The sequence below is a fragment of the Ectothiorhodospiraceae bacterium BW-2 genome (assembly GCA_008375315.1).
Classification (GTDB): domain Bacteria; phylum Pseudomonadota; class Gammaproteobacteria; order Thiohalomonadales; family Thiohalomonadaceae; genus BW-2.
In genome coordinates, this window is sequence record CP032507.1 from 3,162,402 (window position 1) to 3,277,744 (window position 115,343).

The 115,343-nt window shown below is 52.6% G+C and carries 106 protein-coding genes, 1 tRNA gene and 1 pseudogene (2 of these 108 cut by a window edge); 26 read left to right on the forward strand and 82 right to left on the reverse strand.

Translation table 11 applies throughout. The features are described 5' to 3' along the window. Positions 1-1,115: the 3' end of a multidrug efflux RND transporter permease subunit gene (locus tag D5085_14980; GenBank protein ID QEP44313.1), read on the forward strand. 1,975 nt of this gene lie to the left of the window's left edge; only the last 1,115 of its 3,090 coding nucleotides appear in the window; the start codon falls outside the window, past its left edge; it ends in the stop codon at positions 1,113-1,115. A 14-nt stretch (positions 1,116-1,129) separates the two neighbouring features. Here D5085_14980 and D5085_14985 read toward each other — a convergent pair whose 3' ends face one another. Further along, the gene (locus D5085_14985) at positions 1,130-2,323 is read right to left on the reverse strand and encodes a sigma-54-dependent Fis family transcriptional regulator (GenBank protein ID QEP45182.1); all 1,194 of its coding nucleotides are present in this window, start codon (positions 2,321-2,323) and stop codon (positions 1,130-1,132) included. Between the two features lie 461 nt (positions 2,324-2,784). On the opposite strand from D5085_14985, the gene D5085_14990 reads away from it, so the two are divergent. The 8 genes from D5085_14990 to D5085_15025 all read left to right on the forward strand — a co-directional run bounded on the left by D5085_14990 (position 2,785) and on the right by D5085_15025 (position 14,422). After that, positions 2,785-5,712, forward strand: a complete 2,928-nt coding sequence (locus tag D5085_14990) for a hypothetical protein (protein QEP44314.1) — start codon at positions 2,785-2,787, stop codon at positions 5,710-5,712. 5 nt (positions 5,713-5,717) lie between these two features. Then, positions 5,718-7,025, forward strand: coding sequence for a hypothetical protein (locus tag D5085_14995; GenBank protein QEP44315.1), 1,308 nt, complete (start codon positions 5,718-5,720; stop codon positions 7,023-7,025). After that, positions 7,022-8,686, forward strand: a complete 1,665-nt coding sequence (locus D5085_15000; GenBank protein ID QEP44316.1) for an ATP-binding cassette domain-containing protein — start codon at positions 7,022-7,024, stop codon at positions 8,684-8,686. The genes D5085_14995 and D5085_15000 overlap by 4 nt, the downstream gene beginning before the upstream one ends. Next, complete coding sequence (locus tag D5085_15005; GenBank protein QEP44317.1) at positions 8,683-9,954, forward strand: HlyD family type I secretion periplasmic adaptor subunit; 1,272 nt, start codon at positions 8,683-8,685, stop codon at positions 9,952-9,954. The genes D5085_15000 and D5085_15005 overlap by 4 nt, the downstream gene beginning before the upstream one ends. A gap of 73 nt (positions 9,955-10,027) precedes the next feature. Further along, positions 10,028-12,262, forward strand: coding sequence for an NADP-dependent isocitrate dehydrogenase (locus D5085_15010; GenBank protein QEP45183.1), 2,235 nt, complete (start codon positions 10,028-10,030; stop codon positions 12,260-12,262). Between the two features lie 164 nt (positions 12,263-12,426). After that, positions 12,427-12,714 (forward strand): integration host factor subunit beta, encoded by a 288-nt coding sequence (locus D5085_15015; protein QEP44318.1) that lies wholly within the window; start codon positions 12,427-12,429, stop codon positions 12,712-12,714. Between the two features lie 372 nt (positions 12,715-13,086). After that, positions 13,087-13,743: a hypothetical protein gene (locus tag D5085_15020; GenBank protein QEP44319.1), complete on the forward strand. Its 657-nt coding sequence runs from the start codon at positions 13,087-13,089 to the stop codon at positions 13,741-13,743. A gap of 37 nt (positions 13,744-13,780) precedes the next feature. Further along, positions 13,781-14,422: a DUF2170 family protein gene (locus tag D5085_15025; protein QEP44320.1), complete on the forward strand. Its 642-nt coding sequence runs from the start codon at positions 13,781-13,783 to the stop codon at positions 14,420-14,422. On the opposite strand, the gene D5085_15030 is transcribed toward D5085_15025, so the two are convergent. Together D5085_15030 and D5085_15035 are read right to left on the reverse strand one after the other, a co-directional pair. Then, entirely contained in the window at positions 14,403-15,461 is a 1,059-nt protein-coding gene (locus tag D5085_15030) for a hypothetical protein (protein QEP44321.1), read from the reverse strand. The two genes, D5085_15025 and D5085_15030, sit on opposite strands and share 20 nt — an antisense overlap. Positions 15,462-15,464: 3 nt before the next feature. Then, on the reverse strand, positions 15,465-16,943 hold the full coding sequence (locus tag D5085_15035; protein ID QEP44322.1) for a YdiU family protein: 1,479 nt from the start codon (positions 16,941-16,943) through the stop codon (positions 15,465-15,467). A gap of 183 nt (positions 16,944-17,126) precedes the next feature. On the opposite strand from D5085_15035, the gene D5085_15040 reads away from it, so the two are divergent. The 4 genes from D5085_15040 to D5085_15055 all read left to right on the forward strand — a co-directional run bounded on the left by D5085_15040 (position 17,127) and on the right by D5085_15055 (position 21,039). Beyond that, a complete protein-coding gene (locus tag D5085_15040) occupies positions 17,127-17,423 on the forward strand; it encodes a glycoside hydrolase (protein QEP44323.1) in 297 nt (98 codons plus the stop codon). Between the two features lie 861 nt (positions 17,424-18,284). Beyond that, a complete protein-coding gene (locus D5085_15045) occupies positions 18,285-19,193 on the forward strand; it encodes an HD domain-containing protein (protein ID QEP45184.1) in 909 nt (302 codons plus the stop codon). Next, positions 19,123-20,637 carry a PAS domain S-box protein gene (locus D5085_15050; GenBank protein ID QEP44324.1) on the forward strand — a complete coding sequence of 505 codons (1,515 nt, stop codon included), beginning with the start codon at positions 19,123-19,125 and terminating at the stop codon, positions 20,635-20,637. The genes D5085_15045 and D5085_15050 overlap by 71 nt, the downstream gene beginning before the upstream one ends. A gap of 15 nt (positions 20,638-20,652) precedes the next feature. Beyond that, positions 20,653-21,039 carry a hypothetical protein gene (locus tag D5085_15055; protein ID QEP44325.1) on the forward strand — a complete coding sequence of 129 codons (387 nt, stop codon included), beginning with the start codon at positions 20,653-20,655 and terminating at the stop codon, positions 21,037-21,039. Positions 21,040-21,068: 29 nt separating this feature from the next. On the opposite strand, the gene D5085_15060 is transcribed toward D5085_15055, so the two are convergent. From D5085_15060 to typA, 7 genes are all read right to left on the reverse strand, one after another. Beyond that, on the reverse strand, positions 21,069-22,295 hold the full coding sequence (locus D5085_15060; GenBank protein ID QEP44326.1) for an aspartate kinase: 1,227 nt from the start codon (positions 22,293-22,295) through the stop codon (positions 21,069-21,071). Beyond that, on the reverse strand, positions 22,296-24,917 hold the full coding sequence (locus tag D5085_15065) for an alanine--tRNA ligase (protein QEP44327.1): 2,622 nt from the start codon (positions 24,915-24,917) through the stop codon (positions 22,296-22,298). Between the two features lie 45 nt (positions 24,918-24,962). Next, entirely contained in the window at positions 24,963-25,457 is a 495-nt protein-coding gene (locus D5085_15070) for a regulatory protein RecX (GenBank protein ID QEP44328.1), read from the reverse strand. Beyond that, positions 25,414-26,472, reverse strand: coding sequence for a recombinase RecA (gene recA / locus D5085_15075; protein ID QEP44329.1), 1,059 nt, complete (start codon positions 26,470-26,472; stop codon positions 25,414-25,416). The genes D5085_15070 and recA overlap by 44 nt, the downstream gene beginning before the upstream one ends. A gap of 105 nt (positions 26,473-26,577) precedes the next feature. Then, the gene (locus D5085_15080) at positions 26,578-28,977 is read right to left on the reverse strand and encodes an EAL domain-containing protein (protein QEP44330.1); all 2,400 of its coding nucleotides are present in this window, start codon (positions 28,975-28,977) and stop codon (positions 26,578-26,580) included. Continuing rightward, a complete protein-coding gene (locus D5085_15085) occupies positions 28,978-29,877 on the reverse strand; it encodes a phosphate/phosphite/phosphonate ABC transporter substrate-binding protein (GenBank protein ID QEP44331.1) in 900 nt (299 codons plus the stop codon). It abuts the gene before it with no gap. 15 nt (positions 29,878-29,892) lie between these two features. Next, positions 29,893-31,704: a translational GTPase TypA gene (typA, locus tag D5085_15090; GenBank protein QEP44332.1), complete on the reverse strand. Its 1,812-nt coding sequence runs from the start codon at positions 31,702-31,704 to the stop codon at positions 29,893-29,895. Between the two features lie 186 nt (positions 31,705-31,890). Here typA and D5085_15095 point away from each other — a divergent pair, with 186 nt between their 5' ends. After that, positions 31,891-32,070 carry a hypothetical protein gene (locus D5085_15095; GenBank protein ID QEP44333.1) on the forward strand — a complete coding sequence of 60 codons (180 nt, stop codon included), beginning with the start codon at positions 31,891-31,893 and terminating at the stop codon, positions 32,068-32,070. A 19-nt stretch (positions 32,071-32,089) separates the two neighbouring features. On the opposite strand, the gene D5085_15100 is transcribed toward D5085_15095, so the two are convergent. The 4 genes from D5085_15100 to D5085_15115 all read right to left on the reverse strand — a co-directional run bounded on the left by D5085_15100 (position 32,090) and on the right by D5085_15115 (position 35,585). After that, positions 32,090-32,395: a flagellar protein FhlB gene (locus D5085_15100; GenBank protein QEP44334.1), complete on the reverse strand. Its 306-nt coding sequence runs from the start codon at positions 32,393-32,395 to the stop codon at positions 32,090-32,092. Positions 32,396-32,405: 10 nt separating this feature from the next. Continuing rightward, on the reverse strand, positions 32,406-32,813 hold the full coding sequence (locus D5085_15105; GenBank protein ID QEP44335.1) for a hypothetical protein: 408 nt from the start codon (positions 32,811-32,813) through the stop codon (positions 32,406-32,408). An 8-nt stretch (positions 32,814-32,821) separates the two neighbouring features. Next, a complete protein-coding gene (locus D5085_15110) occupies positions 32,822-33,319 on the reverse strand; it encodes a transposase family protein (GenBank protein ID QEP44336.1) in 498 nt (165 codons plus the stop codon). Between the two features lie 106 nt (positions 33,320-33,425). Further along, positions 33,426-35,585, reverse strand: a complete 2,160-nt coding sequence (locus D5085_15115; protein ID QEP44337.1) for a flagellar hook-length control protein FliK — start codon at positions 35,583-35,585, stop codon at positions 33,426-33,428. A 136-nt stretch (positions 35,586-35,721) separates the two neighbouring features. On the opposite strand from D5085_15115, the gene D5085_15120 reads away from it, so the two are divergent. Beyond that, positions 35,722-35,916, forward strand: coding sequence for a DUF1624 domain-containing protein (locus tag D5085_15120; protein ID QEP44338.1), 195 nt, complete (start codon positions 35,722-35,724; stop codon positions 35,914-35,916). Here the strand turns inward: D5085_15120 and D5085_15125 are convergent. From D5085_15125 to D5085_15145, 5 genes are all read right to left on the reverse strand, one after another. Then, the gene (locus tag D5085_15125; GenBank protein QEP45185.1) at positions 35,873-36,424 is read right to left on the reverse strand and encodes a TMEM165/GDT1 family protein; all 552 of its coding nucleotides are present in this window, start codon (positions 36,422-36,424) and stop codon (positions 35,873-35,875) included. The two genes, D5085_15120 and D5085_15125, sit on opposite strands and share 44 nt — an antisense overlap. 52 nt (positions 36,425-36,476) lie before the next feature. Next, positions 36,477-37,082, reverse strand: a complete 606-nt coding sequence (locus D5085_15130) for a DUF938 domain-containing protein (protein QEP44339.1) — start codon at positions 37,080-37,082, stop codon at positions 36,477-36,479. A gap of 97 nt (positions 37,083-37,179) precedes the next feature. After that, positions 37,180-37,256: transfer RNA gene (locus D5085_15135), tRNA-Met, on the reverse strand. 53 nt (positions 37,257-37,309) lie between these two features. Then, positions 37,310-37,771: a hypothetical protein gene (locus D5085_15140; protein ID QEP44340.1), complete on the reverse strand. Its 462-nt coding sequence runs from the start codon at positions 37,769-37,771 to the stop codon at positions 37,310-37,312. A 32-nt stretch (positions 37,772-37,803) separates the two neighbouring features. Next, positions 37,804-38,481: a sel1 repeat family protein gene (locus tag D5085_15145; GenBank protein QEP44341.1), complete on the reverse strand. Its 678-nt coding sequence runs from the start codon at positions 38,479-38,481 to the stop codon at positions 37,804-37,806. A 69-nt stretch (positions 38,482-38,550) separates the two neighbouring features. Here D5085_15145 and D5085_15150 point away from each other — a divergent pair, with 69 nt between their 5' ends. Continuing rightward, a complete protein-coding gene (locus D5085_15150; GenBank protein ID QEP44342.1) occupies positions 38,551-38,853 on the forward strand; it encodes a segregation and condensation protein A in 303 nt (100 codons plus the stop codon). Positions 38,854-38,922: 69 nt separating this feature from the next. Here the strand turns inward: D5085_15150 and D5085_15155 are convergent, their stop codons facing one another. The 9 genes from D5085_15155 to D5085_15195 all read right to left on the reverse strand — a co-directional run bounded on the left by D5085_15155 (position 38,923) and on the right by D5085_15195 (position 50,268). Continuing rightward, complete coding sequence (locus D5085_15155; GenBank protein QEP44343.1) at positions 38,923-41,613, reverse strand: methyl-accepting chemotaxis protein; 2,691 nt, start codon at positions 41,611-41,613, stop codon at positions 38,923-38,925. Positions 41,614-41,629: 16 nt separating this feature from the next. Then, the gene (locus D5085_15160) at positions 41,630-42,220 is read right to left on the reverse strand and encodes a purine-binding chemotaxis protein CheW (protein QEP44344.1); all 591 of its coding nucleotides are present in this window, start codon (positions 42,218-42,220) and stop codon (positions 41,630-41,632) included. Between the two features lie 17 nt (positions 42,221-42,237). Then, positions 42,238-44,202: a methyl-accepting chemotaxis protein gene (locus tag D5085_15165; protein QEP44345.1), complete on the reverse strand. Its 1,965-nt coding sequence runs from the start codon at positions 44,200-44,202 to the stop codon at positions 42,238-42,240. Positions 44,203-44,237: 35 nt separating this feature from the next. Further along, positions 44,238-46,472, reverse strand: a complete 2,235-nt coding sequence (locus D5085_15170; GenBank protein ID QEP44346.1) for a chemotaxis protein CheA — start codon at positions 46,470-46,472, stop codon at positions 44,238-44,240. Beyond that, complete coding sequence (locus D5085_15175) at positions 46,472-46,864, reverse strand: anti-sigma factor antagonist (protein QEP44347.1); 393 nt, start codon at positions 46,862-46,864, stop codon at positions 46,472-46,474. The genes D5085_15170 and D5085_15175 overlap by 1 nt, the downstream gene beginning before the upstream one ends. Next, a complete protein-coding gene (locus D5085_15180) occupies positions 46,836-47,204 on the reverse strand; it encodes a response regulator (GenBank protein ID QEP44348.1) in 369 nt (122 codons plus the stop codon). The genes D5085_15175 and D5085_15180 overlap by 29 nt, the downstream gene beginning before the upstream one ends. A 62-nt stretch (positions 47,205-47,266) precedes the next feature. Beyond that, on the reverse strand, positions 47,267-48,463 hold the full coding sequence (locus tag D5085_15185) for a hypothetical protein (protein ID QEP44349.1): 1,197 nt from the start codon (positions 48,461-48,463) through the stop codon (positions 47,267-47,269). Positions 48,464-48,508: 45 nt separating this feature from the next. Next, positions 48,509-49,540: an aminoglycoside phosphotransferase gene (locus tag D5085_15190; GenBank protein QEP44350.1), complete on the reverse strand. Its 1,032-nt coding sequence runs from the start codon at positions 49,538-49,540 to the stop codon at positions 48,509-48,511. Then, a complete protein-coding gene (locus tag D5085_15195; GenBank protein ID QEP44351.1) occupies positions 49,540-50,268 on the reverse strand; it encodes a hypothetical protein in 729 nt (242 codons plus the stop codon). Before D5085_15195 ends, D5085_15190 begins: the two co-directional genes overlap by 1 nt. Before the next feature lie 227 nt (positions 50,269-50,495). Between D5085_15195 and D5085_15200 the strand changes: the two genes are divergently transcribed. Together D5085_15200 and D5085_15205 are read left to right on the forward strand one after the other, a co-directional pair. Beyond that, positions 50,496-51,380, forward strand: coding sequence for a phosphonate ABC transporter substrate-binding protein (locus tag D5085_15200; GenBank protein QEP45186.1), 885 nt, complete (start codon positions 50,496-50,498; stop codon positions 51,378-51,380). Continuing rightward, the gene (locus D5085_15205; GenBank protein ID QEP44352.1) at positions 51,380-53,806 is read left to right on the forward strand and encodes an EAL domain-containing protein; all 2,427 of its coding nucleotides are present in this window, start codon (positions 51,380-51,382) and stop codon (positions 53,804-53,806) included. The genes D5085_15200 and D5085_15205 overlap by 1 nt, the downstream gene beginning before the upstream one ends. Here D5085_15205 and D5085_15210 read toward each other — a convergent pair. Then, the gene (locus D5085_15210) at positions 53,775-54,206 is read right to left on the reverse strand and encodes a ferric iron uptake transcriptional regulator (protein QEP44353.1); all 432 of its coding nucleotides are present in this window, start codon (positions 54,204-54,206) and stop codon (positions 53,775-53,777) included. The genes D5085_15205 and D5085_15210 overlap by 32 nt on opposite strands. A 103-nt stretch (positions 54,207-54,309) precedes the next feature. Between D5085_15210 and D5085_15215 the strand changes: the two genes are divergently transcribed. Next, positions 54,310-54,657, forward strand: a complete 348-nt coding sequence (locus D5085_15215; GenBank protein ID QEP44354.1) for an outer membrane protein assembly factor BamE — start codon at positions 54,310-54,312, stop codon at positions 54,655-54,657. A gap of 14 nt (positions 54,658-54,671) precedes the next feature. Here the strand turns inward: D5085_15215 and D5085_15220 are convergent, their stop codons facing one another. The 6 genes from D5085_15220 to D5085_15245 are packed head-to-tail and all read right to left on the reverse strand — an operon-like array spanning position 54,672 to position 59,834. Beyond that, positions 54,672-55,103, reverse strand: coding sequence for a type II toxin-antitoxin system RatA family toxin (locus D5085_15220; GenBank protein ID QEP44355.1), 432 nt, complete (start codon positions 55,101-55,103; stop codon positions 54,672-54,674). 35 nt (positions 55,104-55,138) lie between these two features. Next, a complete protein-coding gene (locus D5085_15225; protein QEP44356.1) occupies positions 55,139-56,500 on the reverse strand; it encodes a sodium-dependent transporter in 1,362 nt (453 codons plus the stop codon). Continuing rightward, a complete protein-coding gene (locus D5085_15230; GenBank protein ID QEP44357.1) occupies positions 56,493-56,981 on the reverse strand; it encodes an NfeD family protein in 489 nt (162 codons plus the stop codon). The genes D5085_15225 and D5085_15230 overlap by 8 nt, the downstream gene beginning before the upstream one ends. Further along, positions 56,978-57,961 carry a paraslipin gene (locus D5085_15235; GenBank protein QEP44358.1) on the reverse strand — a complete coding sequence of 328 codons (984 nt, stop codon included), beginning with the start codon at positions 57,959-57,961 and terminating at the stop codon, positions 56,978-56,980. The genes D5085_15230 and D5085_15235 overlap by 4 nt, the downstream gene beginning before the upstream one ends. Positions 57,962-57,982: 21 nt before the next feature. Then, positions 57,983-59,326, reverse strand: a complete 1,344-nt coding sequence (locus tag D5085_15240) for a hypothetical protein (protein QEP44359.1) — start codon at positions 59,324-59,326, stop codon at positions 57,983-57,985. After that, positions 59,319-59,834 carry a CBS domain-containing protein gene (locus D5085_15245; GenBank protein ID QEP44360.1) on the reverse strand — a complete coding sequence of 172 codons (516 nt, stop codon included), beginning with the start codon at positions 59,832-59,834 and terminating at the stop codon, positions 59,319-59,321. Before D5085_15245 ends, D5085_15240 begins: the two co-directional genes overlap by 8 nt. A 363-nt stretch (positions 59,835-60,197) precedes the next feature. Here D5085_15245 and D5085_15250 point away from each other — a divergent pair, with 363 nt between their 5' ends. Further along, a complete protein-coding gene (locus D5085_15250) occupies positions 60,198-61,442 on the forward strand; it encodes a hypothetical protein (GenBank protein ID QEP44361.1) in 1,245 nt (414 codons plus the stop codon). A gap of 226 nt (positions 61,443-61,668) precedes the next feature. Then, positions 61,669-62,349: a 2OG-Fe(II) oxygenase gene (locus tag D5085_15255; protein ID QEP44362.1), complete on the forward strand. Its 681-nt coding sequence runs from the start codon at positions 61,669-61,671 to the stop codon at positions 62,347-62,349. A 6-nt stretch (positions 62,350-62,355) separates the two neighbouring features. Here D5085_15255 and D5085_15260 read toward each other — a convergent pair whose 3' ends face one another. From D5085_15260 to D5085_15315, 12 genes are all read right to left on the reverse strand, one after another. Further along, positions 62,356-64,368 carry a heavy metal translocating P-type ATPase gene (locus D5085_15260; GenBank protein QEP44363.1) on the reverse strand — a complete coding sequence of 671 codons (2,013 nt, stop codon included), beginning with the start codon at positions 64,366-64,368 and terminating at the stop codon, positions 62,356-62,358. Positions 64,369-64,451: 83 nt separating this feature from the next. Beyond that, positions 64,452-65,069 (reverse strand): type II secretion system protein GspJ, encoded by a 618-nt coding sequence (gene gspJ, locus D5085_15265; protein ID QEP44364.1) that lies wholly within the window; start codon positions 65,067-65,069, stop codon positions 64,452-64,454. A gap of 4 nt (positions 65,070-65,073) precedes the next feature. Next, positions 65,074-65,523 (reverse strand): type II secretion system protein GspI, encoded by a 450-nt coding sequence (gene gspI, locus D5085_15270; protein QEP44365.1) that lies wholly within the window; start codon positions 65,521-65,523, stop codon positions 65,074-65,076. Further along, a complete protein-coding gene (gene gspH, locus D5085_15275) occupies positions 65,453-66,043 on the reverse strand; it encodes a type II secretion system protein GspH (GenBank protein QEP44366.1) in 591 nt (196 codons plus the stop codon). Before gspH ends, gspI begins: the two co-directional genes overlap by 71 nt. 29 nt (positions 66,044-66,072) lie before the next feature. Further along, a complete protein-coding gene (gene gspG, locus D5085_15280; GenBank protein QEP44367.1) occupies positions 66,073-66,495 on the reverse strand; it encodes a type II secretion system protein GspG in 423 nt (140 codons plus the stop codon). A gap of 35 nt (positions 66,496-66,530) precedes the next feature. Beyond that, positions 66,531-67,748, reverse strand: a complete 1,218-nt coding sequence (gspF, locus tag D5085_15285; protein QEP44368.1) for a type II secretion system protein GspF — start codon at positions 67,746-67,748, stop codon at positions 66,531-66,533. Between the two features lie 7 nt (positions 67,749-67,755). Next, positions 67,756-69,267 carry a type II secretion system protein GspE gene (gene gspE / locus D5085_15290; GenBank protein QEP45187.1) on the reverse strand — a complete coding sequence of 504 codons (1,512 nt, stop codon included), beginning with the start codon at positions 69,265-69,267 and terminating at the stop codon, positions 67,756-67,758. 25 nt (positions 69,268-69,292) lie between these two features. Further along, positions 69,293-71,308: a type II secretion system protein GspD gene (gene gspD / locus D5085_15295; protein QEP44369.1), complete on the reverse strand. Its 2,016-nt coding sequence runs from the start codon at positions 71,306-71,308 to the stop codon at positions 69,293-69,295. 6 nt (positions 71,309-71,314) lie between these two features. After that, on the reverse strand, positions 71,315-72,259 hold the full coding sequence (gene gspC, locus D5085_15300) for a type II secretion system protein GspC (protein QEP44370.1): 945 nt from the start codon (positions 72,257-72,259) through the stop codon (positions 71,315-71,317). Positions 72,260-72,314: 55 nt separating this feature from the next. Next, entirely contained in the window at positions 72,315-73,421 is a 1,107-nt protein-coding gene (locus D5085_15305; GenBank protein ID QEP44371.1) for a tRNA guanosine(34) transglycosylase Tgt, read from the reverse strand. Between the two features lie 3 nt (positions 73,422-73,424). Continuing rightward, the gene (gene queA / locus D5085_15310; protein ID QEP44372.1) at positions 73,425-74,441 is read right to left on the reverse strand and encodes a tRNA preQ1(34) S-adenosylmethionine ribosyltransferase-isomerase QueA; all 1,017 of its coding nucleotides are present in this window, start codon (positions 74,439-74,441) and stop codon (positions 73,425-73,427) included. A gap of 9 nt (positions 74,442-74,450) precedes the next feature. Then, a complete protein-coding gene (locus tag D5085_15315; protein QEP44373.1) occupies positions 74,451-74,930 on the reverse strand; it encodes a chemotaxis protein CheW in 480 nt (159 codons plus the stop codon). 216 nt (positions 74,931-75,146) lie between these two features. Between D5085_15315 and D5085_15320 the strand changes: the two genes are divergently transcribed. Next, entirely contained in the window at positions 75,147-75,650 is a 504-nt protein-coding gene (locus tag D5085_15320; GenBank protein ID QEP44374.1) for a response regulator, read from the forward strand. A gap of 34 nt (positions 75,651-75,684) precedes the next feature. On the opposite strand, the gene D5085_15325 is transcribed toward D5085_15320, so the two are convergent. The 17 genes and pseudogenes from D5085_15325 to nifH all read right to left on the reverse strand — a co-directional run bounded on the left by D5085_15325 (position 75,685) and on the right by nifH (position 88,397). Further along, positions 75,685-76,068 (reverse strand): hypothetical protein, encoded by a 384-nt coding sequence (locus D5085_15325; protein ID QEP44375.1) that lies wholly within the window; start codon positions 76,066-76,068, stop codon positions 75,685-75,687. Then, entirely contained in the window at positions 76,068-76,391 is a 324-nt protein-coding gene (locus D5085_15330; GenBank protein QEP44376.1) for a (2Fe-2S) ferredoxin domain-containing protein, read from the reverse strand. Before D5085_15330 ends, D5085_15325 begins: the two co-directional genes overlap by 1 nt. Before the next feature lie 11 nt (positions 76,392-76,402). Further along, complete coding sequence (gene fdxB, locus D5085_15335) at positions 76,403-76,738, reverse strand: ferredoxin III, nif-specific (protein QEP44377.1); 336 nt, start codon at positions 76,736-76,738, stop codon at positions 76,403-76,405. Positions 76,739-76,750: 12 nt separating this feature from the next. Further along, entirely contained in the window at positions 76,751-76,963 is a 213-nt protein-coding gene (locus tag D5085_15340; GenBank protein ID QEP44378.1) for a hypothetical protein, read from the reverse strand. A gap of 3 nt (positions 76,964-76,966) precedes the next feature. After that, positions 76,967-77,434 (reverse strand): NifX-associated nitrogen fixation protein, encoded by a 468-nt coding sequence (locus tag D5085_15345; GenBank protein QEP44379.1) that lies wholly within the window; start codon positions 77,432-77,434, stop codon positions 76,967-76,969. A gap of 39 nt (positions 77,435-77,473) precedes the next feature. Continuing rightward, entirely contained in the window at positions 77,474-78,001 is a 528-nt protein-coding gene (locus tag D5085_15350) for a nitrogen fixation protein NifX (GenBank protein QEP44380.1), read from the reverse strand. Continuing rightward, positions 77,958-79,382 (reverse strand): nitrogenase iron-molybdenum cofactor biosynthesis protein NifN, encoded by a 1,425-nt coding sequence (gene nifN / locus D5085_15355; GenBank protein QEP44381.1) that lies wholly within the window; start codon positions 79,380-79,382, stop codon positions 77,958-77,960. The genes D5085_15350 and nifN overlap by 44 nt, the downstream gene beginning before the upstream one ends. 4 nt (positions 79,383-79,386) lie before the next feature. After that, entirely contained in the window at positions 79,387-80,781 is a 1,395-nt protein-coding gene (nifE, locus tag D5085_15360) for a nitrogenase iron-molybdenum cofactor biosynthesis protein NifE (protein ID QEP44382.1), read from the reverse strand. Between the two features lie 242 nt (positions 80,782-81,023). Further along, the gene (locus tag D5085_15365) at positions 81,024-81,971 is read right to left on the reverse strand and encodes a hypothetical protein (GenBank protein ID QEP44383.1); all 948 of its coding nucleotides are present in this window, start codon (positions 81,969-81,971) and stop codon (positions 81,024-81,026) included. After that, positions 81,971-82,672, reverse strand: a pseudogene (locus D5085_15370) ((Fe-S) protein). The gene D5085_15365 and the pseudogene D5085_15370 overlap by 1 nt, the downstream one beginning before the upstream one ends. Positions 82,673-82,759: 87 nt before the next feature. Next, complete coding sequence (locus D5085_15375) at positions 82,760-83,026, reverse strand: hypothetical protein (protein ID QEP44384.1); 267 nt, start codon at positions 83,024-83,026, stop codon at positions 82,760-82,762. Next, positions 83,023-83,730: a dinitrogenase iron-molybdenum cofactor biosynthesis protein gene (locus tag D5085_15380; GenBank protein QEP44385.1), complete on the reverse strand. Its 708-nt coding sequence runs from the start codon at positions 83,728-83,730 to the stop codon at positions 83,023-83,025. The genes D5085_15375 and D5085_15380 overlap by 4 nt, the downstream gene beginning before the upstream one ends. Positions 83,731-83,761: 31 nt before the next feature. Beyond that, positions 83,762-83,956 carry a ferredoxin gene (locus D5085_15385; GenBank protein ID QEP44386.1) on the reverse strand — a complete coding sequence of 65 codons (195 nt, stop codon included), beginning with the start codon at positions 83,954-83,956 and terminating at the stop codon, positions 83,762-83,764. Between the two features lie 31 nt (positions 83,957-83,987). After that, positions 83,988-84,203 carry a putative nitrogen fixation protein NifT gene (gene nifT / locus D5085_15390; protein ID QEP44387.1) on the reverse strand — a complete coding sequence of 72 codons (216 nt, stop codon included), beginning with the start codon at positions 84,201-84,203 and terminating at the stop codon, positions 83,988-83,990. Positions 84,204-84,278: 75 nt separating this feature from the next. After that, positions 84,279-85,850 (reverse strand): nitrogenase molybdenum-iron protein subunit beta, encoded by a 1,572-nt coding sequence (nifK, locus tag D5085_15395; protein QEP44388.1) that lies wholly within the window; start codon positions 85,848-85,850, stop codon positions 84,279-84,281. 114 nt (positions 85,851-85,964) lie between these two features. Next, a complete protein-coding gene (nifD, locus tag D5085_15400) occupies positions 85,965-87,449 on the reverse strand; it encodes a nitrogenase molybdenum-iron protein alpha chain (protein QEP44389.1) in 1,485 nt (494 codons plus the stop codon). Between the two features lie 72 nt (positions 87,450-87,521). Further along, on the reverse strand, positions 87,522-88,397 hold the full coding sequence (nifH, locus tag D5085_15405) for a nitrogenase iron protein (GenBank protein ID QEP44390.1): 876 nt from the start codon (positions 88,395-88,397) through the stop codon (positions 87,522-87,524). A 300-nt stretch (positions 88,398-88,697) separates the two neighbouring features. On the opposite strand from nifH, the gene ppx reads away from it, so the two are divergent. After that, positions 88,698-90,203, forward strand: a complete 1,506-nt coding sequence (gene ppx, locus D5085_15410; GenBank protein QEP44391.1) for an exopolyphosphatase — start codon at positions 88,698-88,700, stop codon at positions 90,201-90,203. 25 nt (positions 90,204-90,228) lie between these two features. On the opposite strand, the gene D5085_15415 is transcribed toward ppx, so the two are convergent. Beyond that, positions 90,229-91,905: a hypothetical protein gene (locus tag D5085_15415; protein QEP44392.1), complete on the reverse strand. Its 1,677-nt coding sequence runs from the start codon at positions 91,903-91,905 to the stop codon at positions 90,229-90,231. A 243-nt stretch (positions 91,906-92,148) separates the two neighbouring features. Between D5085_15415 and D5085_15420 the strand changes: the two genes are divergently transcribed. From D5085_15420 to D5085_15430, 3 genes are all read left to right on the forward strand, one after another. Continuing rightward, on the forward strand, positions 92,149-93,687 hold the full coding sequence (locus D5085_15420; protein ID QEP44393.1) for a methyl-accepting chemotaxis protein: 1,539 nt from the start codon (positions 92,149-92,151) through the stop codon (positions 93,685-93,687). Between the two features lie 46 nt (positions 93,688-93,733). After that, positions 93,734-94,465 (forward strand): hypothetical protein, encoded by a 732-nt coding sequence (locus D5085_15425; GenBank protein ID QEP44394.1) that lies wholly within the window; start codon positions 93,734-93,736, stop codon positions 94,463-94,465. Positions 94,466-94,838: 373 nt separating this feature from the next. Then, on the forward strand, positions 94,839-96,707 hold the full coding sequence (locus D5085_15430; protein QEP45188.1) for a collagen-like protein: 1,869 nt from the start codon (positions 94,839-94,841) through the stop codon (positions 96,705-96,707). A gap of 44 nt (positions 96,708-96,751) precedes the next feature. Here D5085_15430 and D5085_15435 read toward each other — a convergent pair whose 3' ends face one another. The 17 genes from D5085_15435 to D5085_15515 form a co-directional block, all read right to left on the reverse strand. Further along, on the reverse strand, positions 96,752-98,089 hold the full coding sequence (locus D5085_15435; protein QEP44395.1) for a diguanylate cyclase: 1,338 nt from the start codon (positions 98,087-98,089) through the stop codon (positions 96,752-96,754). Next, on the reverse strand, positions 98,064-98,975 hold the full coding sequence (locus D5085_15440; protein ID QEP44396.1) for a hypothetical protein: 912 nt from the start codon (positions 98,973-98,975) through the stop codon (positions 98,064-98,066). The genes D5085_15435 and D5085_15440 overlap by 26 nt, the downstream gene beginning before the upstream one ends. Before the next feature lie 6 nt (positions 98,976-98,981). Beyond that, positions 98,982-100,241 carry a response regulator gene (locus tag D5085_15445; protein ID QEP44397.1) on the reverse strand — a complete coding sequence of 420 codons (1,260 nt, stop codon included), beginning with the start codon at positions 100,239-100,241 and terminating at the stop codon, positions 98,982-98,984. A gap of 20 nt (positions 100,242-100,261) precedes the next feature. Further along, positions 100,262-101,518, reverse strand: a complete 1,257-nt coding sequence (locus tag D5085_15450) for a hypothetical protein (protein QEP44398.1) — start codon at positions 101,516-101,518, stop codon at positions 100,262-100,264. Between the two features lie 14 nt (positions 101,519-101,532). Then, positions 101,533-101,976, reverse strand: coding sequence for a phosphate ABC transporter substrate-binding protein (locus tag D5085_15455; GenBank protein ID QEP44399.1), 444 nt, complete (start codon positions 101,974-101,976; stop codon positions 101,533-101,535). 16 nt (positions 101,977-101,992) lie between these two features. Then, positions 101,993-103,219, reverse strand: coding sequence for a hypothetical protein (locus D5085_15460; protein QEP44400.1), 1,227 nt, complete (start codon positions 103,217-103,219; stop codon positions 101,993-101,995). Positions 103,220-103,228: 9 nt separating this feature from the next. After that, positions 103,229-104,851, reverse strand: coding sequence for a methyl-accepting chemotaxis protein (locus D5085_15465; GenBank protein QEP44401.1), 1,623 nt, complete (start codon positions 104,849-104,851; stop codon positions 103,229-103,231). Positions 104,852-104,886: 35 nt separating this feature from the next. Continuing rightward, positions 104,887-106,470 carry a sensor domain-containing diguanylate cyclase gene (locus D5085_15470; protein QEP44402.1) on the reverse strand — a complete coding sequence of 528 codons (1,584 nt, stop codon included), beginning with the start codon at positions 106,468-106,470 and terminating at the stop codon, positions 104,887-104,889. 3 nt (positions 106,471-106,473) lie between these two features. Continuing rightward, the gene (locus D5085_15475; GenBank protein QEP44403.1) at positions 106,474-106,932 is read right to left on the reverse strand and encodes a hypothetical protein; all 459 of its coding nucleotides are present in this window, start codon (positions 106,930-106,932) and stop codon (positions 106,474-106,476) included. 2 nt (positions 106,933-106,934) lie between these two features. Next, positions 106,935-108,149 (reverse strand): porin, encoded by a 1,215-nt coding sequence (locus tag D5085_15480; GenBank protein QEP44404.1) that lies wholly within the window; start codon positions 108,147-108,149, stop codon positions 106,935-106,937. Continuing rightward, entirely contained in the window at positions 108,130-109,767 is a 1,638-nt protein-coding gene (locus tag D5085_15485) for a DUF3369 domain-containing protein (GenBank protein QEP44405.1), read from the reverse strand. The genes D5085_15480 and D5085_15485 overlap by 20 nt, the downstream gene beginning before the upstream one ends. Continuing rightward, a complete protein-coding gene (locus D5085_15490; GenBank protein ID QEP44406.1) occupies positions 109,721-111,169 on the reverse strand; it encodes a sensor histidine kinase in 1,449 nt (482 codons plus the stop codon). Before D5085_15490 ends, D5085_15485 begins: the two co-directional genes overlap by 47 nt. Before the next feature lie 84 nt (positions 111,170-111,253). Continuing rightward, on the reverse strand, positions 111,254-112,102 hold the full coding sequence (locus D5085_15495) for a hypothetical protein (protein ID QEP44407.1): 849 nt from the start codon (positions 112,100-112,102) through the stop codon (positions 111,254-111,256). Then, positions 112,099-112,443, reverse strand: a complete 345-nt coding sequence (locus tag D5085_15500; protein ID QEP44408.1) for a hypothetical protein — start codon at positions 112,441-112,443, stop codon at positions 112,099-112,101. Before D5085_15500 ends, D5085_15495 begins: the two co-directional genes overlap by 4 nt. A 3-nt stretch (positions 112,444-112,446) precedes the next feature. Beyond that, the gene (locus D5085_15505) at positions 112,447-112,827 is read right to left on the reverse strand and encodes a P-II family nitrogen regulator (GenBank protein QEP44409.1); all 381 of its coding nucleotides are present in this window, start codon (positions 112,825-112,827) and stop codon (positions 112,447-112,449) included. After that, positions 112,820-114,613 (reverse strand): DUF1538 domain-containing protein, encoded by a 1,794-nt coding sequence (locus D5085_15510; protein ID QEP44410.1) that lies wholly within the window; start codon positions 114,611-114,613, stop codon positions 112,820-112,822. Before D5085_15510 ends, D5085_15505 begins: the two co-directional genes overlap by 8 nt. Positions 114,614-114,631: 18 nt before the next feature. Beyond that, positions 114,632-115,343, reverse strand: the 3' portion of a protein-coding gene (locus tag D5085_15515) for an MFS transporter (GenBank protein QEP44411.1). It continues 608 nt past the right edge of the window; the window shows 712 of its 1,320 coding nt (coding positions 609-1,320); its start codon lies beyond the right edge, outside the window — the gene reads right to left on this strand; the stop codon is at positions 114,632-114,634.

The window sequence follows — 115,343 nt, forward strand, 5'->3', positions numbered from 1 at the left end:
CCTTTAATCCGCCGGCGATTTTTGGTCTCGGCAGTACCGGCGGGTTTGAGCTCTATATCCAAAATCGGGGCGAGAGCGATCCGGCCGCGCTGGCCGAAGCGATGCGGGCATTTCAGGGCGCGGCACAGCAAGATCCGCGTCTTGGGCGGGTCAACTCGCTTTGGCGTCCGGCCACACCGCAGCTCTTTGTTGAGGTCAATCGTGAGCGGGCGAAAGCGCTCGGGATCGACATAAATAGCGCCTTTAACGCCCTCGCGGCCTCTCTTGGTAGCTACTATGTCAACGACTTTAACCGCTTTGGCCGCGCCTGGCAGGTGATGATTGCTGCCGATAGTGACTATCGCGATAGACCGGCCGATATTGGCCATATCCATCTGCGTAGCCGCGAGGGAACGATGGTGCCGCTGTCGGCCTTTGCGACTATCCGTTATAGCGCCGGCCCCGATACGCTAGAGCGGTTTAATAACCTACCGGCAGTCAAGCTGTTTGGTGAGGCGGCTAGTGGCATCAGCTCCGGTCAAGCACTGGCGGCGGTGGGTGAGGTGGCCGCTAGTGCGCTCCCCCCCGGATTTACTATCGACTGGAGTGGTGCCTCCTATCAGGAGAGCCGCAGCGAAAACAGCTCACTACTAGCGTTAGGGATGGCGGTGGTGATGGTGTTTCTGATTTTAGCAGCGCTTTACGAACGCTGGTCGCTACCGCTGTCGGTGCTGCTAGCGCTGCCGTTTGGCACCTTTGGGGCGCTAGCTGCGGTCTGGTTACGAGACTATAGTAACGATGTCTATTTTCAAATTGGCCTGGTCACGCTGCTGGGGTTGGCGGCTAAAAATGCGATTTTGATTGTGGAGTATGCGCTGTTAAAATATCAGCAGGGGTGGCAGAGCATCGCGGCGGCGAAAGAGGCGGCTCGATTGCGCTTTCGGCCGGTGATTATGACCTCGCTGGCCTTTATCCTCGGGGTGTTGCCGTTGGCTATCTCAACCGGTGCTGGCGCTGGAGCACGACAGTCGGTCGGTACCGGGGTGATGGGGGGGATGCTGGCCGCGACCTTTTTAGCGCTCTTTTTTGTACCACTCTTTTTTAAGCTGTTAGTGGGACGGGGCGATCGCCCCTAACCGAGCCACCTCACCTAAGCGGTATGAATATCGTATTTGCGCAGCTTTTCCACTAGGGTCGTTCGTCGTAGCTGTAATAGCTGTGCCGCTTGACTCACTACCTGCTGACTACGCTCCATCGCCTGTAGAATGAGCGACTTTTCGATGTAGGCTAGATGCTCTTTCAGATTCAGCCCCTCCTCCGGCAGATGGGTTGCCGATTGCAGTTCGCGACTCTGTTCAAGCGACTCACCCTCATCGGCCTCAGCCTCTAGCGCCGAGGGGGAGGGGAGGGGGGGCTGGTCGCTTAAATCGATCTCTTCGGCTTGATATTTGGGGGGGAGATCGCCGTAATCGACAATGCCGTTAGGGTAGATAATGGTTAAGCGCTCAATCAGATTGGCCAGTTCGCGCACATTGCCAGGCCAAGGGTAGTGCTGTAGCGAGAGCAGCGCCGGCTCGGTTAACTTAATCCCCTCTCGCCCCTCCTGCTCTAGGCGGCTGATTAACTCATGCGCGAGTAGGGGAATATCTTCAACCCGCTCCCTCAGTGCGGGGATCTCGATAGGAAAGACATTGAGCCGAAAGAAGAGATCTTCACGAAAGGTGCCATCACGAATATTCTGCTCTAAGTTACGATGGGTCGCCGCCACGACCCGTACATTGGCCTGAAGGGTCTTGCTGCTACCGACCCGCTCAAAAGTGCGCTCTTGGAGTACCCGCAGCAGCTTAACCTGCATCGGTAGCGGCATATCGCCAATTTCGTCCAAAAATAGCGTGCCGCCGTGGGCTATCTCAAACCGCCCCTGTCGAGAGGTGAGCGCTCCGGTAAAGGCCCCCTTTTCGTGGCCAAACAGTTCGCTCTCTAATAGCTCCCCCGGAATAGCGCCGCAGTTAACCGGCACAAAGGGGGCATCCTGACGCGAAGAGAGGTAGTGCAGACTGCTAGCGACAACCTCTTTGCCTGTCCCCGACTCACCGAGAATCAGCACATTCGCTTCAGTATCGGCGACCTGTTCGATGAGGCGGCGCACAAGTGACATAGCGCGACTAGAGCCGATTAATATCTGCCGTAAGAGAGGATTAGACTCCTGTTTCTCCGTCCCGCAGAAGAGTTCAGCACGGTGCAGCGCGACAATGAGCCGACTTAGACCAAACGGGTAGTGGACTTCGACTAGCGGCTTAAAATGGCTGAGTGATTGGCTCTGCTCCTCAACAATCGCGATCATCGGGCTCTGATTAAACCGACTAGCGACAGCCGCTTCAAAGGTGGTTAGCTGTGTCACTAACAGCGGTTGCTGCACAAATAGCACTACCGGCTCGTGGTTCGGTAGCGTTAGCGCTAGTTCGTAGCCACAGAGTACTGCCTCGTAGCCTAAAATGCGTAATAGCTGCTGTAACGACAGCGTAATCTCTTCCGATTCACCTACAATTAAAATATTCACGCTGGCTCCCCGACCTGCCCTGACCTATTTATTTGACCGACCGCAACCATGTCAAATTTTTGGCAGTATATTGTGCGAAACAGGCGCTCAGGGCAAGGTTTTTTTGTGCCTTCTTCGACAAGGGGCTTGTTTGTTGCCAATGAGTGTGTGTAAGATCGCGGTCTTTATGCTGGCTGTCAGGTCGTTCCCCCATCATCGGAATCGGTTTGGATAGATTGCCCCCTAGACAACAACAGGAGTGGTTGATGAGTCGTCGGATTGGTCTTATCTTAATTTTGCTGTTCATCTTGGCGGTCGGGATTGTCGGCTCCATGGCGACCTATTTTGCGTGGTTTGATATAGAGGATGAATCGAATGCGATTCATGTCGGCCTAGTCCTTCCCGGTGGCGAAAACGGCCCCTATACCGAGACGGTCAGGCAGGGGGCACAGCTCTTTCTGGATGAGGTTAATAACGATAAATTTTTTAAATCGCGGCGAGCTAAGCTGCTCATCGCCGATAGCGACAGCGCTAGCGTGGCGCAGCTACTACAACAGCCTGAGTTGTTAGCGATACTTGGCCACCGCGCCACTGAGGATGTGAACGGCGTGGCCGATCGCTACCGCGAAGAGTCGCTTGCGGTGATCTCCCCTTTTGCCCTCTCCCACGATCTGCTGCAGCAGCACGATTGGCTCTACAGTACGGCGATTAACCCTCTACAACAGGTCGGTTTTTTGGCCAACTACACCCGCAATGTTCTTGGACATAAGGTAGTGACCACCATTTTGCCCGATACCGCCATCGGTAGGGAGCTAGCGGCGCGATTTGAGGCGATCTATAACCGCTTCGGCACCAAAATTCACTACCAGTTCAGTTATGCGGCCGATGGGGGGAGTGAGGGTCGTCAGGCTGCGCTCGATCAGCTCATTGCCGACATTAAAGATAAGCGCGATTTGGGGATGATCTTTTTGGCGACCCCGGTCGCTGATGCAGCCTACTTTACCGTTCGGGCACGAGATGCCGGTATCAAAAATCTGCTAGTCGGTACCGACATGCTCGCCTCTAGCCGCTTCACACGGCGCATTCACGAGGTTGCTAATACCCGCCATATTGAGCGCTACACCAACGGTATCTTTATGACCACCCCGATGCTGTTTGATACCTCTGATGCCTTGGCGCAGCAGTTTAAAAACCGCTATCAGGATAGCTACGGCACCGAACCGGACTGGCTCGCCTTTAGCGGCTACCTAGCGATACGCTATATCGCTAGTGCAGTTGATAGGACGGCTGTCGATGCGATGGCACCGGTCAATGAGATTCGCAGTCACCTAGCCGCGACACTGCGGTCGATGCGGCTAGATGATAGCAGTGGCACCGGCACCCCCTACTTTAGCGCCATGGGCGAGACGCTCAACCCTATCCAAATCGGTCTATTTGATGGCAATACCATTATTGCCGCCCCCACACAACTACAGCCGATTAAGCGTGACAGCGAAGTGAACTACTTTGAGGAGCTCAAACAGGGTAAGATGCTCTATGTCAATGATCGCTTTATGTATAAAACCAATGTCATCTATAGCGGCATTGAGCTCGATACCCTACTCTCTCTCGATAAGGCGAACCAGAGTACCGAATTGGAGTTTTCGATCTGGTTTCGCTATCGGGGTAACTTTGATCCGGCCAATATCGAGTTTCTGAACGCGGTTGAGCCGATCGAGTTAGGCCAAGCGGTGGAGGAGATTACCAATAAAGATATCACCTTCAAACGCTATCGAGTGAAGGCTAAGTTTTTTAACAACTTTCTGAAAACCAAGCTAAAGTATGGCTCTAATCTGCTGGGGTTATCGTTTCGCCACCGCGATCTTGATCGCAATAATGTCATCTATGTTGTCGATACCCTAGGCTTAGGCTTTCTGAAGGGGACAAATTTGCGTACTCAACTGCTTAGCAGTCAGGCAATTAGTCCAGCCTACGATCTACGACTAGAGCGGGCGTGGATATCACAGTCGATCTATCAAAGCCCCAGTTTTGGCAGTCCGACCTATGTCGGTTACGGCACTAGAGATCCCGAATTTTCCCGTATCGACTTTGCGATGGTGGTTAAACCGGATAAGTTCGATGCTCGCGACCTCTTTACTGCCCAACTTATGATCTATATCGGCATCTTCGGGCTGGTCGGCTCGCTGGTCGCTTGGCAGATCGATCATCTCTTGAAGGGGCCCTTTTGGCTCGCCTCCTCGTGGTTTATTCGACTGATATTTTGGCCGCTATTTATCGTCTCGGCTGGCAATTCGGCTATCTATGTGGCTATCGATTACGATCTGCCGACCCGCTATATCGATCTCATTGCCCAACTCTATGCCGCCTCGTGGTGGCTGCTCTATGCGGTGCTCATTAATATCGCGATGGAGCGCTTTGTATGGCTGCCGTTAGAGGGTAAATCGGGCCGTAAGATCCCCAATGTGGTACGGCTCTTTAGCAAGGGGCTAGTGCTGATATTTGCGACATTGGGTATGGTAGCGTTTGTCTTTAACCAGCCGCTGACCAGTCTGCTCGCAACTGGCGGGGTGTTTGCGATGATTATCGGTCTCGCGCTACAGGGGAACTTGGCCAACATCTTCTCGGGCCTCGTGCTCAATCTGGAACGGCCATTCTCCATTGGCGATTTTATTAAGCTCGATGAGATCGATGCGGTGGAGGTTATCGATATGACTTGGCGCTCGATTCGGCTCAAAAATCCGGCCAATAACATTATCAGCGTCCCCAATGGTAAGGTGGCCGATGCCACGATTGTCAACTACTCGGCCGACTTCACTCGGGTAGAGCTGTGGGTGCATGTCTCGCCAAAATATTCGCCGGAGCTGATTATTCGCCTACTAAAAGAGGCGATGGAGCAGATAGAGGGCATCCACGATGTTAAACCGACCCACCAGACCTTTCGGGGCATTAAGCCGGTCTTTGATAAGTGGGTCGCCGAATATGCCGCCTTCTTTTTTATTCCCGACTATGGTAACCAGCTTGGATTTAAAATTAAGGTCTGGAATGCGATTTGGCGCCACCTCTACGCCTCTGGAGTGACTTTCGATCCGACCGATGATAGCCATGGCGGACGGCTGTTGGAGCCGGAGTTTGATCCGTCGGTTTACGATCCAACCGAGGGCAAAACGATGACTGGCGACTTTTCCGAAGAGTAGAGCTGATGCGACTAACTCTCCCTCTCCATCTCGGTCGAGGAGTACTGCTGCTGCTGCTGACCACTTCTCCGCTCTACGCCGCCTCACTCCACCATGAACTAACTGGGCTGGTAGAAAGAAACCCCCAAACGGCCACCGCCATGGCCGAACTAGAGTCGCTGCAATCTCAGGCGCGAGTGACGCTAGGGCAGTGGTATCCTGAGCTCGATCTGACCTTAACTGGCGGTGGCCAAGATAACCACAATAGTGAGGGGATGGTCGAGACTGCCGATGCGAACCTACGGCTTAGCCAACTACTGTGGAATTTTGGCGCAACTAACCTTGAGATAGAGAAGATGGCGCGGCAGTTAGAGGAGAAGCGGCTCAATCTACAGCGAGTGCGGCAACAGCTACTGGTCGATGGCGCGAGCGCTTGGATCAATGTGGTTCGCGCCTACCGCACGCTGCAATATGCCATCCAGTCGGAGGAGAATATTCAGCGCCAAACCGGCTTAGAGGAGGTGCGAGTCGCTGGTGGTATGGGCTACTCTACCGACCTATTGCAGTCACAGTCGCAGCTAGCCGGCGCTAGTTCACGCCGTATGCAGGCCGAGAGTGGTTATATGCAGGCGAGCAACCGCTATCGGGAGCTATTCGGCTACCCCCCAGAGCAGGTAGAGCAGTGGTCATATCCGCCGGCCGATCCACTCACAGCGCCTCTACCGGAGAGCTTAGAGTCGCTACTTAAGTTGGCCTTAGTCCAAAATATCGAGCTGCAGCTAGCCAAACTAAGCGATGAGATTGCAGCTAAAAATCGGGATCAAACCCGCGCAAATACCCTCTTTCCCGAACTAAAGCTAATATTGGAGAGTAACCATAAGTTCAACTCCACCGGTATTCGACATCAAAATAAGGATGAATCGATTGCTAAACTGGAGCTAAAGTACCGCTTTAACCTCGGCCTGAGCGGTTTTGATACCCTTGATGTCGCTATTGCTGATGAGAGAGCCCAGCGCCAGCGGACATTAACGCAAACAAGGGCGATTGAGCGGGGGGTACGCGATGGCTGGTTACAGCTACAGACCGCCACGAATCGAACCGAGGTGTTACAGCAGCAGAGTGAGATTTCGGCCGGCTTTTTAGAGCTCGCCCGACGGGAGCGGGAGCTAGGAAACCGCTCGCTACTCGATGTGCTATCGGGAGAGACCGCCCTCATTACCGCCCGTAGCGATGCCGAGTCGGCCTATGCCGACACGCTATTGGCGGCCATTGTGCTGCTACAGCAACTAGGTCAGCTTGAGTTGCACCACTTCGACTTTGTCAGCTCACAATGAGTGACTGGCGCCAGCGTCTTCTGGCGCACCCTTGGTTAACTCTACAGCTACTGCTCGCTTCACTCTTTATTGCGCTGCTCGCACTCGCCTCGCCGCTCTATATTATCCAGGTGCTTAACCGCTATCTGAGTTACGGTATCGATGCGACCCTAATTACCCTTACCGTTGGGGTGATTTTGGCCATCTTAATGGAGCAGCTATTTCGCCGTATTCGCCACTCTCTCGCACAAGAGAGCGGGCACGAGCCGAGCCGAGAGCTGCTACAGCGGCTGATGGCCACGCTGCAACAGAGCCGCCATAGCGATCTACAGCAGCTACTTCGTCAGCAGTCGCTACCGCCTCTACAGCTACTAGAGCAGCTAGAGAGCTACTATAGCGCCACCCATTTAACCACTTTGATTGATATCCCCTTCTCGCTGCTATTTATTGCCGTGTTAGCGCTACTCTCGCCCCTGCTAGCGCTCATTGCACTGCTATTTCTCGCGGGTATCTTCCTCTATGCGCTACTGTCACACCGTCGTCTTAAAACGGGGCAGCAGCAGCTACAGCAGGCGACTCAACAGTTAAATCTTCTGCTAACTGAGACCACCGATAAAGGTGATTTGGTGCAGCTATTTGATCAAGGTGGCTTGATGGTAAACCGCTGGCAAGAGCAGGGGGAGGTATGGTTGCAACAGCGGGAGCGGCTAGAACGAGAGCAGAGCCGACTACAGGCGATGACCGCTTCGCTACAGGCGTTAATGGCGGTAGTGATCTATGCCACCGGAGCGCGGCTGGCTCTGGCGGGGGAGATTACCCTAGGGGTATTAATTGGGGCCAATATTCTTGCCGCCAGAGCGCTACAGCCGCTGATTCGGTTTGCTCAGATGGGGGAGGGGGTTGCTAAAGCGGCCGAGGCGAGACGACATTTACAGCAGTGGCTAGCGCTACCAGCAGAGCGGCAGCAGCAGGGGAGTGTGAAGAGCCAGTTTAATGGCCAGATAGCGCTGCAAGATATCGGTTTTAGTTATCCGAATAGAGCCAATTGGCTGTTTGAGGGGCTCCATCTCACCCTCAAATCGGGCGAGGTGGCGGTGGTGAGTGGCGAGAGTGGTAGTGGCAAATCGACACTCGCTAGACTGTTAGCGGGCCTGCTACTCCCTCAGCGCGGCTCGATTCTGGCCGATGGAGTCGATCTGCGTCAGCTCCAGCCGAAGTGGTGGCGAGGTCAGATAAGCTACCTACCCCAGCAAGCAGAGCTGCTACAACTCACGCTGCGGCAGACGCTAACCTGCGCTAATCCGCAGCTACAGCTTGAGCAGATAGAGCAGTTACTGCGGCAGTGTGATCTGCTCAAGTGGGTCGAACACCACCCCGATGGGCTCGATTTGAAGGTCGATGCCACCCTATCGCTCGGGCAGCGGCGGCGCATCGCCCTCGCGCGAGCGCTAGCTGTAGGAGGAAAGCTGGTGATTTTAGATGAGCCGGCCGAAGGGCTCGATAGCCATAGCCGACGCATGATCTACCAGTTACTGCTACAACTTTCGCAGCAGCAGGTGACTTTAGTTATCTGTTCTGATGATCCGCTGCTACAGCAGTCGGCCAATGTGTTAATCGACTTAACCCCAAAACCTACCCCCCTTATCACTGTCAATCCTGGCAAGCGAGGGCCGGCGCGATGAGTTATGGACACTCTTCCCCCTCGCGACTCTTTCTGCTCGGAGGGGGAGCGCTCATTGGGGTATGTCTGCTCTGGGCAGCACTGGGCAGTATCGATGTTGTCAGCCATGCGCCAGGCGTGGTGACGCCTGAGGGTCAAATTAAGGTGGTACAGCATCTGGAGGGGGGGATTGTGCGCCACATTGAGGTGGAGGAGGGGGAGCTAATTCGCCGTGGTCAGCGGCTAATAGAGCTCGATCCGACCCGCAACCGCACTGAGGTCGATGCGCTAACAGTACAACTAGAGTCGCTACAGATTAAATTGGCCCGTCTGACGGCAGAGGTGGAGGGGAAGCGGCGCCTAAGTTATGACGATAGGTGGCGCGAGCGCTATCCGCAGCTCGTTACCGAAGCGTTAAAACTGTTTCAGCGCCGTCAAGAGCGACTGCGCTCGGAGGTGGCGGTACAGCAGCAGCTAATTATTCGCCATCACCATCAGCTAGAGGAGATTAACTCACGGCTAGAGGGGAATCAAAATGTGCTGATCTTTTTGCAACAGCAGATAGCGATGAGTGATAAGCTGCTTGAGAGCAGCCTCTCTAATCGCATGAACCATCTTGATCTACTCAAAGAGCAGAGTGGCGTGGAGCGACAGATTGCCGAAGATAGGGCGCTGCAAAAGCAGATGGAGGCAGCGGTGGTCGAAGCTGATCGACAGATGGAGCTGATTAATAACCGTTTTATTGAGCAGGCGCAGTCAGATCTCGATCAGGAGCTGCATAAAGTACAGATCCTGCAACAGAAGCTGACCCGAGAGCAGGATACACTACAACGAACCGAAGTGGTGGCACCTGTTAGCGGCACCATTAAGCGACTCTATGTCACTACCGAAGGGGGAATTATCGCCCCCGGTGGCAAAATTGCCGAAATTGTACCGCAGGAGGCTCAATTAATTATCGAAGCGCGTCTCCCTCCTGGCGATATCGGCTATGTCATCCCGGGGCAAAAGGTACTGATTCGCCTCGCCTCAGCCGACAGTTTTCGCTTTAACCCGCTGCCGGGGCAGGTGGTTCAGGTTAGCCCTGATACGCTGCTCACCCGAGATGAGCAGCCCTATTACAAGCTAAAAATTCTCCCCGACACCCCCTTTTTCGCCCGAGATGAGCAGTATTACCCCTTCTTTCCGGGGATGCTGGTTGACTGCACCATTTTAACCGGCGAGCGAACGGTGCTCGACTATCTGCTACAGCCCTTTATCAGCATAAGTCAGCAAGCATTGCGGGAGCGGTAGCTTCTTTTCGGGTATAATCGCCGTTAAGAGAGCTTGTAACCGTTGCTTCCCCCCTGCAAAACCACTTTTGAGGATAACTATGGCCACCGCAACCATCACCTATACCCTGACCGACGAAGCCCCCGCACTAGCGACCGCCTCGCTACTGCCCCTCATTCGTTCCTATCTTAAGACAGCCGATATTGAGGTTGAAAGACGCGATATCTCTTTAGCGGCACGCATTTTAGCCCAATTCAGTGATCAACTCCCTTTAGCGCAGCGCCATAGCGACGACTTAGCGCTGTTAGGCGAACTAGCCAAACAGCCACAGGCTAACATTATTAAACTCCCCAATATTAGCGCCTCTATTCCGCAGTTAAAGGCGGCTATTAGCGAACTGCAACAGCAGGGGGTCGCCCTGCCCGACTTTCCAGATCAGCCGCAATCTGCCGCTGAGGAGGCGATTAAGCAGCGCTATGCCAAAGTGCTAGGCAGTGCAGTTAACCCAGTTCTTAGGGAGGGGAACTCCGACCGGCGAGTCGCTGCGGCCGTGAAAGCGTATGCTAAAGCGAACCCTCACGCCATGGGGGCTTGGTCGCCCGACTCTAAAACGGAGGTTGCTTCGATGAGTGCAGGCGATTTTTACGGTTCGGAGCAGTCGGTGGTGGTTGCGACTGATGATAGGCTGCAACTTCGCTTTCGTAGTGAAACGGGGGAGAGTCGGGTCATGAAAGAGGTGGTGGTTACCGCCGGCGAAGTGGTCGATGCGGCGGTGATGAGTCGTGAGGCACTGTGTCACTTTTTGCAGCAGGCGATAGCGATCGCGAAAGAGAGGGGGGTACTGTTTTCGCTGCATCTGAAAGCGACCATGATGAAGATCTCCGATCCGATTCTGTTTGGCCACGCGCTGCGTACCTTTCTAGCGCCAGTTTTTGAGCAGCATAGTGAGAAACTACAGGCATTAGGCGTCAATCCTAACAACGGTCTAGCCGATCTGTTGGCTAAACTCGAACCTCTGCCAGCGGCCGAACGAGAGGCGATAGTGGGCGATATTACCCAGCTACTCAAAGAGCGCCCCGCCCTAGCGATGGTCGATTCCGACAAGGGGATCACCAACTTCCATATCCCTAGCGATGTCATTATTGACGCCTCAATGCCGGCAGCGATTCGGGCCGGTGGCAAGATGTGGGGGCCAGATGGCAAACTGGCCGATACCTTGGCGGTCATTCCCGATCGCTGTTATAGCGGGGTCTATCAGCAGACTATCGATTTTTGCAAACAGCGAGGTGCCTTCGATGTCACCACCATGGGGAGTGTGAGTAATGTCGGCTTAATGGCTCAAAAGGCCGAAGAGTATGGTTCGCACGACAAAACCTTTGAAATAGAGGCCGATGGGGTGATGGAGGTAGTCAACAGTAAGGGCAAGGTAGTACTACGACACACGGTGGCTAGCGGAGATATTTGGCGTATGTGTCAAACCCGCGAGGTGGCGATTGAGGATTGGGTGAAGCTAGGGGTGACTCGGGCGCGTCTTACCGGAGAGCCGGCTATCTTCTGGCTCGATCAACAGCGTGCCCACGATGCCAATTTGATTCAAAAGGTGGAGCACTATCTCTCCTTGCACCAGACTAACGGGCTAGAGATTAAGATTCTCCCTCCGAAAGAGGCGACCCAATACACCCTAGAGCGCCTACGGGAGGGTAAAAATACCATCTCGGTCACCGGCAATGTGTTGCGGGACTACCTCACTGATCTCTTCCCGATTCTAGAGCTCGGAACTAGCGCTAAAATGCTCTCGATTGTGCCACTGTTAGCGGGCGGGGGGCTGTTTGAGACCGGAGCAGGAGGATCGGCACCTAAACATGTGCAGCAGTTTATCGAACAGAACCATCTGCGTTGGGATTCGTTGGGTGAGTTTTTGGCCCTAGCGGTAGCACTAGAGGATTTAGCCCATAAACAGCACCATCCTGCCGCAGCACTATTGGCTAAGAGCTTGGATGAGGCCAATAGCCGCATCTTGCAACACAACCGTTCGCCTCGCCGTGAGATTGGCGAACTAGATACCCGAGGGAGCCACTTCTATCTGGCGCTCTACTGGGCTGAAGCACTGGCACGGCAGCAGCAAGATAGCCGGCTACAGGCGATCTTCTCGCCGTTAGCACAGGCGTTGGCAGCCCATGAGGCGGCAATCGTGGCAGAGCTGGCGGCGGTGCAGGGGCAACGAGTCGATTTGGGGGGCTACTACCGTCCCGATAGCGACAAAGTTGCATCGCTAATGCGGCCTAGTTCGACTTGGCGCGAAATCGAACAGCGGGGCTATTTGGAGTGATCCTATCCCGTTAGCGCCTTTTTTTTGGGCTCTGTTTTGCTCTAGACAGCTACAATAAAACGCTATAACATAATGTATTATTTAATAAACCTAATCAGATAACCATAGATATTTCTATTATGTCAATATCCAATGGCTGATCTACCAGCAGGGAGACTATCGTGATGACTCGTTCTGACTTAATTAATGAACTGGCTACCAAAATGGAGTTCCAACTCCCACCGGAAGATGTCGCCACAGCGGTTAAACATACCCTAGAGACGATGATCGAGTCGCTCGCTCACGGTGAACGGATCGAAATTCGCGGTTTTGGTAGCTTTTCGCCTAAAGTACGCCCTGCCCGTGTCGGAAGAAACCCCCGTACAGGTGAGATGGTCGAGGTGCCAGAGAAGCGGGCAGTCCACTTTAAGCCGGGTAAACAGCTGCGTGAACGGGCTAATGGTGACGAGTAATATGTCACAAACGGGCGCAGATTGCCGCCGATCACTATACGCTCGACCCGATGCAGCGCGTTAACTAGGCGGAGATTTGCCATCTGATTGACCAAAAACGCTACTTTCTGCTCCACGCCCCCAAAACCACTGATCCAATCCCGCGCGTCACGCTACGGTGCCGTAAGTAGTGCTTTAAATGCGATTGTGGCTAGCGATACCGAACGAGGTGTCGGTGAACTAGGTCAGAATCGATAGGGGTGTTGACATTTGTAAGCGAAAAAGTTGCATAATGTCGGGCATGGGCAGGGACTCCTATGTGTGTTCTCTCCACTAGGCCCCTTGCTCTCCTCAATTTTTTGGCGAAGGTATTGTAAAATAGGAAGGTGTGACATGTTAGCTGAGGAAGATATCTCCTTTATCAAAACCCACCTAAGTGGATGGTTAGCCGAGCAGTCATTAGGAAGACCACCGGTTGTCTATGAGATTGAACTACGGGAACGGATGGTGCGAGTTGAAGAGGCGCTAAAGAACCAGGGTGAGGAGCTTAAAATCCAGCGCGAGCTTATTCGTGATCTCATGCTTCAGATTGACAAGCGGTTTGAGCAGGTTGACAAACGCTTTGAAGAGATGTGGGCGCAAGTCGATAAGCGCTTTGAAGAGATGTGGGCGCAAGTCGATAAGCGCTTTGAACAAGTCGATAAGCGATTTGAACAAATCGATAAGCGATTTGAGCAGGTCGATAAGCGCTTTGAGCAGATGGCCGAAGATAATAAACGGCATTTCGAACAAATCGATAAGCGGTTTGAACAAATCGATAAGCGCTTTGAGCAAGTCGATAAGCGCTTTGAGCAAGTCGATAAGCGCTTTGAGCAGATGGCCGAAGAGAATAAACGGCGTTTTGAGCAGATCGATAAACGGCTCGATTTGCAACATAATGAAATTATGGCAATTCATCTGGAGATTAAGCAGCAGATGCGCTGGTTTTTTGCAATGACCGTCGCGGTGGGTAGCTTGGTTGTGGCGGCATTGCGGCTCTGGCCTATTTAAATGACATCGATTAGAAAAAGGGGAGAGCACTTAACAGATGAGACGCGACAGTCAACGCCGAGCAGATGAGCGCTATGAGCGCAAGCGACAGGGACAGCGCCAGCGCTGCTGTTTTGATCTCGATGAGGTCAGTCCGGTACTCGATAGGCTGCGAAAATTGGGAGAGAGTCGTCAAGAGGCGATTCGGCGGCTGATCTTCTCCTCAAGCCATAACCGTTGGGATGAGGAGGTGATTATCGACCAACTACTCCAGCGGGAGGGGGGCGTCAATAGACGCCTAGAGCAGCTACAGGAGATTCTCAATCAGGTAGAGACCGAACACGATCTCGCCTTTCAGGCTCGCTGGCTCGATAAAAAGCGTCATCTACTAGAGGTGATGATCGAGACTCGGGAGGAGTTTCCAATCCTCATGAGTGGCGATGAGGAGCAGATTATCTGCCTAATCAACCTCTTTAGCGAACAGGAGGTCAATCTAGCTCGCAAGAGCGAAATGGTGGCGCTCATGTTAAGCATGAATCTGCCGATGCCGCTCTCAGCCTTTGGTAAAACTGGCCACTACTATCAACTTTTTGGGTCAATGTCGGTCAATACTGTGGTCGAAAATCTCATCTCAGAGCTAGGGGTATTAAGCGACAATGCGCTAGAGGCGATGGAGGTCTTTAGAGAGTTTCTGCAATAGTGCTGCAAACTTGATCAATGCCCGTCGGGGAGAGGGGGGCGCAGTGACCCCGTTGCAACAGCGATTCGATAGCAGAGATGAACTTAGGCCCATACAACGCCTCCCGTTCAAGATCGATAGCGTGGCCATGTTGATGTAGCCACTGCTCTAGCGCTCGACTCTCCGGCCACTCCTCTCGGCGACTATTGACCACCGGAACCCCGTGACAGAGCGCTTCGGTAAAGTTACCGTAGCCCGGTTTGGTTACCATGAGATCGCAGCTAGCGACTAGATCGATATAGTTGTAGGGGAGCGCTCCGACAGCGGTTCGATCTCCCCGTTGTGACGACCCCGTGTCGGCCACTAACCAGTGTAGGCCCGGCACCGACGGGGGCCAGAGGGTTGGGGAGGGGGAGGAGGCAATCCCGCCAAAATTGACCATCACCACACGCCTATCGGCGGGAATATAGGGGGTTAAATCGCGTTTTTGCCCCCTGCGTGCAATCGGGCCGACGGGACGGCAGTTATCGAGCTGTGGCATCGTCATACTCGGTGCAGGGCAAAAAAATAGCCTCGCCTGCTGGTAGCAGTGGTTTAACCACGCAATTTCATCCTGAAGTCGGCACTTGAGAGTCGGATAGCCCGCTAAAATCGCCCCCCAGTGGAGGGAGCAGAGCGCATAGGCGGGCATGTTGAGCTCTGCGGCGGCTAATAGGGGCAGCGGTGAGATATCGGCTAGGACTAGATCGGGTCGCTGCCGTTGCAGACGCGCTCGCTCCTGCGCTAGCCGCTGCGAGCGTTGGCGGTAGAGCGCTCTATAGTGGTCGTAAGAGGGCTCTAAATCGACTCGGAAGGGATCGTGCATCACCATGCCGATATCGTCATCGCAGTACAGATAATCGAAGGGGTAGGGGAGCCTCTGCCGCAGTACCGCTTCGGCCATGGCGGTACGGATAGTCAAAGTTAACGAGCCGAACTGCCGCTCTAGCGGGGCGAGCAGCGGCAGAATTTGACTTAAATGGCCCCAGCCATGGCCGGAGAGGGCGAGATAGAGGTGCATAGGCTAGGTGCCACAGAAAGTCTGAAACTGCTGCATAAACTGCTCTGGGGCTGGCTCGGCATAGGGGGCGGACGCCTTATCGTCACGATAGGGGTGGGTAATGGCTTGGAGTAGCCGCTGAAATGGCGCTAAATCGCCCTCGGTTGCGGCTGCTAACGCCTCTTCGACCCGATGGTTACGGGGGATAATCCACGGGTTGTTCTGGCGTATATGCCGGTAGCGCTGCTGAGGTGTTATCCCCTGCTCAAGCTGACAACGCTGCTGCCAAGCGGTGAGCCACGCCTGCAGCGGCGCTAGTTCAGTAAAGAGCTGTTGTAGTGGGGTTAGGTTACCGACTGCGGCATCGGCTAGAGCGCGCCAAGCGAGGGTATAGTCTATCTGCTGCTGCTCTAGTAGCGTTAACCAACGCTCAATGAGTACACTATCGTCATCTGCGTTATCGAACTCGGAAGTTAACCCCAGTTTTTGGCGCATTATCTGTAACCGGTGGAGCTGATAGCGCGGCATAAAGTGGTGTAACGCCGCTGTGGCCGCCTCAACTGCCTCCTCCGGTGCCATCGCCATCAGCGGTACTAGCGTTTCGGCGAGTCGGGTGAGATTCCATTGAGCAATTTGTGGCTGATTTTTATAGGCGTAGCGGCCGAAGTGATCGATCGAGCTAAAGACCGCATCGGTGCGGTAGCGCTCCATAAAGGCGCAGGGGCCGTAGTCGATCGTCTCGCCACTTAGAGTCATATTGTCGCTATTCATAACCCCATGAATAAAACCGATCCCCATCCAGGCGGCAATAAGCGCCGCTTGGCGCTCGATAACGCCATAGAGCAGCCCTAGATAGGGGTCGGCGTGGGTGGCGAGCTCGGGGTAGTGGCGGGCAATGGTATAGTCTGCTAGCTGCTTGAGTGGCGCTAGCTCGCCGCGGGCGGCAAAGTATTCAAAGGTTCCAACCCGAATATGGCTCGCTGCCACTCGGGTTAAGATCGCCCCGGGTAGGGGCGATTCGCGATAGACCGTCTCACCGGTAGCGACCACGGCAAGCGAGCGGGTGGTCGGAATATGGAGTGCCTGTAACGCCTCGCTAATCAGCACCTCACGCAGCATCGGCCCGACTGCCGCTTTACCGTCACCGCTACGGGAGAAGGGGGTCTGTCCCGATCCTTTGAAACTAAGATCAAACACCCCCCTATCGCTCTCAATTTCGCCTAACAGCACTGCCCTGCCATCGCCTAACCGGGGGCTAAAGTGGCCAAACTGGTGGCCGGCGTAGATCTGGGCGACAGGGTGGGCATCATCGGGCAGCGGGTTGCCGCATAGGAGATGGGCTAGCTGTTCAGAGCGCAGTGGCTGAAGCGGCAGTTGCAGCGCCTCGGCAAGTGAGGTGTTAAAATAGAGCAGCTCTGGTCGCTCTACCACCGCCGGTTGCCATGCGACACAGGCGTGGGGAAGTTGGGTGGCGTAGCTCTGTTTTAATCCAAGGGTGACCATAGCGAGACTCCAGCGTTAAAAGCGTTAACTTAGTGCATTTTGGGGGGGACTTAACCACAATGGGGCTACAATCGGAGGGTAAAAGAGCCTCTGGCCCGATTTTTACTTGCTTGAACCGTTTGAGTTGTGATTAAGTTACCCCTCTTCATTCCCATTTGTGGTTTTATGTAAAGGATTAATCTCATGCTAGTGAAAAACTACTCGAAAACCGGCAAGCGTTGCCGAGTGACATTTAAGTTACATCACGCTGTCGAGGCGAACAAGGTGCGTCTTTGTGGCGATTTTAATCAGTGGGATAAGATCGGTATTCCGCTGCGCCGTCTTAAAGATGGCGGGTTTAGTACCACTATTTCGCTTGATACTGATCGTGAATACCGTTTTCGCTACTGGATCGATGATGAACGGTGGGAGAACGACTGGGAGGCCGATGGCTATGTAGCAAATGAGTTTGGTAGCGACGATTCGTTGCTAAAGCTGTAGCGCTCAATGGAGCAGCGACTCTTCTCCCTACTGCAGCGCCCCCTGCTGGTGGCGCTAGTCGTGGGTACTACGATCCAGCTACTCATTGTGGTCAGTGGTCTGATGCTGGTAGGCGGCGACTACTGGCTAGAGAGAGGTCAGCAGTGGCGGCAGCAGGGACTTTTTAGCCTAATTCAGCTACTAATCCCCTATGTTATCCCCTTTATTGTCTCCAGCTTAGGTAATCGTCTGGCTAAGGAGAGAATGGAGCAGGTGCTGCGCAAGTTTCCGGAGCTAAACCCCGATATCATTATGCGTTTAAGTTGCGATGGGCAGGTCGAATATCTCAATCCAGCCGGGCAGGGCTTTTTGAAAAAGATCAACCGCTCCACTGCCGAGGTTCTGTCGCTGCTCCCTGATGAGATTGTCGCCTCCCTCTCGGCAAAGGGGGAGGAGGGGCAGTGGTCTGCTAGTCGTCTGATCGCGGGCTATATGATTAACTTCAATGTGCGGCGCGATAGGGAGGATGACACCCTCTTTGTGGCTGGGCGTGATATCTCCTCACAATATCGGTTAGAGCAGCAGCTTAACGGGGTGGTCAAGCAGATGGATATGTTGACCGAGTTTCTCGATACCACATTGGCGGTCTATAATCCACTCGATTTTGACTTTTTTGCCAGCGTCGAAAAGATGTTGCGCGATCTGGCAGCGGCCAATCAACAGCAGCAGTTTACCCAGCCGGCCTATGTTTTTATCACCCAGCTAGAGGGGAAGGAGCGTTTTGGTCACCTCTACCGTATCGATAGTGACTCGTTTCACCACTTTGCCGAGCCGATTTGTTACGATACCGCTGAGGAGCAGTATGCGATCGATCTTCTGGAGATGGGGGAGGGGCAATCGGGGCTCTTTTTCGCCGGTTGGGATAGTCAGCAGGAGACGCTAGCGCAGTTTCAGCAGCGCTTTAATCCGCAGATAAGGCACCACATTGGCGGGGAGATTCGCTTCTATGCCATCTACAAAAGTGGCGCAACGCAGGTAATCTCCTATTTCGAAGATAAGATCCCCGAGGTTCACGATGCGCCAGTTCTACGGGCGATCACCGTCATCGCTGAATCGCTGCGCCGAATCTCTGAGCAGAGTCGCCAAATTGAGGAGGCGTTTCTCTATACGCTTGATGCGTTAGCGCGAGCCTCAGAAGCGAATGATGAGGATACCGGTGCCCATATTTTACGCCTCAATGAGTATAGCTATGCCCTTGCGGTGGAGATGGGGTTAGAGCGAAATTTTTGCCGCACGATTCGTTATTCAGCGATGATGCACGATGTCGGCAAAATCCATATCCACCCCGATATTCTGAAAAAGCCAGGTCGTTTAACCGAACAGGAGTTTCATATAATGCAAGCTCACCCGATCTACGGCGCTAAAATATTAGGCGACTCCCCCCAAATGGCGATGGCGGCCGAAATTGCTCGTTACCACCACGAAAAGTATCACGGCGGCGGCTATCCGTTTGGTCTCAAAGGAGAGGCGATACCGCTCTCGGCTCGTATTGTTGCGCTAGCCGATGTCTATGATGCGCTACGACAAAAGAGGGTCTATAAACCGGCCTTTAGCCACGCTAAAGCGGTCGATATTATCGTCAACGGCGATGGGCGTACCGAACCGGAGCACTTTGATCCCGAGGTGTTAGCGGCCTTTAAGCGCATCCATAATCAAATGGATGATATCTTTTCTACTCTACAAGATAGAGATAAGGATAGAGATGAAGAGGGGGAGCCGAGTGATGACTAAGGGGTGGCTAGGATTCGGATCGCTGCTCTATCTCTATAGCGCAGCGGCGAGCGCCAATCTACTCAACTATTTTAAGGAGGAGGATGGCAGTACCAAGTGGCAGTATGTGGCTAACTTCTCCAGTAGTATTCTGATTATTACCCTCTCGCTGGTGCTAATAAAGCTCTTTATTAGCCAGCGGCGGCTTGAACGGGTTAATCGTCAGCTAGAGCAGGTGCGAGATGGGTTAGAGCAGCGAGTTAGGGAGCGAACCGCAACTTTGAACGGCTACAATGAGCTATTACAAGAGACCAATAGCCTACTAGAGGGGGAGATAGAGCAGCATCGTCAAACCACGACTAGATTGCAGTCATCTGAAGCCTATCTCTACTGTATCATTGAGTCGATGCCGCTGGTTCTTATCGGGTTAAATCGTCATAACACTATTAGCCACTGGAACCGCCTTGCCGAACTCGCCTCCGGTGTGGAACGGGAGCAGGCGCTAAGGCACAACTTATGGGAGATCTATCCTGCGATTCCGCTCTCTACCACCCAGTTAGAGGCGGTACTACAGCGAGGAAAACCTGAGACCATTAAGCACTGTCAACGGGGGCACTACTACTACGATATTATGCTCTTCCCCCTGCGCCAGAGTGAGGAGGAGGGGGTGGTGATTTTGATCGACGATGTTACCCAGCGCAAACTATCGGAGAATCGCCTTATTCAGCGCGATAAGATGGCCTCAATGGGGGAGTTAGCCTCAGCGATGGCGCACGAGATGGAGGTGCCGCTTAAAGAGATTGTTGCGGCGGTTAAATCGGCCACCGAGTCGTTAGAGGGTAGCGGTAGCCACTTTGAGCAGACACGACAGCGGTTAATAGAGGCGCGAGAGCGCGGTGAACAGGCCTTTACCATTATGCGCAACCTCCTCGACTTTGCGCGAGAGTATGGCGATAATCGGCACCACATACAGATGACAGCGCTAATTGATCATACGCTAGAGCTTGCCGCATCGCTAATAGATGAGAAGAGCGGCGTCAGATTTAGCGACATTGAGACTATTCGTCACTATGCGGTACAACTGCCGACCTACCCCTGTTACCACTCTGAGATGCAGTATCTGTTTTTAACGCTATTTCGTCACGCTCTCTGCGCTATAGCACGAGTTAGGCGCGAGGCCTTTGTGCCGACATTGACCGTCGAGGTGGCGTTTCACTACGATGCGCTATGGTTGAAGATACAGCACAATGGGGTCGGCATGAGTAGTGATGAGCAGAATACTATCTTTGAGCCCTTCTATCTTGATGGAGAGTCCAAGCTGCAAGATCACTCCTGGCAGCGGCTCTCACTCGCCTATTTTATTATCACTGAACACCATCGAGGACAGATTGCGGTCACCTCGGATATCAATATCGGCACCACATTTCATATTGAGCTGCCGCTTAACTCATACCACACCCACTAAGGAGGGAGTTTTTCCATGAAAAGCCGTCTGCTTCGAATCTTTCTCGGTATCTTTTTACCGGCGCTTATCAGCAGCCTACTCTATGTGATCCCCTCGGGACTCTATATATTATATCACAGTGATGAGGGGGTGTCAGTCCTCATCCTCTTTCCGCTCTTTTTTATTATGGCGCTGATCTTCATCGGCATTCCGAGTCTTCTCTATAGCCTGCTAATGGAGTTCTGGATTAATCCCCGTTTTGAGAGCGATGTGAAGGTGTGGATAGTCGGTGCCATTGTGGGAGGGCTCAGTGGCGCTATATTTCATAACTGGGAACTATTAGTCGTAGGCGTTGCGACCGGTTTTTTGGTCGCTTTTGTTTTGCGCCGCAGTTACCACAGAGCGCTTGAGCCACTCAGCTAAGCGTGTAGGGGCGGGTTTCAAACCCGCCCCTACTCTTCGCGGCTATCTTCGAGCCCGAAAGCGGTGTGCAGAGCGCGAACCCCTAACTCCAGATACTTCTCATCGATCACTACCGAAATTTTAATCTCTGAGGTGGAGATCATACGAATATTGATCCCCTCATCGGAGAGGGTTTTAAACATCGTGCTCGCAATGCCGGCGTGGGAGCGCATCCCGACGCCGACAATGGAGAGTTTAACAATTCTGTTATCACCGGCCACCTCTCGTGCATTAAGCTCGTTGGCGATCTGTCGCAGAATCTCCAGCGCCTTTTTATAGTCGTTACGATGGACGGTAAAGGTAAAATCGGTCGTCTCATCGGCACCGACATTTTGTACAATCATATCGACCTCAATATTGGCCTCACCAATCGGGCCGAGGATACGGTGGGCGATACCGGGATGATCGGGGACACCCATCAGGGTGAGTTTAGCCTCATCGCGATTAAAGGCGATTCCCGAAATCAGTGCATCTTCCATTCTCTCATCCTCATAGGTAATCAGGGTACCTGGCCCCTCTTCAAACGAGGAGAGTACCCGCAGTGGAACATTATATTTACCGGCAAACTCAACCGCGCGAATTTGTAACACCTTAGAGCCGAGGCTAGCCATCTCCAACATCTCCTCAAAGGTGATACGATCAAGCCTGGAAGCTTCAGGAACCACGCGCGGATCGGTGGTATAGACGCCATCAACATCGGTGTAGATCTGACACTCATCGGCTTTCAGGGCGGCGGCAAGGGCGACCGCTGTGGTATCGGAGCCACCGCGACCGAGAGTGGTGATATTGCCCTGCTCATCTACCCCCTGAAAGCCGGCCACGACCACCACCCGCCCTTGGCTTAGATCACGCTGAATCGGTTCGTTATCGATATCGACAATACGCGCTTTGGTGTGGGCGCTGTCGGTTAAGATGCGTACTTGGCTGCCGGTGTAAGATCGCGCCGCAGCGCCGAGCTGATGCAGCGCCATGGAGAGTAGCGAAATGGTCACCTGCTCGCCGGTAGCGAGTAGTACATCCATCTCCCGCTCTACTCTCTCTGCGGCAACAGCATCGGCTAGGGCGATGAGACGGTTAGTCTCGCCACTCATCGCCGAGACGACCACCACGACATCATCACCTCGATCTCGTACCTGCTTCACCTTTTGAGCGACATGGGCAATGCGCTCGACACTGCCGACGGAAGTCCCGCCATATTTCTGTACAATGAGCGCCATCTATACTCTCTCCTTAACCCAATTGACGACGCTCTCTAACGCCCCATCAAGCTTATCGGGCTCACTACCGCCCCCCTGCGCGAGATCGGGACGCCCCCCCCCTTTGCCGCCGACCTGAGTGGCGACGAAGTTAAGCAGCTCACCCGCTTTCATGCGTGCTGTCTGCGCTTTGGTCACGCCGGCGATGAGGTTAATTTTGGTGCCATTGACAACCGCTAACAAAATAACCGCCTGTTTTAGCTTATCTTTAAGTTGATCGACCATGGGAGGTAGCTCTTTGGCGGCCACCCCCTCAAGACGGCTAGCAACGACCCTAATGCCATCGACATTGATCGCTTGAGTCGATAGATCGCCGCTGCGGGAGCTCGCTAGCTTCGCCTGGAGCTGCTGTAGCTCCCTCTCTAATGCCCGATGGCGCTCTAGCTGCTGCTCTAGTCGAGGGATGAACTCCTCTCGACTGCTCTTTAGTAACCTAGCTGCCTGCTGTAGCATCGACTCGCCCTCATTGAACCACTGTAGTGCCTTCTCACCACAGAGCGCCTCAATGCGGCGCACGCCGGCGGCGATACCGCTCTCAGCAATGATTTTACACGCCCCAATATCGCCGGTGCGTTGAACATGGGTGCCGCCACAGAGCTCAACCGAAAATTGGCCCATCGTCAACACCCGTACCTTTTCGCCATACTTTTCGCCAAAGAGCGCCATCGCGCCACTCGCTTTGGCCTCTTCGAGCCCCATAATAGCCGTTTCGACCACTAAATTAGCCCGAATCTGCCGGTTAACCAGCGCTTCGATCTCTGCGAGTTGTGCTGGGGTAATCGGTTCAAAGTGGGCAAAGTCAAACCGTAGTCGGTTCGCATCAACGAGTGAACCCTTCTGCTGGACATGGCTGCCAAGCGTCTGCCGCAGGGCTGCGTGCAGTAGATGGGTGGCTGAGTGGTGGCAGGCGGTCGCTTGGCGTCTCTCCCTATCGACCTGTAGGGTGATGCGATCATTTTGCGCTAAAGAGCCCTGTTCGACCACCCCGACATGGAGTGAGCTACTCCCCTGTTTTTGGGTGTCGGTCACCCTAAACCTAGCCCCATTCACACTCTCTAACCAGCCACTATCACCAACCTGCCCCCCCGATTCGGCGTAGAAGGGGGTCTGGTTAACGACCACAACGCCTCGCTCGCCCGGCTGTAGGGTGCTAACAGGCTGCCGCTGCTCGGTAAACAGGGCGGCGACAGTGACGCTCTCTAGGAGCTTGTCATAACCGGTGAACAGGGTCTCAATATCGGTGTCGAGTAGCCCGTCACCGCCACCGAACTGGCTGCCGGCACGAGCGCGTTGGCGCTGCTGAGCCATTTCGGCCTCAAAGCCGGCCATATCGATCTGTAACTGCCGCTCCCGCGCAATATCGGCGGTTAGATCGATCGGGAAACCGTAGGTGTCGTAGAGTTTGAATAGTAGCGCACCGGGGATAGTATCGCCCTGAAGGGTCGCTAGCGACTCCTCTAGGTGGCTCATGCCTAGCTCTAGGGTTTCGGCAAAACGCTCCTCCTCCTGTAATAAGACCCGCTCAACCTGCGCCTGCTGCTGGGTTAACTCTGGATAGGCTCTCCCCATCTGCGCCTCTAACGGTTGCACTAACTGGTGAAAGAAGGGCTCTTTTACCCCTAATTGATGGCCGTGGCGAATCGCGCGGCGAATAATGCGACGCAACACATAGCCGCGCCCCTCATTGGAGGGGATCACCCCATCGGTGATTAAGAAGGCGCAGGAGCGAATATGATCTGCTAGCACCTTCAGCGAGGGGCTGCGCCTATCTTGACAACCGATTAGGGCGGCGGTGGCGCTGATGAGGGCCTGAAATAGATCGATATCGTAGTTACTATGAACCTGCTGTAGTACCGCCGCAAGGCGCTCTAACCCCATACCGGTATCGACCGACGGTTTAGGTAGGGGGGTTAGCTGGCCGCTGCTGTCGCGGTTATACTGCATAAAGACTAGATTCCAGATCTCGATATAGCGATCACCATCCTCCTCTGGGGTGCCAGGGGGGCCGCCGGGGATAGCCTCACCGTGGTCGTAAAATATCTCACTACAGGGGCCGCAGGGGCCGGTATCGCCCATGGCCCAAAAGTTGTCGCTCTCGTAGCGTTTACCGGCTTTATCGCCAATGCGACTAAATCGTTGCGGATCGACCTTAATCTCGTTTAGCCAGATAGTCGCCGCTTCGTCATCTTCGGCATAGACGGTAACCCAAAGCCTCTCCGGCGGTAGTTGGCAGGTATCGGTTAAAAACTCCCAGGCGTAGCGAATCGCATCGCGCTTGAAGTAGTCGCCAAAGCTGAAGTTGCCTAGCATCTCAAAGAAGGTATGGTGGCGGGCGGTGTAGCCAACATTCTCTAAATCGTTATGTTTACCACCGGCACGAACACAGCGCTGCGAGGTGGTAGCGCGTTGATAACTGCGCTTTTCGGTGCCCAAAAAGGTCTCTTTAAACTGCACCATACCGGCGTTGGTAAAGAGCAGGGTCGGATCATTGGCCGGTACTAGCGAGCTGCTAGCGACGATCTGGTGGCCTCGGGTGGCAAAGAACTCTAAAAAAGCGTCTCGAATCTGCTGGCTGCTGGTCATCACAATCTCATCTTCAGGAACTTAAAATAGGTAGGGGTAGGGGGGTCAACGGGGGAGGGTTAGCGCATAGCGAATCTGTTCGCTCTCGAATCCGTGCTGCTGCAAGTAGCGCTGCTGCTTAGCTCGTTCGGCGGCAGAGGTGGCCACTGTGTGGTGTTTTTGGTGGCACTGTCGCGCTAGCTCAAACCAGTCGCACTCGGCTTGCTGTAGCTGTCTGGCAACTGTTTCGCGATCGATGCCTCGCTGCTGTAACTCTTGGGCAATTCGGCGCGGGCCATACCCTTTGGCAGCACGAGAGCGGATATAGCTCTCGCTGTAGCGCTCACGGTCAAGGCTCCCTTCATCCTCAAGGCGAGCGAGAGTCTGGGCGACGATCTCACTATCGTAGCCACGACTCTGTAACTTGCGCTCTAGCTCGGCAGGGGCGTGATCTCGGGGGGCAAGCAGTTTAAGCCCCTGCCGGTAACAGTGCTGTAGCTCTGCTGCGGTTGAGGCTTCAGCCAAGCAGATCACCCTCAGCGGGGGGCTCTTCATCGGCATGGGCGCTATCACTCTTAGCGACGGTGGTGGTGATTAACAGCTCACGAATTTTTTGCTCGATCTCGGTGGTAGTCTCAGGGTTATCTTTAAAAAATTGGCGGGCGTTCTCTTTTCCCTGGCCGATGCGTTCGCTACCGTAGCTATACCAAGCCCCCGACTTTTCGATCAAGTTGTGTTTAACGCCTAAATCGAGAATTTCGCCCTCGCGAGAGCACCCCTCGCCCCACATAATATCAAACTCAGCCTGTTTGAATGGGGGGGCCATCTTATTTTTAACCACTTTAACCCGCGTCTCATTGCCAAGAATCTCATCGCCCTTCTTCACCGAACCGATACGGCGGATATCGAGCCGAACCGAGGAGTAGAACTTAAGGGCATTACCGCCGGTGGTGGTCTCGGGACTGCCGAACATGACCCCGATCTTCATTCGAATTTGGTTAATAAAGACCACCAGCGAGTTAGTGCGTTTGATATTCGCGGTCAGTTTTCGTAGTGCCTGTGACATCAACCGCGCCTGCAGACCGACATGGGAGTCGCCCATATCGCCTTCGATCTCCGCTTTCGGGGTGAGGGCAGCGACCGAATCGACCACGACGACATCGATGGCACCTGAGCGCACCAACATATCGGCAATCTCCAGCGCCTGTTCGCCGGTATCGGGCTGGGAGACTAGCAGATCATCGACATTGACTCCCAGCTTTTCGGCGTAGATAGGATCGAGGGCGTGCTCTGCATCGATAAAAGCGCAGGTACCCCCCATCTTTTGTGCCTCAGCAATCACCTGTAGGGTGAGGGTGGTCTTACCGGATGACTCGGGGCCGTAAATCTCAACCACACGGCCACGGGGGAGCCCCCCTATGCCGAGCGCAATATCGAGCCCTAGCGAACCGGTCGAAATCACCTGTACATCGCGCGGGGCAGTTGAATCGCCCATGCGCATGACCGAGCCTTTACCAAACTGCTTCTCAATCTGTCCGAGTGCCGCGTTTAGCGCTTTGCGTTTGTTATCGTCCATACTCTCTTTGCCTAGTTGAAATGAATGACCCATACCACTGGGGGCTATTATCACACAGCTTATTGCTGCCTTGAAAGGGCGTGTGGTTCAAAAAATCTCTCTCGCCTAGCGACGCGGTAGCAGTGACACGATAGCCGTCGCCGGAAGTGGATGAGAGAAGAGGTAGCCCTGTAGGTAGTTGACCCCTAGCTGCTGTAACGCCTGCTGCTGTTGTGGCAGCTCTACCCCTTCGGCAATGACTTCGATATTAAGCTCCTGTGCCATGGTGATTATGGCGCGAACGAGGCTGACATCCCCCCCGTCGATACCCAAATTAGCGATAAAGGAGGGATCGATTTTGAGCGTATCGATTTGAAAACGGTTTAAATAGCCGAGGGCAGAGTAGCCGGTACCGAAATCATCAATGGTAATTCTGACGCCAGCTGAGCGTAGTTGCGCTAGCTGTTGCGAGATAGTGAGCCGCTTATCGATAAGTAACCCTTCGGTAATCTCCAGCTCTAACTGATCTGGCTCAATACTGTAGTGGGGCAGTAGGTGTAGCACCTCATCGACAAAGTGGGGCTGGATAAACTGCCGCGCCGAGACATTCACCCTCATGCGATAGATAGCGAAGCCGTCACAACGCCACTTAGCGAGCTGCTGCAGCGCCTGTTGCAATACAAAGTGGCCGATGGCACCAATCTCACCGATATCTTCGGCGATAGGGATAAACTCATCGGGTAAAATCTCCTCCTCCCCAGCGCTCGCAGGGTGCCAGCGCAGCAGCGCTTCGACTTGAGTAATTTGACCACTGACAGCATCGATAATGGGCTGATAGTAGAGCTCAAATGCCTGCTCTGCTAGCGCATTGCGAAGACGCTGCTCTAGCTCTAGTCGCCGTGTAATCGACTCATTGAGTGAGGCGGTAAAGTAGTGGTAGTTGCCTTTGCCTTCGGCCTTGGCCTGATACATAGCCGCATCGGCATTTTTCAGTAGCTGCGATGGCTCTTGACCATCTTCGGGGAAGAGGGTGATGCCGATACTGCAACCGATGTGGAGCTCATGCCCCTCAATTTGGATCGGTTGATGCAGCGTCTCTATAATGCGCTGGCTAACCCGCTGGCTGGAGAGGTGATCAGGGGTATCGGACATTAAGATTAGAAATTCATCACCTCCGAGACGAGCGAGGATATCCTCCTGTCGCAGCAGTTGACTAACCAGCTTGGCAACCTGCTGGAGCAGTCTGTCGCCGGCCTCATGGCCGAGAGAGTCGTTAACCTGTTTAAAGTTGTCGAGATCAAAAAAGATGACCGCAATCGTGTTGTGGCGACGCTCGGCACTCGCTAGTGTCTGTTTGAGTCGGTTAAGTGCCATCGCTCGGTTAGGTAGGCCGGTGAGCGTGTCAAAGTTGGCCTGTCGAAACAGCTTTGCCTCATAAGTTTTGCGCAGGCTGATATCCTCTTTAATGGCGACAAAGTGGCTAATCTGCCCCTGTTCATCTTTAATCGGGGAGATGGTGACACTCTCCCAGTAGAGTTCGCCGCTCTTTTTGCGATTGCACAGCTCGCCGTTCCACACCTCGCCGGCACGAATTGTGCGCCATAACTTATGGTAGGTCTTTGGGGATGTTTTACCCGACTTTAGCAGGCGTGGATTTTGACCGAGTACCTCGGCGGCGCTATAACCGGTAATCTTACTAAATGGGGGGTTGACATACTCAATCGTGCCCGCTGTGTTGGTAATAATGACTGAGGCGTGGCTCTGCTCTACCGCACTCGAGAGCTTTCGTAGCGCCTCGCGCTCCTCACGGATGTGGATCATCATACGGTTAAAACCGATGGTTAACTCCCCCATCTCATCGTGTGTGACGATGGAGACAGGGTGTTCTAGATCGCCATTAGCGACTCGTTGCATCCCTAGCAGCAGTGACCGTATCGGTGCGATCACTTGGGTACGAAAGACTAGATAGATCGCGGCACCGAGCAGGATAATCGAGCCGAGATAGAGCAAAATATAGTGGTAGATACCGGTCTGAATCTGCCGCTGGCTTGGCGTTTTGTCGGCAAAAATCGTGATCTCTCCCAGTTTTTGCTGCTCAAAGTCGATATCGAACTGTAGTTGCATCGCCTCTGGGTGCGCGGCGAGCCGCTGCTGTAACAGCTCTATCGCCTCATGAGAACCGTGCTCCTGCTCCGTTGTAGTTAGCAGCCGCATAGTAGGATCGATATAGGTGGTCAGTGCGTTTTGCTGGCTATCGGTCACTAGTACAAACAGAATTTCTGGGTGGCGGCTAATTTCGATAACATAGTCATTGAGTGTGGTCAGATCGTAGGCGAGCAGGCTCTCTGGGGCGATAAGGGCGAAAAATTGACCGAGACTGGCTACTTTGTACTCTAACTGCTGCTCACCGAGTCGGTATTGGCGCTCAATCAGATAGCTAGTGGAGAGTCCTAGCGTGGTCACTAAGATTAATATGGTCAGAGCGATAAAACGCAGCGCTAGCGAAGAGTGGGGCAGTGGACGCATTTAATAGGTTTCACCTAACACCTGCTTAACAAGATGACGAACTCTCTCGTAGTCGGCATCGGTCGCCGGATGGAGTCCGGTCAGCTTGGCCTGTTCGAGTAGCGCTCTGCCGGTTGCCGTTGCAGAGAGCGTGGTGAGCAGTCTGCTTAGCTGCTGTCGTTGCTCGATCGGCATCTCGGGAGCGACTGCCCACGGTAGGTGGGGAATCGCTTCACTTATCTGTAGCTGTTTTAGCGCACTAACATCGATACGCTCGGTGATCATCGGTAGGCGGGCGACTATTTCACCCGCAGCTGCGGCATCGGCCTGCTTAAAATAGACCGAAAAGACCGAGTTAAGGGGGGTAATGGCAAATTTCTGCTGATAGTCGCCCTGCTGCAGACCGGCTTTCTGTAGCATGGCGATGGGAATAATGTAGCTCATCATCGCGCTCTTATCGCCGCCAAAGATGAGGGTACGACCTCGTAGCTGTGACAGCGACTCAATGCCGCTATCGCGACGCACATAGAGGGCGGAGGCGATACTGCGCTCGCCGAACTCCTCGTTAGCGACAATCGCCTCATAACCGTAGTGGGCATGGGCCTTAATGTAGTGGTACTGATTAAAGTGAACTAGATCGAATTCACGCCGAGCAACCTGCCCCCAAAAGGTGGCAAAGTCGCGGGCTGTGACTAGCTCCACCTCTCTGTTTAACTCGGCTGAAAGGTGGTTAATGAGTGGGGTGAAGAGTGTGACTGTCTGGCGGGCATTGCGGCGCGGAAAGATCCCGACAACTAGCGTGTCAGCCACCGCGCTCGCGCCACTTTGCGCTAGCGCGACAGGCGGGAAGGCGAGCTCTGTGAACAGCCACAGCGCAATAGAGAGTCTCCAGAGGGGACGGGTCATAGCTAGGGGTGCCATGGGAGAGGGCAGCGGCTAACCGCGTCCTGCCCGTTTGCGATCATTTTCGGTTAACCCCCGTTTACGAATGCGAATATGGTTTGGAGTCACTTCGACTAACTCATCGTCATCGATAAACTCCAGCGCCTGCTCTAGTGACATTCGGATCGGTGGGGTGAGCAGTATATTCTCATCGGAGCCGGCGGCGCGAATATTGGTTAGCTGTTTGGCCTTTAGCGGGTTGACTGTCAGATCGTTATTACGGCTATGGATACCGATAACCATCCCCTCATAGACCTCGTCACCGTGGCCGATAAAGAGTCGCCCGCGCTCCTGTAGATTAAATAGCGCATAGGCGAGCGCCTTTCCCGGCGCATTGCTGATTAATACCCCGTTAATCCGACTACCGTAGCTTCCCCCCTTAAAGGGGCCGTAGTGGTCAAATACGCTATAGATTAGGCCAGTCCCTTGGGTTGCGGTTAAAAATTCGGTACGAAAGCCGATCAGGCCACGACTAGGGATAATATAGTCGAGTCGTACCCGCCCTTTGCCGTCGGGGATCATATCTTTTAACTCCCCCCCTCGTTCGCCTAACTTCTCCATCACGCTCCCTTGATGGCTATCTTCGATATCGACCGTTAACTGCTCAAACGGCTCCTGCTGCTGGCCATCGATATCGCGCAGAATCACCTCGGGACGGGAGACTCCGAGCTCATACCCCTCGCGGCGCATATTTTCAATTAACACCGATAGGTGCAGCTCGCCGCGACCGGAGACACGAAAGCGATCGGGATCGTCAGTATCCTCTACCCGCAGTGCCACATTGTGCAACAGCTCCCGTTCGAGTCGCTCCCTGATCTGGCGTGAGGTGACATATTTGCCATCCTTGCCGGCAAAGGGGGAGGTGTTCACCTGAAAGGTCATGCTGACGGTCGGCTCATCGACCGAAAGAGGGACTAGCGCCTCGACCGCCTTAGGATCGCACAGAGTATCGGAGATATAGAGCGGATCGATACCGGTAAAGGCGATAATATCCCCAGCCTGAGCTTCGGGAACTTCGATCCGCTCTAGCCCTAAAAAGCCGAAAATTTGTAACAGACGGCCATTGCGCCGTTTGCCGTCGCTATCGACAACGGTGACCGCCGTGTTGGTTTTAACACTGCCACGGGTGATGCGACCGATGCCGATAACACCGACATAGCTGTTGTAGTCGAGCTGCGACACTTGGAGCTGAAACGGATCTTCAAGCTCGACCTGTGGCGGGTGCACATGGTCGATAATGGTCTGAAACAGCGGTACCATATCGCCGGAGCTAACCCCCTCCTCTAGCGCAGCGAAGCCGGCGAGACCGGAGGCGTAAACTACCGGAAAGTCGAGCTGCTCATCGGTCGCACCGAGGCGATCAAAGAGATCGAAAGTCTGATCTAGTACCCACGAGGGGCGGGCACCGGGGCGATCGACCTTATTAATCACCACAATCGGTTTTAAGCCGCGGCTTAGCGCCTTTTGGGTCACAAAGCGAGTCTGCGGCATCGGCCCTTCGACCGCATCGACTAACAGCAGTACCGAATCGACCATCGATAGCACCCGCTCCACTTCGCCACCAAAGTCGGCGTGTCCGGGGGTATCAACGATATTAACCCGATACTCTCCCCAACGAATGGCGGTATTTTTAGCCAAAATGGTAATACCGCGCTCCCTCTCTAGGGCATTGGAGTCCATGGCTCGCTCCTCTAGCTGGGTGCGGGCATCTAGGGTATCAGACTGCTTTAACAGCTGGTCAACCAGGGTGGTTTTACCATGGTCAACATGGGCAATAATGGCGATATTTCGCAAATTTTCGATCACAGACGGACTCTCCGGCGGTTAAAAGGGGGCATTGTAGCCAATGGCGTGCCGTAGCGCATCCTGATTAGCGTGCAGATTGGCAATTTTATCGCCCTTTCTGATTCAGAAACCGAAGTGGAGGGCGATAACTCTGGGTAGGTGACTAAAGGCAAGCCCAGCAGGGCGCACAGAGCTAGGAGGAGGCTTATGGACGATGCTATCTCTCGTCCGCACAATATTATGCTCAACTTCTTCGATTCAGAGGAGCAGCAGCTAGAGCTACTGATGAAGCTGACCGGTAAATCGCGCGAGGTACTGCTAGCGCAACTCGGTTTAGGCTCTCAAACTGAGCATACGCGGGAGCTGACACAGCCGCAGCAGGCGTAATCGCCCTAGCTAGGGCGAGTCAATCGGAAAAAGGGCGCTGTTCTAGCGCCTCCTGTTTTAACTTATAGACAAAGGCGATAATTTCGGCCACAGCGACATAGAGCTTGACTGGAATCTCCTCGCCGAGTGGAATTTGTGCTAAGAGTGCCGAGAGTTCTGGATCTTGATGCAGCGGGATTTGGTGCTCGTTCGCAACTTCAATAATCCGCTTAGCGATCTCTCCCCCCCCTTTAGCGGTGACCACAGGGGCTCCCTGACCATCATATTTTAGGGCGATAGCCCAGTTAATAGCGTTGGCATTTTTCGGTGGGGAATCACTAGACATGTTTCTTTTTTTAAATCAATGGGTTAGCGAGAGAGAAATTCCAGATTCCAGCGCATATTCCTAGTATTTTGCTATATAACTTGACGGAATGAGTTCTTAATCTATCAGCTAAAGCTCTAAAACGTTTTAGCCCACCAATGCTATGTTCAACGAAAATCCTCTCAGAACCAACCATTTTATTTTCTGCTTTTTGCTCATCTGTCAATGAGCCATTTTTAGGTTTTTTATGTGGAATTTTTATTGAGTTAAAATCATAAACAGACTCAATACCAAGAAACCCTAAATCAACATTTGCATTCATATTTTCAAACCAGTTTTCCATCGGATCAAATTCTTGCTTCATCATTGAAAAATCATGTACACTACCTGCATATGGCATACTTATATATGGGATATTTCTTCCAGAGGTTGCAATCACTAAAGCCTTTACTGTATGCCTTTTTTTTTACCTGAAAAATGTTCTTTTTGTCTATCATATTCTGATGGTCTTTGTTTCGGTTGCTCGGTTGCGTCTATGAGTATGTTTTCGATATTATTTTTCTCAAAAAACTCTTTAAATTCAGTGGGATCCTTAAATTTTCTAATTGGCATACATTCTAACTCATTTAATGCGTGCTCCAAAACAGAGAGACCAAATGCTTGAATTTTGTGCGCATAAGATGATGATATTCCAGCCACAAAACCCAAGTTATCATAAGTTAATCCACTCTTTAAACTGAACAGCGTAAAAAATAAAAGTTCCTCTGTGTTTTTGATACAGAATTCATCACCAATTTCAATCGTATTTTTAAGTAATTTCGATTCGATAATACTAGAGTGGCTTTTTTCGAAAGTTTCCAAAATTAAGTAAAACTGCTTTTTCTTTATGCCAGTAGCAGCAGCCCAACCTCTATCAGTATTTAACTCTGATGTGCTAAATTTCATCATTAAAACCTTTCAAAAAATTGTTTAAAAAAATTAATTATAAACTATATGGTTTGATTGGGAAACAACTTTACTCATCTCAATGGATCTCTAGCAGAAGATTGGTTTAGACCCTTTCATTAATCAGGGAGGTGAACTCGGCTTGAGGCCGGTGAGTTGGTCGTTCGACTTTACCAAATAGCGCCTCAATATCACCTAACTCAAATCCTGAGGCGGCGAAACCTCGCTGTAGTAGCGGCAGGCTCTGGTTGAGCAGACCTAGTGTGAGTTGGTCTTCGGCCCAAAAGGTCGAGCTGATGCGCTCTCCTTGCAAGGTTAACTTAGCTCGAATCGCCCCTAAAGGTTGTAGGTGGATCTGGAGTGTGAGGTGCCACGGCGGCTCCTGTTGGCTCTGCTGCCCCCGCGGCTCTCGTTCAATCACAATATCGAGACTCTCCATACGATTCTCGGCAACCTTAAGCGGTAGCTCAAAGTGCCAGCGCTGGCTCTCCTGCTCCTCCTTGGGAATCGACTCTAGTTGGTGCGCCTGAATTCTGGCTACCGAGCTATCGGCTACCCGCAGTAGTTCACCGACTAGCTGCTGCTGATTCGCGGCAGTGGCTGTCGTGGTCGCCGCTGCCGCGGTTTGGGGACGGGGGCTCTGCTGTGACTCTAACTGTTGTAGTTGGTTCACTAGGCGCATTAGGTTAAGTTTTAAATCCCCCTCACTGCTTTGACGGGTTAGCAGTTTCGCCTCGGCCAAAAGGCCGCTATTTTGGAGCGCCTGCTGTACCGACTTAGCGTCAATCGCTCGTTCGGAGTTGAGCAGTGGCGTCAGGGTCTGTTCGGCGAGTTGACGAATCGCTGGAGGCAGGGGCACGGTTCTATCTTGGACTAACTGCATCAGTCGTCCGAGCCCTTCGGCTAGCGGCTGCTGTCGCGGTAGTATGAGGCGCAGCGCTTCGGTCTCGATCTGTTTTACCGCCTTAAATGGCCCCTGCAGCGGCTGTAACACGACCGCTTGGCCCTCTCGCACTTGGCTCTGTAGTAACAGCGTTGCCCCCGGTTTTAGAGCGAGCCCCTCGCCTACTTTGGCCCACACTCTATCGCCACCTAGTTGCAGTTGGGCCAAATTGCCGTCAACCGCAACCACCTTCGCCTGTCGTATCGCCCCTTCGGGCGGGGGGGCGGGCCAGTTTGGCTGGGTTGGAATCACCACGGTGCCACGAGGAGCCGCTAGGGTGGAGAGGTTAGATGGTAGCGAGGAGGGAAGGGGACGATGGCTCTCTGGAAGCTGTTGCAGGGTAATTTGGGTTGCGGTGGTTGCGGTGAGTTGTAATTTTATGGCGGTGCCGGCGGGGAGTGGCGGTTCACTGCGGGCAGGAAACTGCTCTTTGCCGAGCTGTAAAATGAGCAGCTCCCCTTTAGTGGCGATAACTTTAGCCTCGACGATAGCCCCTTGTTCGACTGGACGAGATGGCTGAGAGGGCGGTTGAGAGGGGGGGGGAGTCACTGCGGGCTGTCGTTGTGGCGGTGGCTGTGTGGCGGGGAGGGGAGTCACTGCGGGCTGTTGTTGTGGCGGTGGCTGTGTGGCGGGGGGGGGAGACTGCGAGGGTTGGATGAAGGGCGTTTGGGAGGGGCGCGAGGGGGTAGCTGGCGCTGTCGCAGGGAGAGGGGGGACTTGAGGAGCAGAGGGGGGCAGATTGAGCTGAGCTCTAACCGTCGCCGGTAGCTGTTGGGCATCGATAGTCACTTTGGCCAAGGGGGGCTGGGGGGGGAGTGGGCTAGTGGGGGGGATCAGAGTGGCAGCGACTCTCATCGGCAGCGGTTGTAACAGCAGTTGACTCTGAGTACGGCCACTTACCTGTAGTTTTAATTCGGTGCTAGGTGGGTGGGGCGTCGTGGTTTGAGCGACCACCCTCTGCGTTCCGATCTGTAGCAGCAACTTATCGCCTCTAGCATCGACCACTTTAGCATTTAGAGTCGTGCCCTCGGATAGGTGGCCAAAGCGATTGAGCGGAAGGGCGATTTGAGAGGGAGTCGTGCCGCTAGAGGAGGGCGCTGTTACCGCAGCGCTCGCCGTCGGGAGGGGGGGGGTCGGATTGGTAACAACGCTTAGCTGCGGCAACGGCCCGCCACGATTAACCTGTAGGGTAACCGCCTCTCCCGCTTTTAACGAAATAGAGCTTAATGCGGTAAACTTCATCTGCCCAATCTGTACCTGAACCCGCCCCTGCTGACTCTCACTCAGCGTGATCCCTTTAACGCTATCGCCAGTTTTTAACACGGTTGTTGCGCTGCTCTGTTGCGACAGGCGCAGAGAAGGTGTAGTGAGTGAAGGGGGAAGAGCCATCGTAGTGCTTTGGTCTGTTCTGTGTGGTAAAATTGAGCCCGATAGTGACAACACAAAATAACGAACTTCGATACTCTACCACGATTTGGAACATGAAGTGAGATATCCACTCCCCGATCAGCTACGAGGCCTAGCTGTAGCGCTTATGGTGCTGTTCCACCTCTGTTATGGCTTAACCCTGTTCGGCTATATGCTGCACCAACCGCTGCTGTTTGGCTGTTCTACCAACTCAATAGTTGACCAAACAGAGTCAGGGTGCCAATGACGATAAACAGTGTGCCACTTAAACGGTGCAGCAGCTTCAGGGGCAGAGAGTGCAGCAGTGTGACCCCTGCCCACACCCCCATCGCTGAGGTGAAACTGAGTGCCAGTGTGGCACCGAACCAGATGGCAACAGGGTGACCGTGGGTGCTGAGACCGGCGACCGCTAGCTGAGTCTTATCCCCTAGCTCTGCCAGCGAGATAAGGGTTAAGGTACTAAAAAAGAGGCTGCGCCCCCCCTGCTGTAGCGCCTTGTTCGCCGACTCCTCCTCCTCATGGCCGCCACGAATGGCGTGCAGACCAAAACCGATAAAGAGCAGACCAACTATCGTGCCCAACCACTGCGGCGAGATAAGTTCGTTTAGCGCACTGCCAAACAGCACCGCTAGCAGATTGAGTAGAGCAAAGGCGGTCACCGAACCCCACAGCACCGGCCAGGGGCGATAGCGGGTGGCGAGGGTCATACAGACGAGCTGACTTTTATCGCCAATTTCGGCCAGCGCAATGACCATTAGAGTAGAAAGTAGCGCCAGCCATGGGGTTTCGAAGAGATTTTCCACTCAGTTAAATCTCTGGAGAGGCCGCTTTTCGCCAGACTAAAGTTAAATTATTGACCGGCATCTGATGGACGCTCTCCAGCGTGAGCCCTAATGGTTCGGCGATCTGTTGCAACCAGCTAAGATCACGAATACCGCTAAGGGGATCTTGCCGCTGTAGGTAGTGGTGAAAACGCTCATTGCTAGGGCTAGTAAACTGACCATCGATATTAAACGGGCCGTAAATAAGTAGGGGCTTGCCGCTTGGTAATAGGTTAGCGGCCCCTTGAAACATCGCCTCCACCGCCACCGCGCTCATAATATGGCAGCTATTGGCGCTAAAGATCGCATCGGCCTGAAGCGCTGGCCACGGCTGCATGACATCTAGGACGATAGCCGGGAGGATGTTGTCGCTACCGCTATCGCTGCGCCACTGCTCAATGCCCTCGATATTGGCCGCCAGATCACTCGGCTGCCAACTCAAATGGGGCAGTTCGGGGGCAAAATAGACCGCATGCTGTCCGGTGCCGCTGGCTATCTCTAGCAGTTGTCGGCTCTCGGTTAAGTAGGGACGAAGAGTGGCTAAGATCGGTTCGCGATTCTCATCACAGGCAGGGGCGTGGGGTTTGGGCATCGTTCTGCTATTCCTAGTTGATCAATATCGCTCTGTCATGAGCGCAAAAAAAAAGCTCACCTTTCGAGGTAAGCCTTTGATTTAATCGAGATTTAAATGGTGGCTATGGGTGGACTCGAACCACCGACCCCATCATTATGAGTGATGTGCGCTAACCAACTGTGCCACATAGCCAACTGGCCGGAATAGTACACTTTCGAAGGATTAGGTGTCAAGTGAATTTTGGTCTAGGGACGGGGCGAACGGCTGCGCACACTAAAGTGGCTAATCGCCTTAACCAGCTCACTGTAGGGGAGGGAGCGGTAGTCGCCATAGATCGATTCAGCCAAGTCGAGGAGGGCGAAGATATCCGCAACCCGCTCGCTACCGCTCTTAGCCGGTTGCAGTAGTTGTTGCAGACCGAGCATGGAGCCGCATTGAACCTTAACCTCTTTCCCGTGCGGCAACACTCCCTCAACTGCGTGCTTTAACCTTAACGAAAACATCGCTTTAGTGCGTAACTGTGGTAGTAGCTGATAACACCTAGGGTAACCCGTATCGGGTGAGAGGCAAGAGACCGCCTCCCGCTCGGCAATTAGCAACTTTTGGGCATAACGACAACCACAGCAACGGCGTAACACCGCTTTGGAGAAGGCGCAAGGGGTAGGGTTATAGTGGCTATAGGTCTGCTTATATTCAGTTTCGTCCATCGGGGAGGTATCAAATATTTTTACAAGATTAATTAATGAGTTAGCATCGATTGATACTGCTGCATCATCCGCTGGCGAAACTGTTCCAATTCACTGCGATCTAACCTAGCCGTTAACATCGCCATCTCCTTTTGCGCCGCCTCGCTGCCATTTAAAATCGCAAAGGTGAGCCAGTGGAACGCCAGCTCGTTATGTTGGGGGATTAACCTGCCATCGCTTAACATCTTGCCTAGCTGATATTGCGCCTTAGGGTGGTGCTGAAACGCCGCTTTTTCATACCAGTAGAGCATCGCCTCACCATTAGGCTCAATACCGGGGGCACCGCTGATATAGAGATCAGCCAGAGCGCACTGCGCATCGGCATCCCCCGCTTCGGCCGCTTTTTGGTACCACTCCATGGCCAGTAGGTGACCATTGACTCGACCGCTGCCTTGGTTGACCAGTATCCATCCTAACAGCGTCATCGCTGCGATATCGCCCTGATCAGCCGCTAGAGTTAACCACTTTTGTGCCTCATCGTGATTAAATTTGACCCCGCGCCCATTGGCATAGAGGCTGCCAAGTTGACGACAGGCGACTCTGTCCCCACTATCTGCCTGCTGCTGGATAGAGTCAAGCTGGGAGTTTTTAAAGTCAGCGAGGAATTGTTGCAAAATGTCAGCGGAACTACTCATTGTTATCCTGTCGATGTGCCATAATGGGATAATCATCGGGCTAAATACAGAGGAGTTCAACCCTGTAACAGCAGATAATTTACCGCCAACCTACAGGAAAATAGTATGAGTGAAACCAACACCAATAACGCCAATAGCGAAGAGAAGATCCTTAAAGCCGTTAAAACCGTGCTTACCCATGTCATTAAAGATACGGCGACGGCACCGGGAATGAAACATCCGCTTTCAGATCAAACCATACAAGGCTTGCGCGACTGTTTGGTGATGATTACCCAACGCGAACAGGAGCTCGACGCTGCCGCCGGCAGAGTCAATGCTGCCAGACCCCATTTTACCGATGAGCTAAAAAGTGGTGAGGGTGAGGTGGTAGTCTCGTTAGATGCCATTCGCAGACAACGCAATCGGTAAGTTCTTATAATGTATATTATGTAAAGTAACAGACCCTCAGGCACTGAGCCTGACCGCTGCACCGAACGACTAACGCACTTTAAAGTAGCTTACTGATCGCTGTAGCTGCTCCGCCTGACCATTGAGCTCCTCTGCCGTCGCCGCGAGCTGTTCTGATGCCGAGGCGTTCTGCTGGGTCGCCTTATCGAGCTGGGTCATAGAGTCGTTTATCTGTACCACGCCGTTAGCCTGCTCCATTGAGGCAGCGGCGATCTCTTCAACGAGCGCAGAGGTCTTTTGAATCGCCGGCACGATACTCTCAATTTTTATCCCCGCATCTTCCGCCACCTTGACACTATCGGTCGCTAACTCACTAATCTCTTGCGCCGTTAGGCTACTGTTCTCGGCCAGTTTACGCACTTCAGAGGCGACAACAGTAAACCCCTTACCGTGCTCGCCGGCACGAGCGGCCTCAATCGCGGCGTTAAGGGAGAGCAGATTGGTCTTATAGGCGATAGTCTCAATTTGACCAATTTTGTCGGCAATCTGCTTCATCGCCTGTACCGTCTTTTCAACGGCGTCGCCGCCCTGTTTAGCTTCGATCGAGGCACGAGTCGCCATCTGATTGGTCGAGCGGGCATTCTCGGAGTTCTGCCGTACTGAGGCATTAAGCTGCTCTACCGCACTACTAATATCTTCAACTCCAGCGGCCTGTTCGGTGGAGCTTTGGCTGAGCGTCTGCGCTGTGGCACTCACTTCACTGGAGGCACTCGCCAGGTTGTCAGCTCCCCCCTTTACCTCGGTAATAATCGCATTGAGCCTTTCAATGAGGTTCTTCATCGCACTCAATAGCTGCCCGGTCTCATCTCGACTCTGGACATCAATGGTAACGGTGAGATCCCCAGCGGCGATCTGATTGGAGACAGCGACCGCTTGGCGCATCGGTATCGTAATCGAGCGGGCAATTAGCCAAGCGACTAAAACCACCAGCAGAGTTATCACCACAGCCAATAGGAGTATCCGTTCGATTAACGCCTTTACCGGCTGTTCTACTTCAGCCTCATCCATTTCGGCAATCGCTACCCAAACCTCTTCGCCAACTTTGAACGGCGAGAAGGAGGAGAGCACCCGATTACCGTTATAGTCGGTAATGATGCGGGTAGCGCTCTCCCCTGCGAGCGCCCGTTCAACCGCTTCGGTATCGACCCCATTATCGGCCACGGTGCCAGAGAAGGAGGCGCTGATCGAACGACCCTCCGGATCGAGAAAGGAGTCGGAGCGCATACGGCGATCACTCCCGACTAGATAGGTTTCACCACTCTCCCCCATCCCTTCGCGCTGCTGCATAATGGCGTTAATTTTTGCCGTTGAGAGCTGTAGCGCCACCACCATCTCCAGCTCATCGTCGCGTTTATCGACAATCGGATAGCCAGCGAAAGCGGCTGGCTCGCCGTTGCTAGGGGCGTAGGGAGCAAAATCGACTAGAGCGAACTGCCGTTCACGCGCCACTGTGCGGATGAGCTCCCCTAAATTAGAGTCACGAAACTGACCCTTGAGGATATTGGTGCGATAGTCGGCCTCCTGTGTGACAGAGTAGAAGATATAGCCGCTGCTGTCGATTAAAAAGAGATCGTAGTAGCCATGAAGCTGCATAAAGCGGGCAAAGAGGGAGTCGCCCTGCTCATCAAGCGGGTTAAACGCCTCGGCAATATCGACTTCGACTAAAAAGGCCCAGCGCACATCGCCAAGCTGCAGCGGCGCATAGACACTTAAAACCTGATTGCCGTGATAGTCGGTGATAACATCGGCCCCACTCTTCCCGGCAAGCGCCTGCTCTACCGCCACGGTTGTTACCCGACCGCGTTCAGGGTTGGCAAAACTGGCCTGTAGCGAGCGGTTAGCGCTATCGAGATAGCTATCGGAGCGCATTAAATAGTCGCTACCGACAAGATAGGCCTCACCGGTATGACCGAGGCCGTTGCGCTGCTGCAACAGAGCATTGATGTGCTGATAATCGATACGAATCGCAATCACCCCCTCTAAGTTCCCTTGGTGATAGTAGGGAACCCCCATAAATCCGGTCGGCAGAGTCTGATTAGGGCCGTAAGGCCGGTAGTCGCTAAAGGCGAGTTTTTTGGTCGCGACCACCTTCTGCCACAACGAGCTAAGTGAGCTATTTTTTAGCGGGCCGTGGCTTAGATTCTGGCCTAAATCGCTATGAGCGCCGGTGGTAAACATGACATGGCCATGTTTGGCGCAGATAAATAGCACATCGCCAAACGCCCACTCTGTGGCCATTCGCTTTACCCGCTCCGACTCTGCCTGAATTAACGGTAGATAGCCGATATGATCCACCGGATAGGGCTCGGTTGCCGCCGTCTGCTGCTGCTCATGAAACAGAAACAGCTTGTGAAACATCTGCGTAACTTCGGTCGTGGTAGCCATAATTTGCAGATTGGCCGAGGCGGCAGCAAGGTGGGATTTTAGGCTCTGCTCTCTTAGAGCGTGGTTTGTCTTTAAGCGATCAATCGCCTCTCGCCGAATCGTGGCGACCACTTCGCCTAAGACCTGCATATCGCTCTCTAGGGCCTGAAATAGATCGCCTATTTGAAACAGTTTAACTGCTTTAAGCGAAGTTAGCTGATTGTAGGACTGCTCTAGCAGCGCCTCAGTCGCGCGATTACTCACTTCCCAAGCGACGATCACCACCGGTATTAGCCCTACCAACACCATAATAGCGATCAACTTCGGCTGTAAACGAATATTGTTAAACCACCCCATCCCGGCTCTCCCCTAGTTATGTATCATTCTCTTGCTGTGATTCGAAATCCTCCTCCGCTTTTTTTTGTAGCAGTTTCGGATCTACGCTGCCTAGACGACTTATTTCGGAGATATCCTCTACCGAGAGGACATGTTCGACATTGAGCAGAATAATAAACTCCTCCCCCACTCGCCCCATCGCCCGAATAAATTCGGTACGAATATCGGTGCCAAAGTTAGGGGGCGGCTGGGTGTGGGACTCATCGATTTCGAGAATCTCATTCACCTCATCGACCATCATGCCGATGGTCTGTGTCTCGGCTTCGTGGCTCATCTCCACCAGCACAATGCAGCTCTTTTTGGTAATCTCACTCACCTGCCGCCCAAGACGAGAGGAGAGATCGATGACCGGTACCACATTGCCACGGAGATTGATAACGCCGCGAATAAAGTTAGGCGTCATCGGCACCCGCGTCATCTGTTCGATTTCGATAATCTCCTTCACATCTAAAATAGCGATAGCGAAAGTTTCGCCACCGGTCACGAAGGTCAGATACTGCTCCGCCTCCCCCGGATGCGAAGCACTCTGGCGCTCATTGCGGCTATTGAGAGTCGCTAATTCGGTCATCGCTACTCTCCTGTTACCTAAAAGCGCTCGAAGTCACTCATATCGACCGAACGCCCGCCACCACCGCTAGCAGGAAGCGCACTCGCAGCCTTGGGAAGTGCATCGGCAGGCACCGCAGCGTGGACTGGAGCACGAGCACCACTGACGCCCCCCTTCACCTTAAAGAAGGCGACTGCCTGAATTAGCTGCTCGGCCTGACCATTGAGCTCCTCTGAAGTGGCGGCTAACTCCTCTGACGCTGAGGCGTTCTGCTGAGTCGCCTTATCGAGCTGGGTCATAGAGTCGTTAATTTGACCAATACCAGAGGCCTGCTCCTCAGAGGAGGCGGTAATCTCCTGCACGAGATCGGCGGTCTTTTGGATACTGGGCACGATATTGGCGATCAGTTTTCCTGCCTCTTCAGCAATACCGACACTATTGGTGGCTAACTGGTTGATCTCCTGCGCGGTAGCGCTGGAGTTCTCGGCTAGTTTGCGCACCTCAGAGGCGACTACGGTAAAGCCTTTACCATGCTCTCCCGCCCGAGCCGCCTCAATAGCGGCATTGAGTGAGAGCAGGTTCGTTTTGTAGGCGATATCTTCGATCAGGCCGATTTTGTTGGCAATTTCCTTCATCGCGCTCACAGTGCGCTCGACCGCTTCACCGCCGCGCTTAGCCTCATCGGCGGCGGTAGTCGCCATGTTATTGGTCACGCGGGCATTTTCAGTGTTTTGCTGAACTGACGCATTGAGCTGCTCAACGGCGGAGGTGGTCTCCTCGACTCCAGCCGCCTGCTCAGTCGCCCCTTGGCTCATCGATTGCGCGGTAGAGCTGACCTCCTGCGATGCCGAAGCGAGGTTATCGGCCCCGCTGCGCACGGTTTGAATAACACTATTTAGCCCATCGACCATCTCCATCATCGCCGCATAGACACCACTAGCTCGCTCTCGATCTTTAAACTCAACCATCAGATCACCATCGGCGATACGACGGGCAATCACCTCCATATCTCGCGGCTCGCCACCGAGGGGCTTTTTAATCACCCGCACCATAAACCAGGCGAGGAAGATACCGATCGCAATCGCACCGAGCGAGACCCAAATCACCGTGGTCACCGTCCGTTCGTTATGTTCGCGCACCTGTGGCCCTAGAATATCTTGATCTTTTTGTACCGACAGCTTCACCTCTTCCGCCGCATCAGCCACCAGTGGCCCTATCCTATCGAGCTCATCTTTAATGACCCTATTGCGTTCAATAATAATTTTATTAATCTGATCTAGCGCCTTGGTATAAGCGGTTTTGGCGTTGTAGAAATCTTGCAGCAATTTGCGCCTTTGTGGATTTTGCAGAGCCTCATCTAACGCTTTTGCCCGTTGGGTGAGGTTCTGATCGAGCTCGTTGTGCGCCTGATCAGCATCCTCCTGCTCATTGGTGGTTAGATACTTTACCGCATAGAGGCGAGCTAATAGGAGTGACTCCTGCGCTTGGCCGGCTAGGAAGGCGGCCTCGGCGTCGCTATCGTTGTAGGCCGACTGCATGATTTCGGTCATGGCCACCCGCATCGCCAGACCGTTAGGGTCAAGGTTACTATCGACAATGCGGTCGCGCTCGCGCATAAACTCATGTACTCGATCAAATGCCTTGTCGTAGTTACCTATCTCTTTGGCGATAATTTTGACATTGTTAGCCCGTTCAGGCTTCTGTATCTCCTTTTCAGCCTCTTCGACTAACTCTTGTAGCATCTCATAACGATCTTTAAACAGTCGCACCGCCCGATCGCTATGTTTAATGATGTAATCTTTAGCAGCCATACGCACAATGAGCATATTCGCCTGCACTCTCCCTGCCAGATTAGCATCTCGTGCTAACTCCCGATAGCTGTTAAAGCCATCTACTGCTTTATTTAGGCCATTAAAGGCGGTAAACGAGACGACAACCAACAGAACCAGCACCAGTGCGTAACCGGCACTGATTTGAACTCCTAGACGCAAGTTTTTAAACATCGCTTTGACTCCTTGAAAAATTTAAACAATTCCGATTAGTTGATCGACAGATGGCCGCCAGAGCCGCCTTTCGGTCGCTGTTGATAGCGCTGTCCTCGAGCATGAGCTAGCGTTACCAATCCCTGTACATCCAGAATGAGGGCAATTTCGCCGCTACCGAGGACGGTCGCACCACTAACTCCCTGCAGATACTGAAATACCTTACCTAACGGCTTGATGACCGTCTGTAGTTCACCAAAGAGGGTATCGACCACAAAACCGGCCTTCACCCGACCAAACCGAACCACTACCAGACTCTCCCGCTTCACTCGGCGAGCGTTATCACCTTCGCCGAAAAAGTGGCGCAGACGCATATAGGGCATCACCTCACCGCGTAGATTAATATATTGGCGGTTAGGATCGATCTGCCACTCATCGCTCTCCATCTCGACACACTCCTCGACCATGCTCAGTGGAATGACATAGTTTTCGCCACCAGCACCGACCATAAAGCCATCGATAATCGCTAGCGTCAACGGCAGTTGAATGGTAATGGTGGTTCCCATCCCTAGCTCACTATCGATATCGACCGAGCCGCGCAGCGCCTCAATGTTGCGTCGCACCACATCCATACCGACCCCACGACCAGAGAGGTTGCTAGCCTGCTGTTTGGTACTGAGGCCGGCTTCAAAGATTAGTCGAAAAATCTCAGCTCGGCTCAGGGATTGATCCGGCTTGACCAGCCCGATCGCTTCGGCTTTGGCTCGAATCTTATCGGGATCGAGTCCGGCACCATCATCTTTGACCTCAATCACAATATGACCCGAATCGTGATAGGCGTTAAGGCTTAAAGTCCCCACTTCAGGTTTCCCCTTCGCCTTACGCTCTTGGGGTAGCTCAATGCCGTGATCGAGCGAATTTCGTACTAAATGGGTGAGCGGATCGTTAATCTTTTCGACCACGGTCTTATCGAGCTCCGACTCCCCACCGGTAATCTGTAGCTCAATTCGTTTGCCTAAATCTTGGCTCACATCGCGCACCACACGCCGAAAACGGGAGAAGGTCTCGCCGATTTGCACCATGCGCAGCTCTAGGGCGTGATCCCGAATCTCTTCGACCAGATGCTCCATCCCTGAGACTACCTCATCGACATCGCCCAACTGGTGGCGCTCGACTAGCAGGCGCATAGCGGCACTAGAGATCACTAGCTCCCCCACCAAATTGATTAACTGCCCAAGCTTAGCCGAATCGACCCGAATGTGTCGCGCCTGCTCCCTCGCCTTCTCCTGCTTTTTTAGCGCCTGCTCGACTATCGGTTTAGAGACTACCTTCTGCTCGACCAAAATTTCGCCAATAGGGCGCCGTCGCTCCCCTTCGATCTCGCTATCGACATCGGCAGCGACGCTCTGTTTTGAGGTAGATTGCAGCTGAAGACTACTCTCTAGCTCATGCTCGGTAATCGCCCCAATCTCTAACAACATCTCGCCGAGCTGATGCACCTCCGACTCCGGCATCTGCTCCAGAATCTCCAAATAGTGCTGCTGTTTTGAGTTAGGGGGCAAAATGCGAATATCACAATCCTCCTGCGCAAACTCAAACACCGCCTCAATCGCCGCCTTATCAGCACTACTATTGAAGGCGATACGAAAGCCTAGATAGCACGACTCTGGCTCCATCTCCTCCGCCTCTGGCAGACTGCTGGTGACTGTTAAAATATCCTCAATAGTGCCTAGCGTCTGTAGATAGCGAATAAAGGAGAGCGGATCGAGTCCATTTCGCAGCGCATCAGCCTTAAACTGCAACGAAATAATCCAGTTATCGCTACGGTTCTCATCCGTATCGCTGCGGCCCTCATCGTGTGAGCTATTGACCGTCTGCCCCGCAGCCGGCGCTAGCTCACGCGAGGCGCTTTGACCGATCTGCTCTAGTAACCTCTCCCCTGCCTGTTTTAGCTCCTCTGGCAAGGCGGTTAAATCGTCACTCGTTAGCACAAAATCGACCAGAGTCGCGGTATGATCTTTGCAGTCGAGCAGGCAGGTGATTAGCGCCGCCTCTAGCGGCCGCTCACCGGAGCGAATCGCATCGAGCACGGTCTCGACTGGGTGGGTAAACTCGACAATCGGATCAAAACCGAAGATACCGGCGGCCCCCTTAATGGTATGCATCGCCCGAAAGACGCTGTTAAAGGTCTCGAGATCATCGGGGTTATCCTCTAACGACAGCAGCGCATCCTCCATCTGCTGCAGCAGCTCCTCCGCTTCGGTCGCAAAAGTTTGGCGGGCCTCATCCATCAACTCGTCTCCCTCTTTCTCTTAGCTGGAATAATCACCGGATCACCAAAAAAGAGCACCAAATTGAGCATCTCCAGTACCGCAATGACCGCTTCACTGTGGCGCACTATATGGAACTGCTTCTGCAGCCGTTGCGATTCGAGCTTTAGTAGCAGCAAAATTTGCAATCCGGCACTATCTAACTCTTCTACGGTAGAGAGGTCGAGCTCAAGCTGACTATGCTCCTGCAGTAACCCAACTAGCGTCGATTTGATCTCGGCAGCGGTGTAGATGGTCAACTCTTCGCCAACCATCACCTGGGTGATCTCCCCTTTTTGTTTGACTTCGACCGACACAACGGCTCCTTCTTTTCTGTATGACAACTTAAGGCAGGCAGAGTTTAGCCACTGCATCGAGCATCTGCGCCGGTTGAAACGGTTTGACCACCCACGCTTTCGCCCCCGCTGCCTTACCTTCGGCCATCTTATCCTGCCCCGCCTCGGTAGTCAGCATAATAATTGGGGTAAATTTGTACTCGGCCCTCTTTTTAACCTCTTTGACAAAGGTAATGCCGTCCATATTGGGCATATTGACATCGCTAATAATCAGATGAACCTTCTGGCCGGTCAGTTTGCTTAATGCATCCTGACCGTCGCACCCCTCAATCACGCTATAGCCGGCACCTTTTAAGGCGATGCCGACCACTTGGCGAATTGACGCTGAATCATCTACAATTAAAATCGTTTTAGCCATCACTAAACCTCACTTCAAACTGATAACTGCACCCCTCCCCCCCCCGGGGGCGGAGAGATACCCTAAAAGAACATCACCTCGCCACTACTAGCCGCCCCCTGCTTATGTCTATTATCGGACGGGTCGTGGGTATCGTGCTGCTCTGCGGTCACATAACCGCTACGCATATCCTCCAGTAAACCTTCGATGTCGAGCGGTTCGACCCGCTCCCCACTCTGCTGCCGCTGCTGTAGCGCCTGATCGACATGGTGGAGGCTGGTAATGATATGTTGCATAATCTGGCTGACTCGATCTTGAAACTGAAACGAGACCAGCATCTGCTCAATCTCTTGGCGAATCTTAGCGCTCAACGAGAGTAGCGATGCTCCATCATCCTCCAACTCACCGGCGCGGAACTCCAAGTGGCGAATCACCCGCTCGATAATCGCCTCCCCCTCGTGCACAACATCCCCCTCCGCTTCAGTCGAGGCGGTCGCGTACTGAAAACACTCCTCCATCGAACGGGTCATTTCGGTCACTTTCGCCATCATCTGGCTGCCGGTCTGCCCCGATTGCGTTGAGAGCGCCCGCACCTCATCGGCCACGACCGCGAAGCCACGCCCCGACTCACCGGCTCTAGCCGCCTCAATGGCGGCATTGAGCGCTAACAGATTGGTCTGTTCGGCAATATTGGCGACATCATCAGCCATTTTATTTAAGTCGGTGGTAAAGCTGCGCAGATGAGAGACCCGTTTTAGCATCTCATCTTTAGAGAGCAGCAGGGAGTCGATCTGTCGAAATAGCTGGTGCAGCGCATCCCTATCTTGATGAATAGAGTCGAGCAGCTCCTGCCCCTCATCGTTGCCTAGGTGGCTGACGCGGGTGACATTGGTCAACTCATCGACTAATACAGAGAAGCGCTCGGTCAGTGCCTGAATATTCTCCTCGGTCAGCCCCCGACAGCTCTCAATTTGCCGCTGAATAATCGGGGTGATGCGCAGCCACAGCTCTTGGGTCTGTCGTAGCTGCTCACTAACTGAGTTTTGGGTTTGTACTTGGCTCTCTAACTGTTGCTGACAGTGCTCTTGCTGCATGAGCAGCGCAGAGAGACGATGCCAGCTCCGCCAAGCAAACAGCAGCGAGATAACTAAAACTATCCCCATCACGAGGCCGCTTGAGAGGGGAGTGTCGTTAACCAAAAAGAGTCCTAATCCTGCTAACAGCGCGACCCCTACAGGTGCTAGGGTGATTGAGAAGAGACTATTTTTATTTCTGTCCATGTCGGTTAATTTAAAACTATAAGGGTAGGGGGGCGTTTGAGGTGCTTAATCTACAGAAAAGCGCAAGCTAGCACAACCTCCCTCCCGAATATAGAGCCGGTTTAGTAACTGCCATAACGGCTGTAGTTCGCTATATTGGCCCATCACTCGCGCCAAATAGCCCCACGTACGGGGGATATCGGCCATATAGGCCGCTTTGTGGTCACGATAGTTAAGGCGGCAGAAGATACCAATCGCCTTCATGTGGCGCTGCACCCCCATCCAGTCAAACCACTGCACGAGCTGTTGTGGTTGAGTGCTCGCATCGAGAATCCCCTGCTGCCGCGCCTGCTGGCTATAGTGCTCAAACCACGCCATAATACGCGGCTGAGGCCAGTCGATATAGCAGTCACGCAGTAGCGACACCAGATCATAACTAACCGGCCCGATGAGTGCATCCTGAAAGTCGATAATGGCCGGAGTGTGGTGCTCAACTAAGAGAAGATTGCGGCTATGGTAGTCGCGATGGACGACAACCTGCGGCTGCTCAAGCGCCGAATCGATTAATAGCTGACACCCCTGCTGCCATGTCGAGTTAAACTCGGCGCTAAGGGGGCTGTGCAGATGGCGGACCAAAAACCAGTCATAGAAGAGATCTAGCTCTTGTTGTAACAGCGCTGCATCGTAGCGCGGCAGTTGATCGGCCGATAGCTGTAGCTGCTGTAGCCGTATCAGTGCCGTCATCGCAGCGCCATAGAGGGCATCGGCACTGCTATCGTTAAGCTCGGTCAAGTAGAGGCGGGAGCCTAAATCCTCCAGCAGCAGAAAGCCCTGCATCTCATCTATCGCCTCAATTGAGGGAGCATGGAGGCCAGCATCCGCTAGTAGAGAGGCGACCTTAAGAAAGGGGCGCAGCGGCTCCCTCTCGGGCGGCGCATCCATCACCACCCAGCGTCCTGCCGAGGTGGTGACCCTAAAATAGCGCCGAAAGCTAGCGTCCCCAGCCACCGGCTCTATTTTGTACGCCGTCGCTATTGTCTCCTCAAGCCACTGGTGCAGCTTTAATAGACGCCTATCACCCACCCTCTTAGCCGTCACTAAAAGCGCAGCCCCAACTTAGCATTCATCGAACGGGCATCGCCGGTCTGATCGACCTCAGCGGCGATATTGAGTAGCGCTAGGTTCAGATTCACCCCCACAAAGAGTCGATTTAAGCCCTGTTTCGACTCTGATAGCGCCACCGCCTCCGTGATAGCCTCTGAGGGCGTAGCGCTCACCCACACTCTCCCCACCCCGCCATAGGGGGTTAACATCAAAAAGCCCTTAGAGAGGGTGAGCTCTACCCCAACGGTAGAGAGATCTAGATCGGTAACGCCACTCACTTGACTATAGCTGCCGCGAATAGCCACAGCCGGCAGGGCAACCCCCCCCTCCATAAAGGCATACTTCAACTCGGCACCTAGTAGCTGTAGCTCACCCCACTTGGTTAAAGATGCTCCGATATCGATATCGAACGGCAACCCCTTATGAAGATGGATCTTCGGCACCACAATGCGGCTAACCTCTTCACCGGTCGCCTTGTTAAAGGCCTCGGCGCTATTGAGCTCGGTTAAAGTCGCCTCAATGCCGATATCAAACCCAATGATCCCCAAAGGCTCCGCCGGCGCGATCGCCTTATAGCTCAACGCCGCCCCCATATCGGCGGTAAACAGCTCAAACTCCTCTTGGTTTAAACTCTCTAGCGAATCGACATCGACCGCTGCCGCCCTCATCGACCAGATCAGTGTGAACACGACCGCGATACCAAGCCATCTCTCTCTGCTCATTCCCTTACCCTCGTCACTTTTAGTAGCTAAAACGGCGTAATAATAACCCGAACGCCGTTAATCTACTATGCCCAATTGCAGCGGTATGACCGTTGATACTTGAGTTATTGACTACCGTCATTGTATAGTGACCACTAGTTAACACTTTGATTAAATGAACTAAATAATAATATACTAATGATTGAGGAGCATAGGTGGCAAGACTATTGACAGGTTTTTATGGCTGGATGGTGGTCCTGATCCCTCTGCTCAGTGGCTGTGACACTGCACCATCGACAGTGATCGGCCCAGTCTATGAGCGTAGCAAACAGGAGGAGCGGCTGCTCTATCGGCTTGCCGTCCACCCGCTGCATAATCCACAAAAGTTAGCCCAAGCCTACCAGCCGCTAATTGACTACCTTAACCACCATATCGACTGGGCTAGATTTGAGTTAGAGGCCTCGCGCGACTACCAGAGCTACGAGGCTAAATTGCGGCAACGGCAGCCCGATCTGCTACTTCCAAACCCATGGCAGACACTTGAGGCGATGAAGGTCGGCTACCGCGTGATCGCCATGGCTGGCGATGCGGCCGATTTCAAGGGCCTTTTTCTGCTACGGCACGACAGCCCGATTAAGAGCTTGGACGATATTCGTGGCCGTAGCGTGAGCTACCCCTCCCCTACCGCCCTTGCCGCCGCTATTATGCCGCAGCGCTTTTTGTATGATAACGGTATCGACATTAATCGGGAGATCGACAACCGCTATGTCGGTTCGCAGGAGTCGTCGATCTTTAATGTTCTGTTAGGTGAGGTCGATGTGGGAGTCACCTGGCCGATCCCTTGGCGACTATTTCAGCGCGACCACCCCGCCCGAGCCAAAGAGCTCTTTGTGGCCTGGGAGACCCCACAGCTACTTAATAACTCGGTGATGATCCGCAACGATCTCCCACCGACACTAGCAAAACAGCTATTGCCGCTGCTACTCCAACTCCATCAGCACCCTGAGGGTCGTGATATTTTGCGCCAGATGGAGACAGCAAAGTTTCACGCCTCTAACGATGAGAGCTACCACTCCGTTAGGCAGTTTATCACCGATTTTGAACGCCATATTCGTCCGGTAGAGCCGTTTTAATGTTAAGACTCTATCGCCAGCTACAACACTTTATTAATACCAGTTTTCGCCGTAAGCTGATTTTAAGCGTGGCGCTAGTCCACGCAGTACTGATGTCACTGTTTATGTTCGATTTAACTTGGCGTCAGCAGCAGATGTTATCGCAGTTTCAGACCGAACAGGCGCAGGTGCTCTCCCGCAGCATCGCGACCTCAGCGGCTGGCTGGCTTGTTTCCCGCGACTACTACGGCCTACAGGAGATTATTGAGGCGCAACAACGCTATCCAGAGCTCCTGTTTGCCATGATTATCGATAAAACAGATCGTGTTATCGCCCATACAGACGATACCAAAGTCGGCTACTTTGTGCGCGATCTCCCCTCAACCCCACAAGAGAGGCTACTGCACCAGAGCGCTGGGTTAGTCGATGTCGCCCAACCGGTCTTTATTGGCGATAACCTAATCGGCTGGGTACGCATCGGGATCGGTCAGGAGGAGAGCTCTCGCGCTCTACGAGCTATTACCTTCAACGGCCTGCTCTACACTCTCATTGCGATTCTGATAGGCTCACTGCTAGCGTGGCGGGTCGCTAACCACCTAATGGATGAGCTACGCGCCATCCACTCTACCGCCAATGCGGTGCAGCGCGGCAATAATACCATTCGCGCTAAAGTGATCGGTAACGATGAGATTAGTCAGGTCGCTAGGACATTTAATGCCATGCTCGATTCGATCGTTACCACAACTAACGAGCTAACGAGAAGTGAGGAGCGCTTTAACCTCGCCATGCTCGCCTCCCGCGATGGTCTGTGGGACTGGAATTTACGCACCCACCAGGTTTACTACTCTCCCCGCTGGAAAGAGATGCTCGGCTATCAGGAGCACGAACTGGTGAACGAACTCTCGACTTGGGAGACGCTCATCGATAGCTCAGATAGAGAGCTAACGATGCAGTATGTGACAGAGTGTCTTGAGGGGAAACGCCACGGCTTTCGTATTGAGTACAAGATGTGCCATAAGCAGCAGCACTGGGTCCATATCTTAGCGCAGGGAACTTTGGTTCACGATGAGACGGGAGCCCCCTACCGCATGGTCGGTATTCATACCGATATTAGCGATAAAAAGCGTCAGGAGGAGACGATCTGGAAACAGGCTAACTACGACTCACTCACCGGCCTACCTAACCGTAAACTGCTCGAAGATCTCTTAGCGCAGGAGATCAAACAGGCGCACCGAGGCGGATTACAGCTCTGGCTGCTATTTCTCGATCTGGATGGGTTTAAACTAGTTAACGATACCCTCGGCCACCACTGTGGCGACCAGCTACTGATTCAGGTCGCAGCACGGTTACAACAGACGCTGCGGGAGGATGATATCGTGGCTCGCCTAGGTGGCGACGAATTTGTGGCCGTTTTAGCCGGCATCGAAGAGGCCTCCGATCTGGATCGTATGGCCAACCGTATTTTGGAGATGGTAGGTCAGCGCTACCGCATCCATAACGACGATATCTATATCTCCACCAGCATCGGTATCGCCAACTACCCCCACGATGCTAACAATGTCGAAGATCTACTCAAATTTGCCGACCAGTCGATGTATGTCGCCAAACGGGAGGGTAAAAGCCGCTTCGCCTACTTTACCCAAGGGCTACAGTTAGCCTCTAAGCTGCGTAACGAAATTGCCGCCGATCTGCGCCAAGCGATTAACCAAAATCAGTTTCAGCTCTACTTTCAACCGGTGGTCGAGATGATGAGTGGCCGAATTGTGAAAGCCGAGGCGCTAATTCGCTGGTTCCATCCCGATAAGGGGGTGATTAGCCCCGGTGCCTTTATCCCTATCGCGGAGGAGACCGGCATTATCTGCGATATCGGTGTATGGGTGCTGCAACGCGCCTTTGCCTCGCTGCAGCAGTGGTTACAAGAGGGCGTTGTCGATCACCAGTTTCAGCTCAGTATCAATGTCTCCCCCTACCAGTTACGCCACAACAATAACCGCTACGATCTCTGGCTCAAAGATTTCAACCGCTCAGGCATTGCTGGCCATCAGATCGTGCTGGAGATTACCGAAGGGGTGATGCTGCGCAGCGAAGTGGCCGTTAACCGCCGTCTGTTAGAGTATCGAGATCTTGGCATTCAGGTCGCCATTGATGACTTTGGTACCGGCTACTCCTCACTCTCCTATCTCAAAGAGTTCGATATCGAGTTTCTTAAAATTGATCAATCCTTTATTCGTAACCTTAAGCCGGGCTCAGGCGAGTACTCTATCTCCGAAGCGATTGTCGTGATGGCCCACAAACTCGGCTTAAGGGTCATTGCCGAGGGGATTGAGACCGAAGCGCAGCAGCGGCTGCTACAGCAGATACAGTGCGACTTCGGCCAAGGCTATTTCTACTCGCGACCGCTACCGGAGGCCGAGTTTATTGACATTTTGGGCACAGCCCGTGAATAGTCAGCTGATGGCTAGTCATAGCATAACCGAGCTCATCGACAATCTGCTGCTGGCGCTGCTCGATCTCACCATCCATAAACTCATCCACTCGACCACACTTAATACAGATAATGTGATCGTGGTGATCATCCTCCTGTCGCAGCTCATAGACCGACTGATTGCCCTCAAAGTTGTGGCGACAGACCAGCCCCGCCTCCTCAAACTGAGTTAAGACTCGATAGACGGTAGTCACCCCGACCTCCTCCCCCGCGTTGCACAACATCTGGTGCAGCTCCTCAGCAGAGAGGTGACGGTGGCTATGGTGCTCCAATAGCGCTAGCACTTTGAGCCGTGGCAGCGTGACCTTTAACCCCGCCTCCTTGATCTCCTCCCGACCTAATTTGCTCTTTTTTGTATTCATTAGCTGTTTTAACTCCCTCGTTGCTCTGTTGGTTAACCGCAAAAACGGGTACTATAGCCACTTCGCTTAAATTGATAAACCACCCGATTGGAACCGCTGCTCTATGAGACTCCCCCTCCTGCTCCCTCTACTGCTTATGATCGCCGCCTGTACCTATCAGATTGAGATTCAGCAGGGCAATGTTATCACCCAAGCGCAGCTATCGGAGCTAACACTAGGAATGAGCCGACAGCGGGTCAGCTACCTGCTCGGCTCCCCACTGCTGACCGATCCATTCCATGCCCAGCGCTGGGACTACCTCTTCTCGCTCCGCTCCGATGAGCGTCCCGATCAGCGCTATCGGGTGACCCTCTTTTTTGGGCCAGAGGGAACCCTAGAGCGGTTTGAGCAGCAAGGAGAGCTTCCAGAGGAGGCCTATATCGCCGGTGGAGAGACAATGGGATTGGAGTAGTCTTCCCTCTCCCCTTAGGTATAGATTTGAGCGGCGCGTTTAACAAAGGCATCGACCAAACTATTACAGATTTGATTAAAGACCGGCCCTAACGCGATAGAGATCAGCCGATTTGAGAACTGAAACTCGATATTGAGCAAAATTTTACACCCCCGCTGCGGCAGCGGTAGAAACCGCCAATGGCCATGCAGATGCTTAAAGGGGCCTTTAACCAGATACATCTGAATCTCCTCCCCCTCCTTCAGCTCATTGCGGGTGGTAAAGGACTTTTTTAGGCTACCGTGGGCGATATTGATCGTGGCTAGGGTTATTCCAGGCTGCTCTATCTCCGCTCTAGCTTGGCTGCACCACGGCAAAAAGTCGGGGTAGGCGGCAACATTATTGACCAAATCATACATCTGTTGTGGGCTGTACTCTACCAGCGCCGATTTTTGCAGACTCTCCAATCCATACCCCTTTATCGATTCAATTCATTTAAAGCTTAGCTCTCGAATGTAACGACGCCATTGAGCGATAACAATAGCAGCAGCATAACTAACGGCAACAGATAGCGAATCGAGAACCACCATAACCGAAATAGCCGCCCCTCCCCTAGCTGCTCGCTAAAGAGGTGTCGCTGCAACCCCCAACCGCTATAGAGCAGAATCATCATCGCCCCGAAGGGGAGCATAAAGTTAGAACTAAGGCGGCTAACCCACTCAAAAAAGGTCTCCTCCTGCCAGCTTACCCAGTGGTTCAGCTCTGGGTGGAACGAGAAGATGGTCAACACCCCCAACACCCATCCTATCATGGTCACAATCCAAGCCCCATTATGGCGACTTAGACCCCGATCCATCAACCAGCTAATCGCCGGTTCGGTCAGACAGACCACCGAACTGGTGGCAATTAACAGCAGCATCAGATAGAACAATCCGCCCCATAGCTCTCCTAATGGCATCGCCCCAAAGGCAGCTGGCAGGGCATGGAACAGTAGCTGTGGCCCGGCGACTACCGGCTGACCATAGATAATCAAAATGGGAATAAGCGCCAAACCGGCCACAATCGCCACCGCCATATCAAGCAGTGCCGTTAAGAGCGACAGCCGTACTAGAGGCACCTCTCGCCCTAAATAGGCGCCATAGGCCATCATCGCCCCTAAACCGAGCGTTAGCGAGAAGAAGGCGTGTCCTAGCGCTAGCATAACGGTCTCCTTGCCAACCTGTTCTGGTCGAAAGGCAAATAGATAGTCGATAGTTGAGCTAAGCGCTGGATTTTGGAGCACATAACCGAGCAAAATCAGCAAAATCAGCAGCAACAGCGGCACCGCAATGCGGTTAAACCGCTCAATCCCTTGGCGAACACTTTGGCCAATAATCGCTCCGATGAGCGCCACAAATAGCGTATGCCACGCCAACTGTTTTTCGGGATCGTTGACCAATGAGGTGAAGATCTCCCCCACCTGATCTGCCGACTGGTAGGCAAAAACATCACCTAGCGCCCGTATCCCAAAGGCGATCACCCAGCCGCCAATGACGCTAAAAAAGGAGAAGATGACCACCCCGGTTAACGCCCCGCCCCAAGCCACCCCCTCCCACAATGGCGAGCAGGTAAAGGTACGGGTCAAGCGTCGTAGCGCGTGCATCGGCGAGGCGCAGTGGAGCCGCCCTAACGCCAGCTCGGTCACCATAATCGGCACAGCAACGATCAGCAGCAGTAGCAGATAGAGCAGCCAAAAGAGCCCCCCGCCATTCTCAGCCGCCGTTTGGGGCAGTTTCCAGATGTTACCTAGACCGATAGTCGCGCCTAGTGCGACCAGTAGAAAGGAGCCACTGCCGCTCCACTGCTCTGGGACTCGTTCAGCCATGCGGTCGATTCACCACAGGCGCCACCCGAAAACAGCCAGCACTGACCGAAGTCACCTCGACCAGCGACCCCGGCTCGATTGAAGCGGACGGCTGCTCATGATCAAGTTCGACCCGCCACTCGATACCAGAGTAGCGAATGGTAGAGGTTTGAGTAGGGCTTAGCTCACTTAGTAGATGGAAGCGGTAGCCAATGAGATCGCTGCTTCGGTCATCGACGGGGCCTGACTCCCCCTGCAGCCGCTTTAACGGCCGCCATAACAGCAGCGAAATGGTCGCCGATAGCAGCGTAAAGGTCGCGACCGAGAGAAGCCAGTCGTCGCCAATTAGCCCGCCATAGAGCAGGCCACCGGTGAGCAGCGCCCCTAGCGCTGGAAAGAGCAGAAAGCCAGTGGCAAACCCCAACACCCACAGTTCGATCAATAGCATGACAAAACCGATAATAAACCATAGGGTGTAGAGCTCGACCCCTATCAGGTTCATAGCAGCTCTTCCCGCTCCGCGGTGGTGCTAAAGGCTTTAGAGCTATTCATCGCCGCCACAATAGCGACCGCTTCAGCCACTGTTGAGGCGGCCCCGCTCTGTTGATTATCCATTAATACCACCGTTGACTCTTTGGCAATCTGCTGCTTCGCCTCAATCGCCCGCGTAGCGAGATCGAGCTGCACCGCTTTTTGTCCTGCCGAGTTATCTGCCGCCTGCCCGACGACATGCAGTGCCTTAGCTTTGGCGATAGCGACCATCTCAATCGCTTTAGCCTCCCCCTCCGCTCTCAAAATCTGCTCGGCACGATCCGCCTCGGCCGCGAGCACCTTTGACTGCTTCTCCCCCTCAGCCACATTAATTGCCGACTGCCGCTCCCCCTCCGACTCCAGAATAACCGCCCGCTTCTCCCGCTCGGCCTTCATCTGCCGCTCCATCGCCTCTAACACACTGCGAGGGGGTTCAATATCCTTAATTTCGTAGCGCAGCACCTGCACACCCCACGGCTCAGCCGCTTCGTTAATCGCATTAACGATGGCAATATTGAGCAGATCGCGCTCCTCAAAAGTTTTATCGAGATCCATCTTACCGATCTCTGAGCGCATCGTCGTCTGGGCCAGTTGCGTCACCGCAAAGGCATAATCCTCTACCCCGTAACTAGCCTTATAGGGATCGATAACTTTCATATAGAGCACCCCATCGACGGTCAGGCCGATATTATCCTTGGTAATCGCGCTCTGACTCGGAACATCGAACGCCTGCTCTTTAAGCGTGTGATCGTAAGCGACCTTATCGATAAACGGGAACAGCAGGTTAATCCCCGCCACCCTTGTGCTCTGATACTTCCCAAATCGCTCTACCACTAGCGCTCGGTTTTGCGACACAAATTTAAGCGACGATTTAAAGATAAAGAAGAGGACGACCGCCAGGCCAGTCCAAAAGTTGATCACATAACCCATCCATTCAGTCACACTTTCCATTTCAGCTCCCAGAGATTTAAATTAGAGATAACGCCAATAGAGATAGATAGTTGCCACCACGATGGTTAACAACATCAGCGGAAACGCCAGTAGCATAAAGCGCAAAAAGGCGATACGGTGGCCAGCCCGCTCCGCAAAACCGGCCACAATGAGATTCGCACTCGCCCCGACCAGAGACCCATTCCCCCCCAGACAGGCCCCTAAAGCGAGCGCCCACCAGAGCGGCATCAAATTGTCGGCCCCCCCAAAAGTCGGCGCCATCGACTTAATGAGGGGGATCATGGTCGCCACAAACGGAATATTATCGACGATTGCCGAAACCACCGCCGAAACCCATAAAATAGTAATCGCAGTGACTGTCATATCGCCGCCGGTGAGATGAATCACCCGATTAGCCAAACTATTTAGCAGCCCCACATGCTCTAGGGCATGGACTAAGATAAATAGACCGACAAAGAAGAAGATCGTCACCCACTCTACTTCAGCAAAGCTCTTTTGCACGAACTCTGACTGATCTTCAGCACTCTGACCCATCGCTGTTAGCAGCAGCAGTAGCGCGGCTCCGGCCATCGCAATGGTTGCCGGTTCAAGCCCTATCGAATGGGCCGTGGTAAAGCCGCCAATCACCAGCGCAATCACCAAGAGTGACTGTTTAAGTAGCCGCCTATCGGTCAGCGCCCCATACTCATTAAACCGCATGACTCGCTGCCGCGCCGCCTCACTCACCACCATCGAACGCCCCCAAAGCAGATAGAAAATTAGCAGCACCAGCGCCATAATCGGTAGGGTGATCGGGGCGAGATTAAACAGAAAATCGTTAAAACTCAGCCCTACCGCCGAGCCGATCATGATATTAGGTGGATCGCCAATAAGCGTCGCTGTACCGCCGATGTTGGAGGCGAAAATCTCAGCAAACAGATAGGGATAGGGCGAAATCTGCAACTCATCGGTAATGAGCAGCGTGACCGGCGCAATCAGCAGTACGGTGGTGACATTATCGAGCAAAGAGGAGAAGATAGCGGTCACTAGCGATAGCATCACCAAGATGCCCCAAGGTTTCGCCTCCACCCTTTTAGCCGACCAGATAGCGACAAACTGAAACATCCCGCTGCGGCGCGAGATGGCCACAATCACCATCATGCCAGTTAACAGTCCGAGGGTATTAAAGTCGATACCGGCGATCGCCGCCTGCTGGTTGACCACCCCTAACACGATCATTAGCGAAGCGCCACACAGCGCCACAATCGCCCGATTGACCTTTTCGGTAATAATCACCAGATAGGTTAAGACGAACAGCGTCGTCGCCACCACCACCGGCGATAGGCCCACTAGCGTGGTAGCGGCGTGGTTTGCAGCCTCACTCACCCCCCGCTCCTCCATGTCTAACGGCCATAATGCTCTGACCGATATCCCAGTAGGAGATCATGCCGACCAGCTTACCGCTGTGCGGCTCGACCACTGGCAGGCTACTCTTCTCCCGATAGACGATGAGCATGGTATCGATCAGCGGGTTATCGGGTGACACAGTCTTGACTTTTCTCTCCATAAAATCGCTTACCGGACGCTGCTGGTGCTGACAAAAACGGCTATTCATCTGTGACAGATCGTCGCTTAAAAACTGCAAATGATCCAACCCATTCTGCATCACCGCAGCATGGGGCAGAACCATCCTCAGCAGGCTACCTATGCCAAAACAGCCTTGAAAAATAGATTCATCATCCACCACCGGTAGATTACGGTAGCGATACTTCATCACCACCTCGGCCGCCAGATGGATCGTGTCGTACGGATGTAGAACATTTGGATGACAGCTCATAATCGTCGCCGCCGTTAAAGGCTTAGCGCCACCTCGTGTCTGCTCACTCATCGTCATCGCCCCCTCTCATCCCAAACCTTACTCTGTGGGAGTATAGCAGGCCGATTAGCGCTCGGTCGAGAAGATAGTCTGGGAGCGTCCTCAAAAGTAGCTGTTCTGCTGACAGCAATTCAGGGGCAGCTCCATAACCGACTAACTTCATAAACTTACATTGGCAAAAAAATTATTTTTTCCAGCAAAAATAGCCCATATATCTCCAATTTTGAGAGGTAACCGCATGTCAACTGCACGAAAATCAGCTTCGAACCAATCCGTCCGGTCTAAAAAAAGAATCGGAATAAACGTAAATTACAGCGCAAAGATGTCGTCTATCAACTCCACCTGACCATCACACACTTCTTTCCTGCTCTCTTTGAGCAGATGAGAGAGCTGGATGAGTGCCGGACATCTACTAATTATGATTTGGCGGCTCTTATTACGGCCTGCATTGCCATGTTTCTCTTTAAAGCCGGTTCTCGTAATGAAATGAATAATCTGCGCGAAGAGAAACGCTTTCGCAAAAACTACCAGCGGTTGTTCAAAATGCCGCTACCTCATATGGATACCGTCGATAATGTCATGCGACAACTCACGGAGGATCAACTGCAAAAACTGACTCAATCCATGGTTAGGGCGCTGTTGAAAAAGAAGATATTCCACAATCAACGGCTGTTTGGTGAATGGTTTGTCATTGCGGTGGATGCGAGCGGGATTCATAGTTTTACAGAGTGTCCCCATGAACAGGCGCTGCACAAAGACTACAGCAGCGGTAAAAGTAGCTGGCATAACATGGTTTTAGAGGCCAAACTGATTACCGCTAACGGCTTCGCCATCTCCATTGCCACAGAGTGGCTGGAAAACCCCGAAGAGGGCAACTATGACAAACAGGATTGTGAGCGTAAGGCATTCAAACGCCTAGCAAAAAAGTTGAAATCGGCGTTTCCGCGTCTACCCATCTGTCTGGTTGCCGATGGACTCTATCCTTATCAGGGATTCTTCGAAATTTGCTCAGAGTATGGTTGGGGCTGGATAGTCACCTTCAAGGATGGCAATCTGCCATCTGTTTGGGAAGAGGTTAAATCCTTGTGCCAGTTAACATCCGGCAATCAACGAAAAATCATTCTACGGCAACAGGATAATGTCATTGAGCAAAACTATACATGGATTAACGATATTGACTATCATGGCGTGAAACTACACTGGCTGGAATGCATAGAGACAACCACCGACAAAGAGGGGCAGATAATTGAAAATCGGTTCGTTCACATTAGCTCCTATCCCATCAACTGGAATACGGCACCGGAATTGAGCCGTACCGGACGCTTACGCTGGAAAATAGAGAACGAAGGCTTTAATACCCAAAAAAATCATGGATATGCATTAGAGCACAAATTTTCACGGGTGAGTTATCTGGCGACCAAGAATTACTACCAGTGCTTGCAAATAGCTCACATCATCAATCAGTTACTGGTATTTAGCAAGACATTTCAAAGTGTTATGCAGGGGAAGATGACCTTAAAGCGCATCTGGGGAAAGATGATTGCCGTTATGACTGAACGAAAACTGTCGGTAACGAAATTAGCCCAACTCACCGGGCGCCCCTGCCAGATTCGACTCATCAATTAAAAGACGATGGAGATCCCCGCTCCGAAATTCGGGATAACCCTCATTACACACTGGAGACAAGCTCACTCAACACCGCTGTACAATTTGAAATAGTTGACTTTTCAACAAGGAAATGTTGAGAAGAGGGGGGGTATTGTCGCCAAGAAAGCAAGGCTATGTAGTGATGCTGGTTTGGCGGTGACTCTGAATTGCTGTCTGCTGAGATAGCTGTTGACTCCATCCACCAATGGGTATAGATAGTTTATGGCCGTACGAGCCACCCCTCCCCGCCCTAACTCTGGACTCTACTCACTTGAATAGCCACTATGACGCCGCCTCCGTGACAGCGACCGAACTTGCCGAAAAGCTACGCTGCCACGGTTATGCTGTTTGTGATGATCTGCTACCGCTGCCGCTGCGCGAAGCGATGGCGCTTGAGATTCGCGCCATAGGCCGAGAGCCGTTTCAACGCGGTGGTATCGGTCGGCGACAGCAGCTCAATGAGGCTATTCGTCGTGATCAGATTTTATGGTTAACCGACCAGCTTCCCGCCGCTAGAGAGTATCTGCGGTGGCTAGAGGGGCTACGACAGCAGCTCAATCGGGAGCTGTTACTAGGCGTGTTCGATTTCGAAGGTCACTACGCCTACTACCCCCCAAGTGCGTTCTATGCTAAACACTTTGACGCCTTTCAAAATAGCGACCGCCACCGAATCTTAACAGTCATCACCTACCTCAATCGCAACTGGCAGCCCGAAGAGGGGGGCGAGCTGATACTTTACGATCAGAATGATAAGCCCCTGTTAACGGTGCTACCAGAGTCGGGGCGGCAAGTGCTCTTTTTAAGCGAAGAGTTTGCCCACGAAGTGAGGCCGGCGCAACGATACCGCTACAGCGCCACCGGGTGGTTTCGAGTCAATCAGAACTAAAGGCCCCTATCTCATCTTCCATTTAGGTATCATAGCCACCCCGAGACCGGTGGCCGCGCTTAAACTATAGATTAAAACGCTTCCCGGCAGGGTGAGCCCCATCAGCAAAGCTCCGGTCATACCCATAACACTAGCACCACCAGCGATAGCAACGCCGTAGTTACACTGTTTAGCGTACTGCGCTGAGAGTTCAAAACAGCGCTCGATATTGGCTAAATTTTGTTTTATGAGCACAATTTGCGCCGCATCCTGAGCAATATGAGAGGCATCGGAGAGCGATATCGATATCGCCGCCCGCTTTAGCGCAATTGAGTCGTTAATACCATCACCGATGTAGCAGACATGGCGTCCCTGTCGCTGTAACTCGTCGATCACTTCGGCCTTCTGCTCGGGTAGCGTTTCGGCATAATAGTGATCGACGCCGAGCTCCTTAGCCAATCTCGCCACAGGTAGCTGATGATCTCCAGAGAGGATCATCACCTCAACTCCTCGCGCCTGCAAGCGGCGCACCACCTCGGCCGCTTCCGGTCGCAGTGAGGGTTGTAGCTCCAACATACCGACAAATTGCCCATTATGAGCACAGTAGAGTAGTGAGTGGCCTTGGCGTTGTGCCGCCTCTTCAATAGCCACTATCGACTCGGGCAGGGCAACCCCTTCATGCGCCAAAAAGCGGCGACTGCCGACCTGAATCTGATTCCCCCCCTCTTGAACGGTTAACCCTAAACCGAGCTGATAGTGGGCATTATCGACACTATTAAGCGCTAGCTGCTGCCGCTTAGCCTCAGTCAGAATCGCTCGCGCAATCGGATGGCTCTGGCGATACTCCGCCGTGGCTATCCAGTGCAGCAGTTGTGACTCGGTAATCCCCGGTTGGGGGTAGATCTGCCCGACGAGCGGCTGCTCATGAGTTAAGGTGCCGGTTTTATCAAACACTACCGTATCGATCTGCTGTAACTGCTCCAAAGAGCGGCCATCTTTAATTAAGATCGCTTCGTTAGAGGCGATCTGCAGGTAGTTAAGCATGGTAAGCGGCACTGTTAAACGCATCACCTCCGAGTAGTTTGAAGTGAGCACCACTAGCGAAGTGGCTGGGCTAATGAGCGCTGCGCTTCCGGCAAGCGCAAAGGTCGGGATGATCGAACGGTTAGCTAACTGCTCGCTACGGGTCTGTAGGGTCGCTAGATAGTCTTCGGTGCTATCGAGGGTCAGTGCAATATGGTTGGCGACTGTATCGTGGCCGGTCTTCTCCACTTTGACCACAATTCGCCCCCCCACAATCAGGGTCGAAGCAAAGACTTGGCTTCCGACCAGCTTCTCCTCCGGTTGGGCTTCGCCCGTCAAACTCTGTTGATCGACCGTTGCCATACCCTCGATGACAACCCCATCGATAGGGATCGTTTCGCCGGCATTAAGGACGACTCGATCACCTAACTCCACCTCAGTCATAGTAAGCTCTAACTCAACCCCGTCACGTTCTACCCAAACGGCGCGGTTCTCCGTCTCAAAAATCGACGCCAATCTATGTTTGGTCTGGTGACGAGTCTGATGCAGCAACTTAACCCCACTAAGATAGATTAGGCTCGCCAGTGCCGACAAGGTAAAGACACCACTCAAAACACCAATAGATAGCGCTAAGGTATCGACCTGCAAGATACTCAGTTGACGCCGCCTGACATGATATAGCGCCAACTCGATCATTGAAAACGAGGCGTAGCCTAGGGGGATCAAGCTTAATACCCCCAGCGGCGCATAAAAAAAGTGCCCCGCTACCGCCATTGCCAACGCAACGCCGCTCGCTATTAGCGCGTTTTGACTCCCTTCAGCCTCCTGCTGCTGTAGTTCGGCCAGCGATAGCTCCCCCGGTGTGACTCCCTGCGGTAGCCGCTTAACTTGCCCTTGTCGCCGTTTTTTTTCAGCCAGGCCAAATAGAGCACTACTGCTCGTAAAGACGACTAAACCCAATAGATGTATCATAAAATGCCTCGAACTAGCCGTACACTTAAAAACAACGCTAACCATCACCCTTTTTCGGTGCTAGGAAACGGACGGTAGTCTAGGCGATTGGGCGGGAAGGGGCAAGCTCTGCATCGTCTATTACCTGTTTACCAGTGGTAGTTAATCAGCCGATAGAGGCGCCTCACCTCCCCCTCCGGTTTTAACTCCACTCTTAGCTCTACCCCTAATGGCAGTGCGGTTTGGGTCTCATCACCTAGGGGGGGCCAATGATCTTGCCACTGCCGCTCTTTATCGAGAAAACGGGTGCTCATTGAGACCACCCCTTGGAGTAGCGCCGAGCGAAACGGTTCAATACTCTGCTCTCGATCGAGATGAGTCCAGTGGTAGCGCACTAGCGTCTCCTCCTCAATGGTATAGCCGATGCGCTGGAGCCGGCTGCGCTTTAGCTCTGCTGGGTTGAGCCAGCCGCTGCGGGTAAACTCCAGTGGTAATAGCCCAAGCTCGCTCGCAAACAGTGCCGGCTGGCTATCGCCATAGCTGTCGCGAACCTGACGCCCCACCAGTTGGGTGATATCCTCTCCGACCAGAAACAGGGCGCGTTGAATATTTTTTAGCCGAGTCGAGTTTTGACTCAACTGCTCTTCGGCTCTTAACACCGCGTTAAGACCGCCATAGGCCATCATGGAGACAATCGAAAAGATCACCATGGCGATTAGCAGCTCAACTAGAGTAAAGCCTCGTGACGGTAAGCAGCACACTCTCATCGCTCTACGGTGGGGGGGGGCTATGGGGTTGAGAGAGGTAGGCGGTGACTGTGACGATAGGGTGACGCTGACTCTCGTGGCGCACCGCTACGTCGATACGGCGAATGGTCTCCTCGGGCGTGGTGCTCACCGTCGATTGCCACAACCAGCGCTGGCCGACCATCTCAGCGTCGCCCTCATCTTCGCCTGGATCGGGCCATTCGGCCGTTAACTGTAGCTCGATAATGCGGTTTTGTGCCACCCAGTGGGCAAAGGTCTTATCGCGTAGATAACTGGCATTAAGAGCGCTCTCGCTCCCCCCTTTAATGACCGCTCCGAGCGCTGTTGCCAATACCGCTAGAGCGACAAGCACCTCCAGCAGGGTGAAACCGCCAATAGGCCGTTTAGCCACCGCGACTCTCCAGAGGCTGCTCCCTCTCTGCGCCGCGCCCTTGATGGATCTCGCCCAATATATCGCCGCTTAAGGGTAGCGGCTGCTGTAGTAGAGGATGGTGCAGCTCGACTTCAAAGGGGGTTCGTTCGCCACTAGAGAGCAGCATAATGTGGGGGCGTGTCTCTGGAAGTTCGCCCTCATCACTCTGCATCGCCTGCGCTAACAGATCCTCCTCTAGCGATACCTCTAGCTCCTCTAGCCAGAGTTTGAACTCGCCCCCTTCGGGTAACTGGCGAGGCCGAAAGATTTTATCGGCCTCATAGGGGAGCCACTGTTGCGCCTCGTAGTGCATAAATCGGTAGCTATCCTGTTCAAAGCGAACGCCGATCACCTGACCGCGTAAAATCGCCTCATCACCGGCTAGCTCAATGAGGGTCGCTAGCCGTTGCCTCTCCTGCTGTAGTCGTCTTGTCAATCCCCCATCCCCGACCGAGAGTACCGCCATCGCCATAATGATGGCGATAATCACTAGCACCACCATTAGCTCTAGTAGGGTAAAGCCGCCCGTTTTCGGGCTAAGTTTGGGGCGATAGACGGGCATGCTCCCTTAGGCGGTCTTAGGCGACAATACTAGGAGTCAAATTCGTAGTTAGCGATATCGGCAGCAGGCCCTTCACCACCGGCGCGGCCATCAGCTCCGTAGCTGAAGATATCGATGTCGCCCTGAATACCGGGTGAGAGGTAGAGGTAGTCGTTCCCCCATGGATCTTTGGGAATGGAGGCCATATACCCCCCCTGTTTCCAGTTTTTAGCCTCAGAGGGCGGCTGTACCAGCGCCTCTAGCCCTTGATCGGTCGTCGGGTAGGTGAAATTATCGAGTTTATAGAGGTTTAGTGCACTCTCTAGTGCCCGAATATCCTGTTTTGCTTTGGTGACTCGCGCCTTATCGGGGTTATCCATAATGCGTGGCACGACCACCGCAGCTAGAATGCCCAAAATGACTACCACGACCATGACTTCGATTAGGGTAAAACCGCTTTGTGTTCGTCTCATAACTCTCTAAAAACTCCGTTAATTAAACTATTAAATTACTGAACTAAATTGTTAATCTCAAAAATAGGTAACAGGATTGCCAGTACAATCACCATCACAACCCCCCCCATGGTCACCAGCAGTAGCGGTTCAAACAGCCCTAATAGCATGGCGATAATACTCTTTAACTCCCGCTCCTGATTCTCGGCCGCCCGCTCTAGCATATCTTCTAAATTACCACTCGCCTCACCACTGGCAATGAGGTGTACCGTCATCGGTGGAAAGTAGCGCGACTGCTCTAATGCCTGGGCAATGGCACTCCCCTCACGCACCTTTTCTGCCGCTGAGGTGATCGCTTGGCGCATCGGCAGACTGCCTAAGACTTCGCCGGAGATTCGCATCGCCTCCAGCACCGGTACACTACTAGCGACCATAATGCTGAGGGTGCGGGCAAAACGGGCGGTATTTAACCCCCCCATTAGGGTCGAGATAAGTGGTAGGCGGTGGAGTAGCTTGTGCCACTGCATTCGTACCGGTGGTCGTTTCAGTAGCTGCCGAAACAGCACTATCGCCGCTATGATCGCCCCTAGTAGCCAGATCCCAAACTCACGCAAAAAATCGCTTAACGCAATGAGGGCGACTGTCAATCCGGGTAGCTCTTGGTTGATACTGCTAAAGACCTGTACCACTTCAGGGACGACATAGACTAACAGGGCCGAGGTGACTCCGATAGCCATGACGGTCAGAATAATCGGATAAAAGAGCGCCATCTGAATCGATTGGCGTAGCTGCTGGCGATTTTCGGTATAGTCGGCTAGCCGCTCTAAAACCAGTTCGAGATGCCCCGACTGCTCTCCGGCCGCTACGGTGGTGCGGTAGATATCGGGAAACATAGTGGGAAAGTCGTTGAGAGCATCGGCCATGGTATGCCCCTCTAGTACTTTAGAGCGTACTGAGAGCAGCATACTCTGAATACGCGCCTTATCGCTCTGGCGGGCCACGGTCTGAATCGCCTCTTCTAGGGGGAGTGCCGCTCTTACTAGGGTGGCTAGCTGGCGGGTCAGTAGGGCAAGGTCGGTGGCGCTAATGCCTCGACCTAGGCTAAAGTGGCTCCTCTGCCGCCGCCCCTCCTGCTTCGCGGCGGTCTCTATCGAGAGCGGAGTTAACCCCTGCTCTCGTAGCTGTTGCCGTATTGAGCGGGGGGTGTCGCCCTCTAGGACACCGCGCTTCTCTCGTCCCCGACTATCGAGGGCTTTGTAGGCAAAGGCTCCCATTGGCTACTTAGGTGTCGTTGTGGGTGACACGAAAGAGCTCATCGAGCGTCGTTTCGCCATTTAAAACCCGCCGAATCCCATCTTGCTGCAACTTTAGCGCCTTTGAGTGGGCATACTGTTCAATATCGTGTTCGGCGGCGCCGTCATGAATCATTGAGCGCAGCTTCTCATCGATAGTGACTAGCTCATAGAGACCGGTTCGACCCCGATAGCCGAGGTGGTTGCACTTATCGCACCCCTCACCCGCACGATAGAGGGTCAGATCGCGCTCTGGCGGTTGGCCTAACAGTCGCCGCTCTGCGCTATCGGGGGTAAAGGGGTGTTTACAGTGGGGGCATAGCACCCGCACTAATCGCTGCGATAGCACGCCAATTAAGCTCGATGAGAGCAGAAACGGCTCGACCCCCATATCGCGCAGACGGGTCACTGCCCCGACTGCTGTATTGGTATGGAGGGTGGAGAGGACTAAGTGGCCGGTCAGACTCGCCTGAATGGCAATTTGTACGGTCTCTAGATCGCGAATCTCCCCTACCATCACGACATCGGGATCTTGGCGCAAAATCGCCCTGAGCCCCCTCGCAAAACTCATATCGACTTTTGTGTTGACCTGAGTTTGACCAATGCCGTCCAGATAGTACTCAATCGGATCTTCAACGGTCAAAATGTTGCGGCTGCGGGTGTTTAGCTGGGTGAGCGCCGCATAGAGGGTGGTGGTCTTCCCCGACCCAGTCGGCCCGGTGACTAAGATAATGCCGTGCGGTTGGGCAATCAGTTGGGTGAGGCGGTCACGCGCACTGCTCTCCATACCTAGATGTTGTAGATCGAGTCGTCCTGCCTGTTTATCGAGCAGTCGCAGCACGACCCGTTCGCCATTGCCCGAGGGGAGTGTCGAGACCCGCACATCGACCGCACGACCCGCTACCCGTAAGGAGATGCGTCCATCTTGGGGCAGCCGCTTTTCGGCGATATCGAGTTTGGACATAACCTTAATTCGAGAGACTAGCAGCGGAGCGAGGCCTCGTTGTGGCTGTAGCACCTCCCGTAAGACTCCATCGACACGAAAGCGTACTACCATGCGATTTTCAAAGGTTTCAATGTGAATATCGGAGGCGTCTTCGCGAATCGCTTCGGTCAGCAGCGCGTTAATTAGGCGAATAATCGGCGCGTCATCGGCGCTTTCGAGGAGATCCTCAGGCTCAATTAGCTGTCCGGCTAGCTCCTGTAGATTAAACTCATCTCCGAGCTCTCCCATCAGCGCCATCGACTCATTCTGGCCCTGCTCATAACTCTGTTGTAGCTGCTGCTCAAACTGTTCGATAGTCACCGGTAGTAGCTCAACGGTATGGGTGGTTGCTCGCTGAATCTCAGCGAGTACCTCTAGTTTTAGCGGGGCGACGAAGTAGAGCTGCGGCTGGCCACCTTGCCACTTAAGCAGTACCTTATGGCGCCTTGCAAAGATAAACGGAAGCTGTAGTAGCGCCGCTGAGTGCGACTCATCGGCATACTCCTCTAGCGTCATGGAGAGATCGGTCATCGGCAACGGCTCAGGGTTGGCCTAGCAGCGTATCAAATAGCGTTAACGACTCAGGATCGCTCTTGCCCGGGGCGATCGGTAGCGGTTCGGTCGTGCTGCCTCTCTCTTCATAGGGGGGGGGGAGTTTTAGAAACTCGGGTAGCGGCTCGACGGTCGGCACATCGACCTCTAACAGACTCATCTTTCTATCCCGCTGTAGTAGCTGTTCGGCTCTTAGGGCGCTATATTTTTGGCTAGAGATCGCCATCCCCTCCTGCCCACCGCGAATAATGCGCGGATGGAGGAAGATGGTCAGATCGCGTTTGGTTTTGCTAGAGCGGCTGTAGCTAAACAGGTAGCCGAGCAGTGGAATATCACCAAGTCCGGGGAGCTTTTGCCGGCTCTCGGTCAAGGTCTCGTCCAGTAGGCCACCGAGGGCTAAAATTTGGCCATCATCGACCATAACGGTGGTATTGAGTGAGCGCTTATTGGTGACCACATCAGAGGTACTTACCGAGGCGGCGCTGAGACTCGATACCTCCTGCTTAATCTCTAGCCGAATGGAGTTGCCTTCGTTAATCTGCGGCTTGATTTTGAGTGTCAGGCCGACATCTTCGCGCTTAATGGTCTGAAACGGGTTGGAGACGCTGGTGTTATCGCCGGTGCTACTATAGGAGCCGGTGACAAACGGTACATTTTGACCGACCACAATCTCCGCCTCTTCATTATCGAGTGTCACTAGGGTGGGGGTAGAGAGGATATTACTGTCAGCATCGCCCCGTATCGCTCGCAACAGCCCCGCATAACCAGACCCTCCCGAGGAGCCGACTGAGCCATCACCAAAGAGAAGGTTTAATCCGCTCGATACCGGTGGCAAGCTCCCGCCCTGCACCGCAGAGACAACCCCTGACAGCGCTCCATCCCAATCGAGTAACCCCACCGGTCGCCCATCAGGATAGCCGTAGTAGCCCCAGTTAACTCCAAATTCGGCCGACTTATCGGTAGAGATTTCGGCAATAACCGCTTTAACCATCACTTGGGCGCGACGAATATCGAGCTGACGAATAATCGACTCTAGCTCCTGCATCGTCTCCATATCGGCACTAATCACTAGCGAGTTGGTGGTCTCGTCGGCCTGAATATTGACATCAATGGCCTGATTTTTCTGGTTTGGATCAACTTTTATCTTAGCTAGCGATTTGGCCACATTACTTAAGACGCCGGCAATTTTGGTAGCATTAGCGTAGCGTAGATAGATGACCTTGGTGTTACCACTCCCCTGCTCAGTGGGAGTATCTAAGCGGATTACCAAATTTTTAAGCGTATTTCGCGCCGACTCCACGCCGCTAAAGATAATGCTATTGGAGCGGGCATCAGCAATCACCGTCACTCGCTCCTCTTGGCCGTTGTTAGTCCCTTTAGGTTGAATCGAGTTGAGAATGTTGGCAATCTCGGTCGCCGAGGCGTGCTTTAGGGTAATTATCTCAAATTCGGTATCGACCGCCACATCGATGTTTTTGATAATATCGACCACCCGCTCAATATTGGCCGCGACATCGGAGATAATCAGGACATTGGTGGCAGGGTAGGCCGATAGGTGGCCCGGTTGGGGCAGCAGTGGGCGTAAAATCGGTACCATTTGCGCTGCCGAGACATTTTCGATCGGCACCACTCGGGTTACGAATTGATCGCGATTGGCTTGGTTAGGCCCGCTAACGGTTGGGATCGCGCTCTGTTTGGCGTTTGCTTCGGGAACAATTTTAATCACACTCTCATCGGGAATCGCCGCAAATCCATGTACTGATAGAACCGATAGAAAGACTTGATAGATCTCATCACGACTCATCTCCCGCGGTGAGATCACCGTCACCCGCCCCTTAACGCGCGGATCAACGATAAAGTTCTTGCCGGTCATCTTCGAAACCATTGAGACCACTGAGCGCAGCTCGGTATCGGCTAAATTGAGGGTAAAGCTATCGGCATAGAGGGTAAGAGGAGCCAATAGTAGAGCAAAAGCAGTTAGCAATCTGGACACAATCGTTCTCATGAGTTATCAAAAGTTAAGCGTCAGGAGTTGCTCCTGACCACGACGCAGTACCACCACCGACAGCGAGCTAGCGGTCGTGAGCTGATTTAATACATTTCCCATCTCGGCAGGGCTGGTCACTGAGATACCGTTTACCACCGTGACAATATCTCCCGGCTCTAGCCCCAACTCGTTGAATAGCTGTGGATCTCGTCCAGGGTTGAGGCGGTATCCTACCATTTTCCCCCCCTGAATAACAGGGGCGACTCGGGCGAACTTCATCACATTTTGTGGGTTAGCTAGTAGCTGTTGCCGTAGTTCAGCGTAGTCGTAGGGGCGACGCCCCTCCTCTCCCGAGTCGGCCTCTGTCTCAGCCCCACCGCTACTGTTTGCCGCTAAGGGGGAGTCTGGCGGATTCGCAGCCGCCGAGGTATTAACGATATTGCGTTTGACCGGCTTCTCCTCGCCTTCGTGTAGCAAAGAGAGTGTCTCAGGCCGGCCGTTGCGCTCTAGTACGATGTAGTTGCCAAAAATCGCTACCACGGTCGCTAGGTTGTTAATCGACTCCCCTACCCGATAGAGCGACTCATCGCCACCGCGCCGCTCGGCCACCACCGCCAGCTTCTCACCCGTTTCACTAAAGAGGATGCCGTTTAGATAGAGACTGAGTGTCGTCTCTGGTGCCTCCTCCACGATCGGTGCCACCGGCTCCGGTTTGGGTGCGGGCGGTTTAGGCACCTCTTTCGGTACCACGCCAAATAGGTGTAGGCCAATCGTCTCCTCTAACGAGTACTCCTGCTGCTCACCCTGAACCGACGGCAGCAGCGGCGATGGCGCCACATTCAATGGCGGCACGGTGACGAGAGGCTGTGGATAGAGCCACTGCCAAGTCAGGCGGCTAGTCGTATCAGCAATCAAGACCAGTAGCAGCAGTAGCACTAGCTGCCGAAACAGATTAAGAGGGGCAAGCATATCGAGAGGAGGCAAACAAGTTCCAGTTCAAATCCAAGTGGGCAGATTGTAACGGTTAATCGACCCCTCTGTCCATGTCAGTATAGAAATCGGCGACATAGGCCGAGAGTCTATCGGCAGCAATCGCCTGTCGTAGCTGAGCCATTAGCTGTTGATAGTAGTGGAGATTATGAATTGTGTTTAGTTGCGCTCCTAACATCTCGCCACATCGATCTAAGTGGCGCAGATAGCTACGGCTGTAGTGGCGGCAGGTGTAGCAGCCACACTGCTCATCAAGGGGGCGAGTGTCGTCGTGATAGCGCGCGTTACGAATTTTAACGACCCCATAGCGGGTAAAGAGTGAGCCGTTGCGACCATTACGGGTCGGCATGACGCAATCGAACATATCGATACCGCGACAGACCGCCTCGACAATATCGTGCGGTTTGCCGACCCCCATTAGGTAGCGCGGCCTATCTGGCGGCATCTGTGGTGGCAGTTCGGTTAATACCCGCAGCATCTCCTCCTTCGGCTCGCCGACCGAGAGCCCACCAATCGCATACCCATCAAAGCCCAGAGCGGTTAACGCCTGTAGTGATCTCTGGCGCAAGTCGCTATACATCCCCCCTTGGATAATACCAAACAGGGCATTAGGGTTATCGCCGTGGGCTAGGCGGCTCCGTTTTGCCCAGCGCAACGAGAGCTCCATCGACTGTTGCGCCTCGTGATAGCTCGCCGGCCACGGGGTGCACTCATCGAAGATCATCACAATATCGGCACCGAGCTGGCGCTGCACCGCCATCGACTCCTCCGGCCCCATAAAGACCTTGCGACCATCGATCGGCGATTGAAAGGTGACCCCCTGTTCGCTGATCTTCCGCCGCTGCCCTAGGCTAAAGACTTGAAACCCCCCCGAGTCGGTCAAAATCGGCCCCGACCAGTGGATAAAGTCGTGTAGATCACCGTGTCGTTGAATCACCTCACTCCCCGGGCGTAGCATGAGATGAAAGGTGTTTCCCAGAATAATCTGTGCCCCTAGCGCGGTGAGCTCCTCTGGGGTTACCCCCTTCACCGAGCCGTAGGTCCCTACCGGCATAAAGGCGGGCGTATCGACCACGCCACGAGCGAATCGTAGCTGACCGACTCTAGCCGCACCGCACCGATGTTTGAGTTCAAACTCCATCCCCTACCGCTCCAACAACATCGCATCGCCGTAGCTAAAAAAGCGGTATTTATGGGCAATCGCATGGGTATAGGCGTGTTGAATCGTCTCTAGCCCTGCAAAGGCAGAGACTAGCATAAGCAGCGTCGATTCGGGCAGATGAAAGTTAGTAATGAGCGCATCGACCACCTTAAACTCAAAGCCGGGGGTAATGAAAATATCGGTCTCGCCCCGAAACGGTTGCAGCGCCCCTCGGCAGGCGACACTCTCTAGTGTACGCACCACGGTGGTGCCGACAGCGATAACCCGCCCCCCCCGCTGTCGAGTATGGGCGATGGCATCGACAGCCGCTTGCGGCAGATCGATCACCTCACTGTGCATCGTATGCTCGGCAATCCTCTCGACCCGTACCGGCTGAAAGGTGCCGGCACCGACATGCAGCGTCACCTCGGTCGAGTCGATACCAGCGTCAGTTAGCTGCTGCAGCAGTGGCTTATCAAAGTGGAGGCCAGCGGTTGGAGCGGCCACTGCACCCGCTTTACGAGCATAGACAGTCTGGTAACGCTCGCTATCGTTCTCATCGGGGCGATGTTGAATATAGGGCGGCAGGGGGAGTTCGCCACTTCGTTCCAGTAGCGGCAGCACCTCGGTGCGACAATCGACCCAAAACAGACTCCCCCGCTCCCGACCCTCGATCCGAACATGGTCACCACTCTCCAGCTCCAGCACCGAGCCCACCGTCGGTGCACGGCTCGCGCGAATATGGCACAGGGCAACGGTCGGCTCCACAATCCGCTCCACCAGCAGCTCTACCCGCCCTCCAGTCAGTTTGCGTCCAAAAAGACGCGCCGGAATCACCCGCGTGTTATTAAATACTAGCAGATCGCCCCGTTTGAGCCACTGCAACAGCGCACTAAAGCGGCTATCGGTTAAGCGCCCCTCCCGAGTCACATGCAACAGCCGACTGCCGCTGCGCTCTGGCAGTGGATATTGGGCTATCAGTTCAGGAGGGAGATCAAAATGGAACTGGTGTCGATACATGGTGGTGACTTACATCGACGCAATCTCAACTAGCTCACTCTCTGAGAGCAGTTTATTAGCGTCAATCAGAATCAGCAGCCCCTTTTCCCGATTGTAGAGCCCTGAGATATAGCGGGTACTCTCACGGGCACCGGTACTAGGAGCCGGTTCAATCGATGAGGAGCGCAGCTCTACCACCTCGCTAACACTATCGACCATAAAGCCGACGACATACTCCTTAGTCTCAAGAATCAAAATACGGGAGGAGTCATCTAGATCGTGCGAGGGTAGGCCAAATCTTGCTCGGGTATCGATAATGGCTACCACATTGCCCCGCAAATTGATAATGCCTAGCACATAGGCCGGTGCTCCGGGGACGGGCGAAATTTCGGGACTGCGTAACACCTCCCGAATCTGCATGACATCGATCCCGTACACCTCATGTTCGAGGGTAAATGTCACCCATCGTGATAGCGGATCACTCCCCTTCGTCCCATCATCATTTATCATGGCTATTCACCCTTAACATTTAGTCAAACTTTAACCCGCTGCTCTCCCGCAAGGCCACCCCCCCGCGAAACAGCAAAAGAGAACAGAGAGGCGCTACTTTGATTTCTCTGTCGGCAAATGTCAATATCGGTTCCCTAAATCTGTTACAATAACCGGCTTGATATCGCTATCAATAACGACTAAAAAAATCTCTTTGTATTTAGGATTAACCGTATTATGACCATGCCAACTCCCGAAAAACAGTCGATTCTTATCGTTGATGATGCCCACTCCATGCGAGCCATGGTACGCGGTCTGCTGCAAAATCTCGGCTACCCCCACAAGAACATTACCGCTCACGCCAATGGCCTCGATGCTTGGCACGACTTTGAGTCGCGCTCTCGGCCATTTGATCTCGTGATCTGCGATTGGGATATGCCACAAATGAACGGACTGGAGTTTTTGCGCCATATTCGCGCGATGGAGGGGGATCGCGCCAATACTCCATTCATCATGCTGACCGCCAATATCAAAAAAGAGAAGATAATTGAGGCGATTGAAGAGGGGATCGACGACTACCTAGCCAAGCCGTTTCAGCCAGAACGGTTTAAGACTAAAGTCATGCAGGTGATTAGTGGCGAAAAGCGGCGTAAGCGAGTGGCGCCCCGCCCCGAATCGCCACAGAGGGCTAAACCGTTAGAGGAGATTCCGCCGGTTCCGATTACAAAACCTAAGCGCTGATAGACAGATAGTATGGGGTCGCGCGATATGATTGCTACGGCAGCGGAATTAGCTTTAGCTCAGATTTAATGAGCTGCGGTAGCTCCCCCCACGCGGTAACGGCTTCGATATACCACTGCTTGCGAGTCGGATGGGGCTGTAATATGTCGTGCTCGACATAGAATTGGCCTTCGGCATGAAACGCCAACGAACCGATGATCTGCCGCTCTCGATACCAGACCCCCATCAATGCAGAGCGCCCTGTCGCAGGATCGGGCTTTAACTGCCACTGCACCGCAGTGAGCGGCTGCAGCTCTACCTGTTCAGCCAGCCCCACATGGATTAACGGTGCCATTAACGCCTCTAGCAGCGGCTCTAAGAGTGGCGATATCTGCTCTACTCTGGCCGCAACCGCCTCATCTTGCGGGGCTAAGGCCACTACCAAAACTCTTTTGACACCCTGAGCCGCTCTACCGGCCTATCGGCTAATAGGTGTTGCTCAATAATGTCACTCACATCGGCTTTGGTCACTTTGCCATACATCACCCCTTCGGGATAGACTAGCACCGATGGCCCCTCGCTACACGGTCCCATACAGCCGGTGGTGGTTACCTGAACCTTGCCAAATAGCTGCCGCTGCTGCTGTTGCCAAAAGAACTCCTCGGCTACCTCGGCACACCCCTTTTGGCTACAGGAGGGGCGAGGATGGCCTTCAGGTCGCTGCTGCACACAGACAAATAGATGTTTCTCCGGTCTTGGCATCACTCTCTCCTTTACGCGGCCATGCCTTGCGGCTCATGGGTAAAACAGTTTTTAGGACAGATTCTGGCACAAGAGCCACAGCCGATGCAGTCGAGCGGATCTTTGAGGCTCATCACCATCGCAGTGTCATCAGAGAAGCCATCCTCATCACCATACTCACCGTAATCGTCGTCCTCATACTCATCTAACTCGATATCGGCATCCTCGCGCTCGATTAGATCAAACACATCACGAGGACAGACCTTATAGCAGCGACCACAACCGATACAGCTCGCTTGATTAATCTCCATCACAAACGCGGGGGTGTATTCGACGCCCCCACGGGTTAATCCGGTTATCACACTCATTCCCTCTCTCTCCTACTGTGCCGCTTCAGCGGCCCGATACTCAGCCTCAGCCACCGCCCACGCTTTACAGGCCTCATAGGTCTGCTCTGCTAAGGGCATAATCTCATCATAGGCGGCCGGTAGTCGATCTTCGACCAGATCGTGCAGCTCGCCCGCCTTTTCGGTCGCAATTCGTTTCGCCTTTTTACTCGCTTTATGGAGCGCTTTTAACTCTTCTGGGCTCATCTTCTACCCCTCTGCCGCCGCGCGGTGTCTGTCGATTAATGTCACTGCCTGAGAGACCACCTTGTCGGCCTCGGTAACCATCTTCTCTAATGAGTCGAAGCTAAAGCGGTGCACATCGCGCAGTGTTTTATCTACCACTACCAACTTTCCCACCACAATCATCGCCCGACCAAACCCCTCGTGGGTTAAGTTAATCACCGGTACGGCCATCAATCCGGCCTCTTTCTCAATGGTGGCAGAGAGGGCGTTGTAGTAAGCCTTCAGTCGGGCAATCAGCGTCTCATCGGGATCACCGACTACCGGAATCTCCCGCTTCATCTCCTTTGTCAAGATAAAGGGGGCCAAAATTTTAGCCGTACTCCAGCTATCGTAGCTACCATAGGTATCGATCGCCCGCATCTGTCGCACCATCTCATTCGCAAATGGCCCTGCAAGCAGGGGATCGTTCTCATCAATGACCGCACCACTCATACCGCTCTCCTTAAGTTCAGATTTAAATCATTCAATGGGCTACTCATGCCACCCCTCTCGCTCCATCGTCTCAAAACGGGAGCTATCATCGCGCTGACAAGAGCTCTGCTCAATCGCCCGTGCTAACCAGCTCGATGGTCCCTGCCGCAGCTCCTCTTGTAGCTGCTGTAGTAACTCGCTAATCACCGCGCCATGGCTCACCTTAACCGGCTGAATGCCGACCGATTTAAGTTGGCGAATCGCCGAGGCTCCCACCGCTTGGCTATAGACCGCAATACATCCGTCGAGCACCTCTAACTTGGCAGTTAATTTATCTTCATTGCCATCTTGTAGCTGCTCACCAAACTCAACCACTTCGACAAAGCGGCTCGCCTCTGGGGTCACCGCATAGATAACAAACGCCTTCGAAGCACCAAAGTGTTGATCGACAACACTTAAATCACTGCTAGCGAAGGCGACTTTCAGTGCTTGTTGCATAAACTGCTCCCCACTTAAGCCTGTTAGCCCCGTTGGATCCGTTAGATTAGTGTCGCAGTGAATGAGCTGTAGTCGCCGCTGTAACGCCATCACGCCCCCCCTGCCAATCGTCTGTTTTTTGTGCGTAGATAGAGCGGTAGGGGTGAATCTCCCCCCGCTGTAGCGAGAGTAGTAGGTTGGCCAGCTCAAACAGCGTCTCTCGACTGCCCCGATAGCCGATCTGGCAGCGCTGATAGCCACCGACACGATCATATTGCGGAAACCCGGCTCGAAGCAGCGGCCGCTGCAGCCGCTCACTACTGGCAACCGCATGGGAGTTACCGATCAGAAGTTCGGCCTCTGCCCCAATCGCTAGCTGCTCAAAATCCTCTAAATCGCCAATTTTGACCTGCGCAAACGCCCCCCGCTGTAACGACGGGGCGTTAATCGGTGAGACTGCCGCCACCACCTCAGCACCGACTTCAGCTAGCATCTGACTAAAGCCGACCAGTAGATCGGGATCGGCTGCCACGGCAACTCGGCTTAGGCCGGTCATAAAGTGGCAGTCGAGCATCGCGTCCTGTAGCTGCGCCCGCTGCCGCTCTAGCCGCGCCGGTACCGGTTCGGCCGAGAGCTGCTGTAGGGTATCGACTAGCTGATCCACTGCCGCTAGCCCCATCAAGTGGTCAAAGCGATAGTCGGGCACGCCGGTTAGCTGCTGCAACTTATCAGCCGCCCGCGCCATTGAGCCGCCGATGACTAAAGTCGCCAACGCCTCCCCCACTGTCGCTAGCTCCTCTACCAGCGTACCGCCAATGGTTAACGGGGAAAAATCGCCGCTATCGAGATGGCCATCAAGCGAATCGGAGAGATCGGGGATGAGCAGCGGTCGAAGACCAAACAGCTCGATGATCTCTTTAAGCTGCTCCAGATCCCCAGGCGTTAACGCCGAACCGACCAACACATTGAGCTGTTTTTGACGCCGCCCCGGCACGGTAGCCGCTATCTTAGCCGGTGGCACCAAGGTCTCGATAATCGCCTCGACCGCTTTGGCAAAGCCACTCTCTAGCGAGCCGCTATAGTCGGGGGTGGTCACCGGCACTACCGGAATGGTGTCGAATTGGGGGTAGCGCTGTCGAAACTGGCTAACCGCCATCGCCACATTACTCCCCTGAGTCTCAGAGAGGCCGGTCGTCGGCACGCCGATTAATTTAGGCTGACTCTTCTCGGCAATCGTCTTTAACCCCTCGACCACGCTCTCTTCCGATCCCATCACGGTGGTTACCTGATCCATCGCGGTAGTCTGTAGCGGGATCGGCTCTCTAAAGTGGCGTACAAAGAAGACCTTACCAAAGGCGGTACACCCCTGAGAGCCATGTAGCATCGGTATTGCGCGATGAAAGCCGAGAAAAGCGAGCGCAGCCCCTATCGTCTGGCTCGATTTAAGCGGATTGACCGCTAGCGCTTTACTGCGTTTGACAATCTCAACCATCTCCCTACCCTCCCGACTGCTGTCGCTGCTGCCACGGTGCTAAAGAGCGCACCGCCGGCCAGATAGGATTGTGAATCGTCAGTACTAGCTGCTTAGCCAACTCGACCATACCGCTATAGCCGGCATAGCCAAACTCACGCTCCTGATTAATATCTAAAAAGGGGATTCGCGCCTTTAGGGCGGTGTACATATTGCGCCCCCCAGCGATTAAGACATCGACCTGCTGCGCTTTAATAAGATCGATTAGCGCTCTAGGGTTGCCATCTTCGATCATCACCGCCTCTTCGCCCATCAGCTCCCGAATTCGCGCCTTATCCTCTTCGGTCGATTTTTTGGTGCCGGTAGCGACCACCGTCATGCCGAGATCCTGTAGTGCGGCGATGACCGACCACGACTTCACCCCGCCGGTGTAGAGGAGGACTCGTCTCCCCTGTAGCCGCTCTCGCCACGGCTGTAGCTCGGCATCGATTGTGGCCTCCTCCCTCGCAATTAGCGCCTCGGTGCGTTGCGTTAGATCGGGATCACCAATCAGGCGGGCAAAGTCGCGTAGCGCCTGCGAGACATCGCCAACGCCATAGAAACTCCCTTCAAACCAAGGGGTCTTAAATGCCTGTTGCAGTTTGCGGGCGACATTAATCATCGCTTTAGAGCAGACCATCATATTGGCCTCAGAGCGGTGCATCGTCTGCACTTCACGGTAGCGGGCATCACCGGAGAGGGTGCAGAGAACTCTAAGCCCTAGCTCATCGAGTAGCGGTAAGACATTCCATAGCTCGCCGGCGATATTATATTCACCAATGAGTGCGATATCGTGAACCGTTATCCCCTCGCGCTCGCTCCCTTTAGGTAGCGGATCGGGCTCACGGGTACCGCAGACATACTTCACCATCGTCTCACCGGCGATGCGGTTACCTAAATTTTTAGTGCCATAAAAACCGGCACAATCGACCGGCACCACTGGGGTGTTCCAGCGCTCGGCAGCCGCCTTACAGACCGCTTCGATATCGTCGCCGACAAGCGCTGGGACACAGGTGTTATAGACAAACACCGCCGCAGGATGGTAGCTCTCAATCGCCTGCTTAATCGAGTGGAACAGCCGCTTCTCGCCCCGCCCCATAATCACATCCTGTTCGGTTAGGTCAGTGGTCATGCCGATACGGTAGAGGTGCGGACCGCTAGAGCGGGTGCCTCGGTTATCCCAAGAGCTACCGGCGCAGGCGATGGAGCCGTGGACAATGTGAGCCACATCGGCTATCGGCAGCAGCGCAATCTGCGCTCCATCAAAGGCGCATCCGCCAGCGGTCGCCCCCGGTTTGGGGCGAGCACACCCCGATTTCGATTTATTATTGTGGGAGCAGGCCGGTTCATCCAGCAGTTCAGCAATCTGTTTTTGTCGCATAGAGGCTACTCTCCAGAGTTAAAGTGACAACTGCCCTAGAACGAAGCACAAAGGGTGCCAAGAGTCTATTTTTTTAAAAGTCAGGTAGTTAGAGGTAGAGGCAGCAGCGATTGTAGCAAAGGGAACAATTTGTGTAACCGTTCACTCTCCCTCCTTAATCTCCCTCTCCCGGCGGGAGAGGGTTGGGGTGAGGGGTAAAATTTAGCGGGGAGAGTGAACGGTTACCAATTTGTTTTGCCCCCTCAACAGCTATACGGCTCCTCCATCCAGTCGCGCAAAATCACCAAATCGCGCTCTGGAATATAGGCATACTCTCCGGCATGATCCTCTAAAACCTGCTCAATTAACGAGCTAGGCTCAATGTGGCTTAGCTGTAGGGCAAAATACCAGCTAAAGGGGTGGCCAAGCTGGTAGTCTATCTGGTGTAGCGCGTTAGCTAACTCGCTACCTTTAAGAGTCTGGCAACGGTTAAGACTCTCTTTAGAGAGTGCTCTGGCCGGCTGTGGTCTAGCAGCGGAGAAAGAGCCTTGCGCCTCTCCCCCATCGTGCAGTACCACTACCCAAAAATCACTAAAGTGGCCCACATCACGACCACTGCACCGATCCCAATCGCTAAATAGGCGCTGCAACGGGGGGATCTCGCCGGTATTAAAACGCTCATCCGCCGACAATAGCCCGCGAATCGGCGTTAAACGCCGAAAACGGAAACACCCCTCCCCTAACGGTTCCGGTTCTAAATGGGGAAAGTCGAGTGGATCAATGAGCTCCTCCACCGTGTCGGGTAGCCAGTCGGGATCTAGTAGCGGTCTATCGAGTACCTGCTGTAGCTGCTCAATCTCTAGCTGTAGAAACTCTTCCGCCCTCTCCCCCACAACGGCATTGAGATAGTAGCTCTGTCCGCGCCATTTGGTGACAAAGTAACCCGCATCTAGGTAGCGCTCCAGAAATAGCTCTAGGTTATCGTCGCTTATCTCCTGTTCGAGCCACTGCCGTAGGCCGGCTGCAACCGGTCGATACCCCCTATCGACCACCCCGCCGAGACGGTACCACTCCCCCCGACAAGAGATATATTTGAAGGTTCTGTGCGGTAGGTGGTCATTGAGCTGTGCTACCAACGGTTCGATGCCCGCCTCCACCGAGTGAGCCTCACAAAGGGCGACCACCATCTCAAGCTCGTTAATAGTCTCCACTACTGCTCTCCACTCTCGCCACTCTCGCCACTCTCTCCACTCTCACTCTCCCGTCGTCGCTGCTCTAGGCATTGACGCACATCGCTATCGCTCTCCTGTTGCAGCAGTTGCAGCAGCGGATAGGGAGCCCGTTCGCACGCTAAAAAACGGATGCGCCAGTCGCTATCTTGTAGCAGTGGCGCAAGCGCTTCGGGCTCAATCCGTCCAGCAACGACTAGCCGTACTTCAGCCTCCTCATCACTCACCATGAGCCCTAGACTCTCGGGCGGCAGCCGTCGCGCCACCTCTTTGCGCACCTCGCGATCAGCATCGTTTATCATCCGAAATAGCCGCCCCGGCCTTAACCGTTTGGCCACATAGAGCCGAACGAGGTAGTCCTCATCATTCACCATCTGCTCTAACTGCTCAACCGGTAGTCGATCGGCAACGGTCACTCTCACTTCACGATCGGGATCGACCATAAAGGGTTGCAGATACTCTAGCGGCAGTCGCCAAGCCAAGACTCGGCGCACCACCTCATCCGGATCGTAGATCATCTGCACCAGTCGCTGCTGCGATAGATATTTGGCCGCAATCGCCCGCCGCTCCCAAAACTCATCGCCGGCATAGTTGTCAGCTAGATCGGGATTTTGGGTAAAAAAGCGGGCAATTTGGCGGCCACTCATCGCCCGCACACAGCTATCCCCCGGCTTACAGCGCCCCTTTTGGAGCCGATCTTCGCGGTGGGGACAGTTCGCACACTGGCCGCCGACAGCCCTGTTTTGGTCGGTCGCACCACTCACCGTAGGTTACTCTTGTTCGACTTCAGCCACCACAATACCGGTCGCCACCTCGCTATCGGTGGTTAAGTTAAGACAGTGGTTGCGGCTATCGACAAGGTAGAGATTAAAGGTCGGATGGGAGAGGGCTGCCGTCTCAATCGTAATATCATCATCACTACAGTAGGTGAAGTGAATCTCGCTAAACTGCTGTCGTAGCTCAGAGAGGGTCGCCTCAGAGAGTCCCCGCTGCTGTAACTGCTCGCTGACGGCCTGTAGCTGAGTTGCACTAATCATGCCTCGACCCCCTCCCGCTCGAAACGCACCCGCTGCTCGGGGCTCTGCCCCATCGCTTTGGCTAACCACGGTGGCGGCGTCGTCGCAATCGCTTGCTGTAACTCTTTAAGGTGGTCATCAATCGCCCCACCCTGCGCCTTTTTTAACGGGTGAATACCAGCACGAACCACCTTGGCCGCAGCAGGGCCGCCGATAGAGGCGACAAAGAGCAGTTGGCAGTCGTTAATCAACCCGGCTCGATAGCCATTTTTATCCTCAGCCTCGGCGTCGCGATCCACCTCCCGAATATCGACCAATTTTGTCGCCTCGACCGCGACTTGATAGATGAGGTAGTAGCGACAGGAGCCAAAGTGGCCGTCGATTAGGCGGCCACTGTCGCTAGCAAAGGCGACTCGAATTGAGTCGCCTAGTTCACCGAGCTGATAGGGTTCAATAGTGGGTAGTTCGGGAACACTCTCTCCCCCCTCCCCCTTTAGCAACGCAACGACCTGTTTCAAAATATCGCTATCGACCTCGGCCAACTCCCCCTCTGCGGCGCTCTTGAGCTGCTTAACGCTTAGCTGTGCTAACTTGGTTTCGGTCGGCGGCAGACCGATAAGCTCATCAAGCACTCTCAATAGCTGCGCGGCACTACCCTCAGGAATCGCTTTAGAGGCTAAGGCAATACGCAGCGCAATGGCATCGGATAGAGGGGGCGTGGCCATGGTGATCTCTCCTTACAGGCGGTTATCGGGTTTAGGCAGCAACGATACAGTCATCTTCCATACAGACATCAAGACACTGCGGCACATCGTGGTCACCCTCGCACTCAGTACAGCTCTCAGCGTCGATCGCATAGACCCCTTTGAATGGCTTTATAGAGTTAGTCGGGCAGACCGGCTCACAGTCACCACAGGCAGTGCAGATATCACGAACAATTTTATAGGCCATGGCAAATTACCTCATTAATGGAATTTAGAAGTTACTCAGCACGCTTAAAGCGTAGCGTGGTGGGAAATTCGGGTCTGGGTGAGATGGGATCGATATAGTATCGGGAACCATCGGTTAGCTCCACCTCCCCTCCCCAGCTAGTCTCACTATCGACTTCGACTTTGGCGATCTCATCTTCCTGATCTTTTTTAGCGACATAGAAGAGCAGATTGCCGTTATCTTTCACTCGTATCATCACATTGGGCACGGTGATTACCTCCCGTTATAGCTGCGGGAAGAGAGAGCCGGTTTCGGCCAGCTCCCTCTTCAATAGGAGTGGCAACTAGCGAACTAAATCGTAGTTGTAGTCGGTCGTACCCATGCCGCGAGTCTCCTCGTCGAGCCGTTCTAGCACTGCATTGGTAATGGTTTTGAGCATATACATCGCCCCCTCGTACCCTAAAGTGGTATCCCGATGGAGGTGGTGACGATCGAAGATGGGGAAGCCGATACGAATCAGCGGCACCTCAAACTCTTTCCCCTTATGCAGCGTATCGCGCTGAATAAATTTACCATAGGAGTTGCCAATCATAAAGTCTGGCTTGTTGGTAAACACCAGTGAGCGGAAGTGCCACAGATCTTTACTAATGTGCACTTGGGTATTTTGACCGTAGGGTGAGGCCTTGCAGATCTCCTCCAACGACTTCTTCCAGCGCTTGTTCGCGTGGTTACAGAGCACATCGGTCGGTTCGGCACCTATCTCCAGTAAGAAGCGGGTCAGCCCCAGCACAAAGTCGGCATCGCCATAGAGAGCAAACTTCTTGCCGTGAAGCCAAGCGTGACTATCGGTCATCATATCGACCAGCACCCCACGCTCACGAGTCAATGAGTCGGGGATGGGCTTACCGGTCAGCTCTGATACCTTCATTAAAAACTCGTCAGTTGCCTCTAGCCCCATCGGAATAGTGATATCACTCGCCGGCTGCTTCCAAGTGGTCTTGACAAATTTGCGTGCCTTAACTAGCTGCCACGGCTGTAACAGCAGTGTATCGATAGCATTTGGAGCATCTTGCATCTGTGCAATAGTGGTGCCGCCATCATACATCCGATACTCGCCATCGGCGGGGGTATCGAGCACTTCAGAGGGATCGCAGAGTAGGCTATACTCAACCCCCATCTGCTCCATCATCCGCTTGATCACCCGATAGTTGCCTAGGTAGGTCTCAAAGCCGGGAACGATATTGATTTTACCGTTAGAGCCGACCTTTTTATCTTCCATGTAGTTTAGGGTAAAGTAGCGCTGAATCCCCTCAAACATATTATCCCAGCCGGTGGTGTGGCTACCGACAAAACTGGGGGTGTGGGCAAAGGGGGTCGGGAAGTCGGCCTCAATATAGCCCTCTTTTTTGGTGTTACCGATAAAGGCGTTCAGATCATCACCGATAACTTCAGCCATACAGGTAGTCGAAACGGCGATCATCTCCGGCTTGTAGAGCGCTTTGGCGTTCTCTAGGCCGGCAAACATATTCTTCTGTCCACCAAAGACTGCCGCATCTTCGGTCATAGAGTCGGAAACACAGGCGACCGGCTCTTTAAAGTGGCGGTTAAAGTAGGTACGGAAGTAGGCGACACACCCTTGTGAACCATGGACATAGGGCAGTGTCTTCTCAAATCCTAAAGCACAGAGTACGGCACCTAAAGGCTGACACGCTTTAGCGGGGTTGACCGTGAGTGCTTCACGGTTAAAGTTAATCTCTTGATACTCAGCAGTGGTCGTCCACTGGAAGACCTCTTCTATCTTCTCCTGCGGTACCTTCTCTTCAAACAGCTCCTGCTTGTTTTTCAGGGTCTCTTTATACTCTTCCTGACGAAACAGCGGATAACTCGGGGCGATCTTCTCAACAGCTTGACTCATGACTTCTCTCCTGCCGCGCCACTAATCTGTGAACACAGCTTAGGTTAATAACGATAACAGTGGGGGCGATTAGCAGCGATCTAGGCGCTGCTAATCGCGCCATTTAGGCGTTAGTTAGGCACCAGCAGTGGCTGCTTCAGCAGCCGCATCGCTACTCGCTAGCCAAGGGGCCTTAATCTTTTTCCAGCACGGGTTATTCAGGGTCATATCCATATCACGGGCAAAGATGGCAAAACCATCGTAGCCGTGATAGGGGCCAGAGTAGTCCCAGCTGTGCATCTGTCTAAAGGGGATCCCCATCTTTTGGAAGATATACTTCTCCTTAATCCCGGAACCGATAAGATCGGGCTTCACCTTTTTGACAAACTCCTCAAACTCATAACCGGTGACATCGTCATAGATTAGAGTCGCGTTACCCATCTCTTTAATGGTACGGTCATAGTCGTCGTTATGGGCAAACTCGTAGCCGGTTCCGACTACCTCCATGCCCAAATCTTCGTAGGCACCGATAATATGGCGTGGGCGCAGCCCTCCGACATAGAGCATTACCCGCTTACCTTCGAGACGGGGACGATATTTGGCAATGACCGCCTCATATTCGGCTTTATACTTCTCAATCACCTTCTCGGTATTGGCCTGAATGGTGGCATCAAAGAAGCCGGCGATTTTGCGCAACGACTCGGCGATTTTGCTCGGGCCGAAGAAGTTATACTCCATCCACGGGATACCGTACTTCTCCTCCATGTGGCGGGAGATATAGTTCATGGAGCGGTAGCAGTGGAGCAGATTGAGCTTCGCTTTAGGGGTATTCTCCATCTCAGCTAGCGTCCCATCGCCAGACCACTGGGCGATAACTCTCAGCCCCATCTCCTCTAGCAGTGTGCGCGAAGACCAAGCATCGCCACCGATATTGTAATCGCCAATAATGGTGACATCGTAAGGGGTTGATTCAAAGCTGTGATCGTTATCGCGATTCCCTAGCACCCAGTCGCGTACAGCATCGTTAGCGATATGGTGGCCGAGCGACTGTGAGACGCCACGAAAACCTTCGCAACGCACCGGCACGATCGGCTTTTGAATCTCTTTAGCGCTCTTTTTGGCGACCGCTTCGATATCGTCGCCAATCAGACCGATAGGGCACTCCGACTGCACCGTAATCCCCTTATTGAGCGGAAAGAGCTGCTCGATTTCGTTCATTATCTTCGCTAGCTTCTTATCGCCGCCGAAGACGATATCCTTCTCCTGAAAATCGGAGGTGAAATTCATGGTGCCGAAGGTGTTGATCCCGGTCGTACCGACATAGTAGTTCCGCCGACCGGCACGAGAGTATTGGCCACAGCCGACAGGGCCATGAGAGATATGGATCATATCTTTAATCGGCCCCCAGACCACCCCTTTCGAGCCGGCATAGGCACAACCACGAATGGTCATGACGCCGGGGAGCGATTTACGGTTGGAGGTAATACACTTTTTCGACTGCTCAACCGACTGATCGTTGACGGTTAAGTGTTTGGCGCGATCTTTTTTCGCCGCCTCGGGATAGACCTCCAGCACCTCTTGGATTAAGGCTTGGGTCTCTTCTTGAGTCATTGCAGACATAGTTTACTCCTCTACCCGATACCACTCATGCGTGGATACTCGGGTATGAAAAAACGGGTGAATCGGATTAGGTTACGCTTCAGCAGCAGCGGCTTTACCAATAATGCTCTCATCCTCTTCATCCATGAGGCCGAAGTCCATGAGCAGCTCTTCGAGCGCATCCATGGTGATGGGAGTGGGAATAACCAGCATTTTATTGTCGATAATCTTCTGAGCTAGATCGCGATACTGTTGCGCCTGTTTAGCTTTCGGATCGTACTCAATAACAGTCATACGACGAATCTCGGCGCGTTGCACCACATTGTCACGCGGTACAAAGTGGATCATTTGAGTGCCGAGTTGGCGCGCCAACTCCATAATCAGCTCATCTTCACGCGCGGTGTTACGGCTGTTACAGATCAAACCGGCCAGACGCACGCCACCGGAATTGGCATACTTCACAATCCCTTTGGCGATATTGTTAGCCGCATACATCGCCATCATCTCACCAGAGCAGACAATGTAGATCTCTTGGGCTTTATTCTCACGAATCGGCATGGCAAAACCACCACAAACCACATCACCCAATACATCATAGAAGACGAAATCGAGATCTTCTTCGTAGGCACCCTCCTCTTCGAGGAAGTTAATCGCCGTAATAACACCACGACCGGCACAGCCTACACCCGGCTCAGGCCCACCCGACTCAACGCACTTAATGTCACCGTAACCGGTCTTTAGCACATCATCCAACTCGAGGTCTTCAACGGTTCCGGCCTCAGCAGCCATCTCCATAATCGTGTTTTGTGCTTTAGAGTGGAGAATCAGTCGAGTCGAATCCGCTTTAGGATCACAACCCACAATCATCACCTTCTTACCTAACTCCGCTAGACCAGCGACCAAGTTTTGAGTTGTGGTTGACTTGCCGATACCACCTTTACCGTAAATCGCACATTGACGCAGTGCCATAATCTATCTCCTTAAGTTTTCACCTATCACCAGGACTGAAAAAAATCTGTCCGTTACAACGGTTCATTGAGTTCCGCTGCACTCGCTAGGGTTAAAAGCAACTGCTATGCCAGCTTTTGAAATATATTTTAACTATTTGTTTTAAAAAATAAAAAACATTAAGAAATCGGCCTCAAGGCGACAGCGATTGTTGAACAAAAGGCCACAAAATGTGTGGGGTTTGTGGCAGATCAGACAGAGCTGTCAATTTTAGCCCCCATCGGGCATAATTCCCCCCAACGGTTACCTAGGGGGATCACGATGACTTTTTCCGAATCAACGCCAGAGACGACAATTGCTGCTATCGATCTCGGCTCTAACAGCTTCCACATGGTGGTCGCTCAGATCGTCAACGGCGAACTGCAGATTATCGATCGTATTAAAGAGATGGTTCGACTCGGGGCCGGCTTAACCGAAGAGAACCAAATAACCCCCGAGGCTCGCGATCTAGCATTAGCCTGCCTCTCCCGCTTTGGTCAGAGAGTTAGCCACTTAGGTTATGGCGATGTCCGTGCCGTCGGTACCAATACTCTGCGTCAGGTGAATGATAATGGCCAGTTTCTACAGCAGGCCGAGGCGGCGCTAGGCCATCCGATTGAGATTATTTCGGGCCGCGAGGAGGCGCGTCTCATCTATCTAGGCGTTGCCCACGGCCTAGCGACCTCGGCTCAACCCCGCTTAGTGGTCGATATCGGTGGCGGCAGTACCGAACTCATTATCGGTCGCCGAATGCAGTCACAGCAGCGAGAGAGCTGTGCTATGGGCTGTGTCAGTTTCAGCCAGCGCTTTTTTGCCAACGGTGAGATCACCGCCGAAGCGATGAGGGAGGCCATTATCGCAGCTCGTGTCGAGATCCGCCCCTACCGCACTCAGTTTGAGAAGAGTCAGTGGCACGAAGCGGTCGGCAGTTCGGGAACTATCAAAGCGATACAGAGCGTTGTCGCCGCCCATGAGTGGTCGGTTGAGGGGATCAGCCGCAAGGCGCTTAAAATACTACGCCAAGCGCTAATTAGCGCCGGCAGTATCGATAAGCTACAGCTCGAAGGGTTGACTGAGGAGCGCCGACCAGTCTTTGTCGGTGGGGTAGCGGTACTTAGCGCCCTGTTCAAATCGCTCAATATTAAGCAGATGCAGGTCTCCGATCTCGCGCTACGAGAAGGGGTGCTTTATGAGCTACAGGGGGTGAGGCAAGATATCGATATTCGCGATCGAACGGTTGCGGCATTTAGTAAACGCTTCCATCTCGATAGTCGGCAAATTAAACATATTGAGACGACCTGCCGCCTCATTATGGGGCAGGTCGCTGAAAAGTGGCAGCTAGCACAGCCGCTCCAGACCAAAATGGTGCTCTGGGCGGCACAGCTACACGAAATTGGCCTTGCCCTCTCCCATACGGCCTTTCACAAACATAGCGGCTATATTCTGGAACACGCCGATATGCCCGGCTTCTCTAAGCAGCAGCAGCAGATGTTGGCCACTTTGGTACGCAACCATCGGCGCAAATTGACCCTCTATCATTTTCAAGCGCTGCCCGAGACGCAGCAGCCGTGCGCCCTGCGTCTCTGTATTATCTTAAGGATCGCGGTACTACTCCATCGTGGTCGTAGCCACGCCTTTAAAGAGCCGTTGACGATTGAGGTTGACGATAACCAGTTACAACTCCACTTCCCCTCTGGCTGGCTTGGTGAGCACCCTCTGACCGCTACTGAACTTCGGGCGGAAGCTCGCTATCTCGCCTCCGCCGACTATCTCCTACGCTTCGATTAGAGGGTGAGACAAGCCACTCTCTAATCTATCGATCTGGATAGGCAGCCCAGCCATCTATCCAGCTATTATAGTTCTCCGGTCGCATCGCCCCTAGATAGTTGGCCGCTTCATCCCAAAACTCCCCCTGCGTAATCGCTACGGCGTATTTGGTCACATTGCGTTTATTGAGCGGAGTAAACTTCGGTTTGGTCAGGCTATAGATATCGGTAGGTAGATCATCCATATCACCAATTTGACCCCGTTGCACGATACTGGCAAAGAACTCTGTCTCGCTAAATCCACCATCATCGTCGTTCTCTCCCCCCTCATCATTAAATCGGCTGGAGTTATCATCTATCATCAACCCCTTAAAGGAGAGCTCCCCCGACTCGATTTGAGCCACAGTCGCTGAGTCGCGAATATCGATCGCCTCTGAGGTAAAGCCAAAGATCGCCATATTGCGAAAATCACCCGCTGTACCGCGCCGTAGCACCATCCCCCGTTGTGATTTAGTCGAATCTAGCGAACCAACCAGAGTCACATTAGAGAGAAAGGGCTTAGAGCGTGGCTCACTATGGTGATCCTTACCGTAGTTATCGGCCTCAATCGCATTATCGCCGGAGCGACTCCCCATCTGCACCACAATGAACTGGCCATTGCCTTGCCAGCCCCGATCCCAATCAAGGCCATCATCCCCCGGTTGAGTAACCAATATGTTACGAATATTCACCGTCCCCCCAAAGAGCTCTAAGCCATCATCAAGCGCCTTATGAATCTGCACAAAGCGAATAATGGTTGACTCCCCACAGCCGCCGAGGGTCAGCCCGTTTAGCTCATTGTTAGCCGAAATTTCGTGTCCTGCAAACTCAATGCGAACATACTGCATCACACCGCAGTTAGAGAAGGTATCGCTGCCCCCAAAACCGCCCCGGGGATCATCTTTACTAATCCCCTCAATATGCTCAACGCGGGTATTAATCGGTGCATTGCCGAGCAGCACCACTCCGCCCCAATCCCCCGGCGATCTTAGTCCCGGCTCTTTCGCGCTGCTAAAAAGAATTGGATTATCAGCCGCCCCTCTAGCATCAATGGTTGCATCCCGAGTTACGATGAGCGCCGCCCCCGGCTTTGCCAAAATTTGAGTGCCCGGCTCAATAGTTAACTGCGCTCCACTCTCCACAAAGACCAGCCCCTCCAAAATCCAACTCTTATCGGCAGACCAGATCGTCTGACCATAGATAGAGCCGTTAACTAGCTGCTCTTTGCTCAATTTAGGCTGAAAATAGGTGGCAAAGACGATACCGGCGGCAATAAGCAGCACCACGGCGGCAATACCGGCGGAAAATCCCGCCTTCATTCCGGGCCGATTATCGCTCTCTCGCTGCGGTTCGACCTGTCGCTCTGGCACTGGCGAAGGGGCGGAGTTCGCCGCTTGTCGAAGTTGAGCCGAATCGGCATCGGGGCCGGCATAGTTTTCGCGTGCATCTTCGCCAATCAGGCTCCCCGGCAGATTGATCTGCTCTACCTGTTTAGCAAGTTTAACCACACTCTCATTGGTAGAGCTTACCCCCTTCTCAATCAGCTCCTTGCGGTAGTTATCGTCACGCAACATCATGTTGTAGTGAACAAATTTGGTATCTCCCGACTCCTCCATGGCGCTTTTTAGCTCCCAAAGACAGGTAATCAGGTTCGAGCGCTCATCTTTACGACTATCTTGACTCATCTGGCATACTCCAAAATACGGAATTATTCAAAGGAATGTGAATGGTGGCCACTGTAGCAGCACAAATTAGTCAAAATCATGAGAGTATAGTTAAATAAAAAATACTTTAATATTAAATAATTATTAAAAAAATAATAAAAAAAATTGAATCCAAAAAATATAACCTCAAAGCAAAGAAAATGTAACATAATTCTGTTAGGCTGAAATTCAATTTAGCCAACTCAATGTCAGCGGTACCCAACTATGCGCATCCCGATACACCTAAAGATTATCTACTGGATCATCCCCTCTATTACACTGATTTTGATCATTAATGGCGCAGTCAACTACTACTCAACCAAACAGGAGCTACAGCAAGAGCTCGCTTTTCAGCTAGAGCAGACCAGTGAGCGGCTCTCTCTCGCCCTACCGACCGCCCTGTGGAACTTTCAGACTGAACTGGTGGATAAAATCCTCCTCTCAGAGGCAAAATCTCACTACATTCAATCCATTACTGCCTATGATGATAGCAACAATGTGTTATCAGCCGCCATCTCTCTAGCCGATGGACGCTGGGAGATACGAAAGCAGCCCCCGCAGCACGATAGTGAAGCCCAAGAGATGAAGATGACCTATAGCGACGGCTCGACTCAATCGGCGGTAGGTAAAGCCGTTATTCAGCCCGACCTAGCACCGATGCAACAGCGGCTCTCCTCAATAAGGATAAATATCATTATTCAAATTATTGTTCTTGATCTCATCACAACGGCTATCCTATATTTTTTAATCTATAGTTTAGTGGGTAACCCGCTAAAAAAAATAGCAATCGCTATGCGGGAGATCGCTAAAGGCAATGGTGATTTAACCCAACGAATGCCCATTGAGAGTAATGATGAGATTGGGGATCTATGCCGCAGATTTAATCAATTTTCCGAGCGAGTTGAAAAAGTGGTCGCCGCTATCGCAAAAGAGGTGCAAACACTCAATCAGGCGAGCGATATGATATCGGGTGCGACTGAAAATTTCCAACAAGGTATCGCTCGTCAACATAACGATATCGATATGGTCGCAACGGCTATTACCGAAATGGCGGCCTCAGCGAAAGAGATTGTCATTAATGCCGAAGATGCAGAGAAGCAGGCAAGCCAAGCCGATGGTGATGCAAATAGCGCCAAAACCGAGCTTGAGCGGGCGACACACTCTATTGATCGCTTCTCAGAAGAGGTCGATTTTGCCGCCTCTGTCATTAATAACCTACAGAGCGATGTTGACAATATTGTCGGGGTGCTAAGTGTGATTAGGGGGATTGCAGAACAGACCAATCTGTTAGCCCTTAATGCGGCCATTGAGGCGGCTAGAGCGGGTGAACAGGGGCGAGGTTTTGCCGTTGTCGCCGATGAGGTCAGAGCGCTATCGATAAGAACCCACGACTCTACCCAAGAGATTCAGACCATGATAGAGAGTCTGCAAGCCGGATCGCAAAAGGCGGTCGATGTGATGAACTCCAGCAAGAATATTGGCGTAGAGACAGTGGATCAAGCCAAACTTGCCGATAGTCGTTTAGCCTCCATTGCGACAGCCATACAGACGATTAACCAGATGAATGCCCATATCGCCGTCGCGGTGAATCAGCAATCGAATGTCTCTGAGGATGTCACTAAGAATATTAACAACATCTCCAGTGTTACTAACGATAACAGCGATATGGCAGAAGAGCTAACTCGGAGTACGCATAACCTATTAACTATGGCTAACTCTATCAACGCGCTTGTCGGTCAATTCAAATTTAATCCCGATCTCTGATCTTGTCATCTTTCAATCTTCAATTGCCACACAAAGGTAACTTCAAATGAATAGAGTCGCATTAACTGCTATAACGGCGCTATCACTATTCTACTCAACGACTTATGCCGGAGAGTACACTATCGGGATGGAGTCATTAGACTACCTTCCCTACTATAACAAAGATAGTAGTCAGGGCATTGCAAGAGATATTCTTGATGCCTTTGCCGCAGAGCATAACCACCAGTTCACCTATAGCGCTATGCCGGTTAAACGGCTACTGAACCAGTTTTTAGCCGAAAAGGTCGATTTTAAGTTTCCCGATAGCCCCGATTGGGGTAAAGATCAAAAAGCGGGCAAAACAATTGTCTATAGTCAAGGCGTTATCCCCTATACCGACGGGATTATGACTCAACCAGATAAGCAAACTATCTCATTAGCTGACTTTAAAACGATGGGCTCCCCCTCGGGTTTCTATCCATGGGTATATATGGATCAAGTTAATACCAAACAGATAAAGTTAGTTGAAAACCCAGACTTAGATGGGTTACTGCTACAGGCTATTCGTGGAAGGGTTGACGGTGCCTATGCCAATTTGGCGGTAGCTAGATACCACTTAAGACAACAAAATCAGCAGGAGAGTTTGGTTCATGCGATTAATCTTCCTGTAGGTCAGGGTTATTTTCACTTTGCTACCATTAAACATCCCGAAATTATTACCCAGTTTAATACTTGGCTTGGGTCGAATCAGGCCAAAATCACTGGATACATCGAAAAATATGGGGTTAACTTAAACTAGAGTCTCTTTTCTCTTTTTTATTTTCGCTTTTTCATACCTAAATATAGGAGTTACTATGCCCGCATTTAAACGCAAACTTTTGCCCAAAGTTATTAGCTCAATTATTCTTGGTTCAACACTCTCTCTCGGAGGATGTCTCTCAGATGATGATGAAGGGAGTATGGATACCGCAGGAGGGGCGACAGATAGCGGAACCACAGGGGATTCGGCCATTACACCACCTCAAATAGGTGAAGGAAGTACCACAGAAACGACTCCTAATACAGATGAGAGTAGCGTTGCCTCAAGTGATTCCAACTCGACTGCGGCATCCTCTAAAGTGATTGCGCCAGGAGAACTCTGCCCTAATGGTGGTATTCAAATCGACACCGGTATTGACGAAAATGGTAACGGTATTTTAGATAGTAGCGAAGTTGATAATTCGGAATTAATCTGTCACGGTTTAAATGGTGAAAAGGGGGCGGATGGAGCAGCAGGCCCCGCTGGTACGACAGGCCCAGCCGGAGCGACAGGCCCAGCTGGAGCGGCGGGGGCGGATGGAGCCGGACAACTCATCCATTTGGTACAAAAGGGGCGCTACCACTCCAACATTTTTGCTGAAAGCGCTGCAGAAATAGTCACTTTTGACCCCGATAGTCAACGGATATTCACTGTTAATGCCCAATCCGGTAAAATCGATATCATTAACGCGGCGGATATTAATAACTTATCATTCGTCGAATCGCTGGATGTCGCAAACGATATTAGCTCAAACAACCTCGGTACACCGGGTGCCGCTAACAGTGTCGCAGTCTATCACGGCCTATTAGCCGTTGCGATTGAGGCGAATCCGAAAACTGACGAGGGCTGGATCGCCTTCTATCGTCTCTCAGATAGCGTCTTTCTGTCAGCGGTTAAAGTTGGCGCTCTACCCGATATGGTCACCTTTACCCCCGATGGTAAACAAGTGGTTAGCGCCATAGAGGGTGAACCGGCTGAAGATGATTATAGTCCCGATCCTGAGGGCGGTGTCGCTGTCATAGATATCACTTGGGATGGCACTACCCTAACAACCGCTCTCACTAATATCACCTTTACAGACTTTAATGTCGGCGGTAGCCGTCATAGCGAATTACCCGATAAACTGATTCTAAATGGTTATAACGCCTCAGTCGCACAAGATTTAGAGCCGGAGTATATTGCAGTGAGCAGCGATAGCAAAACTGCCTATGTTGCCCTGCAAGAGAATAACGGTGTTGCTGTTATCGACTTAACCCAAAAGAGCGTTACCAAACTATACGCCTTTGGTTTTAAAGATCACTCTATTCCTGGCAATGAGTTAGATGGTAATCACAAGGATAAGATGGTCAGCCTCAAAAACGAACCCGCTTTTGGGCTCTATCAACCCGATTCGATTGCCACAATGAGCGTTAATGGCATTAACTATCTACTAACAGCTAATGAGGGTGATGATCGTAGCGACTGGGTGAAAGAGCTTTCGCAAACAGAGTGTGAGACTGGTAAGTTCTACTTCAATCTTGATGATAACGAATGTGCCGATGATATTACGCTAAAAGATGCTCTCGATAATAGCGTTTATAATCCGACAGATCCTAGTGCTAAACTTGATCTCTCAAACTTTGCCAGTGGTGGCGATTTAGCCTCTACCGTCAATCGCGTTAAATTCTCCCATAGCGCTACCTTAAACTATGGCGATGTCGATGGAGATGACAAAACAGATAAGATACTTACCTATGGTGGACGCTCATTTGCTATCTGGAATATGGAGGATGGCTCTTTAGTCTATGATTCAGGCAACGACTTTGAGCGTATCACCGCACTGCGGTATGGTGCCGATTTTAATCAGACCAATGACGAGCAGGGAGCCGAGGATAGGAGTGATAATAAAGGCCCAGAACCAGAAGCGCTAACCGTAGGTAAAATCGGCGGCCACACCTACGCCTTTATCGGCCTAGAGCGAATGGGCGGCATCATGATTTATGATGTCTCCAATCCCAATAACGCACACTTTGTCGAATATATCAATAATCGTGATATGACCAAAGACCCTGACGATAACGCAGACAGCGATGGTGATGGCGTTAAGGAGTACAGTGTCGATGCAGGAGATTTAGGCCCAGAAGGGTTTAAATTTGTTGAAGCTAGCAAGAGCCCTTCAGGTCAGCCACTACTCATTATCGGCAACGAGGTCAGCGGCACCACCACCCTCTATGAGATTACCTCCACTCGTCTTAGCGAGTAGATAAAACCAAACCCTCCTCCCCCCTCACCGGGGGAGGCTTCCCCCTACGACTCCCCGTCAGGAAGCTGCTCATCGCTATTAGCATAGATAGACAACCTATTTTTGCCCCCATTTTTCGCTTTATACATCGCAATATCGGCATGACGGAGAAGAGTATCCCTATCCTGTCCATGCTTAGGGTAGAAAGCGCCTCCAACACTCACACCGATCTGGCATAGCTGCCCATCAACCACAAACGGCGAACTGACCACAGCGATTGCCGTATCTCCAATCGCCTTTAACTCTCGCTTCTTCTCAACGGCGGGTAATAGGATAACAAACTCATCTCCGCCAATACGATAGAGAGGCAGATCAAGCTGATGCTGCTGCTTTAACCCATTGAGTAACCGATTACCAAACGCGGCCAACAGACCATCCCCCACCGCATGACCTAAGGTATCATTCACCTTTTTAAAATCATCCAAATCAAAAAACATAAGCGCAAACGGGAGCCGCTGCTCAACCTGTTCAGACAACGCCTTCTGAAAAGCGTGACGATTCGGCAGCGCCGTCACAGAGTCAAAATAGGCCAACCGCCGCTCCTGATGGTGATGGTGCTGTAGCTTCTGCTGCATTGTCGCTAGCGCCTCGGCCAAAATATGCAGCTCTCGATCACCGGCGAGGGGGATCTTATGCTCTAACTCCCCCTGACCAATCCTCTCTGCGGCTATCGCTAGAGCAGTCAACGGCTTAACCAGATAACCAGAGAGAATCTTCCCGACCCAAAAGGCCAGCACCAGCACCAGCGCGATAGTCGCAAGATAGACTAGCCCCATCTGCTGCCAAAAACTGGTGACCGAACTAGAGAAGGAGGCCTCCAGATAGCTCTGATACTGCTCCCCGACCGAAGTCGAGACATCCGCCACCAAATAGCCGAGCGTGAGCTCGCGATCACCTATTGCCTGATAGAAAATGAGGTGGCCATTACTAACCTCTCTAATTCGCTCCCCTTCGGTCAGCGGTATAATATCGACAGCACTAATATGGGTTTGATGATCAGGATAGGGACGATTCCCATCATGGACTAAATTCCAGTCGCTATCGGTCACATAGAGACCATAAATTTCATGATGATTCGCACTATATTTAAGTAAGCGCGTAATCTCATGAAAGCGATAGTTATAGAGCGGATCAAACAGATTATCGGCCATCGTTTGCATCAAAATTGTCGTTTTACGAATGACCTCCTCTTTCACCGCCTCATTCAGAGACTCCTTAGCTACTTTAAGTTGGCCTTTGACCGCAAAATGGGTGGTCGCTATCGAAATAGCGAGCACCACAATAACCACCAATAGTGTGGTAATAAAAAAAGTTAAGCTAATTCGGGTACGAAAGTTTTTCAATGCTAGGATAACTCTTGATGAAGGCAATAATCGAATTAATCTGCTCCAAATCGCGTTCGGTTAGCCGATTAAAACCGCTCGTCTTATCATAACTTCTCATGAGTTTACCCTCTGGCTCCTCCTCGGCTAAGGCTAATAGACTCTTAACTAATAACTCCCGCTGCCCCGAGGAGAGTTGGGTTGAAAAGAGTTCAATGCTACGAGGATATTGCTTCGACTGAAACAGTGGTCGCGTCTTATCTACCCAATCACGACTCATAAACTGCCGATTATGGTAGTCACTATCACTAAATAGCGCTGCCTGTACCAGATCAAGCTGCAACCAAGAGAGCGAATTCTCCTCATCATCGCTATGGACCAAATTAATTGAGTCCGCCTCAGCATCCTCTCTCGGTGATGAGAGCAGCTTGAGCGGTAATCCCCTCTCCATCAACTCGCGATAGAGTAGAAAAAAACCACTAAAGCTACCACTATCCTCGGTGGCAACCTTAGCGCCAACTAACTGCTCTAGGCTTGTATAGCGCTTATGGGCCACCAGCACCGAGCCATAATTTTTAACCCCCCCTTTATGCCGATTTAACAGCGGCACCATCACATTGGCCTCAACCAGTAGCGCGGCGGTATAGGCCGACTCACTAACCCAGTGCAACTCACCCTTTTGTGCTAACTGGAGTAGTTGAGCCGTATCTTCAGCCACCACCACCTTCGCTTGGGTAAACCCCAGCTCGGGCCGATTTGCGATGACATAGTCGGCTATCGGCTGCATTTTCGCCACCGTTTTTTGAATATTGCTGCTAACCCTGCTTATATAGAGCGTCTCAGCAGTCGCGGGTTGTAATAATAGAGTCGTCAAAATCAAAGCAAAAAATAGCGTGAGTTGCTGCATAATAGACTACTCCCCTATCGATAATCTTGGTTGTTTTTTGGGCAAGGTAAAGTTAAAAATGGCCCCCTGACCATCATGACGATTAGCCGCCTTAATACTGCCGCCATGGAGTCGGATTAGCTCTCGACTAAGCGCCAATCCCAAGCCAAGGCCATTGGCTTGACTATGGGAGTCACTCGATTTGGTGAAGGGTCTAAAGATTAGCTCCTCCTCCCCTGCGGGAATACCGATCCCCTCATCAATAACGGCCACCGATATCTCCTGAGAGTTGTCAAGACCACCAAGACTCTTATCACTCAAGATAATCGTCACTGTGGCCCCATGAGGGGAGAATCTCACCGCATTACTTAACAGATTGATAATAACACGCTCTATCTTCTCAGAATCTATCTCTACAATGAGAGGAGTGTTGGCAGTGTGAACCAGCACATTGACACTCTTTCTTTGCATCGTGGAGGATAGGGCACTACGGGCGTTATCCACAATAGTCACCATCTCTACCGGTTGGATATTTAAATCGATATATCCGCTCTCTAGTTTGGAGACATTGAGCAAATTCTCTACCATAATCAGTAAGCGTTTGCCACTCTCATGAATATAACTAAAATACCTCTTCTCCTGCTCATTCCCCCCACTATGCTCCATACCTATATTGGCAAAGCTGAGAATCGCGTGTAGTGGTGTTCTCATCTCATGCGAAACATTGGCCATAAAGAGTGATTTAGATAAGTTTGCCTGCTCTGCCTCCATCGATTTATAGATCGCCTGCTCATGCAGTGAAAAGGCTCGCAAGGAGGAGACAATTGAGGTAAAGAGTCGATCCCTTGTTAAATGCTGCTTCTCATAGTAGTTATTAATATTAAATCGTACAATCACATCCTGACTCGGAGCGATACCCGCCTGTCCGGTACGCAGTACGATTTGTACGACTTGGTTATCTAGCTCATTGCGAATATAGTTAACCAACTGTAGGCCGCTATCCTCACTCTCCATGACAACATCTAACAAAATCAGGGCAATATCACTATGCTCCGCTAGGAGCTGTCGCCCCTCCTCGGCAGAATAGGCGTGTACAAACTCAAACGATCTCCCTTGATAGTGGTGGTGTCGCATCGATAGCTGAGTCACCTGATGCACATCCGGCTCATCATCAATCAGGGCTATTTTCCATCGCCCCTCCTCCCCCTCTCTCTCATTGTCAGCCTCATCCTCCTCCTCACAAAAGATAATCTCATCACTCTCTATCGCTGGTATGACTGAGTTCAAAATTGGCTCCTTAATATGGATTAAATCGGAAATATAATAGTAAAGCGGGTGCCACCTAAAGCGCTATTGCTCTCAACAGCGATCTCGCCATGAAGCACATCAGTGACTAGGTTATAGACAATATGGAGCCCTAGCCCACTCCCCCCTCGATGGCGTAGCGTCGTAAAAAAGGGATCAAAAATGTTACCGATAATCGCCTCTTCAATCCCCTTGCCACTATCTTGACAGATAAGGTGAATCGAACCTTTAGTTTCAAACAGCGTTATCTCAACCGAACCGTGACGACTCTGCTCTGATCCCGACTCTGAATCAAAAGCGTGCTCTAGTGCATTGAGCACTAAATTGGTAATAATTTGCGAGATAGCACTCGGCGAGGTCGTGACCACGATGGGTTGATGGGGAGAGTTCAATCGAACCGGTTGTGGATAGTGGCATAATGTCGGTTTCATACTATCTAATAGCTGTTGACAATACTCCCCTAACTCAAAGGTTCGTAGCTCATTACTCGTCTGATCGACTGCAATCGATTTAAAGTTTCTAATAATCTCATTAGCTCTGGAGAGGTTGGCGTGAATCAGTGCGGTAGAGTCACTCACTAGCTCTGAAAAATGAGTTAATAGTGAGCGTTTAAGCTGTCCTGCTCGAAGGAGATCGACTAACTTTGCCGCCTCGTCCTGAAGTGTGCTCGCGGCGGTGACCGCTATACCGATAGGGGTATTGACCTCATGGGCAACCCCCGCCACCAGACTCCCTAAATAGGCCATCTTCTCCCGCTGAATAAGCGCCTGCTGCGCCTGCTCTAGCTGCTTTTTGGTCAACTTAACCTCGGCAAGAGCACTCTTTAACAGCGCCAAACCACTTACGAAACCGCAATAGAGGCCCTCTTGGGTCACTAAAATCCCATTTTCGATTAAGTGGTTTCGATTGCGCTCAAACAGGGTGCTCACCTGCGCTACTGAGTCGAAATAGTCAGCCGTGAAGGGGGTGTGATCCATCATTACCGACACGCTACGGTGCCGATAGATATCGCGGCCATAGAGTTGTAGATACTTTATCTGAAAGTGAGTGCGAGAGATGATCCCGATAGGAGAGTTTTCGCTATCGACCACAGGTATTGCAGCCGCATCTGGTCGTAGCTTTAGCCACGATTCGGCATCAATACAGAGCGCGTCATCACTAAGCGCAGGATAGGGGGCCATAATCGCACCGAGATAGATGGCCGAGTCACTCTCGCTGCCTGCTTTTGTTAGAGATAGATTTCGAGACGCCACCTTCATCACCGCGCTATCAGTTAATAAGTCTGTACGACCCGTACACTACCTGTCACCGCACTCTCGATGGTCACCACACCAATCATATTTGGATCAGTACTGACCCTCTCAATAATTCGCTCTTTTGTCTCCACTTGGGGCGGTTTGCCTCGATTAGTAAATATCTTTTTAGCCCAATAGTTACGATATTGGCTACGACTTTTCTCTAGCACATTTTCAATAAAATAGAGGGTCTCGGGCTCATCACTACTCATCGAAATAGGTGTCGCTGGCCTACCATCGGCAAAACTCTTTGTCTTACCGAGAAAAATCGCCTTGATATCCTCTTTAGTGATCTCTGAGCGGTTATCAGGGTGGACAATAACAACCACTTCGCCGCTCGCCTCTGCCACGGCCCCTCCTATCATGAGCATAAGCAGCGAGAGGAGAGCGAGAATGAGTTGAGTAGCCATATATCTTTGCATCATAACCCCCCTGCCCTTAAATAATAAAATCGAGCGCAATGGTAAACAGTAGATCACGACCGGGATCGTCGCGATTATAGGCTGATGAGTGGTTGACATAAGAGGCACCCGCATCTCCGGCACGAGGACGAATCCAGTCGAGTTGGCTCTTTAGTATCATCTGTTCTGAGAGGCTATAGTTAACCCCCAACACCAAGGTGTCGTGCGCAATCGATGAGGCAGAGCGCACCCCCTCTAAGCTGGCCGCTAATGGGGGCTGAGTGACCTGCGCACTAATATCTCTGCCCGCACGCTCACGCCACCCCCAAGTCAGATGGAGTAACCACTTATCGAGATAGCGACCGACCGTTAGATAGGTCCCATCCGTTCCACTCAAATAGGAGTCAAATTCGGAGTGAATCATCTCTCCGGTAAGTAACCATTGGCCACTCTCATAGATAAAACCGCCATATAGATAGAGAGAGTCCGCCTCTTGATGGCTCATCTCCTCGGCCAAGCCATGATAACCGAGCTGAGATAGCGTGGTGACCAGCGCTGTAATAGCCGCCGGCTCTGCTGTCGTTGCCCCTGAAATCAGGCCCATTTGTAGGGTTATATTGTTATAAAAACCGGTAAAGTTAACAAAAATATTTTTATCAACACTCGCCTCGATCGGCTCTTCGTTAATATTTAAAATCTCCTCTGATGTGTAGATACCAAAGCGCGATTCAAGTGATACCCCCCCCAAATCGGCATGATAGCTCACCTCAACCCCATCGACATCATAGACCGGAATGGCTCCATAGACCTCTCTCGGTGGCCGAACCCAGGGTTGGGTATAGGTGACCAGTCGAGAGGCTGAGTGGATTAGATTAGGATTTTGATAGCGTCCTAGGGTAAAGTTCCAAGCGGGTGAGGGGGTATAGAGGAGTGAGGCGATCGTCACCGTCGGTGCAAAGTCGTTATCGCTCTTTTTGCTAAGCGCCGCCTGCAAAGAGCCCTCAATAGTGGGTGAGACTCGATAGTTAAGTTGTGCCCCCGCTTTAGAGTCAAGCTCAGCATCACAACGACGACTCCTTCCCGGCCCCTCAGAGAGGGAGTTGTGCCGAAAATCGGCTTCACTATTATCGAAACAGGCCATCGCCAAGGTGCCAAAACCGTATAGAGTCATCCGATCCGAGGCGGCCACAACCGTCGCGGCGGTTAAGAGCGATAGTGCTAGCGACAGATAGCCTGACCAGAGCAGCGTCGTACTATGTTTCACGCCCGCCCCCTATATAAATCGCGCTGAGAGGCTCTCCATCATACCGGCTAGGCGATTTAGATCGCCATTCGCGGTAGAGATAGAGTTAGAAAAGGTGTGAATCTCCTCTGAGAGCTGTTTAATTTGATGAATATGACGATTCATTTCGCTACCACTATACTCCTGCTCCTGCGCTGCCCCTAAAATAATGGTATTGGCGGCAGAGATAGAGCTCACCGCGACTGAGATATGTTTAATCGACTGCCCTGCCCGTTCAGCAATCTCGACGGTGACCGCTGTCTGCTGCTCACCCGACTGCATCGAATTGACCGCCTGTTGGGTGGTATTTTGCAGCCGCTCAATCGTGGCCTGAATATCTTGGGTCGATTGCTGAGTGCGCCCAGCCAAAATCCGTACCTCATCGGCCACCACCGCAAAGCCTCGTCCCTGTTCACCGGCCCGCGCCGCTTCGATAGCTGCGTTGAGCGCCAGAAGATTGGTCTGCTCGGCAATACCCCGAATCACATCGAGTACCGAGCTCACCTCAATCACATCAGTTTCGACATTTTGAATCGCATCGGCACTATTTTTAACGACTGTAGCGAGCTGCTGCATCGAGTTCACCGTCTGCGTCACCTCCTGCTGACCGCTACACGACATCTCATCGACCTGACTGGCCTGCTCGGCGGCAATCTCTACCTGACGGCTCACCTCTGCGAGTGCTTGTGACATCTGCGCCATATCGCGCGAGAGATTATCGGTCTCCGAACGCTGTTTAGCGATGAGCTGATTACTCTGCTCGGTAATGGCCGTTAACTTTTGCGCCGAGTCAATTAAATTGCCCGACATCTGCTTAATATCGCGAATGATATCTCCTAACGCCGATTGCAGTGTGATCGCGCTCTGTGCGATACGACCAAACTCATCTTCTGAACTGTAGCGAATAGGCTGCGTAAAGTCCCCTTGAGCTAACTGCTCTAAGTGGTAGCTCATCTGCTCAGCCGGTTTGGCAATTTGGCTCTTCATTACCCAAAGGGAGGTGATGCTGACCACCATAAACGCCAATAACATCAGCAGTGAACTCGACTGAATCACCCCCTGCCCGTTGGCAATTGTCTCTGACCAGCGGTTGCGGGCACTCTCTGAGATAAGTTGAGCCGCCTCCTCTAGCTGCGTTGTCGGTGCCCGATCGATCCCCTTTACCGCCCGATCCACCGCCTTATGATCGTAGCCTGAGGCGATCAATGTCTGTCGCCCCTCTCGGTAGGCCTGCCCCATGACTTGATAGGAGGCGACAAACTGTTGTAGTTTGCTTTTAACCTCCCCTGGGGCTAAGCGCGTTAGTAACTGATCGGCTAACTGCTGAATCTGCTGCTCCTGTTGCTGAAAACTGCGCCAATACTTCTCCATTTGAGTCGGATCGTCGCCCCGTAACAGTACATTTTTCCACTCCTGCACCTGTTTTTTAAAGGTAATGACCATTAGGATCACCTCCCGCTCATCGGTGAGCTCTTGCTGCGCGACCCTGTCAATATCACCAATCCCCGACCAGGTCGTATAAAAACCGTAAAAGACTACCGACCCGACAACCACCATGCCCACCAGAATAATGGCAAACAGTTTTGCCCCGATATTTCGTTTAAAATAGCCCATACCCTACTCTCATTCAAAAAGAAGAAAACTCGACCCTACTCATCAACAAAACCGTAACTGTTTCTGCCCGATTTTTTGATCTCATACATTCGCTCATCGGCCCGCTCTAATAACGCTTTGGCCTCAATATCAGTGCCACGGGGAATCAGATAGATACCGATACTCGCCCCGACCTGTGCGCTCTGCCCTGCGGCACATAAAATTTTAGTGCCAATTTTTTGCAATAACTCCACGGCAATACGCTCCGCCACGGCTTTAGTTGCCTCACTTAACAGAATGACAAACTCATCCCCACCTAAACGGGCAATAAAATCGCTTTCGCGTACCGTATCGGCGATACGCCGAGTCACACTTTTTAAAACATCATCTCCGGCGGCGTGACCTAAGGTATCATTGACCTGTTTAAAGTGGTCAAGATCGATCATCATCACTGTCATTGAGCACTCACCGCGATGGACGCTCGCTAACATCCACTCCAGCCTCTCATTAAAACCGAGCCGGTTTGCAACCTGAGTCAATGGATCGATACGGGCGTGGGATTGGGCGAGCTGCGCCTCCATCTTTAATTCGGTAATATCGTTCAATACCCCCTGCATCACCCCATTGCCAATCGGGGTTAGGTTAACTTTTAGCCATCTGACGGTCTGATCTTGTGAGGCTTTGACCTGAATATCGAAATCAACCTGCTGCTGCTTATCGATTGCCGACTCAAATAGTTTTCTAATTTCAGTATCAAAGCCGACTAGCCTCTCTATAAAGTGCATCTTACTATCTTGACTATCGATATCGGAGTCAACGATACACTCTTTACAGGCTCGATTCGCCGAGAGCAGAGTCCCTTCGGGGGTAAAGGTAAAGATGCAGGTGGAGGTGTTTTCAAGAATCGAGTGGTACTGCCGTCGCTGAATCTCATGCTGTTGTCGCAGCTCTCGCTCACTCTCTAGCGATTGAAACATACTATTAATTAACCGATTAATATAGTTAATCAGCGCACCAATCTCATTCTTCTCATCCTCCGGCTGGCAACATAGTGTCTCACCATAATCGCACTTGACCCGATTGAGCTGTTCGATTAAGCCTCTTATTTTTGGAGAGATAACTGACTGTAACAGCAGCAGCAGGGCGACGATGCCGATCAGGGTCTGACCGATCACCGGAATGACCACATAGAGCAGCGATGTCTGCACTGTCCGTTGTAGCTCACTTTGGTCTAGCTCAATAATAATTTTACCGACGCTCTGTTGCGCCTCAAAGGGGGAGTAGAGTAGGCGACTCATGGAGCGGCTATCCTGCTGCTGCCTAGCAGAGGGCTTAGTATCGCTTGCTAATGGCGACTGAGTACTGCCATAGAGGGCCACTTTAGCGATTAAACGGCTGCTTAATAACCCATTGACAATCTCCGTCGCAGCGCCAGTGTCATTGAGATAGCAGGCAATGTTAGCGGTCGGCTCGATCACATTAATCAGCGCATTAATGCTCTCTACCGCCTCCCTCTCCGCTCTATCGGCAGTAAATAGGTAACCGGCGACGCTAGTGATTAGACCGACAAAAGAGACGATCCCTAAAATACGCCACAAAGTATAGGATACAAGGCTGTGTCGAACCGAAATAGCCGCCATCAACTACTCCTTTAGGGTGAAGACTACGGTTAGACCTGAGAGCTCTTCACCAGCAGGAAGGTAACCGATAGCCCCTGGGTTATCTCGCACACTCTGCCTAATCTCCGCGAGTGAAGCGAGTTGGCGTGGGGGCGAGTTTTGACCAGAGAAGATCAGTCGCGCCCAGTAGGAGTTAATTTCGGAGATCTCCCGCTCCATTAGCTGCTGATAGAACTGCGCCTTTAGGGCATTGTTACCCGCTAGCTCAACCGGCAGTGCAATACGCCCCTCCCCTAGTGTCCGCTGCCGTCCCATGTAGAGGTTGATCACCTCCGATTTAGTTAGCTGCGACACCTCACTCTGCGGGCTGACGACAACCCATATCTCACCTAGCCCATTCGCGTGAATTAGAGCGCTGATAAGCAGCAGAGACGCGGTGAGACTCCAGTAGCTAATCCGATAACTTAGTTGATAACTATACATCTCTAAAACACCATATCTATCACAATAGAGCTGATACTATTCTCCTGATCCCACCTTTCAAGATCATCGACATACCAGAGCAGGGAGGGCTTTATCGCACTTTTAACTCGATCAAATTGCAGTTTAAGCGCGATCGTATCACTCAAATCGTATCGTCCCCCGATGGAGAGGGTACGCTGATCTAACTCGCCTTCAGCGACCGCCATCGCTATTAAGGGATCGAGCTCCGGTGCCACACTTACCGGCGTCACACTCTCAGATCTCACTCCTGACACCATAAAATAGGGAGTCCAGCGTTGGAGCCGGTAGCCGAGACTGATATAGGCCGAGAGGTTATCGGAGATCGCCAAAGTCTCGCTCTCGATTCGCCCTAGAGCGCTCTGAACTCGCCACCTCCCCTTTTCGTACCCCACACCAAAGCTATAGTAGCGTAAGGTTTTATCCCTCATCGCCAACTGCTCAGCCAGTGTCTGATTCCCGTTGGCCACGATTTGGCTGAGCTGGGTGATTGAGGGATCTTCATCGTTCAACTTAAGCCCCGATAGGGTAAGTTTATAGAACCAATCGATACCCTGATACTCAGCTAAGAGACCGTAGAGAGGAGAGTCGCTAAAATCGAGCTGATTGGCATTAAAGCCGGGAAACTTCTGATTTGCCAGACCATAAAAGCCCTTCACTTTGAACACCCCCTGCTTAAGCGATAGATATTGACTGAGATCGACACCATCGAATCGGGAGACATTAATCACGCCATAGTAGTCAACCGGCGGTCTAACCCAGAGGTAGGAGTAACCTATATCACGCGAATCGGAACGAAAAAAGATATCGAGCCCTAAGCGACCTAAGCGGAGTTCGGCCTCAGGTAATAGCCTATATTTTAGGTAGGCCCAGCTCAATTCAGGGGTAAAACTCTCATCATAGCGGTAGCGACTCAGTAGCTGAATTCCACCGCTTAACTGCTCATTAGCACGATAGTTAAGCTGCACTCCAGCCCTCGTATCGAGTTGATAGGAGAGGGTATCAATCCCCCTCCCGGGCTGTGCCACATTGCGCACATAGACTGCATCATCGTCACTATTATAGACAGCCCCAACAGAGGCAAAACCGTTAAGCGCTAAACTCTCGGAGAGCGCCATAGCATACAGGGGGAGAGAGGCGAGTGCGGTAACGACCGCTAGCGCTAATCTGCTCCCTGTTTTAATCTTTAAAGCGTTCATAGATCGATAATACCCTCTCTTTTTCACTTATTAAGGCTGAAATCATGTCAGGATCAAACTGCTCTCCCGACATCTCCTCCATGTAAGCAAAGACTTTGTCATAGCTCCACGCCGGCTTATAACAGCGGCGACTACAGAGAGCATCAAAGACATCGGCCACCGCCGTAATTCGCCCCTCCACACTAATCGCCTCCCCCTTTAAGCCATTCGGATAGCCCTTACCATTCCAATGTTCATGGTGATCACGAGCGATACGGCTAGCGAGTTGAATAATGCGTTTATTCGACTTAGCCAGCATACGATACCCCTCTTCAGCATGGGTTTTCATCACCTGCCACTCCTCTGCATCGAGTTTGCCGGGTTTATTTAAAATTGCATCGGGAATAGCAATTTTGCCCACATCATGCAGCGGCGAGGCCCATTTGATTAATTCAGCCTGTTTACTGCCTAAGCCAATCTTGTTTGCCAACAGCTCTGAGAGTTCAGAGACCCGAGTAATATGGTTGCCAGTCTCTTTAGAGCGCGTCTCAACCGCCCCCCCGAGCAGATAGACCATCTCCCACTGCGCCTGCTCAATCTCATCGTTTAAGATAATATTTTCAAACGCCACCAAAGCGTTGTGGCAGTAGATCGAGGCGAGTTTAGAGTGGAGTGGCGTAAACCCCTCTAACGCCCCACAGATAGCCAAAATATAGCGCTCCTGCTCCTTACCTAGATAGGAGGCGACAAAGTAGTTATCGTCATAGTAGAAACGGAATCGTTCTTGCTGCTGATTAATATCATTCAGAAACCCATCGGGGAGCTTTTTGACGACATTGCCACTATTAGGATCGTAATCCCCTGTTCCGGCGATGATCCGCAAATTTTGCCCCTTCTCATATCCGGCCATCATGTGATCTATCTTCAGCAGCGCCGCATCATCACCAAACTTAAATAGGGAGAGTATTTGCAACATCACCCCTTGGGCAAATTCGCCTAAGTTAGGTGATTCAAATATCTTTGCCGTTGACTCCAGCACCTTCTCTAACCCCGATTTCATCTGCTCTTGCTGCACAATAAACTCATAGGTTTTCAGACAGGCGTGCATGAGCGTGGTCAATTTGGTGCGAGTAAGCTCGGTCTTCTCTTTATAGTCGTTAATATCGTAACGACTAATCACCTCCTCCTCGGGTGCCTGCCCCGGTTGACCGGTACGCAACACAATGCGGGTAAAGTGGTTATGATCGATTGCCCGAATATCTTTAACCAGATCGAGCCCGGCACTCTCGCTCTCCATCACCACATCGAGCAGACAGACGGCAATATCGTGGTGCTGTTGAAATAGCTCACGCCCTTCCGCCGCGCTATAGGCACTAAAAAATTGTAGCGGCCGACCATGAAACTGGTACTCCCCGAGTACCATTTTGGTCACTTTGTGAATCTGCTCCTCATCATCGATAATCGCAACCTTCCAAGGTTTATACAGCGGCTCGGTCATTGCGCCTGTTTGCGCAGCGCCCTCAGACTCATCCTCATCGATAAACTCAAAATCGTCCTCATCTATCATATCAGTTTCAACTTCTCTCTCACTATCAATCCAATCGCTCTGGAAGTATGATTGTAAAACGGCACCCCTCATTAGGCGCACTATGACAATCGATACTCCCCTTTAATTTTTGGGTAACTAAGTTATAGACAATATGCATGCCTAAGCCAGTTCCCCCTTGACCACGCCGAGTGGTATAGAAGGGATCAAAAATTTTATCCAGACTCTCTTGCGCCATCCCTTTGCCACTATCACGATAGCGTAGCTCAATCCCTTGAGGCTGTTGTGTCAGAGTGATCGCGATCTCCCCTGCCACTGAGCCGTCCTCAAAACCGTGGATAATCGAATTAGAGATAAAATTGGTCATTATTTGTGCCAGAGCACCCGGGTAGGTGGTTATCTCTACCTTATCGGCAAAGTCGGTAATCAGTTCGATTTGGGTATGTTTCCACTTCGGTCGCAGGCTACTTAACACCTCTTGCAGGTAGTCACCAAGGTTAAGCGTTCTAATCTCCTCAATCGATTGGTCCACCGCCACCTGTTTAAAGTTTTTAATCAGTTCAGCGGCGCGAGTTAGATTGGCTTGCAACATCACCACCCCCTCATCGACCTGCTCGACATAGTTCACTAGCGAGGATTTTTTCATCTTCCCCTCCTGTAGTAGCAGCGAGAAGCGGCGACTCTCCTCCGCTAGGTGTGAGGTGGCGGTAATACTGACCCCTAACGGCGTATTGATCTCATGGGCCACACCGCTAACCAATCCGCCTAACGCCGCCATCTTCTCCGATTTGATTAACTCAGATTGCGCCGCCTCTAATGCAGTTGTTCGCTCGGCCACCCGCTGCTCTAGGGTCTCGTTCTGCCGCTCAATAATAGTCATCATGCGGTTGTTTGAGGCGATTAGATAACCTAATGTCGCGATAAACATTAGGTTAATCACCCCTAAGATAATCCCTGAGAGGTGGAGATGGGAGGCGACCGTCTCCGATCTAGAGAGGGTCGCAATAAAATTAGCGTAACTCTGCTGCCGAAAAGTTTGCGCCATGGTCTCAAACTGCTGTAGCTCAACATTCATCCGCTCGCTATCGGGCAGCCACACATCGGCGTTGACAGCGCCGTTAATCATCTGTTGCGCCACCTCGCCACTAGCCGAAGTATAGCGATCTAGCTGCGCAATCAGCCGCTCTACTTCGAGCTTAACGGCCTCATAGCGCGTTAACTCATCGAGTGCGGCCCGCATCTCGACAACCACTCTGTTTGCGTCAACAACCATCTCGATTTCGCCAATGAGTACCGCCTGTAGATAGAGATCTTTAATCTGCTCTAAACGAAACAGCGTCTGATCCATCGTCTCAAGTAGCGGATAGTGGTAATCTTTAACACTATCGAGTCGCGATCTATTTTCGGCAGAGTTTTTTAAACTAAACCACTGAAAAGCCAAAAAAAGCACTACCGCTATGAGCAGAATATAGTGGTAATTTTTAAACTTGATCATGCGCTAATATCTTACTTAGGCTCTTTTGAATGGGGGTGGAAACGGGCTATCTTGTCACAAGAGAGTGTCACTTTTGTGTCGCCTCTATTGCGAATTAAATAAATTGAGTAGCTGCTGAGATTGACGCACGACATCGTAATAGCTATCGCCATGAGCCACAAAGCTGATCGGTGCGGCATTTACCTCGCTCTCACTACGATAGTTGACTACCGCTTCAGTTATCTTCTCGACTCTCGCCTGATCCAGATGCGGTGCGACCACCAGTGTCGATTCGGGATAGGGGGGGCTCTTGTCGATAATATGAAAAATATCCCCATACTGCTGTACCGATTGAAGGTAACGGTTACGGCTCAAAGCGGCAACATCGATGGAGCCTGCGACCAGCGCCTGTGCTAGCTTTGAGCTTTTACGCAAGAAAAATATCTCATTAAAGTAGCTCTGATAGTCGATCCCCTGTTTCGATAACATTAAGATAGGTAGCAGATAGCCACTCGTCGAGCCCACATCTTTTAAACCTAGCCGGCTCTGTTTCAGATCCGCCACCTGTCTGAAGCGACTCTGCTTGAGTGAGACCAGATAGGTCTGAAAACTATCACTCAAGCCGCCATCACGACTGCGCATCTGAATCGTCGCGACATATCGTAACTGCGGCAGTGTTGACGCTATCTGCACATATTGCGCAGCAGAGATAATCGCAATATCGCTCAACTCATGCTGTAACGCATAAGATAGATCATCATAGCGATGGTGGATAACCATCTTTACATCGGTAGCGAGCTGCTGCGACAGGTAGGCGATTAGCTCGCCATACTGCGCCTCCCGCTCTGTCTGCGTCCGACCGGGGGAGACAGAGAAGATGAGCCCCTCTGAGGCAGAGAGAGACCCACCGAGGGGTAGCAGTAGCAGCAAAATCAACATGGCTCTCCCTCTCATCGACTCTCCTCCTCTAAGGGTGGCAGCTCAAAGGGGGTCGCCCCTAACAGAGGCTGCATATAGATAAGCCCGCCGTGGGGACGGTTAATATCGGCCTCAAAGAAGAGATACTCAAACAGCCTATCGGCCTCAGTCGCGGCGACAACGACCGAGAGGGTATCTTTTTCGGTCGTCTCGCCGACACCGCGATGGCGTAATGGAGTTATCCGTCCTACCCCGCGACCGTGGTGAATATTCACCCGACTCACCCCCTTGTCATAGACCAACTTCTCGATAATGGGCGCAGCGCGTCCGACAGGGAGGATGGCGGTAATTAACTTCTGTTCGGTTAATAGTGGCATTCGCTACCCCTCCTCCCCCCGCTCCTGTGCCGCTATTTTGTTTAAAATATCGGCCGGAATAAAGGTCGCTGCCTTCTCCACCGGAGTGACCCATAAAAATCCCATCCCCGGGGTATCGAAGCGACCGGCACTATAGATACGATCAACAATATGATCGACCTGATCACTAGAGACCACGATATTAATCACCTCCTTTTCGGCATCGATCGTTAGACCTAAAATACCCAACCGCTCCCGCACCCCGCGACCGAAAGCGTAGTGAATACTCGCCCCCTGCGCCCCCCCCTCCTGCGCTGCCTGCACCACCGCATCGGCGTGCCCTTTTGGCACCGCAGCCGTAATGAGTGCTACATCGGTTAAAATAACAATCTCTTTTTTACTCATGCCCCACTCCCTCTCTCTTTGTCGCTAACGACGGCGCTGCTGCTAACCCACTATCGTAGTCAAGATGGCGCCGTTTAACCTTCCAGTTGACCCATAACCCAGTTAGTAGCACCGACAGAATCGGCCCAATAGAGGCCATGGCCAAAATACCAAACCCCTCTACTGCCCCCACAGCGGTGCCAAATCCCAACCCCATGGAGAGCACCAGCGGCACCGTCACCGGCCCTGTAGTCACACCGGCGCTATCCCAGGCGATATTGACAAACTCCTCGGTCGATAACCAAGTTAATACCACCGCGAGCAGATAGGCCGGCAGCAAAATCGCCACCAAAGGGATGGTAAAGATAATTTTAGCCACCCCTACCGCAATGCCACAGCCGACTCCGATAGAGACCGCCAGCATCAATAGCCGTTTAGGAAAGGCGCCATTGGTGAGATTCTCCACCGTCATCCCCAGTGCATTTAGCGCCGGTTCTGCCAGTGTCGCACCAAAGCCCAACACCCAAGCAAATAGCAGCGCGATCAGAATACCGACCAGATAACTATAGAGGGGGGAGTCAGCCACCGCCGAAATCGTCGTAAAGGCCGCCGGCACCAGACTACCAGACTGACTACCCAACTTAGCCAGACCGTAGGTTAGCCCTAGACTGAAGATAATCATCCCCACCACCGCCAAGGCAATGCCGAAAAAGAGGTGCCCGGGCTGCTTTAAGCGCTCCTTTAACACCCACACCAGCACCGCGAGCAGAAATAGCACCAGCGGCACAATGGCCCGAACCCCACCCACAATCTCACTCCAAGGCGAGCGACTCCACTCAGTTGCCACCTCAGCCGCCTGCGATCCGGCCACTGCCAACCTAATCTCATCGACGCTGCTCTGTTGAGAGACAAACAGCGCCAACAACATCACCGCAATAATAGGAAACAGCGACGCGAGCGTCACAATGCCAAACCCCGACGAGCTATTGTGCCCCTTACCGGCGGCGGCGGCGATCCCGATCCCAAGACTTAAGACCAGCGGTACGGTGACCGGCCCAGTCGTTACCGCCCCACTATCCCACGCCAACCCCAATACCGGACGCAAATCACTATCCAGACTCAAATAGAGGGTCAATAGCAGGGTCGGAGTGAGCGTCAGATAGATAAGCGGCTTTAGGCTCCAGCCATATAAAAAGCGCAAAGTACCGAGTATCGCCGCTCCCCCCACACCCGCACCCACCACGAGCACCAGCACCTCAGACCACTCATTGAGCAGCAGATAGAGATAGGGGGCGGCGTTGACATCGACTATCGAACCGGCAGTCTTTAGCGCCCCGATCGCCGGCTCGGCAAAGGTGACCCCAATGCCGAGCAGAAACGCAATAAGCAGCACCACCGGCAGTGTTGCCCGAGTCGGCAACGAATGACCAATGAGCTCACCAAACGGCATGAGGCCAATCTTCAGCCCCTCCATAAATAGCATTAGCCCCATAATCACCGCCACTAGCCCTGCGGCAATGACACCGGCGTCGGTAACCTCTTGGCGCAAAATCACCACCTGCAGCAGCACCAGATAGAGCGCTAGGGGGACCACCGCCTGCAACTGCTCTTTAAGCCTAACCCCTACGTAGGGGGCAATCAGCCGCCAAGCATCAATTAGACGCAGTTTAAGCAGTGGCGCTTTATAGGGGATCTCACCTCCCTGCTCATCATAGCGCGGCTTTGGGGTCAGGTGGTTATAGCTCACCCGATAGTGGTGAGCGTTAACCTCGCGGGTAAAGGCGGCAAAACGGATAGAACGAGGCACTTCTCTTGCTCCTTTACATTACTGACTCTTTTCGTGATCAAACAGATGTAGCTGGTGAAAAAAGCCGTGCACACTAAACGGCAGGTGGGCCTCCTCTCTATGCGGCGTAAAGAGAATCGCGCTCGCCACCGCACCGCTTAGACAGGCGATACCGCAGATAGAGAAGGCCAACGAAAAGTTGCCCATATCCCCCAAAACACCCCCTAAAATCGGAAAGACGATGCCACCTACCCCATAAGATAGAAAGAGGTAGGGGTAGTTTTGGCCGACACTTCGATTACCGAACTGATCTGCCGTTAGCGCCGGAAAGAGCGCAAAATTGCCGCCGAAATTAAACCCGATTAGCGCCGCCCCCAAATAGAGCAGATACTCATCTCCCGCCATAGAGGTAAAGAGCAGCAGAATCACCCCCTGACTACCGGCCATGAGCGTCACCGCCCGTTTACGCCCCAAGCTATCGCTCACCACCCCCCAAACGATGCGCCCGACGCCATTAGCAATACTAAAAAAGAGCGCCATCGCCGTACCGGCAATCGCACTCGCCTCAGCCACTGAGTAGCCAGAGGCCTGTAGCGCCTCCATCGGGTAGAGTTTCATGAGCCCAATCGACATCAATCCCGCTCCAGCGCTAACCGCAAAGGTGATAAAGAGCAGATAGAACTGCGGCGTATGTAGCATCTCCGTCACCGTAAAGTTCTCCCCCCCGGCACCGGCCTGTTGTGGCGGGGGT

Excerpts from the sequence above, each read along its gene's own strand:
- D5085_15155 (QEP44343.1), bottom strand. The coding sequence starts at position 41,613 with ATGGGGTGGTTTAACAATATTCGTTTACAGCCGAAGTTGATCGCTATT.
- D5085_15085 (QEP44331.1), bottom strand. The coding sequence starts at position 29,877 with ATGGCACCCCTAGCTATGACCCGTCCCCTCTGGAGACTCTCTATTGCG.
- D5085_15175 (QEP44347.1), bottom strand. The coding sequence starts at position 46,864 with ATGCAGTGGCTAAACTCTGCCTGCCTTAAGTTGTCATACAGAAAAGAA.
- D5085_15150 (QEP44342.1), top strand. The coding sequence starts at position 38,551 with ATGAGTGAAACCAACACCAATAACGCCAATAGCGAAGAGAAGATCCTT.
- D5085_15500 (QEP44408.1), bottom strand. The coding sequence starts at position 112,443 with ATGCCACTATTAACCGAACAGAAGTTAATTACCGCCATCCTCCCTGTC.
- D5085_15485 (QEP44405.1), bottom strand. The coding sequence starts at position 109,767 with ATGAGGGGTGCCGTTTTACAATCATACTTCCAGAGCGATTGGATTGAT.
- fdxB (QEP44377.1), bottom strand. The coding sequence starts at position 76,738 with ATGAGTGTGATAACCGGATTAACCCGTGGGGGCGTCGAATACACCCCC.
- D5085_15195 (QEP44351.1), bottom strand. The coding sequence starts at position 50,268 with ATGAGCAGAGAGAGATGGCTTGGTATCGCGGTCGTGTTCACACTGATC.
- D5085_15480 (QEP44404.1), bottom strand. The coding sequence starts at position 108,149 with ATGAACGCTTTAAAGATTAAAACAGGGAGCAGATTAGCGCTAGCGGTC.
- gspJ (QEP44364.1), bottom strand. The coding sequence starts at position 65,069 with ATGAGAGTGTGCTGCTTACCGTCACGAGGCTTTACTCTAGTTGAGCTG.
- D5085_15440 (QEP44396.1), bottom strand. The coding sequence starts at position 98,975 with ATGCAGCAACTCACGCTATTTTTTGCTTTGATTTTGACGACTCTATTA.
- D5085_15205 (QEP44352.1), top strand. The coding sequence starts at position 51,380 with ATGTTAAGACTCTATCGCCAGCTACAACACTTTATTAATACCAGTTTT.
- nifE (QEP44382.1), bottom strand. The coding sequence starts at position 80,781 with ATGCGACAAAAACAGATTGCTGAACTGCTGGATGAACCGGCCTGCTCC.
- D5085_15385 (QEP44386.1), bottom strand. The coding sequence starts at position 83,956 with ATGGCCTATAAAATTGTTCGTGATATCTGCACTGCCTGTGGTGACTGT.
- D5085_15340 (QEP44378.1), bottom strand. The coding sequence starts at position 76,963 with ATGAGCCCAGAAGAGTTAAAAGCGCTCCATAAAGCGAGTAAAAAGGCG.
- gspE (QEP45187.1), bottom strand. The coding sequence starts at position 69,267 with ATGACGCTAGAGGAGTATGCCGATGAGTCGCACTCAGCGGCGCTACTA.
- D5085_15020 (QEP44319.1), top strand. The coding sequence starts at position 13,087 with ATGTTAGCTGAGGAAGATATCTCCTTTATCAAAACCCACCTAAGTGGA.
- D5085_15235 (QEP44358.1), bottom strand. The coding sequence starts at position 57,961 with ATGGAAAGTGTGACTGAATGGATGGGTTATGTGATCAACTTTTGGACT.
- D5085_15070 (QEP44328.1), bottom strand. The coding sequence starts at position 25,457 with ATGCCGATGAAGAGCCCCCCGCTGAGGGTGATCTGCTTGGCTGAAGCC.
- D5085_15420 (QEP44393.1), top strand. The coding sequence starts at position 92,149 with ATGCGCATCCCGATACACCTAAAGATTATCTACTGGATCATCCCCTCT.
- D5085_15035 (QEP44322.1), bottom strand. The coding sequence starts at position 16,943 with ATGGTCACCCTTGGATTAAAACAGAGCTACGCCACCCAACTTCCCCAC.
- D5085_15345 (QEP44379.1), bottom strand. The coding sequence starts at position 77,434 with ATGAGTGGTGCGGTCATTGATGAGAACGATCCCCTGCTTGCAGGGCCA.
- D5085_15065 (QEP44327.1), bottom strand. The coding sequence starts at position 24,917 with ATGACCAGCAGCCAGCAGATTCGAGACGCTTTTTTAGAGTTCTTTGCC.
- D5085_15160 (QEP44344.1), bottom strand. The coding sequence starts at position 42,220 with ATGACCGAATTAGCGACTCTCAATAGCCGCAATGAGCGCCAGAGTGCT.
- D5085_15305 (QEP44371.1), bottom strand. The coding sequence starts at position 73,421 with ATGGAGTTTGAACTCAAACATCGGTGCGGTGCGGCTAGAGTCGGTCAG.
- recA (QEP44329.1), bottom strand. The coding sequence starts at position 26,472 with ATGGACGATAACAAACGCAAAGCGCTAAACGCGGCACTCGGACAGATT.
- ppx (QEP44391.1), top strand. The coding sequence starts at position 88,698 with ATGACTTTTTCCGAATCAACGCCAGAGACGACAATTGCTGCTATCGAT.
- D5085_15015 (QEP44318.1), top strand. The coding sequence starts at position 12,427 with ATGACTCGTTCTGACTTAATTAATGAACTGGCTACCAAAATGGAGTTC.
- queA (QEP44372.1), bottom strand. The coding sequence starts at position 74,441 with ATGTATCGACACCAGTTCCATTTTGATCTCCCTCCTGAACTGATAGCC.
- D5085_15250 (QEP44361.1), top strand. The coding sequence starts at position 60,198 with ATGAGAGAGCTGGATGAGTGCCGGACATCTACTAATTATGATTTGGCG.
- gspC (QEP44370.1), bottom strand. The coding sequence starts at position 72,259 with ATGCTTGCCCCTCTTAATCTGTTTCGGCAGCTAGTGCTACTGCTGCTA.
- D5085_15080 (QEP44330.1), bottom strand. The coding sequence starts at position 28,977 with ATGCGTCCACTGCCCCACTCTTCGCTAGCGCTGCGTTTTATCGCTCTG.
- D5085_15055 (QEP44325.1), top strand. The coding sequence starts at position 20,653 with ATGAAAAGCCGTCTGCTTCGAATCTTTCTCGGTATCTTTTTACCGGCG.
- gspF (QEP44368.1), bottom strand. The coding sequence starts at position 67,748 with ATGGGAGCCTTTGCCTACAAAGCCCTCGATAGTCGGGGACGAGAGAAG.
- D5085_15200 (QEP45186.1), top strand. The coding sequence starts at position 50,496 with ATGGTGGTCCTGATCCCTCTGCTCAGTGGCTGTGACACTGCACCATCG.
- D5085_15140 (QEP44340.1), bottom strand. The coding sequence starts at position 37,771 with ATGGACGAAACTGAATATAAGCAGACCTATAGCCACTATAACCCTACC.
- D5085_14985 (QEP45182.1), bottom strand. The coding sequence starts at position 2,323 with ATGATCGCGATTGTTGAGGAGCAGAGCCAATCACTCAGCCATTTTAAG.
- D5085_15210 (QEP44353.1), bottom strand. The coding sequence starts at position 54,206 with ATGAATACAAAAAAGAGCAAATTAGGTCGGGAGGAGATCAAGGAGGCG.
- nifD (QEP44389.1), bottom strand. The coding sequence starts at position 87,449 with ATGTCTGCAATGACTCAAGAAGAGACCCAAGCCTTAATCCAAGAGGTG.
- D5085_14995 (QEP44315.1), top strand. The coding sequence starts at position 5,718 with ATGCGACTAACTCTCCCTCTCCATCTCGGTCGAGGAGTACTGCTGCTG.
- D5085_15100 (QEP44334.1), bottom strand. The coding sequence starts at position 32,395 with ATGTCTAGTGATTCCCCACCGAAAAATGCCAACGCTATTAACTGGGCT.
- D5085_15040 (QEP44323.1), top strand. The coding sequence starts at position 17,127 with ATGCTAGTGAAAAACTACTCGAAAACCGGCAAGCGTTGCCGAGTGACA.
- nifN (QEP44381.1), bottom strand. The coding sequence starts at position 79,382 with ATGGTTGAGATTGTCAAACGCAGTAAAGCGCTAGCGGTCAATCCGCTT.
- D5085_15260 (QEP44363.1), bottom strand. The coding sequence starts at position 64,368 with ATGGTTAGCGTTGTTTTTAAGTGTACGGCTAGTTCGAGGCATTTTATG.
- D5085_15000 (QEP44316.1), top strand. The coding sequence starts at position 7,022 with ATGAGTGACTGGCGCCAGCGTCTTCTGGCGCACCCTTGGTTAACTCTA.
- D5085_15030 (QEP44321.1), bottom strand. The coding sequence starts at position 15,461 with ATGCACCTCTATCTCGCCCTCTCCGGCCATGGCTGGGGCCATTTAAGT.
- D5085_15095 (QEP44333.1), top strand. The coding sequence starts at position 31,891 with ATGGACGATGCTATCTCTCGTCCGCACAATATTATGCTCAACTTCTTC.
- D5085_15380 (QEP44385.1), bottom strand. The coding sequence starts at position 83,730 with ATGGCCACGCCCCCTCTATCCGATGCCATTGCGCTGCGTATTGCCTTA.
- D5085_15185 (QEP44349.1), bottom strand. The coding sequence starts at position 48,463 with ATGGACAGAAATAAAAATAGTCTCTTCTCAATCACCCTAGCACCTGTA.
- D5085_15495 (QEP44407.1), bottom strand. The coding sequence starts at position 112,102 with ATGAGAGGGAGAGCCATGTTGATTTTGCTGCTACTGCTACCCCTCGGT.
- D5085_15490 (QEP44406.1), bottom strand. The coding sequence starts at position 111,169 with ATGATCAAGTTTAAAAATTACCACTATATTCTGCTCATAGCGGTAGTG.
- D5085_15425 (QEP44394.1), top strand. The coding sequence starts at position 93,734 with ATGAATAGAGTCGCATTAACTGCTATAACGGCGCTATCACTATTCTAC.
- D5085_15110 (QEP44336.1), bottom strand. The coding sequence starts at position 33,319 with ATGAAATTTAGCACATCAGAGTTAAATACTGATAGAGGTTGGGCTGCT.
- D5085_15245 (QEP44360.1), bottom strand. The coding sequence starts at position 59,834 with ATGACGATGAGTGAGCAGACACGAGGTGGCGCTAAGCCTTTAACGGCG.
- D5085_15145 (QEP44341.1), bottom strand. The coding sequence starts at position 38,481 with ATGATTATCCCATTATGGCACATCGACAGGATAACAATGAGTAGTTCC.
- D5085_15215 (QEP44354.1), top strand. The coding sequence starts at position 54,310 with ATGAGACTCCCCCTCCTGCTCCCTCTACTGCTTATGATCGCCGCCTGT.
- D5085_15475 (QEP44403.1), bottom strand. The coding sequence starts at position 106,932 with ATGTATAGTTATCAACTAAGTTATCGGATTAGCTACTGGAGTCTCACC.
- gspG (QEP44367.1), bottom strand. The coding sequence starts at position 66,495 with ATGAGACGAACACAAAGCGGTTTTACCCTAATCGAAGTCATGGTCGTG.
- D5085_15170 (QEP44346.1), bottom strand. The coding sequence starts at position 46,472 with ATGGATGAGGCCCGCCAAACTTTTGCGACCGAAGCGGAGGAGCTGCTG.
- D5085_15320 (QEP44374.1), top strand. The coding sequence starts at position 75,147 with ATGACCATGCCAACTCCCGAAAAACAGTCGATTCTTATCGTTGATGAT.
- D5085_15025 (QEP44320.1), top strand. The coding sequence starts at position 13,781 with ATGAGACGCGACAGTCAACGCCGAGCAGATGAGCGCTATGAGCGCAAG.
- D5085_15005 (QEP44317.1), top strand. The coding sequence starts at position 8,683 with ATGAGTTATGGACACTCTTCCCCCTCGCGACTCTTTCTGCTCGGAGGG.
- D5085_15315 (QEP44373.1), bottom strand. The coding sequence starts at position 74,930 with ATGATAAATGATGATGGGACGAAGGGGAGTGATCCGCTATCACGATGG.
- D5085_15255 (QEP44362.1), top strand. The coding sequence starts at position 61,669 with ATGGGTATAGATAGTTTATGGCCGTACGAGCCACCCCTCCCCGCCCTA.
- D5085_15045 (QEP45184.1), top strand. The coding sequence starts at position 18,285 with ATGGGGGAGGGGCAATCGGGGCTCTTTTTCGCCGGTTGGGATAGTCAG.
- D5085_15450 (QEP44398.1), bottom strand. The coding sequence starts at position 101,518 with ATGAAGGTGGCGTCTCGAAATCTATCTCTAACAAAAGCAGGCAGCGAG.
- nifH (QEP44390.1), bottom strand. The coding sequence starts at position 88,397 with ATGGCACTGCGTCAATGTGCGATTTACGGTAAAGGTGGTATCGGCAAG.
- D5085_15225 (QEP44356.1), bottom strand. The coding sequence starts at position 56,500 with ATGGCTGAACGAGTCCCAGAGCAGTGGAGCGGCAGTGGCTCCTTTCTA.
- D5085_15350 (QEP44380.1), bottom strand. The coding sequence starts at position 78,001 with ATGGCGTTACAGCGGCGACTACAGCTCATTCACTGCGACACTAATCTA.
- D5085_15130 (QEP44339.1), bottom strand. The coding sequence starts at position 37,082 with ATGCCCAAACCCCACGCCCCTGCCTGTGATGAGAATCGCGAACCGATC.
- D5085_15470 (QEP44402.1), bottom strand. The coding sequence starts at position 106,470 with ATGGCGGCTATTTCGGTTCGACACAGCCTTGTATCCTATACTTTGTGG.
- D5085_15455 (QEP44399.1), bottom strand. The coding sequence starts at position 101,976 with ATGCAAAGATATATGGCTACTCAACTCATTCTCGCTCTCCTCTCGCTG.
- D5085_15505 (QEP44409.1), bottom strand. The coding sequence starts at position 112,827 with ATGAGTAAAAAAGAGATTGTTATTTTAACCGATGTAGCACTCATTACG.
- D5085_15330 (QEP44376.1), bottom strand. The coding sequence starts at position 76,391 with ATGCCAAGACCGGAGAAACATCTATTTGTCTGTGTGCAGCAGCGACCT.
- gspH (QEP44366.1), bottom strand. The coding sequence starts at position 66,043 with ATGCCCGTCTATCGCCCCAAACTTAGCCCGAAAACGGGCGGCTTTACC.
- D5085_15180 (QEP44348.1), bottom strand. The coding sequence starts at position 47,204 with ATGGCTAAAACGATTTTAATTGTAGATGATTCAGCGTCAATTCGCCAA.
- D5085_14990 (QEP44314.1), top strand. The coding sequence starts at position 2,785 with ATGAGTCGTCGGATTGGTCTTATCTTAATTTTGCTGTTCATCTTGGCG.
- D5085_15415 (QEP44392.1), bottom strand. The coding sequence starts at position 91,905 with ATGAGTCAAGATAGTCGTAAAGATGAGCGCTCGAACCTGATTACCTGT.
- D5085_15465 (QEP44401.1), bottom strand. The coding sequence starts at position 104,851 with ATGGGCTATTTTAAACGAAATATCGGGGCAAAACTGTTTGCCATTATT.
- nifK (QEP44388.1), bottom strand. The coding sequence starts at position 85,850 with ATGAGTCAAGCTGTTGAGAAGATCGCCCCGAGTTATCCGCTGTTTCGT.
- gspD (QEP44369.1), bottom strand. The coding sequence starts at position 71,308 with ATGAGAACGATTGTGTCCAGATTGCTAACTGCTTTTGCTCTACTATTG.
- D5085_15230 (QEP44357.1), bottom strand. The coding sequence starts at position 56,981 with ATGAACCTGATAGGGGTCGAGCTCTACACCCTATGGTTTATTATCGGT.
- D5085_15060 (QEP44326.1), bottom strand. The coding sequence starts at position 22,295 with ATGGCGCTCATTGTACAGAAATATGGCGGGACTTCCGTCGGCAGTGTC.
- D5085_15125 (QEP45185.1), bottom strand. The coding sequence starts at position 36,424 with ATGGTCATTGCGCTGGCCGAAATTGGCGATAAAAGTCAGCTCGTCTGT.
- D5085_15375 (QEP44384.1), bottom strand. The coding sequence starts at position 83,026 with ATGATTAGTGCAACTCAGCTACAGGCCGTCAGCGAGCAGTTACAGCAG.
- D5085_15165 (QEP44345.1), bottom strand. The coding sequence starts at position 44,202 with ATGTTTAAAAACTTGCGTCTAGGAGTTCAAATCAGTGCCGGTTACGCA.
- D5085_15050 (QEP44324.1), top strand. The coding sequence starts at position 19,123 with ATGATATCTTTTCTACTCTACAAGATAGAGATAAGGATAGAGATGAAG.